This window comes from Kitasatospora sp. NPDC036934, from assembly GCF_055608425.1.
This window is the reverse complement of the sequence record NZ_JBVJQR010000013.1, coordinates 1-110,873: the sequence shown is the minus strand read 5'-3', so window position 1 is coordinate 110,873 and position 110,873 is coordinate 1. Positions and strand designations below refer to the sequence as shown.

The 110,873-nt window shown below is 74.6% G+C and carries 103 protein-coding genes and 2 pseudogenes (1 of these 105 running past the window's edge); 52 read left to right on the top strand and 53 right to left on the bottom strand.

What is annotated here, in order from left to right; translation table 11 throughout:
* Positions 1 to 287 carry the 5' portion of a hypothetical protein gene (locus tag ACZ7BZ_RS21195; protein ID WP_470359611.1) on the bottom strand. The gene continues 175 nt to the left of window position 1, outside the view, so only the first 287 of its 462 coding nucleotides appear in the window; it begins with the start codon at positions 285 to 287; its stop codon lies beyond the left edge, outside the window.
* 65 nt (positions 288 to 352) lie between these two features.
* Positions 353 to 796, bottom strand: a complete 444-nt coding sequence (locus ACZ7BZ_RS21190) for an HAD family hydrolase (protein ID WP_470359610.1) — start codon at positions 794 to 796, stop codon at positions 353 to 355.
* Positions 797 to 1,014: 218 nt separating this feature from the next.
* Here ACZ7BZ_RS21190 and ACZ7BZ_RS21185 point away from each other — a divergent pair, with 218 nt between their 5' ends.
* Positions 1,015 to 2,058, top strand: a complete 1,044-nt coding sequence (locus ACZ7BZ_RS21185) for a hypothetical protein (protein WP_470359609.1) — start codon at positions 1,015 to 1,017, stop codon at positions 2,056 to 2,058.
* Positions 2,055 to 2,444, top strand: a complete 390-nt coding sequence (locus tag ACZ7BZ_RS21180) for a VOC family protein (protein ID WP_470359608.1) — start codon at positions 2,055 to 2,057, stop codon at positions 2,442 to 2,444. The genes ACZ7BZ_RS21185 and ACZ7BZ_RS21180 overlap by 4 nt, the downstream gene beginning before the upstream one ends.
* A gap of 19 nt (positions 2,445 to 2,463) precedes the next feature.
* Here ACZ7BZ_RS21180 and ACZ7BZ_RS21175 read toward each other — a convergent pair whose 3' ends face one another.
* The 3 genes from ACZ7BZ_RS21175 to ACZ7BZ_RS21165 all read right to left on the bottom strand — a co-directional run bounded on the left by ACZ7BZ_RS21175 (position 2,464) and on the right by ACZ7BZ_RS21165 (position 5,436).
* Positions 2,464 to 3,096, bottom strand: coding sequence for a GNAT family N-acetyltransferase (locus ACZ7BZ_RS21175; protein ID WP_470359607.1), 633 nt, complete (start codon positions 3,094 to 3,096; stop codon positions 2,464 to 2,466).
* Positions 3,097 to 3,196: 100 nt separating this feature from the next.
* The gene (locus ACZ7BZ_RS21170) at positions 3,197 to 3,856 is read right to left on the bottom strand and encodes a TNT domain-containing protein (protein WP_470359606.1); all 660 of its coding nucleotides are present in this window, start codon (positions 3,854 to 3,856) and stop codon (positions 3,197 to 3,199) included.
* Between the two features lie 266 nt (positions 3,857 to 4,122).
* Complete coding sequence (locus ACZ7BZ_RS21165) at positions 4,123 to 5,436, bottom strand: geranylgeranyl reductase family protein (protein ID WP_470359605.1); 1,314 nt, start codon at positions 5,434 to 5,436, stop codon at positions 4,123 to 4,125.
* 471 nt (positions 5,437 to 5,907) lie between these two features.
* On the opposite strand from ACZ7BZ_RS21165, the gene ACZ7BZ_RS21160 reads away from it, so the two are divergent.
* Positions 5,908 to 6,966: an LPXTG cell wall anchor domain-containing protein gene (locus ACZ7BZ_RS21160; protein WP_470359604.1), complete on the top strand. Its 1,059-nt coding sequence runs from the start codon at positions 5,908 to 5,910 to the stop codon at positions 6,964 to 6,966.
* A gap of 299 nt (positions 6,967 to 7,265) precedes the next feature.
* On the opposite strand, the gene ACZ7BZ_RS21155 is transcribed toward ACZ7BZ_RS21160, so the two are convergent.
* The 3 genes from ACZ7BZ_RS21155 to ACZ7BZ_RS21145 all read right to left on the bottom strand — a co-directional run bounded on the left by ACZ7BZ_RS21155 (position 7,266) and on the right by ACZ7BZ_RS21145 (position 10,784).
* Positions 7,266 to 8,375 (bottom strand): calcium:cation antiporter, encoded by a 1,110-nt coding sequence (locus tag ACZ7BZ_RS21155; RefSeq protein WP_470359603.1) that lies wholly within the window; start codon positions 8,373 to 8,375, stop codon positions 7,266 to 7,268.
* A gap of 91 nt (positions 8,376 to 8,466) precedes the next feature.
* Positions 8,467 to 10,002: a serine/threonine-protein kinase gene (locus ACZ7BZ_RS21150; RefSeq protein WP_470359602.1), complete on the bottom strand. Its 1,536-nt coding sequence runs from the start codon at positions 10,000 to 10,002 to the stop codon at positions 8,467 to 8,469.
* Entirely contained in the window at positions 9,999 to 10,784 is a 786-nt protein-coding gene (locus ACZ7BZ_RS21145) for a serine/threonine protein kinase (RefSeq protein ID WP_470359601.1), read from the bottom strand. The genes ACZ7BZ_RS21150 and ACZ7BZ_RS21145 overlap by 4 nt, the downstream gene beginning before the upstream one ends.
* 329 nt (positions 10,785 to 11,113) lie before the next feature.
* Between ACZ7BZ_RS21145 and ACZ7BZ_RS21140 the strand changes: the two genes are divergently transcribed.
* Both ACZ7BZ_RS21140 and nagB read left to right on the top strand, forming a co-directional pair.
* Positions 11,114 to 11,521 (top strand): hypothetical protein, encoded by a 408-nt coding sequence (locus ACZ7BZ_RS21140; protein WP_470359600.1) that lies wholly within the window; start codon positions 11,114 to 11,116, stop codon positions 11,519 to 11,521.
* Positions 11,522 to 11,823: 302 nt separating this feature from the next.
* Positions 11,824 to 12,606 (top strand): glucosamine-6-phosphate deaminase, encoded by a 783-nt coding sequence (gene nagB, locus ACZ7BZ_RS21135; protein ID WP_470359599.1) that lies wholly within the window; start codon positions 11,824 to 11,826, stop codon positions 12,604 to 12,606.
* Positions 12,607 to 12,666: 60 nt separating this feature from the next.
* On the opposite strand, the gene ACZ7BZ_RS21130 is transcribed toward nagB, so the two are convergent.
* From ACZ7BZ_RS21130 to ACZ7BZ_RS21120, 3 genes are all read right to left on the bottom strand, one after another.
* Positions 12,667 to 13,797, bottom strand: coding sequence for an aminotransferase class I/II-fold pyridoxal phosphate-dependent enzyme (locus ACZ7BZ_RS21130; protein ID WP_470359598.1), 1,131 nt, complete (start codon positions 13,795 to 13,797; stop codon positions 12,667 to 12,669).
* An 8-nt stretch (positions 13,798 to 13,805) separates the two neighbouring features.
* Positions 13,806 to 14,462 (bottom strand): helix-turn-helix transcriptional regulator, encoded by a 657-nt coding sequence (locus ACZ7BZ_RS21125; protein ID WP_470359597.1) that lies wholly within the window; start codon positions 14,460 to 14,462, stop codon positions 13,806 to 13,808.
* Positions 14,463 to 14,578: 116 nt separating this feature from the next.
* Positions 14,579 to 16,189, bottom strand: a complete 1,611-nt coding sequence (locus ACZ7BZ_RS21120) for a YVTN family beta-propeller repeat protein (protein WP_470359596.1) — start codon at positions 16,187 to 16,189, stop codon at positions 14,579 to 14,581.
* 303 nt (positions 16,190 to 16,492) lie between these two features.
* Between ACZ7BZ_RS21120 and ACZ7BZ_RS21115 the strand changes: the two genes are divergently transcribed.
* From ACZ7BZ_RS21115 to ACZ7BZ_RS21095, 5 genes are all read left to right on the top strand, one after another.
* On the top strand, positions 16,493 to 16,936 hold the full coding sequence (locus ACZ7BZ_RS21115; protein WP_380461205.1) for an RrF2 family transcriptional regulator: 444 nt from the start codon (positions 16,493 to 16,495) through the stop codon (positions 16,934 to 16,936).
* 155 nt (positions 16,937 to 17,091) lie between these two features.
* Positions 17,092 to 18,273 (top strand): globin domain-containing protein, encoded by a 1,182-nt coding sequence (locus ACZ7BZ_RS21110; protein WP_470359595.1) that lies wholly within the window; start codon positions 17,092 to 17,094, stop codon positions 18,271 to 18,273.
* 92 nt (positions 18,274 to 18,365) lie between these two features.
* The gene (locus ACZ7BZ_RS21105; RefSeq protein ID WP_470359750.1) at positions 18,366 to 19,127 is read left to right on the top strand and encodes a (Fe-S)-binding protein; all 762 of its coding nucleotides are present in this window, start codon (positions 18,366 to 18,368) and stop codon (positions 19,125 to 19,127) included.
* The gene (locus tag ACZ7BZ_RS21100; RefSeq protein ID WP_470359594.1) at positions 19,124 to 20,542 is read left to right on the top strand and encodes a lactate utilization protein B; all 1,419 of its coding nucleotides are present in this window, start codon (positions 19,124 to 19,126) and stop codon (positions 20,540 to 20,542) included. The genes ACZ7BZ_RS21105 and ACZ7BZ_RS21100 overlap by 4 nt, the downstream gene beginning before the upstream one ends.
* On the top strand, positions 20,539 to 21,192 hold the full coding sequence (locus ACZ7BZ_RS21095; protein WP_470359593.1) for a LutC/YkgG family protein: 654 nt from the start codon (positions 20,539 to 20,541) through the stop codon (positions 21,190 to 21,192). Before ACZ7BZ_RS21100 ends, ACZ7BZ_RS21095 begins: the two co-directional genes overlap by 4 nt.
* Before the next feature lie 19 nt (positions 21,193 to 21,211).
* Here the strand turns inward: ACZ7BZ_RS21095 and ddaH are convergent, their stop codons facing one another.
* Positions 21,212 to 22,036: a dimethylargininase gene (gene ddaH / locus ACZ7BZ_RS21090; RefSeq protein WP_470359592.1), complete on the bottom strand. Its 825-nt coding sequence runs from the start codon at positions 22,034 to 22,036 to the stop codon at positions 21,212 to 21,214.
* Between the two features lie 222 nt (positions 22,037 to 22,258).
* Positions 22,259 to 23,182 carry a 4Fe-4S domain-containing protein gene (locus tag ACZ7BZ_RS21085; RefSeq protein WP_470359591.1) on the bottom strand — a complete coding sequence of 308 codons (924 nt, stop codon included), beginning with the start codon at positions 23,180 to 23,182 and terminating at the stop codon, positions 22,259 to 22,261.
* A gap of 222 nt (positions 23,183 to 23,404) precedes the next feature.
* Here ACZ7BZ_RS21085 and ACZ7BZ_RS21080 point away from each other — a divergent pair, with 222 nt between their 5' ends.
* A complete protein-coding gene (locus tag ACZ7BZ_RS21080; RefSeq protein ID WP_188304029.1) occupies positions 23,405 to 24,187 on the top strand; it encodes an SGNH/GDSL hydrolase family protein in 783 nt (260 codons plus the stop codon).
* Positions 24,188 to 24,199: 12 nt separating this feature from the next.
* Here ACZ7BZ_RS21080 and ACZ7BZ_RS21075 read toward each other — a convergent pair whose 3' ends face one another.
* Complete coding sequence (locus tag ACZ7BZ_RS21075; protein WP_470359590.1) at positions 24,200 to 24,628, bottom strand: ribosomal maturation YjgA family protein; 429 nt, start codon at positions 24,626 to 24,628, stop codon at positions 24,200 to 24,202.
* Positions 24,629 to 24,769: 141 nt separating this feature from the next.
* On the opposite strand from ACZ7BZ_RS21075, the gene ACZ7BZ_RS21070 reads away from it, so the two are divergent.
* Together ACZ7BZ_RS21070 and ACZ7BZ_RS21065 are read left to right on the top strand one after the other, a co-directional pair.
* Complete coding sequence (locus ACZ7BZ_RS21070) at positions 24,770 to 26,179, top strand: DUF2252 domain-containing protein (RefSeq protein ID WP_470359589.1); 1,410 nt, start codon at positions 24,770 to 24,772, stop codon at positions 26,177 to 26,179.
* A 37-nt stretch (positions 26,180 to 26,216) separates the two neighbouring features.
* Positions 26,217 to 26,828 (top strand): hypothetical protein, encoded by a 612-nt coding sequence (locus ACZ7BZ_RS21065; protein ID WP_470359588.1) that lies wholly within the window; start codon positions 26,217 to 26,219, stop codon positions 26,826 to 26,828.
* 32 nt (positions 26,829 to 26,860) lie between these two features.
* Here ACZ7BZ_RS21065 and ACZ7BZ_RS21060 read toward each other — a convergent pair whose 3' ends face one another.
* Genes ACZ7BZ_RS21060 through ACZ7BZ_RS21050 form a run of 3 tightly spaced genes read right to left on the bottom strand, consistent with a single transcriptional unit; the run spans position 26,861 to position 29,641 of the window.
* Positions 26,861 to 27,547, bottom strand: a complete 687-nt coding sequence (locus ACZ7BZ_RS21060; protein ID WP_470359587.1) for an alpha/beta fold hydrolase — start codon at positions 27,545 to 27,547, stop codon at positions 26,861 to 26,863.
* Between the two features lie 28 nt (positions 27,548 to 27,575).
* Positions 27,576 to 29,081: an MFS transporter gene (locus ACZ7BZ_RS21055; protein ID WP_470359586.1), complete on the bottom strand. Its 1,506-nt coding sequence runs from the start codon at positions 29,079 to 29,081 to the stop codon at positions 27,576 to 27,578.
* Complete coding sequence (locus ACZ7BZ_RS21050; RefSeq protein ID WP_470359585.1) at positions 29,078 to 29,641, bottom strand: helix-turn-helix domain-containing protein; 564 nt, start codon at positions 29,639 to 29,641, stop codon at positions 29,078 to 29,080. The genes ACZ7BZ_RS21055 and ACZ7BZ_RS21050 overlap by 4 nt, the downstream gene beginning before the upstream one ends.
* A 213-nt stretch (positions 29,642 to 29,854) precedes the next feature.
* Between ACZ7BZ_RS21050 and ACZ7BZ_RS21045 the strand changes: the two genes are divergently transcribed.
* Positions 29,855 to 31,114 (top strand): DUF5685 family protein, encoded by a 1,260-nt coding sequence (locus ACZ7BZ_RS21045; RefSeq protein ID WP_470359584.1) that lies wholly within the window; start codon positions 29,855 to 29,857, stop codon positions 31,112 to 31,114.
* A gap of 73 nt (positions 31,115 to 31,187) precedes the next feature.
* On the opposite strand, the gene ACZ7BZ_RS21040 is transcribed toward ACZ7BZ_RS21045, so the two are convergent.
* Positions 31,188 to 31,352, bottom strand: coding sequence for a hypothetical protein (locus ACZ7BZ_RS21040; RefSeq protein ID WP_470359583.1), 165 nt, complete (start codon positions 31,350 to 31,352; stop codon positions 31,188 to 31,190).
* Positions 31,342 to 31,485 carry a hypothetical protein gene (locus ACZ7BZ_RS21035; RefSeq protein ID WP_470359582.1) on the bottom strand — a complete coding sequence of 48 codons (144 nt, stop codon included), beginning with the start codon at positions 31,483 to 31,485 and terminating at the stop codon, positions 31,342 to 31,344. The genes ACZ7BZ_RS21040 and ACZ7BZ_RS21035 overlap by 11 nt, the downstream gene beginning before the upstream one ends.
* Before the next feature lie 207 nt (positions 31,486 to 31,692).
* On the opposite strand from ACZ7BZ_RS21035, the gene ACZ7BZ_RS21030 reads away from it, so the two are divergent.
* Complete coding sequence (locus tag ACZ7BZ_RS21030) at positions 31,693 to 32,919, top strand: alginate lyase family protein (RefSeq protein ID WP_470359581.1); 1,227 nt, start codon at positions 31,693 to 31,695, stop codon at positions 32,917 to 32,919.
* Positions 32,920 to 33,156: 237 nt separating this feature from the next.
* Here the strand turns inward: ACZ7BZ_RS21030 and ACZ7BZ_RS21025 are convergent, their stop codons facing one another.
* Positions 33,157 to 33,726: a TetR/AcrR family transcriptional regulator gene (locus ACZ7BZ_RS21025; RefSeq protein WP_470359580.1), complete on the bottom strand. Its 570-nt coding sequence runs from the start codon at positions 33,724 to 33,726 to the stop codon at positions 33,157 to 33,159.
* A 103-nt stretch (positions 33,727 to 33,829) separates the two neighbouring features.
* Here ACZ7BZ_RS21025 and ACZ7BZ_RS21020 point away from each other — a divergent pair, with 103 nt between their 5' ends.
* Together ACZ7BZ_RS21020 and ACZ7BZ_RS21015 are read left to right on the top strand one after the other, a co-directional pair.
* A complete protein-coding gene (locus ACZ7BZ_RS21020) occupies positions 33,830 to 34,300 on the top strand; it encodes a nuclear transport factor 2 family protein (RefSeq protein WP_470359579.1) in 471 nt (156 codons plus the stop codon).
* Positions 34,301 to 34,451: 151 nt separating this feature from the next.
* Complete coding sequence (locus tag ACZ7BZ_RS21015; RefSeq protein ID WP_470359578.1) at positions 34,452 to 35,501, top strand: TolB family protein; 1,050 nt, start codon at positions 34,452 to 34,454, stop codon at positions 35,499 to 35,501.
* Positions 35,502 to 35,557: 56 nt separating this feature from the next.
* On the opposite strand, the gene ACZ7BZ_RS21010 is transcribed toward ACZ7BZ_RS21015, so the two are convergent.
* From ACZ7BZ_RS21010 to ACZ7BZ_RS20980, 7 genes are all read right to left on the bottom strand, one after another.
* Complete coding sequence (locus ACZ7BZ_RS21010) at positions 35,558 to 36,163, bottom strand: hypothetical protein (protein WP_470359577.1); 606 nt, start codon at positions 36,161 to 36,163, stop codon at positions 35,558 to 35,560.
* 44 nt (positions 36,164 to 36,207) lie between these two features.
* On the bottom strand, positions 36,208 to 37,485 hold the full coding sequence (locus tag ACZ7BZ_RS21005) for a hypothetical protein (RefSeq protein WP_470359576.1): 1,278 nt from the start codon (positions 37,483 to 37,485) through the stop codon (positions 36,208 to 36,210).
* Positions 37,478 to 38,551 (bottom strand): HesA/MoeB/ThiF family protein, encoded by a 1,074-nt coding sequence (locus ACZ7BZ_RS21000; RefSeq protein ID WP_470359575.1) that lies wholly within the window; start codon positions 38,549 to 38,551, stop codon positions 37,478 to 37,480. The genes ACZ7BZ_RS21005 and ACZ7BZ_RS21000 overlap by 8 nt, the downstream gene beginning before the upstream one ends.
* Positions 38,552 to 39,012: 461 nt before the next feature.
* On the bottom strand, positions 39,013 to 40,590 hold the full coding sequence (locus tag ACZ7BZ_RS20995; protein ID WP_470359749.1) for an AAA family ATPase: 1,578 nt from the start codon (positions 40,588 to 40,590) through the stop codon (positions 39,013 to 39,015).
* A gap of 42 nt (positions 40,591 to 40,632) precedes the next feature.
* Positions 40,633 to 41,532: an AfsR/SARP family transcriptional regulator gene (locus ACZ7BZ_RS20990; protein ID WP_470359574.1), complete on the bottom strand. Its 900-nt coding sequence runs from the start codon at positions 41,530 to 41,532 to the stop codon at positions 40,633 to 40,635.
* Positions 41,533 to 41,955: 423 nt separating this feature from the next.
* The gene (locus ACZ7BZ_RS20985) at positions 41,956 to 42,873 is read right to left on the bottom strand and encodes an alkaline phosphatase family protein (RefSeq protein ID WP_470359573.1); all 918 of its coding nucleotides are present in this window, start codon (positions 42,871 to 42,873) and stop codon (positions 41,956 to 41,958) included.
* A gap of 83 nt (positions 42,874 to 42,956) precedes the next feature.
* The gene (locus ACZ7BZ_RS20980) at positions 42,957 to 43,949 is read right to left on the bottom strand and encodes a phospholipase D-like domain-containing protein (protein WP_470359572.1); all 993 of its coding nucleotides are present in this window, start codon (positions 43,947 to 43,949) and stop codon (positions 42,957 to 42,959) included.
* Positions 43,950 to 44,255: 306 nt separating this feature from the next.
* On the opposite strand from ACZ7BZ_RS20980, the gene ACZ7BZ_RS20975 reads away from it, so the two are divergent.
* A complete protein-coding gene (locus tag ACZ7BZ_RS20975) occupies positions 44,256 to 45,596 on the top strand; it encodes a serine hydrolase domain-containing protein (protein WP_470359571.1) in 1,341 nt (446 codons plus the stop codon).
* Between the two features lie 76 nt (positions 45,597 to 45,672).
* On the opposite strand, the gene ACZ7BZ_RS20970 is transcribed toward ACZ7BZ_RS20975, so the two are convergent.
* From ACZ7BZ_RS20970 to ACZ7BZ_RS20960, 3 genes are all read right to left on the bottom strand, one after another.
* Positions 45,673 to 48,039: an ATP-binding protein gene (locus ACZ7BZ_RS20970; RefSeq protein ID WP_470359570.1), complete on the bottom strand. Its 2,367-nt coding sequence runs from the start codon at positions 48,037 to 48,039 to the stop codon at positions 45,673 to 45,675.
* Positions 48,040 to 48,367: 328 nt separating this feature from the next.
* A complete protein-coding gene (locus tag ACZ7BZ_RS20965) occupies positions 48,368 to 51,025 on the bottom strand; it encodes an AfsR/SARP family transcriptional regulator (protein ID WP_470359569.1) in 2,658 nt (885 codons plus the stop codon).
* 216 nt (positions 51,026 to 51,241) lie between these two features.
* The gene (locus ACZ7BZ_RS20960; protein ID WP_380459890.1) at positions 51,242 to 51,709 is read right to left on the bottom strand and encodes a hypothetical protein; all 468 of its coding nucleotides are present in this window, start codon (positions 51,707 to 51,709) and stop codon (positions 51,242 to 51,244) included.
* A 361-nt stretch (positions 51,710 to 52,070) separates the two neighbouring features.
* On the opposite strand from ACZ7BZ_RS20960, the gene ACZ7BZ_RS20955 reads away from it, so the two are divergent.
* A complete protein-coding gene (locus ACZ7BZ_RS20955) occupies positions 52,071 to 55,022 on the top strand; it encodes an AfsR/SARP family transcriptional regulator (RefSeq protein ID WP_470359568.1) in 2,952 nt (983 codons plus the stop codon).
* Here ACZ7BZ_RS20955 and ACZ7BZ_RS20950 read toward each other — a convergent pair.
* Complete coding sequence (locus ACZ7BZ_RS20950; protein ID WP_380459886.1) at positions 55,012 to 55,635, bottom strand: sigma-70 family RNA polymerase sigma factor; 624 nt, start codon at positions 55,633 to 55,635, stop codon at positions 55,012 to 55,014. The two genes, ACZ7BZ_RS20955 and ACZ7BZ_RS20950, sit on opposite strands and share 11 nt — an antisense overlap.
* A gap of 155 nt (positions 55,636 to 55,790) precedes the next feature.
* Positions 55,791 to 56,141, bottom strand: a complete 351-nt coding sequence (locus ACZ7BZ_RS20945; RefSeq protein ID WP_470359567.1) for a hypothetical protein — start codon at positions 56,139 to 56,141, stop codon at positions 55,791 to 55,793.
* 530 nt (positions 56,142 to 56,671) lie between these two features.
* Between ACZ7BZ_RS20945 and ACZ7BZ_RS20940 the strand changes: the two genes are divergently transcribed.
* The 5 genes from ACZ7BZ_RS20940 (at position 56,672) to ACZ7BZ_RS20920 (ending at position 61,859) form a co-directional block, all read left to right on the top strand.
* Complete coding sequence (locus ACZ7BZ_RS20940; protein ID WP_470359566.1) at positions 56,672 to 58,204, top strand: flavin monoamine oxidase family protein; 1,533 nt, start codon at positions 56,672 to 56,674, stop codon at positions 58,202 to 58,204.
* Positions 58,201 to 59,544 carry a glutamate-cysteine ligase family protein gene (locus ACZ7BZ_RS20935; protein WP_470359565.1) on the top strand — a complete coding sequence of 448 codons (1,344 nt, stop codon included), beginning with the start codon at positions 58,201 to 58,203 and terminating at the stop codon, positions 59,542 to 59,544. Before ACZ7BZ_RS20940 ends, ACZ7BZ_RS20935 begins: the two co-directional genes overlap by 4 nt.
* A 158-nt stretch (positions 59,545 to 59,702) precedes the next feature.
* On the top strand, positions 59,703 to 59,948 hold the full coding sequence (locus ACZ7BZ_RS20930) for a hypothetical protein (RefSeq protein ID WP_470359564.1): 246 nt from the start codon (positions 59,703 to 59,705) through the stop codon (positions 59,946 to 59,948).
* Positions 59,949 to 60,077: 129 nt separating this feature from the next.
* Positions 60,078 to 60,821, top strand: a complete 744-nt coding sequence (locus ACZ7BZ_RS20925) for a class I SAM-dependent methyltransferase (RefSeq protein WP_470359563.1) — start codon at positions 60,078 to 60,080, stop codon at positions 60,819 to 60,821.
* A gap of 78 nt (positions 60,822 to 60,899) precedes the next feature.
* On the top strand, positions 60,900 to 61,859 hold the full coding sequence (locus ACZ7BZ_RS20920; protein ID WP_470359562.1) for a phosphatidylinositol-specific phospholipase C: 960 nt from the start codon (positions 60,900 to 60,902) through the stop codon (positions 61,857 to 61,859).
* 48 nt (positions 61,860 to 61,907) lie between these two features.
* On the opposite strand, the gene ACZ7BZ_RS20915 is transcribed toward ACZ7BZ_RS20920, so the two are convergent.
* Positions 61,908 to 62,942, bottom strand: coding sequence for a DUF2690 domain-containing protein (locus tag ACZ7BZ_RS20915; RefSeq protein WP_470359561.1), 1,035 nt, complete (start codon positions 62,940 to 62,942; stop codon positions 61,908 to 61,910).
* A 375-nt stretch (positions 62,943 to 63,317) separates the two neighbouring features.
* Between ACZ7BZ_RS20915 and ACZ7BZ_RS20910 the strand changes: the two genes are divergently transcribed.
* On the top strand, positions 63,318 to 63,878 hold the full coding sequence (locus tag ACZ7BZ_RS20910; protein ID WP_470359560.1) for a helix-turn-helix domain-containing protein: 561 nt from the start codon (positions 63,318 to 63,320) through the stop codon (positions 63,876 to 63,878).
* 102 nt (positions 63,879 to 63,980) lie between these two features.
* On the opposite strand, the gene ACZ7BZ_RS20905 is transcribed toward ACZ7BZ_RS20910, so the two are convergent.
* The 8 genes and pseudogenes from ACZ7BZ_RS20905 to ACZ7BZ_RS20870 form a co-directional block, all read right to left on the bottom strand.
* Entirely contained in the window at positions 63,981 to 64,745 is a 765-nt protein-coding gene (locus ACZ7BZ_RS20905) for a D-Ala-D-Ala carboxypeptidase family metallohydrolase (protein WP_380459870.1), read from the bottom strand.
* 97 nt (positions 64,746 to 64,842) lie between these two features.
* On the bottom strand, positions 64,843 to 65,307 hold the full coding sequence (locus ACZ7BZ_RS20900; protein WP_470359748.1) for a peptidoglycan-binding domain-containing protein: 465 nt from the start codon (positions 65,305 to 65,307) through the stop codon (positions 64,843 to 64,845).
* Between the two features lie 108 nt (positions 65,308 to 65,415).
* Positions 65,416 to 65,562, bottom strand: a pseudogene (locus tag ACZ7BZ_RS20895) (hypothetical protein); the annotation flags it as partial.
* Between the two features lie 315 nt (positions 65,563 to 65,877).
* The gene (locus ACZ7BZ_RS20890) at positions 65,878 to 66,966 is read right to left on the bottom strand and encodes a peptidoglycan recognition protein family protein (protein WP_470359559.1); all 1,089 of its coding nucleotides are present in this window, start codon (positions 66,964 to 66,966) and stop codon (positions 65,878 to 65,880) included.
* A gap of 118 nt (positions 66,967 to 67,084) precedes the next feature.
* Complete coding sequence (locus ACZ7BZ_RS20885) at positions 67,085 to 67,471, bottom strand: peptidoglycan-binding domain-containing protein (protein WP_470359558.1); 387 nt, start codon at positions 67,469 to 67,471, stop codon at positions 67,085 to 67,087.
* Between the two features lie 167 nt (positions 67,472 to 67,638).
* The gene (locus ACZ7BZ_RS20880) at positions 67,639 to 68,397 is read right to left on the bottom strand and encodes a DeoR/GlpR family DNA-binding transcription regulator (RefSeq protein ID WP_465748695.1); all 759 of its coding nucleotides are present in this window, start codon (positions 68,395 to 68,397) and stop codon (positions 67,639 to 67,641) included.
* 132 nt (positions 68,398 to 68,529) lie between these two features.
* Positions 68,530 to 69,429, bottom strand: coding sequence for a class II fructose-bisphosphate aldolase (locus tag ACZ7BZ_RS20875; RefSeq protein ID WP_470359557.1), 900 nt, complete (start codon positions 69,427 to 69,429; stop codon positions 68,530 to 68,532).
* A gap of 80 nt (positions 69,430 to 69,509) precedes the next feature.
* The gene (locus tag ACZ7BZ_RS20870) at positions 69,510 to 70,382 is read right to left on the bottom strand and encodes an SIS domain-containing protein (RefSeq protein WP_470359556.1); all 873 of its coding nucleotides are present in this window, start codon (positions 70,380 to 70,382) and stop codon (positions 69,510 to 69,512) included.
* A gap of 286 nt (positions 70,383 to 70,668) precedes the next feature.
* On the opposite strand from ACZ7BZ_RS20870, the gene ACZ7BZ_RS20865 reads away from it, so the two are divergent.
* Both ACZ7BZ_RS20865 and ACZ7BZ_RS20860 read left to right on the top strand, forming a co-directional pair.
* On the top strand, positions 70,669 to 71,877 hold the full coding sequence (locus ACZ7BZ_RS20865) for a 4-hydroxybenzoate 3-monooxygenase (RefSeq protein ID WP_470359555.1): 1,209 nt from the start codon (positions 70,669 to 70,671) through the stop codon (positions 71,875 to 71,877).
* Between the two features lie 45 nt (positions 71,878 to 71,922).
* Complete coding sequence (locus tag ACZ7BZ_RS20860; RefSeq protein WP_470359554.1) at positions 71,923 to 73,665, top strand: methyltransferase; 1,743 nt, start codon at positions 71,923 to 71,925, stop codon at positions 73,663 to 73,665.
* 56 nt (positions 73,666 to 73,721) lie between these two features.
* On the opposite strand, the gene ACZ7BZ_RS20855 is transcribed toward ACZ7BZ_RS20860, so the two are convergent.
* The 3 genes from ACZ7BZ_RS20855 to ACZ7BZ_RS20845 form a co-directional block, all read right to left on the bottom strand.
* Complete coding sequence (locus tag ACZ7BZ_RS20855; protein WP_470359553.1) at positions 73,722 to 75,344, bottom strand: multicopper oxidase family protein; 1,623 nt, start codon at positions 75,342 to 75,344, stop codon at positions 73,722 to 73,724.
* Between the two features lie 134 nt (positions 75,345 to 75,478).
* Complete coding sequence (locus ACZ7BZ_RS20850; RefSeq protein WP_470359552.1) at positions 75,479 to 76,183, bottom strand: NUDIX hydrolase; 705 nt, start codon at positions 76,181 to 76,183, stop codon at positions 75,479 to 75,481.
* 241 nt (positions 76,184 to 76,424) lie between these two features.
* A complete protein-coding gene (locus ACZ7BZ_RS20845; RefSeq protein WP_470359551.1) occupies positions 76,425 to 76,577 on the bottom strand; it encodes a hypothetical protein in 153 nt (50 codons plus the stop codon).
* A 214-nt stretch (positions 76,578 to 76,791) separates the two neighbouring features.
* On the opposite strand from ACZ7BZ_RS20845, the gene ACZ7BZ_RS20840 reads away from it, so the two are divergent.
* Positions 76,792 to 77,535 carry a metallophosphoesterase gene (locus tag ACZ7BZ_RS20840; protein WP_470359550.1) on the top strand — a complete coding sequence of 248 codons (744 nt, stop codon included), beginning with the start codon at positions 76,792 to 76,794 and terminating at the stop codon, positions 77,533 to 77,535.
* A 3-nt stretch (positions 77,536 to 77,538) separates the two neighbouring features.
* A complete protein-coding gene (locus ACZ7BZ_RS20835) occupies positions 77,539 to 78,132 on the top strand; it encodes a DUF402 domain-containing protein (RefSeq protein WP_470359549.1) in 594 nt (197 codons plus the stop codon).
* A gap of 10 nt (positions 78,133 to 78,142) precedes the next feature.
* Here ACZ7BZ_RS20835 and ACZ7BZ_RS20830 read toward each other — a convergent pair whose 3' ends face one another.
* From ACZ7BZ_RS20830 to ACZ7BZ_RS20810, 5 genes are read right to left on the bottom strand one after another with little or no spacing between them, the layout of a single operon-like run.
* On the bottom strand, positions 78,143 to 79,279 hold the full coding sequence (locus tag ACZ7BZ_RS20830) for an iron-containing alcohol dehydrogenase (RefSeq protein ID WP_470359548.1): 1,137 nt from the start codon (positions 79,277 to 79,279) through the stop codon (positions 78,143 to 78,145).
* Positions 79,279 to 80,544, bottom strand: a complete 1,266-nt coding sequence (gene pgk, locus ACZ7BZ_RS20825) for a phosphoglycerate kinase (protein ID WP_470359547.1) — start codon at positions 80,542 to 80,544, stop codon at positions 79,279 to 79,281. Before pgk ends, ACZ7BZ_RS20830 begins: the two co-directional genes overlap by 1 nt.
* Positions 80,534 to 81,631, bottom strand: a complete 1,098-nt coding sequence (gene argC, locus ACZ7BZ_RS20820; protein WP_470359546.1) for an N-acetyl-gamma-glutamyl-phosphate reductase — start codon at positions 81,629 to 81,631, stop codon at positions 80,534 to 80,536. The genes pgk and argC overlap by 11 nt, the downstream gene beginning before the upstream one ends.
* On the bottom strand, positions 81,628 to 82,752 hold the full coding sequence (locus ACZ7BZ_RS20815) for a zinc-dependent alcohol dehydrogenase (RefSeq protein WP_470359545.1): 1,125 nt from the start codon (positions 82,750 to 82,752) through the stop codon (positions 81,628 to 81,630). The genes argC and ACZ7BZ_RS20815 overlap by 4 nt, the downstream gene beginning before the upstream one ends.
* Entirely contained in the window at positions 82,746 to 83,696 is a 951-nt protein-coding gene (locus tag ACZ7BZ_RS20810; protein WP_470359544.1) for a hydroxyacid dehydrogenase, read from the bottom strand. Before ACZ7BZ_RS20810 ends, ACZ7BZ_RS20815 begins: the two co-directional genes overlap by 7 nt.
* A 273-nt stretch (positions 83,697 to 83,969) precedes the next feature.
* Here ACZ7BZ_RS20810 and ACZ7BZ_RS20805 point away from each other — a divergent pair, with 273 nt between their 5' ends.
* The 16 genes from ACZ7BZ_RS20805 to ACZ7BZ_RS20730 all read left to right on the top strand — a co-directional run bounded on the left by ACZ7BZ_RS20805 (position 83,970) and on the right by ACZ7BZ_RS20730 (position 103,055).
* Positions 83,970 to 84,830, top strand: coding sequence for an isocitrate lyase/phosphoenolpyruvate mutase family protein (locus ACZ7BZ_RS20805; protein WP_470359543.1), 861 nt, complete (start codon positions 83,970 to 83,972; stop codon positions 84,828 to 84,830).
* 43 nt (positions 84,831 to 84,873) lie between these two features.
* Positions 84,874 to 85,845, top strand: coding sequence for a 2,3-diaminopropionate biosynthesis protein SbnA (sbnA, locus tag ACZ7BZ_RS20800; protein WP_470359542.1), 972 nt, complete (start codon positions 84,874 to 84,876; stop codon positions 85,843 to 85,845).
* A complete protein-coding gene (sbnB, locus tag ACZ7BZ_RS20795; RefSeq protein WP_470359541.1) occupies positions 85,791 to 86,903 on the top strand; it encodes a 2,3-diaminopropionate biosynthesis protein SbnB in 1,113 nt (370 codons plus the stop codon). Before sbnA ends, sbnB begins: the two co-directional genes overlap by 55 nt.
* Positions 86,900 to 88,567: an amino acid adenylation domain-containing protein gene (locus ACZ7BZ_RS20790; RefSeq protein ID WP_470359540.1), complete on the top strand. Its 1,668-nt coding sequence runs from the start codon at positions 86,900 to 86,902 to the stop codon at positions 88,565 to 88,567. The genes sbnB and ACZ7BZ_RS20790 overlap by 4 nt, the downstream gene beginning before the upstream one ends.
* Complete coding sequence (locus tag ACZ7BZ_RS20785; protein WP_470359539.1) at positions 88,564 to 89,730, top strand: nucleotidyltransferase domain-containing protein; 1,167 nt, start codon at positions 88,564 to 88,566, stop codon at positions 89,728 to 89,730. Before ACZ7BZ_RS20790 ends, ACZ7BZ_RS20785 begins: the two co-directional genes overlap by 4 nt.
* A gap of 33 nt (positions 89,731 to 89,763) precedes the next feature.
* Complete coding sequence (locus ACZ7BZ_RS20780) at positions 89,764 to 90,036, top strand: phosphopantetheine-binding protein (protein ID WP_470359538.1); 273 nt, start codon at positions 89,764 to 89,766, stop codon at positions 90,034 to 90,036.
* Positions 90,033 to 90,704 carry a nucleoside/nucleotide kinase family protein gene (locus tag ACZ7BZ_RS20775; RefSeq protein ID WP_470359537.1) on the top strand — a complete coding sequence of 224 codons (672 nt, stop codon included), beginning with the start codon at positions 90,033 to 90,035 and terminating at the stop codon, positions 90,702 to 90,704. Before ACZ7BZ_RS20780 ends, ACZ7BZ_RS20775 begins: the two co-directional genes overlap by 4 nt.
* 44 nt (positions 90,705 to 90,748) lie before the next feature.
* A complete protein-coding gene (locus tag ACZ7BZ_RS20770; protein ID WP_470359536.1) occupies positions 90,749 to 91,552 on the top strand; it encodes an amino acid kinase family protein in 804 nt (267 codons plus the stop codon).
* A gap of 46 nt (positions 91,553 to 91,598) precedes the next feature.
* The gene (locus tag ACZ7BZ_RS20765) at positions 91,599 to 92,717 is read left to right on the top strand and encodes a pyridoxal-phosphate-dependent aminotransferase family protein (RefSeq protein ID WP_470359535.1); all 1,119 of its coding nucleotides are present in this window, start codon (positions 91,599 to 91,601) and stop codon (positions 92,715 to 92,717) included.
* Between the two features lie 48 nt (positions 92,718 to 92,765).
* The gene (locus tag ACZ7BZ_RS20760) at positions 92,766 to 94,985 is read left to right on the top strand and encodes an FAD/NAD(P)-binding protein (RefSeq protein ID WP_470359534.1); all 2,220 of its coding nucleotides are present in this window, start codon (positions 92,766 to 92,768) and stop codon (positions 94,983 to 94,985) included.
* 1 nt (position 94,986) lies between these two features.
* Entirely contained in the window at positions 94,987 to 95,688 is a 702-nt protein-coding gene (locus ACZ7BZ_RS20755) for a maleylpyruvate isomerase family mycothiol-dependent enzyme (protein WP_470359533.1), read from the top strand.
* A gap of 114 nt (positions 95,689 to 95,802) precedes the next feature.
* Complete coding sequence (gene phzG, locus ACZ7BZ_RS20750) at positions 95,803 to 96,444, top strand: phenazine biosynthesis FMN-dependent oxidase PhzG (protein ID WP_470359532.1); 642 nt, start codon at positions 95,803 to 95,805, stop codon at positions 96,442 to 96,444.
* Positions 96,441 to 97,685, top strand: coding sequence for a condensation domain-containing protein (locus ACZ7BZ_RS20745; protein ID WP_470359531.1), 1,245 nt, complete (start codon positions 96,441 to 96,443; stop codon positions 97,683 to 97,685). Before phzG ends, ACZ7BZ_RS20745 begins: the two co-directional genes overlap by 4 nt.
* Before the next feature lie 41 nt (positions 97,686 to 97,726).
* The gene (locus ACZ7BZ_RS20740) at positions 97,727 to 100,207 is read left to right on the top strand and encodes an ATP-grasp domain-containing protein (RefSeq protein WP_470359530.1); all 2,481 of its coding nucleotides are present in this window, start codon (positions 97,727 to 97,729) and stop codon (positions 100,205 to 100,207) included.
* Positions 100,204 to 101,502: an MFS transporter gene (locus tag ACZ7BZ_RS20735; RefSeq protein WP_470359529.1), complete on the top strand. Its 1,299-nt coding sequence runs from the start codon at positions 100,204 to 100,206 to the stop codon at positions 101,500 to 101,502. The genes ACZ7BZ_RS20740 and ACZ7BZ_RS20735 overlap by 4 nt, the downstream gene beginning before the upstream one ends.
* A 332-nt stretch (positions 101,503 to 101,834) precedes the next feature.
* Positions 101,835 to 103,055, top strand: coding sequence for a helix-turn-helix domain-containing protein (locus ACZ7BZ_RS20730; protein ID WP_470359528.1), 1,221 nt, complete (start codon positions 101,835 to 101,837; stop codon positions 103,053 to 103,055).
* A 117-nt stretch (positions 103,056 to 103,172) separates the two neighbouring features.
* On the opposite strand, the gene ACZ7BZ_RS20725 is transcribed toward ACZ7BZ_RS20730, so the two are convergent.
* The 3 genes from ACZ7BZ_RS20725 to ACZ7BZ_RS20715 form a co-directional block, all read right to left on the bottom strand.
* Positions 103,173 to 103,643 (bottom strand): ATP-binding protein, encoded by a 471-nt coding sequence (locus ACZ7BZ_RS20725; RefSeq protein WP_470359527.1) that lies wholly within the window; start codon positions 103,641 to 103,643, stop codon positions 103,173 to 103,175.
* 113 nt (positions 103,644 to 103,756) lie between these two features.
* Positions 103,757 to 104,200, bottom strand: coding sequence for an STAS domain-containing protein (locus ACZ7BZ_RS20720; RefSeq protein WP_470359526.1), 444 nt, complete (start codon positions 104,198 to 104,200; stop codon positions 103,757 to 103,759).
* Between the two features lie 161 nt (positions 104,201 to 104,361).
* Positions 104,362 to 105,324, bottom strand: a complete 963-nt coding sequence (locus tag ACZ7BZ_RS20715) for an RNA polymerase sigma factor SigF (protein ID WP_470359525.1) — start codon at positions 105,322 to 105,324, stop codon at positions 104,362 to 104,364.
* A 249-nt stretch (positions 105,325 to 105,573) separates the two neighbouring features.
* On the opposite strand from ACZ7BZ_RS20715, the gene ACZ7BZ_RS20710 reads away from it, so the two are divergent.
* The 6 genes from ACZ7BZ_RS20710 (at position 105,574) to ACZ7BZ_RS20685 (ending at position 109,439) form a co-directional block, all read left to right on the top strand.
* Entirely contained in the window at positions 105,574 to 106,017 is a 444-nt protein-coding gene (locus tag ACZ7BZ_RS20710; protein ID WP_470359524.1) for an SRPBCC family protein, read from the top strand.
* A 98-nt stretch (positions 106,018 to 106,115) separates the two neighbouring features.
* Positions 106,116 to 106,484, top strand: coding sequence for a PRC-barrel domain-containing protein (locus tag ACZ7BZ_RS20705; RefSeq protein WP_470359523.1), 369 nt, complete (start codon positions 106,116 to 106,118; stop codon positions 106,482 to 106,484).
* A 158-nt stretch (positions 106,485 to 106,642) separates the two neighbouring features.
* Positions 106,643 to 107,038 carry an SsgA family sporulation/cell division regulator gene (locus tag ACZ7BZ_RS20700; RefSeq protein ID WP_470359522.1) on the top strand — a complete coding sequence of 132 codons (396 nt, stop codon included), beginning with the start codon at positions 106,643 to 106,645 and terminating at the stop codon, positions 107,036 to 107,038.
* Between the two features lie 93 nt (positions 107,039 to 107,131).
* A complete protein-coding gene (locus tag ACZ7BZ_RS20695; RefSeq protein WP_465748668.1) occupies positions 107,132 to 107,353 on the top strand; it encodes a hypothetical protein in 222 nt (73 codons plus the stop codon).
* 66 nt (positions 107,354 to 107,419) lie between these two features.
* Positions 107,420 to 108,544 carry a mechanosensitive ion channel family protein gene (locus tag ACZ7BZ_RS20690; RefSeq protein WP_470359521.1) on the top strand — a complete coding sequence of 375 codons (1,125 nt, stop codon included), beginning with the start codon at positions 107,420 to 107,422 and terminating at the stop codon, positions 108,542 to 108,544.
* A 61-nt stretch (positions 108,545 to 108,605) separates the two neighbouring features.
* Positions 108,606 to 109,439 (top strand): ATP-grasp domain-containing protein, encoded by an 834-nt coding sequence (locus tag ACZ7BZ_RS20685; protein ID WP_470359520.1) that lies wholly within the window; start codon positions 108,606 to 108,608, stop codon positions 109,437 to 109,439.
* Here the strand turns inward: ACZ7BZ_RS20685 and ACZ7BZ_RS20680 are convergent.
* A complete protein-coding gene (locus ACZ7BZ_RS20680; protein ID WP_470359519.1) occupies positions 109,402 to 110,292 on the bottom strand; it encodes an NAD-dependent protein deacetylase in 891 nt (296 codons plus the stop codon). The two genes, ACZ7BZ_RS20685 and ACZ7BZ_RS20680, sit on opposite strands and share 38 nt — an antisense overlap.
* A 370-nt stretch (positions 110,293 to 110,662) precedes the next feature.
* On the opposite strand from ACZ7BZ_RS20680, the pseudogene ACZ7BZ_RS20675 reads away from it, so the two are divergent.
* A pseudogene (locus ACZ7BZ_RS20675) lies at positions 110,663 to 110,873 on the top strand (N-acetylglucosamine-6-phosphate deacetylase); the annotation flags it as partial.

Below are 110,873 nucleotides of genomic sequence, written 5' to 3'. Positions count from 1 at the left end.
ACCACCGCCGCCACCGAGGCCACCCAGACCACCCCGAGGGCGACCAGCACCGCCGTCGTCGGGGTGCGCACGGCGATGCCGACGCAGATCGCCGTCATCACCAGCGCCGTCAGCAGCACCCCGGCCGAGATCCGGCGCCCGACGCCGCGCAGCGCGGCCAGCACCCGGTTCGGCCGCTTCGCCCCCATCGTGCTCAACCTCCGGTCGAGGCGCGCGTCCTGGCGCAGATCGGACTCGATCTCCTCGAGGAGACGCCGTTCCCATCCGCTCAACGCGGGTCCGTCCATCTCGGTCACCTCCGACACTTCCGGTGACGTGCTCGCACCCGGCGGTTGCCCGGTACGGGCCGGCGTTAACCGTTCCGGGGACCGCCTGTTGCGGCGGCCACGCGCCCGAAGGCCCGGGGACGGGCGAGCAGGCTGTCGTCCAGGACACGCAGCAGGGCGGCGGCGTCCCGGTGCACCTCGGCCGCGCCGGCCGCCCGCAGCTCGGGGCCGGCGTCCCCGCCGGCCTCCAGGGCGACGCAGGGCACCCCGGCCCGCCGCGCCGCCCGCACCTCGCGCACGCTCCCGGCCACCGCCACGGCGTGCGAGGGCGCGCCGTCCACCAGCGCCAGCGCGGCCCGCACCGGATCGCCGCCGGGGGTGGTCACGGTCAGGGCGGGCGCACCGGCCGGCCCGGGGCCGGTCAGCACCACCGTCCAGCCCCGCGCGGCGCACTCGCGCAGCAGCTCGGCGCCGCCGGGCAGCCGGGGCCGCCAGTCGGTACCGATGAGGGCCGCCGAGATCACCGTCATGGCCACCTCTCCCGTGCCTCCGTCGCAGGCCACGCATCGTGCGCGCTCTTCCAGGTTAGGACGCTCCCCGGCCCCGCGCGCAGCCTGCCGGGAACCGGCCCCGCGCCGGACGAAAACCGCTTGGCGCGCGGTGCCCGGGCCGCGATACTCCCGGTGTTCACGAGACTGCCAGTGTTCACGGGACGCCCGGTGTTCACGGGCGAACGGGGGGAGAGCGCGTGGCGGTGTTCGCGTGCGCGGGGTGCGGCACGGAGCTGTCCGTGCCGGTGACGGAGGTGGCACTGCCGCCGCACGCCCACCAGGAGGGCGGCGACCGGTACCTGCCGCCGCTGCTGGAGCCGGGCACCTTCGCCGTCGACCCGGAGCCGTCCGAACCGCCCTGGCGGCCCTGGGCCGAGGTCACGGCGTCGGAGGCCGCCGCGCGGGGGGTGTACGCGCCGGTCCACGGCCTGCGGTGCGGGCCCGGCGGCGCGGTGCTGCTGGCCCCCGGCGACACCCGCGCCACCGTGCTGATCCCCGAGGAGTGCGAGGGCTGCTGCGCGGCGGCCGGGGACTCGAACCTGGCCTGCGCGGGGTGCGGACGCACGGTCGGCGCCCGGATCGACGACTGCTACCGCTGGCAGGCGGTGTGGCTCCACCCGCGGGCCGTGCGCCGACTGCCGGTCGAGGGCCCGCCCCACCCGGCCGGGGACGCCTGGACGGTGCCCCCGCTGCCGCCGGTCGAGCCGGCCGGCTGGTGGAACGGGCGCTGGACCGCCGCCGTCGGGACGGCCCTGGCCGAGGTGCTGGCGGCCTCCGGCGGAGAGCCGGTGGCCGTGCCCCCGGGCCTGCTCACCGAGACCTTCGGCCGCACCCTCCAGCGGCTGCTCCCGGCGGGCCCCCCGGCCCGCACCCTGGGCCTGGCCGGGCCGGGCCTCGCCCCCGCCCCGGCCCCGGCCATCGCCCTCGTCCCCCGCCACCCGTGGACGGGCGCCGCCTGGCAGCCGCCCGCCGGCTTCGGCGCGCTGCCCGTCCCGCTGGACGCCGGGGTGTGGAGGTACCTGGCCTTCCCGCCCGCCCGGCTCACCACCAGGCTGCCCGCCGGCGAGGAGCGCGACGACCCGCTGCCGCTGCGCCCGTACCGGCTGTTCGAGCCCGACCGGTACCTGCTGTGCCACCGCCTCGCCCGGCTGCCCGCCGTCCGGCAGCCCTGGCTACGGGCGATCTACGATCGGCTCGGCAACCGCCGCCACCACCCGGGCACTTCGGAGGGCTCCCCATGAGGATCAACCTGACCACCGTGTTCGTCGACGACCAGGACAAGGCGCTGCGCTTCTACACCGAGGTGCTGGGCTTCGTGAAGAAGGAGGAGGTCCCGCTCGGCGAGTACCGCTGGCTCACCGTGGTCTCCCCCGAACAGCCGGACGGCACCGAGCTGCTTCTGGAGCCCGACAACCACCGCGCCGTCGGCCCGTTCAAGACCGCCCTGGTCGAGGACGGCATCCCGGCCGCCCAGTTCGCGGTGGACAACGTGCACGCCGAGTACGACCGCCTGCACCGGCTCGGGGTGCGGTTCACCCAGGAGCCGACGGCGCTGGGCCCGGTCACCGTCGCGGTGCTGGACGACACCTGCGGCAACCTCGTCCAACTCGCCCAGTTCCACCGGTAGTCGACGGCACGACCGCTCCTCACGTTCCGTCGGGCGCCGTCGGGCCGCAGGTGGCCGGCTCGGGGTCGGTGGCCAGGCGGGCGTGCAGGTGTTCGTCGTGGTAGGGGCCGTCGGCGTGGCGGTAGGACTCGCGCAGGGTGCCCTCGTACGGGAAGCCGGCCCGGAGGGCGACCTGGCAGGACGGCGTGTTGCCGACGGCGTGGTAGAGCTCGATGCGGCGGACGCCGGCGGTGCGGACGCCCCAGCGGGTGACGGCGGTGGTGGCCCGGGTGGCGAGGCCGCGGCCGCGGGCGGCGGCGAGCAGCCAGTAGCCGACCATGGCGATGCCCTCGGCCCGGTCGGTCCAGCTCAGGGCGACGTTGCCGCACAGCCTGCCGTCGGCGGCGTCGGTGACGGCGAAGCAGGCGGTGCCGCCGTCGGCCCACTGCTCGTCGGCGCGGTCGAGGTAGGCGGCGGCGCCGGCCGGGTCGATGGCGTGGCGCAGCGGGTTCCAGCGGGCGATCTCCTGGTCCGCGGCGGCCGCCGAGACAGCGGCGAGGGTGCCGCCGGGCAGGTCGAGGGCGCTGCCCCAGGGGCGGAGCAGGGCGTCGCCGAGGTCGAGGACGGCGGGCTGGAAGAGGCGCCGGTCGGTCGCCGGGTCGCTGGTGGTCACCCCGTCTTCCTACCGTCGGCCGCTCCGCCGCCGCCAGCGAATATCCGGTTGGGCGTCCGGCCCGTCCGGTGGCGCGGCGGCCACCGGACGGCCGCCCCGGTCAGATCCGGGCGAGGTAGCCGTTCTCCACCAGCCAGAGCACGTTGAGCTTGGTGGGACCGCCGGGGAGGAGGGTGGCGTCGAGCTGGTACTGCAGGCCCCAGCCGGGCTGGTTGAACCAGGGGGCGATGGGCCCGGCATGCACCTTGAACGGCTTGACCACCTTGTAGTCGTGGTAGTTGCAGCCGGCCGCCGGGGTGCCGTCGAGGCTCTGCGGGGGTATCGCGCGGTTGGCGTAGGGCAGGCCCTCGGGGGCGAGGAAGGCGCCGTACTCGCTGCCGTAGCGGTCGATGTTCTGGTTGGGGTAGAGGGTGAGGTCGAACTCGACCGGGCTGCCGTCGGGGAGGGTGACGTAGCCGTCGGACGGCGGGTACTTCCAACCGCCCTTGCCGCCGTTCGCGCCCGGGTCGTAGTAGTCGGCCAGGAAGTCCTGCTCGGCGGCGCCGCCGGTGCGCTGGTAGCCGAGGAGTTGGCGGCCGACCGGGCCGCTGCTCGGGAGGTCCTGGGGGCCCAGGCGCGCGTCGTCGTGCCGGTAGGCGGCCGAGCACTGGTCGGCCGGGGTGGCGGTGCCCTGGGTGGCTGCCGCGGCGGGGACGGTCACGGCGGTCAGGGCGGCGGTGGCCGCGAGGGGCGCGACGAGCAGGCGAAGGCGAAGGCGCACGGTGTCTCCGTCGATCGGGGTGGTCGGGGTGGCCGGACTGTCCTGACCGCCCCGACCGCCCGGACCGCCCGAACCGCCCGGACCGTCGGGGCTGTCAGGGAACCGGCCGCGGAGGGGCGTTCGCTCACCCTCCGTGGCCGGTTCACCACCAGGCAATCCGATCGACTGATAATCCGTCAATAGATTCAGCTGACGGCTTGTCATGCCTCCCCGATTCCGGCCGAACCCGGGACACCGGCCTCCCCCGCCCGGCAGGATGGCCGGGCTCACCGCCCCGGGGCGACCCTCCCCACCAGGTGGAGCAGTCGGTCCAGGGCGTCCTTGGAGTTGGGCTCGGTCAGGTTGACCATCAGCCGGAACGCCACCTTCAGCAGTGCCGGGTGGCCCAGCCCGGCGGCCCCGGCGGCGCCCAGCAGCCGGGGGCGGCCGAGTAGGTCGGCGGCCAGCCGGCCGAGCGCGAAGTAGCCCGCGTAGGCGGAGCGCAGCCGCTGCGGGTAGGCGCGCAGGGCGAGTTCGCGACCGCGGTCGGTGCGGCGGGCGTGCGCCTGGACGATGGTCTCGGCGGCGTAGCGGCCGGACTCCATCGCGTAGGCGATGCCCTCGCCGGTGCCGGGGCTGACCGTGCCGCCCGCGTCGCCGATCAGCAACAGGCCATCGGCGTAGTGGGGTTGGCGGTTGAGGCCCATCGGGAGCGCGGAGCCGCGGATCGGCTCGGTGACGGCGTCGGGGTGGTACTCGTAGCCGGGCGGGAGGTCGGCGCACCAGCGGCGCAGCAGATCCCGCCAGTCGAGGTCGGTCCCGGCCGTGTCGAGGACGCCGAGACCGACGTTGGCGGTGCCGTCGCCCATGCCGAACACCCAGGCATAGCCGGGCAGCAGGCGGTGGGCGGGGTCGGTGGGGTCGCGCAGGTCGAGCCAGGCCTCCAGGTAGCGGTCCTGGTGGCGCGGGGTGGTGAAGTAGGTGCGGTAGGCCACGCCCATCGCGCGGTCGGTGCGCCGGTAGCGCTTCATCGCGACGGACAGCCGGGTGGAGTTGCCGTCCGCGGCCACCACGATCGGGGCGCGGTACTCGACGGGCTCGCGGGCCTCGCCGAGCTTGGCGCTGACACCGGTGATCCGGCCGGACCGCTCGTCCGTCAACGGCCCTGCCACGTTGGCCCGTTCGACGAGCCTGGCGCCGGCCGCCGCGGCCTTGCGGGCGAGCAGTTCGTCGAAGTCGGCGCGGCGGCGCACGAGTCCGTGACCGGGGTAGGCGGACAGCTCGGGCCAGTCGAACTCCAGCGAGCGGTGCCCGGAGATCAGCCGCAGGCCCTTGTTGTGCAGCCAGCCGGCCTCCTCGGAGACGTCGATGCCCATGTCGACCAGCTGTTTGACGGTGCGCGGGGTGAGGCCGTCGCCGCAGACCTTCTCACGCGGGAAGGCCGACTTCTCCAGCAGCAGGACGTCCAGGCCGGTGCGGGCGAGGTGGTAGGCGGCGGTGGCGCCGGCCGGTCCGGCGCCGACCACGATGACGTCGGCACTGTCCTCGGTCCGGGCGGGCCGCTGCCGCTCCGGTCGCACCTGCTGCTCTGGGCCGGGCATCGAGCACTCCCCCTGGGTCGGATGGGCGGCCGGCACGACCGGCTGCTCGCGCGATCGGCCGCGCGCACCACGGAATCGGTGGGCTGGGCGGTTCCAGACGGACGATAGAGAACCCCGGCTTCCGCCCGCCGCCCCGACACGCGGACCCGTGCCCCGGACCGGCCAATACCGGCCACCCATGGGGCCGTCGCACCGGCCTCCGGGCGGGGCCGGCCGCCCGTGGCGGCCACGGATACCTGGGGGACGCACGATTTCCCCACAACCGGGTGATCGGATCGTTGCGAGGGACTAGCCGGACCAATCGCCCTCGGAGAGGCATTCCGGCCAAACCTCCCTTGCGTCACGTTTCCCACTAGGGGAACTTTTGTGCCCCTCACGTCGTACGCGGCCCGCCCCCGGTCCAGCGGCCGACCGGAGACCTCCTCCCACCCCACAGGCTCGTCCCGGCCTGCCCCACCCGATGGAACACACATGCACATCCGCTCCGCCGCCGCACGCTCCCTGGTGGCCGTCCCGACCGCCGCCGCCCTGCTCCTGCTCGCCCCCGCCGCGCACGCCGTCGCGGGCGGCAACGGCAACGGCAAGGGCGCCCCGGGCAACAACGGCACCGTGAAGATCCACGACGCCGCCACCGGCCAGGAGGACGTGCGCAACGAGCCCAAGGTCTGCACCTTCTACCTGGACTCCTTCGGCTTCGACCCGAACCAGGACGTGCTCTGGGCGATCTTCGACATGAACAGCGACATGACCGAGCCGGTCGTGTTCGGTGACCTCCCGGTCGACGACCACGGTCACATCCGCACCGAGGACATCAACCTGGCGGACGGCCACTACAAGCTGTTCTGGAAGGCCGTCCCGCTGGTCGACGGCGAGCTGCCCGAGCACCCGGACGTCAGCAACCCCAAGCACAAGGTCTTCAAGGTCGACTGCGGCGGCCAGACCCAGGCTCCGACCGGCAAGCCCTCCGCGAGCCCGACCAAGGCCCCGTCGGCGAGCCCGACCGCCGTGCCGAGCACCACCCCCTCGCACACCCCGTCGCCGAGCCACACCCCGTCGCCGTCGCACACCCCCGCGCCCTCCCACTCGGCCACGACGAGCGCCCCGCCGGTGGTGCCCCCGACCACCCCGCCGACCACCCCCGCGACCGCCCCGGCCACCGAGCCGGCCAAGACCCCGGCGCCGACCACCCCGGCCACCGAGCCCGCGAAGACCCCCGCGCCCACCACCCCGGCCGCCGAGGTTCCGACCGACGCCCCCAGCACCGTGCCGAGCGCCGGCCCGACCACCCCGCCCACCGCCACCGTCCCGGTGCACCCCGGGACCGGCACCAAGGTCACCCCGGACCAGCCGCTGGTCATTCCGGCCAAGGTCAGTGTCCCGACCCCGATCCCGGGCGCCGCCTCGGACGGCAAGAAGCTGGCCACCACCGGTAGCGACGGCACCCTGCTGTACGCGGGCGCGGGCACCGCCCTGCTGGTGGCCGGCGCCGGCGCGGTGGCCTACACCCGCCGTCGCCGCACCTCCGCCTGAGGCAGCCCCACCTCCCGAGGTACCCCTGCCTCCTGAGGCACCCCGCCTCCCGAGGTACCCCGACGCCGTCTCCGGGGGTCTGAGCCCCCCGGAGGCCGCCATGGCCGCGTCTGAGCCGCGGCCGTCACGGAGTCCCGGCCCGCCGTACCACCGGTGGGCCGGGGGTCTCCGGGCCGTGACCCGCCCGCTCCCAAGCAGGTCACGGCCGAAGACGACGGAAGCCCCTGACCGCACGGGGGGACGTGCCAGGGGCTTCCGTTCAGTACTACGGCCCGGAGGGCCTCAGTGGTTCACCGTCGTCACGGATTCACCGCCAGCACCACGAACTCCGCCAGCACCCCCAGGTGCAGCGCGCCCTGCAGCAGGGTCGCCCGGCGCGGGATGACGGTCAGGGTGCCGAGCACGACCGTCAGGGTCAGCAGCACCAGGTGCGAGGGTTCGAGGCCGAGCACGAGCGGGCCGGAGAGCCAGACCGAGGCGATCGCGACCGCCGGGATGGTCAGGCCGATGCTGGCGAGCGCCGAGCCGAGGGCCAGGTTGAGGCTGGTCTGCACCCGGTTGCGGACGGCCGAGCGCAGCGCCGCGATGGTCTCCGGCAGCAGCACCATCATCGCGATCACCACGCCGACCACGGCGTGCGGCAGCCCGGCGCCGTCCACCGCGGACTCGATGGTCGGCGAGACGCCCTTGGCCAGGCCGACCACCGCGACCAGCGCGACGGCGAGCAGCAGCAGGCTCACCCCGGCGGCCCGGACGGTGGGGGGCGCCGCGTGGTCCTCCTCGTCCTCCACCCGGCGGACCTTGCCCTCCGGGGTGACCGGCAGGAAGTAGTCCCGGTGCCGCAGGGTCTGGGTGGTCACGAACAGCCCGTACACCACCAGCGAGGCGATGGCCGCGTAGGTCAGCTGGGTGGTGGAGAACTGCGGGCCGGGGGTGCTGGTGGTGAAGGTCGGCAGCACCATGCTGAGGGTGGCGAGGGTGGCGATGCAGGCGAGCGCCGTGCCGGTGCCCTCGGCGTTGAAGACGGCGGTGCGGTACTTGACCGCGGCCACGATGATCGACAGGCCCATGATCCCGTTGCAGGTGATCATCACGGCGGCGAACACGGTGTCCCGGGCGAGGGTGGCGGACTTGTCCCCGCCGTCGGCCATCAGCGTGACGATCAGCGCGACCTCGATCACCGTGACGGCCACCGCGAGCACCAGCGATCCGAACGGCTCCCCGGTCCAGTGCGCGATCACCTCGGCGTGGTGCACGGCCGCCAGCACGGCTCCGATCAGGAACACGGCGACCACCCCCACCACCCAGCCGGGCAGGTCCTCGTGCCAGGTCAGGGCGAGGACGACGAACGCCGCCACCGGGACGACGACGGTCCATTGCGCGGTGGCCGCGCGGAGCTTCGTGATCATGCGCCCGAGGATCCCAGACCGGTGGCCGGTCCTCCGGGTGCCCGCGCCGGGATACGGGGGGATGTGGCACGACTCATCCCGATTCGCACCGTCACCCGCCGTAGTCGGCCAGATAGCGGAGCACCTTGTCGACGTGCGGCCGGACCCGTTCCGGGACGCCGCCCTCGGCCGTCACGGTCTTGTCGCTGGTCCGGTAGGCGGCGGTGACCAGGGCGGGCAGGTCCCGGGTGAAGCCGTGCCGCTTGAGCTGCTGGTCGAGCCAGCAGACGTAGTTGCCCATCGCCGCGATCGCGTCGCCCGGGTCCAGGTACGACTTGGGGCCCGCGTGGTTGGCGGCCTTGGCCCAGGCCTCGAAGACGGCGGGCGTCCACATCGCGATGCCGTACTCTCCGGTCTCCGGGCGGGCCGCGTTCGGGTCGAACCCGCTCTCCGCCTTGAGCATCGCGGCCAGCAGGACCGGGGTGACCTCAGGCTCCGGGCAGCGCCGGGCGGCGTCCTCGATCATGCTCCGGTAGGCGGTCGGGACGTCGGAGCCGGCCGGGATCGCCCCGGGCAGCGGCGGTGCGGCCCGGTGGGCACCCGGCCGGACGGGCTCGGGGCCGCCGGTCACCGCGAGCAGCACGGCCGTGCAGGCCAGCAGGCCGACGCCGGCCCGCGGCATCCGGCGGCGGCCCGCCGGGCGGGCGGTGGCGCGGGCGACCAACGCGGCGAGGTCGGTGCGGGCGCGCTCCTCCCGGCCGGGCGCCAGGCAGGCCGCCACCACCGGCCGCCAGCGGGTCGGCAGTGCCTGGTCCAGCCGCAGCGGGGCGGCGCCGCGCGCGTACGCCTGGGCGGCCAGCGAGCGGGCCCGCGCGGTGGCGCCGAGGAACGGGTGCAGCCCGCCGGTGAGCAGCTGGTGGGCGATCACCCCGAAGGCCCAGACGTCGGCGCCGGGGCGTACGGCGACCCCGCGCGCGCCGGTGCGCTGGGACCACCACTCGGGCGGGACGTGGTCGGGCGAACCGAGCGGCGGGGCGTAGGCGTGGGTGCCCTCGAGTTCGGCGGTCAGCCCGAAGTCGGCGATCTTGGCGGTGCCGTCGGGCATCAGCAGGATGTTGGCCGGTTTGAGGTCCCCGTGCACCCAGCCGGCCCGGTGCATGTGGGTCAGCCCGGCGCAGACCTCGGTGAGGATCCGCTCGGCGCCGGACAGCGGGGCTCCGGGGCGGGCGGCGGCGAGGAGGTCCTGGAGGCTGCGGGCGGCGCGCTCCATCACCAGGGCGACGGCGCCGTCCAGTTCGGGATGGCCGGGGTCCTCGACGGTGACCACGGCGAGGGTGCGGATCAGGTGGGGGTGGTCGGCGCGGCGGCTGAAGCGGAGTTCGCCGGCAGCCATCTGGCCCATGGTGCGGCGTTGGCCGGGGCTGGAGCGGGTCGGGCCGAGGATCTTGACGGCGACCGGGGTGCCGTCCGGTCCCTCGGCGGCGTAGACGCTGCCCCAGGCGCCGGCGCCGAGGAAGGCACCGGTGCGGTAGCCGGCCAGCGGGTAGCCGTCGGGGACCTCGAAGGGCGGCCGCTCGGCGCCGGATGGAGAGGCGTCCGGTCGGTCGGCGCCCGGCTGGTCGGTGCCCGGCTGGTCGGCGGGGCTCACGGCCGGATGACCGGGCGCCGGGGCGGGAGCAGCGGGAGGTGTTCCTCCCGGACGAGGTCGAACCGCAGGGCCAGGGCCACCAGTTCCTCGCGCTTGCCGCCGGCCGGGCCCTCCTCGTACGGCTCGCGCAGCCGCAGTTTGGCGCCGACCAGGTAGTCGATGTGGTAGTTCACCGCCGAGCGGGTCAGTCCGCGACAGGAGGGCAGGGCGCGCAGCCGGGCCAGTACCTCGGTCACCCCGGGGACGGCGGCGGTGGAGGGCGAGCGAAGCCGGGGCTCGCAGAGCGCGAGCAGCACCAGGAAGTACTTGGCGGTCGGGTCCAGGGCGAAGGGGCTTACGGTGCGTTCGCCGTCGGCACCGCCGGATTGGCCGTCCAGGTAGGCGTGTTGCGGGGCGAAGACCTTGAAGGCGGCGGGTTCGCCGAGGGCGGGCAGCAGGACGCGGGAGAGCTCGAAGGGGACGGGTGCGCCGAGGCGTCCGGGGGCGACCTTGATGTGTTCCCCGGCGCCTTCGAGGTTCTCCACCACATAGGTGGCGGTGGCGCTGAAGTTGGACAGCCGCCAGTAGTCCTCGGCGGCGACCACCTCGCCCGCGCGGCGGGAGACGCCCTGGTCGGGCAGCGGGATGGCGACCGGCCGGGCGGGCTCGCCGCGTCCGAACACCGCGGTCTCGCCGGGGCCCATCCGCAGCAGTCCGGGCGCGGCGCCGGAGGGCGCACCGGTTGCCGCGCCGGGCGCCAGGTCCGGCCCCGGGCCGGGCAGTTGCACGATGACCGTGTCCACGCAGCCACCTCCGTGGGATCGGCTCGATGGTATCCGTCCGATTCGCCCCGGTGGCAATGCGCCACCCGGACGAGTGACGGGTCGGGGCCAACGCCGGACGGTCGGCGGGGAGTTGGCTCCGCCATGGGGAGAAGGGCTTCGCGCCGCCCACGAACCGATCATCCGTCAGGCCGGCACTTGTCCGCGTGCTGAACATCCGACGAACGATTGCAGCCAGTAGTTGAACCGTCACCATGGGTGTGACGCAACGCACACTCGCCGATTCCAGGATGTGTGCAACACTCATCTCAAGGAGTGAGATTCCCTTAATTTCCAAGGAGGTTCGTATCATGCGCACTCGGATTGCAGCCGTGATGATGACGGTGGCAGGGATAGCAGGGCTGTCGGCTGCGCCCGCCACGGCCGCCACGGCGACGTCCGAGGCCGGCACCGTCACCTGCGCCACGGTGCTCAACCGCCCCTGCATCACGCACCAGGCCGACGATGAGGGCATCGTCGGCATCGCCCAGGTCAGCGCGGACCCCACCCAGTTGACGATGGTTCAGGTAGAGGTGCGCACCCAGCAGGCCTGGGGCAGCCCGTGGGAGACGGTCGCCAGCGCGACGACCGTCCGACTCGGCTCTGCCCAGGCCGTCACCCCGAAGGTCACCGCGACCGCCCCCCGCATCATCTGCGCCACCGCCGGCCCGGCGCTGGACGTCAGCAAGCAGGTGACCACCTGCACCAACCCGTTCTGATCCGGCCCCCTGCTCGGTCGGGGATCTCGGAACATCCCGACCGTTCACCGGTGGAACGCCATCCGTAAGACAGGGCAGCAGGACAGGCAGCAAGACAGGCAGCCCGTCCGACAGGGCGCAGGGAGCCGGGGCCTCTTTTCGGGCCCCGGCTCCCCGTCCGTCCGGCACCGGGAGCCCGGACCAGGCAGAACTCCCGGGCTCCGACAGCAGCCCCGGGTGGACCTGGGGGCCACGTTCACGGCAAACTGGTCTAGACCGCGCAGGTCTAGACCTCAGCCTCGCCCCAGAACGGTGGACCCAGTATGGAAATCGTGATCGTCCCTGACGCTCCAGCGGCCGGCGAACTCATCGCCGCGGCGATCACCGATCTGCTGGCCGACAAGCCCGAGGCCCTGCTCGGCGTCGCGACCGGCTCGACCCCGCTGCCGATCTACCAGGCCCTCGCCGCCCGGGTCCGGGACGGCCGACTGGACGCCTCCCGGGCGCGGATCTGCCAGCTGGACGAGTACGTCGGCCTGCCGGCCGGCCACCCGGAGTCCTACCGCTCGGTGGTGCTGCGCGAGGTCGTCGAGCCGCTCGGCCTGACCGAGGAGTCCTTCCTGGGCCCGGACGGCAACGCCGCCGACATCGCCGCGGCCGCCACCGCCTACGACCGCGCGCTGGCCGAGGCCGGCGGGGTGGACCTCCAGCTGCTGGGCATCGGCACGGACGGCCACATCGGCTTCAACGAGCCCTGCTCCTCGCTCGCCTCCCGGACCAGGATCAAGACCCTGACCCGGCAGACCCGGGTGGACAACGCCCGCTTCTTCGACAGCATCGACGAGGTCCCGCACCACGTCATCACCCAGGGCATCGGCACCATCCTGGAGGCCCGCCACCTGGTCCTGCTGGCCACCGGCGAGGCCAAGGCCGAGGCCGTCGCCCTGGCCGTCGAGGGCCCGCTGGCCGCCGCCGTCCCCGCCTCGGCGCTGCAGCTGCACCCGCACGCCACCGTGGTGGTGGACGAGGCCGCCGCCTCCCGCCTCAAGCTCGCCGACTACTTCCGCGACACCTACGCCGCCAAGCCGGCCTGGCAGAAGCTCTAGGACCTGCCCGCAGCCCGGGGCCGGGACACCCGGCGCGGGTGCCCCGGCCCCGGACGCGTTTCAGCGCTTGCGCAGCCACTCGGCGAAGGCCTCCAGCGCCGGGCCCGGATCGCGGCGGCCGACGCCGATCCGGAAGCGGTCGGCCGGGGTGGGGGTGAGCTCGGAGCGGAACATGCTCGCCGGCATCAGCAGCACGCCCGCCTGCTCGACCAGCGCGGTGCAGAAGTCCTCGACGCCGTCCGCCCCGAGGTAGCGCGGGTAGGAGACGCAGCCACCGTCCGGGGCCCGCCACTCGAAGAGTTCGGGGAACTCGGCGAAGAAGGCGTCGAAGAGCGGCAGGTTCTCGGCGATGATGCCCCGGTTCCGGGCCAGGATCCGCTCCCGGGCGGTGATCGCGATCCGGGCCAGCACCTCGCTGGGCGCCGAGTTGCAGATCGTGGTGTAGTGCTTGGCCCGCTCCAGCCGGCCGCGCAGCTCGCGGTCCCGGCAGGCGATCCAGCCGATCCGGAGCCCGGGCAGGCCCAGCGACTTGGAGGTCACGTTGAGCGAGAGCGCGGTGGGCGAGAGGTCGGCGGCCTGCGGCAGGACGCGCTCCGGCTCGCGCTCCAGGCCGCGGTAGACCTCGTCGGAGAACAGCCGGATGCCGCGCTCCTCGCACAGCTCGGCCAGCCGGGCGAGGTCGGCGGCGTCGATCAGGGTGCCGGTCGGGTTGTTCGGGAAGTTGACCGAGAGGACCCTGGTGTTCGGCCGAAGCGCCGCCTCCACCGCGTCCAGGTCGAGCGCCCAGTCCTGCCGCTCGTCCAGCGCGACGCCGGTGACCTCGCAGAGCGAGAGCGGAATGGTCTCCGCGGACTGGTAGTTGGGGGTCAGCACCACCGCGTGGTCGCCCGGCCCGAGCAGCACCTGCATGGCGAGGTTGATCCCCTCCTGGGCGCCGCCGAAGCAGATCACGTCGTCCGCCCCGACCCGCTCGTACATCCCGGCGATCGCCTGCCGCAGGCCCGGGTCGCCGAAGGTCTCGCTGTAGCCGAGCGACAGGGTGTCCCAGGCCTCGCGGTCCTCCGGGCCGGCCAGGGCGAGCAGCTCGGCCATCGTCATGGTCTGGGCGTCGGAGGCGGTCAGGTGGTGGCGGGCGCGGAACTCCCAGCGGGTGAAGTAGGCCTCCAGCCGGAAGTCGGGCAGCTGGGTCATCTGTTTCCTCAGTCCTTCCTGGGGCCGACGCCCGGGCCGGCCGGGTGCTTGAGCTCGGCGAGCAGGGCGTAGGCGGTGGAGCGGGAGATCCGCAGCGCGACGGCGACGGCGGGCACGGCGCGGCGGACGGCGAACACCCCGGCGGCGTCCAGCTCGCGCAGCACGGTGAGCCGGTCCTCCCGGGTGAAGCGTTCCAGCGGACGGCCCCGGGCGCGGACGTGGCCGCCGACCACGTCGTTGATCCGCTCCGTCCAGTCCCGCTCGAACAGCGGCTCGGGGCGGGGCGCGGTGGGCGCGGCGAAGTTCGCCAGCAGGGCGGCGGCCTGGTCCAGCGGGCCGCGGTCCAGGTTGACGCAGAGCACCGCCGACGGCCGGCCGGTGGCGTCGCGCAGCACCGCACTGACCGAGGAGAGCCGCCGCCCGTCCGGCAGCAGCTTCTCGTACGGTCCGTAGACGTCCGGCGCGGACGGGTCCAGACCGTCCAGTTCGCCCAGCAGGGACGGGTCGCCGGGGGCGCGGACGGTCATCGGGTTCCAGATCGCCAGCACCCGGTCGGTGGCGGTGTCGTGCAGCACCACCTCGGCATAGGGCCCGAGCAGCAGCGCCACCGCGCGGCAGACCGGTGACCAGGTCGACACGCGCGGGTCCGGGGTTTCGGCAGGCATGAACGGACTGTACGTCCGGTTCGGACACTCCGTCCAGAGCCGACGGTGGAATCGTGCCCCCGGACGCGGGAGGGCCCCGCCCGGGCGTTCCGGACGGGGCCTCCCGAGCGGGCCGGTCAGCGGCAGGTGATCAGCAGGCCGAGGACCGAGGTGCAGCTGCGGGTGTCCCGGCTGGTCGCGGGCGAGGGGTCGGCGGGGGTCCCGGCGGTGCGGGCCACCGTGACGTCCCAGGAGGAGACCAGGCTCAGCGGGCCGACGGCGACCGAGAAGTGCCGGGTGGCGGCGGCGCCCTTGGCGAGCGGGGCCCCCAGGGCGCAGCCGAGCTTGCCGGCGGCCACGGTGCAGTCGCTCGACGTCGTGGTCAGCCCGGCGGGCAGCGCGGCGGAGACGACGGCTCCCGTGAGCGGGTCGGGGCCCTGGTTGGTGAGGGTCACCGTGTAGTCGACCCGGCTGCCGAACAGGCCGGAGACCGGGCTCGCGGCGAGCGCGACGGCCAGGTGGGCGCCGGGCGCGGTGTAGCCGAAGCGGTCGGCCGGGACGGCGGCACTGGTGCCGCCGGGTGTGGTGACCTGGACGTCCACCGGGCCGGTCACCGTGGTGGCGGGCGCGGTCGCGGTGCAGCTGGTCCTGGTGCAGCTGAACGAGGTGGCCGGGCCGGCCGCGCCGAAGGTGACGGCGGTGGCGCCGTTCAGGTCGGTGCCGGTGACGGTCACCGTGGTGCCGCCCAGTCCGGAGCCGCCGTTGGGGCTGATCCCGGTCACCGCGGGCACCGGCAGCGGGAAGTTCAGCACCTCGACGGCGTTGCCGGTGAAGTCGGCGAGGTAGCCGCGCCGCCCGTCGGCGCTCAGCGCCAGCGTGTACGGGCTGGCGCCGACCGGGACGGTCGCGGTGACGGTCCGGCTGGCCGCGTCGATGACGCTGAGCGTGTTGTCGGCGTAGTTGGAGACGTAGGCGGTCGAGCCGTCCGGGGCGAGGGCGACGGAGTACGGGCCGTTGCCGACGGTGACGGTTCCCAGCAGGGTGCCGGCGCCGGTGTCGAGCACGACCGCCGTGGTGTCGTCCCCGTCGGCGGCCCACAGCCGGCTGCCGTCGGGGCTGAGCGCCAGGCCGAAGGCGCTGTGGCCGACCGGAACGGTGGCGCTCACCGTGCTGCTCACGGTGTCGACCACGTTCACCGCCTTGGCACCGGAGGCCGCGACGTACAACCGCTTGCCGTCCGGGGAGACGGCGAGCCCGTGCGGCTCGGCGCCGACCGGGACGGTCGCCGTGACGGTGTTGCTCGCGGTGTCCAGCACGCTCACCGTGCCGGCGCCCGCGTTGCTGACGTAGGCGTGCCGGCCGTCCGGCGACAGCGCCAGGCCCCAGGGCTGGGCGCCGACCGGGACGGTGGCGGTGACGGTGTTGCTCGCGGTGTCCACGACGCTGACCGCGTTGTCCAGGTGGTGGGTCAGGTAGGCGCGGTGGCCGTCGGGCGAGAGGGCGACCGCGTAGGAGCCCGTCCCCGCGGTGAAGCCGGCGGTGACCGCCTTGCTCGCGGTGTCCAGGACGCTGACCGTGCCGCTGCTCTGGCTGGTCACGTAGGCCCGGGAGCCGTCCGGGCTGAGCGCCACCCCGGCCGGGTACGGCGCCACCGGCACCTGGGCCGTCACGGTGGGCGGCGGCGCGGCGGCCCCGGCGGTGGCGGGCTGGGAGAGCAGTGCGGCCGTGGCGGCGGATATCGCCGTCACGGCCGTCCAGACGCGCCGGGATGCACGACGTGGTCTCAAGGGATCTCCAGGGGAGTCGGCAGGCATGGGCTGCGGTGAGGGACGTGGCTCCGGAGCCGCAGGAAGCGTAGAGCGGTTGCTGATGGCGAGTCAGGAGCTGATCGGTAATGTCGCCAACTGTTCGGATTCGACCGGGAAGCGGGGCCGCCACGCCCCCTCGACATCGGGCCCCCTCGCCATCCGGCTCCCCGGGGTGACCAGGGTCTCAGTCGAGATCGTGCAAGAAATTGGAGTTGTGGAGTCGTATTAGCTAGCGTTTCGATCGTGAGGCTGACCAAGAGCACCGACATCGCCCTCCGGATCGCCATGCGGCTGGCCGTGGCCGGCGAGGACGAGAACCCGACCACCCGCGAGGTGGCCGAGTCGGTCGGCGTGCCGTACACCCACGCGGCGAAGGTGGTCAGCAGGCTGCAGCACCTCGGGGTGGTGGAGGCCCGGCGCGGACGCGGCGGCGGGCTGATGATCACCTTCGCCGGTCGGACCGGCTCGCTCGGTCTGCTGCTGCGCGAGCTGGAGGGCGTCGGCGACGTGGTCGGCTGCGAGGACGACCCGCCGTGCCCACTGCGGGCCGCCTGCCGGCTTCGCGGGGCGCTGCGCACCGCGCAGGAGGCGTTCTTCGCCGCGCTCGACCCGCTCAGCATCGACGATCTGGTGGCCTCCCCCACCGGGCCGGTACTGCTCAGCCTCACCCCTGGACCCGCCGCCTGACCCCATCCCCCCGGGGGTCAGGCGGCACCCACGGCCTTTAATTCGCATCTCAGATACCAATTCTGAGCTGCCGGCTCTGAACTGCCGGTTCTCAGCTGCCACTTCTCAACCACCAGTTCTCAGCCGTTCTCAGCTACCAGTCAGGAGCTCCTCTGATGCTGTCCGCGAAGTCCGCCGAGGTCGTCGAGGCCACCCTGCCCGTCGTGGGCGCCGCGATCGGTGACATCACCCCGCGCTTCTACGACCGGCTGTTCGCCGCGCACCCGGAACTGCTGCGCGACCTGTTCAACCGGGGCAACCAGGCCAACGGCACCCAGCGCGAGGCGCTGGCCGGCTCGATAGCCGCCTTCGCCTCGGCGCTGATCGCCCACCCCGACCAGCGGCCGGACGCGATGCTCGCCCGGATCGCCCACAAGCACGTCTCGGTCGGCATCGACCGCGAGCAGTACAAGGTCGTCCACGAGCACCTGTTCGCCGCGATCGTCGAGGTGCTCGGCGAGGCCGTCACCCCCGAGGTCGCCGCCGCCTGGGACGAGGTCTACTGGCTGATGGCCAACGCGCTGATCGCCGTCGAGGACCGGCTGCGCGCCGAGGTCGCCGCCGGCGGCGACCCGGCCGACCTGTGGCGCCCGTACACCGTCGTCGCCCGCCACCAGGAGACCGAGAGCGTCACCACCTACCTGGTCCGCCCGGCCGACGGCCGCCCCGCCCCGGCCTCCCGCCCCGGCCAGTACGTCTCGGTGCGCACCGAACTCGCCGACGGCGCCCACCAGATCCGCCAGTACAGCCTCTCCGGCGCCGCCGACGGAGCCCTGCGCTTCAGCGTCAAGCGCGAGCCCGGCGGCGAGGTCTCCGGCCACCTGCACGACCACCTGCACGCCGGCGACACCGTCGAACTGGCGCCCCCGCTGGGCGACATCTTCCTTGCCGACGGCGACGGCCCGGTGCTGCTCGCCTCCGCCGGCATCGGCAACACCCCGATGACCGCGATGCTCGACCACCTCGCCGCCACCGGCTCCACCCGCCGGGTCGTCTCCGTCCACGGCGACCGCGACCAGCTCAGCCATGCCTTCCGGGCCGACCTGGAGCAGCTGACCGCCAAGCTGGCCGACGCCACCGCCCACGTCTTCTACGAGCAGCCGCTCGGCGAGTGGCCCGCCGAGCGCACCGGCCTGGTCGACCTGTCGACCGTCGAGATCCCGGCCGGCACAACCGCCTACCTGTGCGGCCCGCTGCCCTTCCTGCGCGCCGTGCGCGGGCAGCTGCTCGCGGCGGGCGTCCCGGCCGCCGACATCCACTACGAGGTGTTCGGGCCGGACCTCTGGCTCGGCGCCTGATCCCGCCGATCCCGCCGGATTCCTCCGCCGGCACCGGTCCGCTCGGTACGATCACGGGCGGACCGGTGCCGTTTCGACGCGAGGAGCTCGGAGTGCGGGTCGCGCTGTTCGCCACCTGCGTCAACGACGCGCTGTTCCCCGCCACCGCGGTCGCCACCGTGCGCCTGCTGGAACGCCTCGGTCTGACGGTGGACTTCCCCGCCGGGCAGACCTGTTGCGGGCAGCCGCAGTACAACACCGGCTACCGCCGGGCCTGTGAGCCGCTGGTGCACCGGACGGCCCGGGCCTTCGCCGGGTACGACCACGTGGTGACGCCCTCCGGCTCCTGCGTGGCGATGGTCCGGGACAACTACCCCCGGATCGGCGCCCGGGCCGCCGCCGACGGCCGCGGCGGCGAACTCGCCGACGCCGCGATGTCGTTGGCGCCCCGGGTGATAGAGCTCAGCGAGTTCCTGATCGACGTGCTCGGCGTCGAGGACGTCGGCGCCCACTTCCCGCACACCGTCACCTACCACCCCTCCTGCCACGGCCTGCGGCTGCTCGGGCTGGGCGAGCGGCCACGGCGACTGCTGCGCGCCGTACGGGGGTTGGAGCTGGTGGAGTTGCCCGGCGCGGAGGAGTGCTGCGGCTTCGGCGGGACCTTCGCCGTCAAGAACGCGGCGGTCTCGGCGGCGATGGCCGAGGACAAGCTCGCCAACGCCCTCGGCACCGGCGCCCGAGTCCTGTGCGGCAGCGACAACTCCTGCCTGCTGCACCTCGGCAGCACCCTGCGCCGCCGGGGCGACCCACTGCGGCTGCTGCACCTCGCGGAGATCCTGGCCGCCACCGAGGAACACCCCTGGAGGCCATCATGAGTTCGGGCACCTTCCTGGGCATGCCCGCCTTTCCCCGGGCCGCCGCCGACGCCGTCCGGGACGGGCAGCTGCGCGCCAACCTGCGGCACGCCACCCACACCATCCGCGACAAACGCGCCCGGGCCGTGGCCGAATTGCCCGACTGGGCCGAGCTGCGCGCGGCCGGGAAGGCGATCAAGGACCACGCCCTGCGCCATCTCGACCGCTACCTGGTGCAGTTGGAGGAGACCGTCACGGCTGCGGGCGGCACCGTGCACTGGGCGGCGGACGCCGAGCAGGCCAACCGGGTCGTCGCCGGACTCGTCCGGGCCACCGGCGAGACCGAGGTGGTGAAGGTCAAGTCGATGGCCACCCAGGAGATCGGGCTGAACGAGGCCCTGGCCGCCGAGGGGATCACCGCCTACGAAACCGATCTCGCCGAACTGATCGTGCAGTTGGGCGAGGACCGGCCCTCGCACATCCTGGTGCCGGCGATCCACCGCAACCGCGCCGAGATCCGGGAGATCTTCGCCGAACGGATGGCCGACTGGGGTCGCCCCGCCCCCGAGGGCCTGACCGACTCCCCGGCCGAACTCGCCGAAGCCGCCCGGCTGCACCTGCGGGAGAAGTTCCTGCGCGCCCGGGTGGCGGTCTCCGGCGCCAACTTCATGGTCGCCGAGACCGGCACCCTGGTGGTGGTCGAGTCCGAGGGCAACGGCCGGATGTGCCTCACCCTCCCCCACACCCTGATCTCCGTGGTCGGCATCGAGAAGGTCGTCCCCACCTGGCGGGACCTCGAAGTCTTCCTCCAGTTGCTCCCGCGCTCCTCCACCGCCGAGCGGATGAACCCGTACACCTCGCTGTGGACCGGGACGACGCCGGGTGACGGCCCGTCCGAGTTCCACCTGGTGCTGCTGGACAACGGGCGCACCACCGCACTGGCCGACCAGGTCGGCCGGCAGGCGCTGCGCTGCATCCGCTGCTCCGCCTGCCTCAACGTCTGCCCGGTGTACGAGCGGGCCGGCGGACACGCCTACGGCTCGGTCTACCCGGGGCCGATCGGCGCCATCCTCACCCCCCAACTGCGCGGCACCGCGAGCCCGGTGGACGCCTCGCTGCCGTACGCCTCCACGCTCTGCGGGGCCTGCTACGAGGCGTGCCCGGTGGCGATCGACATCCCCGAGGTGCTGGTGCACCTGCGAGAACGGGTCGCCGAGCAGGGCGGGCACCCGGTGGAGAGGGCGGCGGTCGCCGCCGCCGGGTACCTGCTGGACCATCCGGCGGCCCTCGCGGCCGCCGAGCGACTCGCCGGGCGCACCCGCGCCCTGCACCCGCGCCGGCTGCCCGGCCCCGGGCGGGCCTGGACCGACAGCCGGGACCTGCCGGAGGTGCCGGCCGAGCCGTTCCGCGACTGGTGGCGGAGTAACCGCACATGAACGCACCCTCCGACGCCCGGGAGTTGATCCTCGGCCGGATCCGGGCCGCGCTCGGGGACGTCGCCACGACGGCCGAACAGCCGGTGGCGCGCCACTACTCGAGCACGCACCTGGACCCCGACGCCCCGGCCGCGCTGCTCGACCTGCTGCACCGCAACCTGGCCGACTACCGGGCCCTGGTACACCGTTGCACCGCTGCACGACTCCCGGAGCTTGTCGCAGAGTTGCTCGCCGCGCGGGGCAGCCGTACGGTCGCGGTGCCGACCGGACTGCCGGACGGCTGGCTCGCCGCCGCCACCGGGGTCACGCCGGTGCCGGACGACGGGAGCCTCACCGCCACCCGGCTGGACGCCGTGGACAGCGTGGTCACCGGCTGCGCGCTGGCGATCGCCGAGACCGGCACGATCGTGCTGGACGCCGGGCCCGGCCAGGGCCGGCGGCTGCTGTCTCTCGTCCCGGACCACCACCTGTGCGTGGTCCGGGCACCGGAGCAGGTCGTCGCCTCAGTCCCGCTGGCGCTGCCCCGGCTCGACCCGGCGCGCCCGCAGACCTGGATCTCCGGGCCCTCGGCAACCAGTGACATCGAACTGGACCGGGTCGAGGGGGTGCACGGGCCGCGCACCCTGGAGGTGCTACTGGTCACGGGCTGAGCGGTCAGGGACGGAGCGGTCAGGGACGGAGCTCCAGGGTGCAGCACTTCGCCCCGCCGCCGCCCTTGAGCAGCTCCGAGACGTCCACCGGGATCGGCTCGTAGCCGTGCTCGGCCAGCCGGCCGGCCAGGTTCTTGGCGGCCTCCGGGAGCAGCACCCGGCGCCCGTCCGAGACCGCGTTGAGCCCGAACACCTCGGCGTCCGCCCGGTCGGCGAGGATCGCGTCCGGGTAGAGGGCGCGCAGCACCGAGCGGCTGTCGGCGTCGAAGGCCTCCGGGTAGTACATGACGTGGTCGTCGGCGAGGACGGCCAGCGCGGTGTCCAGGTGGTAGAAGCGCGGGTCGACCAGGGTCAGACTGACCACCGGTACGCCGAACAGCTGCTCCGCCTCGGCGTGCGCGGCCCGCGAGGTGCGGAAGCCGGTACCGGCGAGCACCCGGCGGCCGACCACCAGGTGGTCGCCCTCGCCCTCGTTGACGTGACCGGCGCGGCGCACCGCGCGGTAGCCGTGCAGCCGGAACCAGGACTGGTAGGCCTCGGACTCGGCCGCCCGCTCGGGGTAGCGGAAGGTCGCCACCAGGGCCCGACCGTCCAGCACCGTCGCGCCGTTGGCGGCGTAGACCATGTCGGGCAGTCCGGGCACGGGATCGATCAGCTCGACGGTGTGGCCGAGGCGGCGGTACGTGCGGTGCAGCCGCTCCCACTGGCGGACGGCGAGTGCGGTGTCGGTGGGCTGTGAGGGGTCCATCCACGGGTTGATCGCGTAGTCCACCGTGAAGTACGTCGGCCGGCACATCAGGTAGCGCCGGGGTCGCGCCGTACGTGCCGGGGTGTGCGTGGGCATTGCTCAACCGTCCTCGGTTCGCGGGGAGTTGGCTGCACGGGTACCGTGTCGCTCCAGAGGCGGCTGCCCCGCCGCCCCCGTTCGCACACCCGCGCGGGCGCCCCCGGCGGGCGCAACCCCCCGCGCACCCGGCGCGAGCCCCGGCGCACGGGGTTCACCGGCACACCATGATCAGCGGCGCGCCGCCGTCACCAGCGCGCCACGCTCACCGGCGCACGGCCGTCACCAGCGCACCGCCGCGAAGTCGACCGGTTCGGTCCGCAGTGCGCGGGCCCGGACCGCGAGGGCGCGCAGCCGGCGGTCCGCCTCCTCGGCGGACATCCGGTGCTTGTCGCCGTGGCCCGGCAGCAGCCACTCGAAGCGCAGCGCGTCGAGGCTGCGGTCCAGGGAGGCGGACTGCTCCTCGATCGAGTACCAGGTGACGGCCTCCTGCACCTCGATGTCCTGGTTGGTGCGGGACCAGTACAGGCTGTCGCCGCTGAAGCAGTAGCGCCGGTCGGCGACGTAGAGCACGCTGCCGAGGGTGTGGCCGGGGAAGGGGTGGGCGACCAGGCCGGGCGAGATCTCCACCGGGTCGGTGCCGCGCAGCACCCGGTCGGCGTCCGGCGCGGCGGCGAGGTCGCCCTCGTGGATCCAGAGCCGGGCGCCCAGCCGGTCGGCGTACTGCCGGCCGTGGGCGGCGTGGTCGCGGTGGGTGAGCAGGACGTCGGTGACCGGGCCGAGCGCCTGGTAGCGGGCAGCGAGCGCCTCGCTGAAGCGCGGGGTGTCGATCATGACCCAGCCGGTCGGGCGGCGGCAGAGGTAGGCGGTGGCGCCGGCGGTCTGCCGGGAGTTGTGGCCGAGGATCAGCACGTCCGCCGCCTTCTCCCCGTCCCCCGCCGTGTCCCCCTCCCCCACCCCGTCCTCTTCCAGGGCGAGCGGGAAGGGGTCGGTCGCCGGGTCGAGCCGGCCGGTGCCGGGGCGGATCGAGCGGGTCGGGCAGGCGTGGGCGGCGGCCAGCAGCTGACGGCGCTCGGCGTCGTCGCGCGGCTGGCGGATCAGCTCGGACTTGCGGTCGTGCTCGCGGATCAGGTCGGGCGCGAGCTGGCGGGCGACGTCGCAGTTGGTGCAGCGGTCGTCTACGGACCAGTTCTCGGATCGGTTCATGGCTGATGTCCCCCAGGAAGGAACGGCGGCCGCAGCGACGCGCCGTACTTCGAGCATCGTCCCGGCCGGCCGGGAAGTGGAAGGGGGCGCGGATCTTGTGCTTTCCCGGGCACGCCGTTCTGCGACCCGGAAGGGGCCGGCCAGGGTGCGTGGCCCATCTCACGTGCCGCCAGGGGCACCTACGGTGGCGTAGGTCACTTGATTGGGTGAACTATCTCTTTCATGCCGAACCTCCAGGAGACCCTTGACCTCAGTTCGTATGCCGCCCTCGGGGACAGCTTCACCGAGGGCCTGAACGACCCCGGTGCCGACGGCGCCTTCGCCGGCTGGGCCGACCGCCTGGCCGGGCTGCTCGCCGACGGACGGCCGCCGGGCGGGTTCCGCTACGCCAATCTGGCGGTGCGCGGGCGGCTGTTGGACCAGATCGTCGCCGAGCAGGTGCCGGAGGTCCGCCGGCTCCAGCCCGACCTGGTCACCTTCTGCGCCGGCGGCAACGACATCCTGCGGCCCGGCAGCGACCCGGACGAGGTGGCCGGCCGCTTCGAGGCCGCCATCGCCCAACTCACCGAGAACGCCGGGACGGTGCTGATCTGCACCGGCTTCGACACCCGCGAGGTGCCGCTGCTCAAGCACCTGCGCGGCAAGATCGCCACCTACAACGGCCACATGCGGGCGGTCGCCGACCGCTACGACTGCAAGGTCGCCGACCTGTGGTCGCTGCGCGCGGTGCAGGACCGCCGTGCCTGGAGCGAGGACCGGCTGCACCTCTCCCCGGAGGGGCACCAGCGGGTCGCCCTGCTGGCCGCCCGCTCGCTGGGCCTGCGCACCCAGGAGGACCCGGAGGCCCCGTGGCCGACCACCCGGACCCTCACCCCCGCGGACCAGCGGCGGGAGAACCTCCAGTGGGCGCGCGAGTACCTGATCCCCTGGGTCGGCCGGCGCCTGCGCGGCGAGTCCTCGGGCGACCACGTCGAGGCCAAGCGGCCTGATCTGCTTCCGCTCTGACGCACCGTCAGCTCAACCCTCGGCGCCGGGCGCTGCGGCCGGACCGGTCCGCGGCACCCGGCGCAGCAGTGTCCGGTGCAGCAGGGCGGCGCCGGCCGCGCCGACCAGGTACCAGAACAGGTCCGGCGGGTTGAAGGTCGACCCGAGCACCAGGTGCACCAGCCCACTGTGCCGCCCCCACGCGTCCGGCAGCCCGGTGGCCTGGAACAGTTCCACCGCCCAGCTCACCCCCGCCGCCCAGAGCGCCGCCCGCACGGGGCGGACCTGCGGGACGACCAGCACCACCAGGGCGTACACCAGCACGGTGTAGAGCGCGTCGCCGGCGTACTTGGCCAGGTCGCCGGAGAGCGCCGCGCGCACCCCCAGGCCGGCCGCCACGGTGGGCACCGCGGCCGCGGCGGCGGGGAGCCGGGCGAGCAGGCCGCCTCGGAGATCGTTCACCCGCCCCACGGTACGTGCCCGTCCCACCGTTCACGTCCCCGCCCCCGGAACCACCGCGCGGCGCCGGACGTCACTCCCCCTGACGAGCCATCCGTGCAGGTCACGGGCGGGAGTTCGAGCAAGGCAGGCGGGCGGGGAACAGTGACGGACCACGGGAACACCACGGCGCGGCGGCAGTTCACCGTCCCCGGATTCGCGACCGGGCCGGACGGCCGGGCCCGGCGGGCCCGCGAACAGGGCAAGGCACTGCGCGGGCGCGTCCCCCGGGAGCGGCACGCGGAGTTCGCGCCCGCGCCCGACCGGCCCACCGCCGCGGCGGCGATCGAGGCCTCCAACGCGGGCCGGATCCCCGGGCTGGTGCCGATCCGGGTGGGCCGGATGGCCACCACCCCGTTCGCCTTCCTGCGCGGCTCGGCCGGGCTGATGGCCGCCGACCTCGCGGGCACGGCGGTGACCGGCGTCAGCGCGCAGCTGTGCGGGGACGCCCATGCCGCCAACTTCGGGCTGTACGGCGACGCGCGCGGCCAGCTCGTGATGGACATCAACGACTTCGACGAGACCGTGCCCGGCCCCTGGGAGTGGGACCTCAAGCGGCTGGCCACGAGCCTGGTGCTGGCCGGGCGGGAGACCGGGGCCGACGAGACCACCGCCCGGGCCTCCGCCGAGCACGCGGCCGCCTCCTACCGCCGCACCATGCGCACCCTGGCCAAACTGCCCGCCCTGGACGCCTGGAACGCCGTGGCCGACGAGCAGTTGGTGGTCTTCACCGAGGCCCACGACCTCGCCGAGGTGCTGCGGAAGGTCGGGGCGAAGGCCCTCGGCAACACCAGCGCCCGGTTCGCCGCCCGCAGCACCACCCGTACCGCGGACGGCGGTTGGCGCTTCACGGCGGCCCCGCCGGTGCTCACCCGGGTCACCGACGCGACCGCCCGGGCGGTGGCCGAGTCGCTCGGCCCGTACGTGGCAACGGTGCCCGCCGAGGTGCGCACCCTGCTGTCCCGCTACCGGGTGCAGGACGTGGCGTTCCGGGTGGTCGGCACCGGCAGCGTCGGCACCCGCTCGTACGTGGTGCTGCTCACCGACCACCGGGACCAGCCGCTGGTGCTCCAGGTGAAGGAGGCCCGGCCGTCCGCCCTGCTGCCCTACCTGGGCGGCCCCGGGCAGCCGCCGGAGGAGCACGAGGGCCGGCGCGTGGTGCTCGGCCAGAAGCACATGCAGGTGGTCAGCGACACCCTGCTCGGCTGGACGACCGTCGACGGACTCCCTTACCAGGTAAGGCAGTTCCGCAACCGCAAGGGCAGCGTCGACCCGGCCGCCCTGCTCCCGGGCCAGCTCGACGACTACGCCCGGATCACCGGCGCCCTGCTCGCCCGGGCCCACGCCCACACCGCCGACCCGGGCCTGCTGGCGGGCTACTGCGGCAAGAGCGGGGCCCTCGACGAGGCGATCGCCGCCTTCGCCGTCGCCTACGCCGACCGCACCGAGGCCGACCACGCCGACCTGCTCACCGCCGTCCGCAACGGCCGCCTCCCCGCCGAGCAGGGGGTCTGAGGACGATTGTCGTAGGGCGGGGCTAGATTGCCGGGCCATGGGACTGACGATCAGCGTGGGTGCGCTCGGTGCCCCCGAGTTGCGGGCCGAGGCCGAGGTGCTGCACCGGGCGTTGGCGGCGGAGGGCGTGGCATGGCGGGAGCCGGGCGGGGAGGGCGAGGGGTTCTCCGCAGGGTTTCCGTACAGCTACCTGTCCGGGCTGCGGCGGGTGTTCGTGCTGCACCGGCTGGGTGAGCCGGTCACCGGGGCGCGTGGGGTGGGCCAGGAGCAGTACGAGGACGAGCTCGGGCTGGTCGACGACGAGATGGTCATGTTCGACTCGCATCTGCTCTGCCACTCCGACTGCGAGGGCTACTACGTGCCGGCCGAGTTCGAGTACGAGGACCCGCTGTTCCTCCCGGCGGAGTCCGGGGTACCGGGCGGCGGCATGGTGGGTTCCACGGCCGGTCTGCTCGCCGAGCTCCAGGGTTTCGCCGCCGCCATCGGGATCCGGCTGACGGCGGACGGCTCGCTCGACCCGGCGGAGTCGGCCCGGCTGGAGGCGCTGCCGCGGGACGACCCTTTCGAGCCGGAGGTCTTCGCCTGGCACCAGCTGTACCGGGCCTGCCGGGCCAGTCTCGCGAGTGGGCGGGCGATCCTCTTCGGGTGAACGGCCGGCCAGGGCGTCAGGGCGTCAGGGCGTCAGGGCGCCAGGAACGGTGCCACGGCGGCGATGTACTCGGCCGGCCGGGCGCTGTGCACCAGGTGCCCGGCCTCGATGGTGACCAGTCGGCAGTCCGGGACCAGCCGGGCGAGTTCGGCGATCCGCTCCTGCGGGATGTAGCTGGCGGCCCCGCCCGCGACCGCCAGGGTGGGGGCGGTGATCCGGGCCAGCCCGGCCCGCCAGGCCGGGTCGGGGTCGTCGAACTGCGCCTTGATCGCCCGGACCATCGCCCAGTCGAAGTGCGCCGGCTCCTGCTCGCCCTCGGGCGGCACGCTGGCCGGGCGCGGGTACAGGGCGGGGATCTCCTCCAGGACGAGCCGGTTCACCCGCTCCGGCGCGGCCTGGGCGAGCAGGTAGGCGACCGCCCCGCCCATCGAGTGGCCGACCAGGTCGACCCGGTCCAGGCCGAGCGCGTCCAGGAAGGCGAGCACGTCCTCTCGCATCCGCTCCAGGTCGTACTCGGCGGTGCGGCCGCTGTCGCCGTGGCCGCGCAGGTCGGGCGCGTACACGCGGTGGTCGGGGGCGAGGTCGGGCAACACCGTGTCCCAGTCGGCGGCGCGCTCGCCGAGGGCGTGCAGCAGCACCAGCGGCGGGCCGTCGGGGCGTCCGCTCTCCCGGTAGGAGAGCGTGACCTCGGGGAGCCGGACCGTCCGTACTGTCGTCATGCCCACCACCGTACGCGCCGGCCGGCGGTCAGCGGGCGGCTGTTCGCCCTCGGCTCAGCGCGGCCGGCTCCCCGGGCGCCCGGTCCCCGCCGGTGGCCCGGCCGGCGAACACCGAGGCCAGCACGGCGAGTCCGGCCACCGCGGCGCAGACCAGACTGGCCGCCAGGTAGGCGGAGCGGTGGCCGCCGCCCCCGGCGGTCTCCCGCAGGTAGACCCCGGACAGCGCGGAGACCGCGACGGCCGCCGCGATCCGCTGCGCCATCTGCAGGATCGCCCCGCTCACCCCGGCCGCCTCGGCGGGCGCGTGGCGCAGCACGTACGCCTGGTTGGTGGAGCCCATCAGTCCGACCGAGGCGCCGCTGAGCAGTTGGAGCAGGGCGAGCAGCCAGGGCAGCACGGCGGCGGGGGCCCAGTGGGCGACGGCGCCGCTCAGCAGCATGGCCAGCGCGGAGCCGGTCATCCCGATGGTGACGGTGCGCCGGCCGAGCCGCTGCACCACCCGCCAGGCGAGTGCGGAGGCCGTCGCCATGGCCAGCGCCGAGGGCAGCGAGACCAGGGCGGCGCCCATCGGGGACAGGCCCAGGCCGTCCTGGAGGAACATGGTGAGGACGAGCGAGGCGGCCAGCGAGGAGCCGAACTGGGCCATCGCGGTGGCCGTGCCGAGCGCGTACGGCGCGGAGCGGGTGAGCGCGGGGTGGATCAGCGGGTTCCCGCCGGTGCGGGCGTAGCGGCGCTGCCAGCCGACGAGCGCACCGAGCAGCGCCAGGGCGCCGGCCACGAAGGCCAGCCAGCCCGCCAGGCCGGGCGGCTGGACGAAGGGCAGCATCAGGACCAGGGTGAGCGCGCCGACCAGCAGCAGGCCGAGCAGGTCGAGATCGGCGTTCCGGGCGGCCGGGCGGGGTTTGGGCAGGTGCCGGACGGCCAGCAGGACGGTCGCCAGCCCGAACGGGACGTTGAGCAGGAAGGTGAGCCGCCAGCCGAGTTCCGGGCCGGCCGCCGCCAGCACCAGGCCGCCGACCGGCGGGCCGAGGGCGAAGGCGAGGCTGCCGGTCACGGCGTACATGCCGAGGGCGCGGGCGCGCAGCTGGCCGTCGAAGACGTCCTGCAGGGTGCCGATCATCTGGGAGTTGACCAGGCCCGCGCCGACGCCCTGGAGGAGCCGGGCGGCGATCAGCACCACCGGGTCGCCGGCGGTCGCGGAGACCAGGCTGACCAGGGTGAACAGGGCGAGGCCGGTGACGAAGAACCACTTGCGGCCCTTGACGTCGCCCAGCCGCCCGCCGGGGATCAGCGCGAGGCCGAAGGCCAGGGAGTACCCGGCGACGATCCACTGGAGGTGCGCGGGCTGGGCGTGCAGGGCCTCGCGCAGGGCGGGGATGGAGGTGTTCAGCACGGACTGGTCGAGCAGGGTGGTGAAGCCACCCGCGACGCAGACCAGCAGCACGCGGCGCCCGGCGGCGTCGAACCGCTCCTTCGGCGGTGCCGCGGCCGGGCGCTCGGCTATCGGCCCGGTGGGGCCGTCGGCGGCGCTCACGGTTCGACCACCACGAGGGCGTAGCGGGCCGCGCCGGGGCCGAGGCTGCGGAAACGGCTGGTGCCGGAGCCGTAGCGCAGGCAGTCGCCGGGGCCGAGCAGCTGCGGCTCGCCGTCCAGGCTCAGTTCCAACTGCCCTTCGAACAGCCAGAGGTGGTGCTCCAGCCCGGGCAGGCAGGGCCGGTCGTAGGCGATGTCGGCGCCGGCCGGGAGGCGGCCCTCGACGATCTCCGCGTGCAGCGAGCCGTGCGGCGGGGAGACCGAGCGGCGGACGAAGCCGGTGGCCTCGTCCTGCCACGACTGCTGGTCCTCGGCGCGGACCAGCCGGGCGGGGCCGGACTCCACCTCGGCGAGCAGCCGGGACATCGTCCGCCCGTACACGGCGCACAGCCGCCCGAGCAGCGCGGCGGTCGGGCTGACCTCGGCCCGCTCCACCCGGGACAGGGTGGAGCGGCTGACGTCGGCGAGCCGGGCCAACTCCTCCAGGGTCCAGCCGCGTTCGACCCGCAACTCGGCGAGCCGTCGTGCCAGCCGCTCGTCGGCGACGGTGTCGATTCCCATATCCGCGATGCTATCCCGGATATGGGATCGTGCTCCCGGCCTCCGGCGTGGTTCCCTCGGACCCGGTGACGGTCTGACGGCGGCTCGGCTTCGCTTCGGCTCCGATTCGGCCCGGCCCCACCGGTCGCTGGATCCCCGGCCGCAGCATGCTCATATGATGTCCGCCGACAAAGTGGCCGGTCAGCGGCCCATCGGCGAGGGGGACCAACGATCGTGTTCGGCATCATCAGGCCGTGCAGGCACCGACTGTCCGAGCGCCTCCAGACCTCCTGGATGGCGCACCTCTGCGGGCTCTGCCTCGCTCTGCGGGACGACCACGGGCAGCTCGCCCGGACCGCCACCAACTACGACGGTCTGATCATCTCCGTCCTGGTCGAGGCCCAAGCCGAGCGGGAGGACTCCTCGTGGCGCCGCACCGCCGGACCCTGCCCGCTGCGCGGCATGCGGACCGCCTCGGTGGCCAAGGGCGAGGGTGCCCGGCTGGCCGCCGCCGTGTCGCTGGCACTCGCCTCGGTGAAGATCCGCGACCACGTCGAGGACCGGGACGGCGTGTTCGCCCGCCGGCCGGTCGCCGCCGGGGCCCGCGCGGTGACCCGCCGCTGGGACCGCAAGAGCGCGGGCAGTGCCTCCACGGTCGGCTTCGACACCGCCGTACTGCTCGACGCCGCGTCCCGCCAGGGCGAGTTGGAGCGCACGCTGCTGCCCGGCGGCTCCGTCCTGCTGGTCACCGAGCCCACCGAGACCGCCACCTCGGCCGCCTTCGCCCACACCGCCGTGATCGCCGGGCGCCCCGGCAACGCCGCCCCGCTCGCCGAGGCGGGGCGGCTGTTCGGCCGCCTCGCCCACCTCCTGGACGCCGCCGAGGACCAGGACGCCGACGCCGCCTCGGGCGCCTGGAACCCGCTGACCGCCACCGGCACCGACCGCGCCGAGGCCGAGCGGCTCTGCCGGGACGCCGTGCACGGAATCCGGCTCGCGCTGCGCGAGGTCGAACTGACCGACCGGGCCCTGGTGCACGTCCTGCTCGGACACGAGACGGAGAGCGCCGTGGACCGCGTCTTCGGCCGGGCCGGGCACGGGACGAGCTGCCGCCACGGCGCCACCGGCGCCACCGGCGAGCACCCGCAGGACGCTCCGCCGCGTCAGGCCCCGGACCAGGCGCCCGTACCCCCGTGGGTGCCTCAGGGCCCGGGCTTCATCCCGCCGCCCGGCGGAAAGCCGCCGCAGCCGCGCAACCTGCTCGCCGGGTGCGCGGTGTGGGCGCTGATGGCCTGCTCCTGCCAGCTGCTCTGCTGCGAGCACGACGACCCGTTCACCCGGGAGCGCCGCAAGGGCTTCTGCGAGCGGCACGACTGCTGCGACTGCTGCGACGCCTGTGACTGCGGCGGCTGCGGCGACTGCTGCAACTGCTGCAACTGCGGGTGCGACTGCTGCGACGGCTGCGGGTGCGACGGCTGCGGCTGCGACTGCTAGTGAGCCGCCGCCTGCCCCGTCAGCTCCACCCGCGACCGCTCCGGCCGCAACCTCGCCATCGACGTTCGATCCGTCAGCGCTCGTCCGGCGCCACCTCCGGCTGATCGGACGGCGACACCACCGGCCCGGGGTGCCCCCGCAGCACCCCGGGCCGGTCCGCGTCCTGGTGTTCCGCGCCGCGCCGCCACAGCGGCAGCACCGCCACCGGGCCACCCGGCTCGGCGGCCTCAAGCGTCACGCCCCGCCACCTCCCGGTCCGCCGCCAGTGAGTTCTCCAGCCCGGCCAGCAACTGCCGGAACCGCTCGGTGTCCTGCTCCGCCATCCGCCCCTCGGGCGCCGCCCCCGGCCGCTCGGCCGTCCTGTCGTCCATGGAACCGACGGTAGGCGGCGGCGATCAACGGGCGATAAACGAGGGACTGGTGGGACGCACGGGGCCGGGCCCCGCAAGGGCCGCGCGGCGCGCGGCGGCTTGGCGTGTTCACGCGTTGGTGGTTCAATGCCCTGCGTTAGGAAGGTTTCCTAACTGCCTATTCCCGGGCCCGAGCACGACTCCTCCCCCACCGAGAGGTGACTTCCCATGGGTCGTAGCACCACCAGGAACAACACCCGCAGCGCTGTCCGAACGCTGATCGCCGGCGCCACCCTCGCCGCGCTGCTCCTGCCCACCGCCGGCGCCCCCGCCGAAGCCCGCACCCCGACGGTCGGCAGCCGGCCCGCCGCGGCCTTCCAGCACCCCGGAGTGCTGGTCGGCGCGCGGCAACTCGCCTTCGTCAAGGGCAAACTGGCCGCTGGTGCCGAGCCCTGGACCTCCGCCCTCGCGGATCTGCGGGCCGGCAAGTACGCCTCGCTCGACTGGCAGCCCAAGCCGCGCGCCACCGTCGAGTGCGGCTCCAGCTCCCACCCCAACAACGGCTGTTCGGACGAGCGCGACGACTCGATGGCCGCCTACGCCCACGCCCTGCAGTGGGCCCTCACCGGCGACCGGCGCCACGCCGACAAGGCGATCGCCATCATGGACGCCTGGTCGGGGGTCATCCGGGAGCACACCAACACCAACGCGCCGCTGCAGACCGGCTGGTCGGGCAACAACTGGGCCCGCGCCGCCGAGCTGATCCGCCACTCGGACGCCGGCTGGTCCGCGGGCTCGGTCGACCGCTTCGCCACTATGCTGCGCACCGTCTACGTGCCGCTGCTGACCCCCGGCAGCCCGCGCAAGAACGGCAACTGGGAGCTGATCCAGACCGACGCCCTGATGGGCATCGCCGTCTTCCTCGACGACCGCGGCCTGTTCGACCGGGCCGCGGACCTGTGGCGGCACCGGCTGCCCGCCTACGTCTACCTCTCCTCCGACGGCAACCTCCCGGTGCCGCCGCCGAAGGCCGGGATCCAGGGACAGTCCGCGCTGGTCAAGTACTGGAACGGCCAGTCCACCTTCGTGGACGGGCTCTCCCAGGAGACCTGCCGGGACTTCGGCCACACCGGCTGGGGCCTGGAGGCCGCCGCCCAGACCGCCGAGACGGCCCGGCTGCAGGGACTCGACCTGTGGGGCGAGGGACGCGAACGGCTGGTCAAGGCCCTGGAGTTCCACACCGCCTACGACAACGGCGCGAGCGCCCCGGACTGGCTGTGCGACGGCTCGGTGAACACCGGTCTGGGCCCGGCCGTGCAACTCGCCTACAACGAGTACCACCTGCGCGAGGGCCTGGCGATGCCGCAGACGGAGCAGTACGTGGCGGCCCACAGCCCGTTCGGGGCCGACTACTTCATCGGCTGGGAGACCCTCACCCACACCGACACACCCTGAGCCCGGGCGCCGCTCCGAGTGGGCGGCGGACGGCGGGCAACGATCGGTGGGCGGCGGGCGGGTTCCGGCTTCCGGATCCCCGCCCGCCGCAGCCGTCGGCTCAGCCCTCCGGGAACAGACGCTCCAGGACCTCCGCCACCCCGTCCTTCAGCCCCGGCCCCCTCGACCCCGACCCCCTCGGCCCCGACCCCCTCGGCCCCGGCCCTGTCAGCCCCGACCCCGTCGCCCCCGGCCCTGTCAGCCCCGACCCGCCAGGGTGGCGTCCAGGAGCAGCCGGGCGGCCTCCCGGGCGTCGGCGGCGGCGCTCGGGTCCCCGTGCACGGCCGCGACGGTGATGGCGCCCTCGGCGAGCAGGGCCAGCTGGGCGGCGGTCGCGGGCGGGGCTCCGGCCGCCTCGGCCAGGCCGGCCAGGTACCCGGCGAACTCCGCCTTGTGGTGCCGGGCGGCGGCGGCCACGGCCGGGGTGCCGGCACCCAGTTCGCCGAAGGCGTTCACGAAGGCGCAGCCGCGGAAGCCGGGCTCGGCGAACCACCCGCCGAGCCAGTCGAACACCGAGAGCAGCTGGTCCCGGGGCGTGCCGCCGGTGCGCGCGACGTGGACGGCCAGGCTCGCCCGCCAGCGCGCGTCGCGGCGCCGCAGATAGGCCTCGACCAGCTCGTCCTTGGACGGGAACTGCTGGTAGACCCGGCGCATGGTCATCCCGGAGGCGGCCCGGACGGCGTCCATCCCGACCGCCTGGACGCCTTGTCCGTAGAACAGCTCCTCGGCCGCGTCGAGGATCCGGGTCCGCGGGTCCACCTGATCCATCTGCCGTGCCCTTTGCGTGAGAACGATGATTCTCCTAGGGTAGCGACTGAAGTGAGAACGATCGTTCTCACTGGTGGAATGCCCGTTCCCGAGGAGATGCCTCATGACCGAACAGCGCCCTCCCGTGCCCCCCTTCACCGAGGAGACCGCCCACCGCAAGGTCCAGGCCGCCGAGGACGCCTGGAACACCCGCGACCCGCAGCGCGTCGCCCTCGCGTACACACCCGACAGCCGCTGGCGCAACCGCGCCGACTTCCTCACCGGGCGCGAGCAGATCGTCGCCTTCCTCACCCGCAAGTGGCGGCGCGAACTCGACTACCGCCTGATCAAGGAGCTGTGGGCGTACGACGGCGACCGGATCGCGGTCCGCTTCGCCTACGAATGGCACGACGGCGGCGGCCAGTGGTACCGCTCCTACGGCAACGAGAACTGGGAGTTCGACCGGCACGGCCTGATGGCCCGCCGCCTCGCCTGCATCAACGACCTGCCGATCACCGCCGCCGAACGCCTCCTCCACTGGCCCGCCGGCCCCCGCCCGGACGGGCACCCGGGCCTCACCGAACTCGGCCTCTGAGCACCCCGGCCCTACCGGACGAGCCGACTGCCGCCGCGTCGGGCAGCGCTTGTTCCACGGCTGTGACACGGCGCGCACCCAGTCCTGACCTCGGGCGGGGAACCTCCTTGTCGAAGCGACAGCACCATCCGAGGGGGACCCTGCAATGTCCGTGCGCAACAGATTCGGCACCGCCGCCGCCATCGCCCTGATGACCACCGCGAGCGCCGTCCTGCTCTCCGCCTGCGGCCCCGACAACAGCGACCCCGGCTCCGCGGCCCCCGGCGCGACCGGAACGGCGACTCCCGGCCCGGCGGCCCCGGGCACGGCGGCGCCGGGCGGCGGCTCGCACTCGGGCAGCCCCGCGCCGGGCGCCAAGGAGGTCAACGGCACCTCTGCGGCCAACCACCTCAGCATCAGCACGGGCACCAGGACCGTCGCGATGAACGGCACCACCGTCGACTTCGGCACGGTGGTCCGCGACCTCGCGTGGTCCCCCGACGGCAAGAAGGTCGTCTTCGTCAACGGCGACGGCGACCTGGTCACCGCCAACCCGGACGGCAGCGGCAAGTCCACCCTGGCCAAGGCCCCCAGCGGCGAGGCCTGGTCCCACCCGACCTGGCAGCACGCCGCCAAGGGGCCCAGCGGGGACTCGGTGCCCAATGAGACCGAGCGCTACAACAACATCGTGTTCGCCGCCACCAAGGGCGGTGTGCTGCGGCTGGCGACCGTCCCCGCCAAGGGCGGCACCGTCGCGGACCTCACCCCGCGCAACTCCGAGGGCGGCGACGCGGGCAGCCAGCCCCAGCCCCCGCAGACCGGCAACACCTGGCCCAACGCGGGCGGCCAGCAGGCCGAGATCGCGTACGCCAACACCCCGGCCAACGAGGTGTACCTCTACGACGACTACCTCCGCCCGGCCGCCCGCGACCTCGGCAAGGGCTCCCAGCCCGCGCTGACCGCGGACGGCCAGGAGATCGTCTTCGTCCGCTCGGTGAACGGCCACGACCACCTGTTCACCCGCGCCACCGAGTTCGGGAAGCAGGCCGAGAAGGACCTCACCCCCTCGGCCACCACCGACTACACCGAGCCCGCGTGGTCCCCCGACGGCAGGACCGTCGCCGCCCGCACCCCGGACGGCATCAGCACCGTGCCGGCCGACGGCTCGGCGGCGCCGACCCAGGTCTCCACCATCAAGGGCCTGCCCTCCTACCGGCCGTAGGGCCGGCCCTGGGCTGCCCCCTAGCCGGTCCCAAACCGGTCCGGTCCGGGCCGGGCCTAGGCGGTGCCCGAAGACGTTCCGGCCACGCGGGCCAGCTCGGCGCGCAGTTCGGCGAGGTGCTCGTCGGCCGACTCGTGCGGCAGGAACTCGACCACGTCGAGGAAGCGGAACAGCACCCGGGCCTCGGTGACGGCGTACTCGTAGTCACCGAACCCGACCACCGCCCCCGTCCCGCCGCGCGCCGCGCCGCGGACGGCGGCGGCGGTCAGCCCGTCCGCCGAGGCCTCGGCGGTCACCTTCCGGCGGGCGTTGGGCCGGGCCAGGTAGGGGCACACCATGGCCGCGTACAGCATGCAGGCGCGGTGGCCCGGGCCCTCCATGGTCGGCGCGAGGTTGCGGTAGCCGCGCCCGGCCGCGAGCGCCTCCGCGATCGCGGCGCTCTCCCCCGGGCCGACCACCCGCCACACCGGTCCGCGCGGCATGAACTCCCCGCACACCGAGCAGCGGCGCTCCAACGCGCAGTCGGCGCTGCGCCCGTGGTCGGTCAGGGCGAACTGCGGCTGCCCGTCCTGCCACGGCGTGATCGCCGGCACCGGGTACCCCCGCTCGTCCCGGGGGCGCTCCCCCACCTCGTCCGGCATCGGTACCTGTTCGAATCGCACGCCCCAATCGATACCAGCCGGGCGCGCCCCCGGTCGAGTGCCGGTCAGGGCCCGGCTGTCCGTCCCGGGGTCTGCGCCGCACTCCCCGAGCGCCGCAGCAGCGACCGCAGCGCGGGGCGGACCTTCGGTCCGTGCCGGCGCCACCAGGCGCGTACCCACAGGCCCTGGGTGGTGACCAGCGCGATGACCGTGGCGACGGCGTCGGCGAGGGAGAGCGGGTCGGCCTGGCCACCCAGGGTGTGCAGGGCCCGGGTCAGCAGCACCAGGGTGACCTTCGCGAACACCAGGTAGGCGAGGACCAGCGAGCCGACGGTGCCCAGCACCATCAGGACTGCGTAGCCGCGGACGATCCGCCGCTCCCGTGGCCGCAGGGCGGTCAGCGGGTCGGGGTGGGCCCGGCCCAGGCAGCGGGCCACGAGGTGGCGGCAGTGGGCCGCCGCGTCCTGGTAGAGGTTGCGGCAGGAGAGGAGGTCCTGGAGCAGGAAGTAGACGTCGGTGCGCATGAAGACCATCAACTCGACGGCCACGGCCAGCAGTTTGCTGAGCGCGAGCAGGGACAGCAGCCGGTTCGGACCGGTGCCGGCCTCGATCAGCACGCAGCCGCCGGCGGTGGCGAGGTCCAGCACCATGCCGGAGAGGTAGACGGTGCAGCGGACCCGCCGGGTGCACTGCCAGATCCCGGAGACGTCGGTCTGCATCACCAGGAACTGCAGCCGGGTGCCGAGCCGGATCCGCCCCGGGACGCCGGCCGCCCGAGCGGTCAGCAGGTGCGAAAGCTCGTGGACGAAGAGCATCGCCCAGGTGAGAGCGGCCTGCCCGGCGAGTACGAGGGTGCCCCGGTCGCTCCAGACCAGGTCGTGCCAGCTCGGCAGCAGTCGGGGCCGGACGGCCAGCACCACGGCGGCGGACGCCGCGATCGCGAGCAGCAGGACGGGGACGACCGGGCTGAGCAGCCACCGGACGTGCTCGGTGCGGATCCACGGCAAGGTGGGCCGCACCGGCGGGGCGGAGTCCACCTCGCGGCCGTCCACCGAGCGGACGAAGCCCAGCGCGGTCAGCGACGTGACGAAGGGCGCGACGGCCAGCCGGCGGCCGGTCCCGCGTTGGATGTGGGCCGCTGTCTCGGCCACCGACAGACCGGACTGGAGCAGCCGGATGGCCCGGACTCCCGCGGGCGGCAGCGCCACGAAGTCGCCGGTGTCGGCCCGGCCGACGATCCACTCCCCGGCGTCCTCGCGCATGCCGAGCGGGTGGAAGACCACCCTGGTGTCGTCGCGGACTCCGTCGTCACGAAGCCCCTCGTCACGGAGTCCGTCAGCCATGGCAGTTGGGGCAGTCGGGCCGGCGCTCGTGGCGGATCAGCGGCTGGTCGTCGGGGGCGATCAGGTTGATCGCCCGCAGGTAGCCCGGGGCGAGCCGGGAGACCCCGGAGAGCAGCGCGATCACCTCGTAGGCCACGAGGTTGCCGGAGATGCCGGCGGAGGCCGAGAGCACGCCCTTGCCGCCGAGTCTGGGCGGCGGTCCGTCCGGCAGCCGGGCCTCCTCTCCGGCGGCGACGCACTGGAAGCAGGGGCCCTCCCGGGTAAAGGTGCCCACCGAGACGAACGGGCCGTTGTAGCCGCCGCCGACCCACGGCACCCCGGTCTGCGCGCAGACCTCCGAGGCCCAGCCGCGGAGGGTCTCGCTGTCGGGCTCGTCCGCGCACAACGCCAGGGCATCGTGGCCGGCGACCAGTTCGGCGAGCCCGGCCCGGCTCTCCACGGTCCGGGTGTCGTGGGTGATCTCGATCCCCGAGTTGACGGCCCGCAGCCGCTCGGCGGCGACCTCCGCCTTGGGGCGGCCGAGGTCGGCCTCGGTGTAGAGGACCTGACGGGTCAGGTTGGAGAGCTCGACCCGGTCCGGGTCGACGCAGTGCACCCGGCCGACCCCGGCGGCCGCCAGCGCCCAGGCGGCGTGGCTGCCGGTGCCGCCGACGCCGAGCACCACCACGCTGGCGCGTTTGAGCTTCAGTTGGGCGTCCCACTGGCTCTCCCGGGGCCGCAGGTCGATCCGGCGGAAGAAGGCCTGGTTCTTGGCGTAGCGCTCCTGTTCGGCGGGGTCCAGCCGGTCGGTGTCGGCGCCGGCCGCGTCCTCGACGTAGCCGGTGGCGATCAGTCCGCTGACGATCCGGGCGGCCGGGGCGAGGGCCAACCCGGGGTGCTCGGCGCGCAGTTCGTCGATGATGCGCTCCTCCGCACGGGTGCCGTCCATCAGGACGAGGGCCGTCCAGACCCACCCGTGCGGGTCGCGGATCTCGGCGCCCAGGCCGTAGAGCTCGCCGCCGATCCGCACCGAGCCGTCGTCGGTGCGGTAGGGCAGGTGGTCGAACTTGACCTTCGGAAGTCTCATCAGAGCGGCTCTTCCCGGGAGTTCGGTGTGCGGGCGGTGCCAGGTGCGGTGTGCCAGGTGGCAGTGCCAGGTGCGGTGGAAGCCGAGGCGGCCGGTGACGCCGAGGTGCCGGCGGGGGGCGCCCCCCGCCGGCACTCGGTGTCGGTCCGCGTCGGAGGATCAGCCCTCGACGGCCTTGGAGCCGATGGTCTCGATGCGGTCGAGCATGCGGACCTCGATGGCCTCGTCCTCGACCTGGACGTCGACGTTCTCGATGTTCTCGTTCTGCATGATCGTCTCCTTCGTGGGTGAGTCACGTGCCGGACCCGATCGGTCCGTCGTCCTGCCCCCCGGGTCTGGTCCGGTGGGGCTGTGGTCACCATCCTCAGCGGCCCCACTACTCGCCTGCTATCCATCCGCTACCCGTCCGCCCCACCCGTCGCGAGCTGCGCCTTTCCGCCGGCCCGACCGGGCGGATCGGGTCAGGCCGACTCGGCGAGCCGCTCCCGGACGGCCCGTTCGAGCTGCTCCGTGCCCTCGGCCACCGGGCGGCCGAGCGCCGTGAGGCACAGCCGGTGGGCGGTCCCGCCGTCCAGGTCGCCGAGGTACAGCCGGGTGGCGGCGGCTCGGCGCAGGTCGCCCAGGGCTAGGAACCCCCTGACGGCCCGCAGCAGGTACTCGCGGGCGCGCTCGTCGCGCCGGATCGCGAACGCGATGCCCAGGCTGCCGGCGAGCGCCGCGGCGGCCGGGCCGTGGCCCGCCAGCACCGCCGCGCGCTCGCCGAGCTGCTGGGTCTCCACCAGGGTGTCCATGCCGTGACTGCGGATCAGGTGGGTCTGCTGGACGGTGGCCAGTTGCCAGGTGGTGCGGTGGTCGCCGATCGAGGCGGCGAGCCGGGTGAGGGCGAGCAGGGTGCCGGCCTCCGCCTCGAACCAGTCCCGGGCCTCGGCCGCCCCCTCGAAGGGTTGCGGGCCCTGCCACCGGTGGCGCGGTTCGACGGGTACGTGGGGCGCGGCCGGGGCCAACACCCGCTGGGCGGCGTCGGCGACGGTGAGGTACCAGTCGAACATCCGGTCCCGGGCGGCGGCCGAGTCCGCCTCGTCCTCGGCGGCGAGCTGACGGCCGTACAGCCGGACCAGGTCGTGCATCCGGTAGCGGCCTCCCGTCCCGGCGGGCTCGATGAGGTGGAGCGACTCCAGGATCCGCAGCAGCGGCCGGGCGGGTGCCCCGGAGGCGGCGAGCGGGGCGTCGGCCGGGCCCAGCAGGGCGGCCGCGACGGCCTCCGTCACCGACTCGGCCGGGTGCAGGCCGAGCAGCCTGAGCAGCCGGGCGGCGTCCGGGTCGAGGCGGCGGTAGGTGTGCTCCAGCACCCGGGAGACGGTCAGTTCGCCGTCCGGCAGACTGAGGGCGGTGAGCCGCCCGTCCTCGGGGGTGAGTTCCGCGGCGAGGCCGGAGAGCGGCAGTTCGGGCCGTTCGGCGAGCCGGACGGCCGAGATCCGCAGGGCCAACGGCAGTCCGCCGCAGAGCCGGGCGAGTTCCCCGGCGGCGTCCGGCGACCCGGCGACCCGGTCCCGGCCGGCGATCCGGCCGAGCACCTCGACCGAGTCGGTCGGCGACAGGACGCCGAGCCGCAGCGGTACGGCGCCGGTGGTGGCGACCAGGCCGCCGAGTTTGCCCCGGCTGGTGACCACGGTGAAGCTCTGCGGCGAACCCGGCAGCAGGGGGCGCACGTGCGCGTAGTCGCGGGCGTCGTCCAGCACCACCAGCAGTCGGCGGCCGGCCACCGTCGAGCGGTAGAGGTCCTCCCGGAGGGCCTCGTCGTGGGGGATCATCGGACCGGGGACGCCGAGGGCGAGAAGCAGGCGTTCCAGGACCCTGGCCGGGGACTCGTGCTCCTCCCGGTCGTAGCCGTGCAGGTCGACGAAGAGCTGGCCGTCCGGGTAGTGGGCGGCGAGGTCCTGAGCCGCGCGCACCGCCAGGGAGGTCTTCCCGACGCCGGCCGGGCCGGTCAGCGCCACGATCCGGCTGGCGCCGGGGCCGGCTCCGGAAAGCTCGACCAGGCGGTCGATCTCCTCCCGGCGGCCGACGAATCCGGAGGTGACCTAGGGCAGTTGGGCCGGGGTGGGCAGCGCCGGAACCCGCTCCGGCAGCCCCGCGAAGGGCTCCGCCCCCGGTCCCTCGCCGGGCTCCGCGGCCGGTTCCGTCGCTGGCTCGGCGGGCCGGTCCACCGGCAGGTCCATCGGCGGGTCGACGGGCGGGCCCATGGGCAGGTCGTGCCGCAGGATCGCCCCCTCCAGCTCCAGCAGCCGCTCGCCGGGGTCGAGGCCGTACTCCTCGGCCAGCACCTCCCGGGTGACCCGGAGGACGGCGAGCGCGTCGGCCTGCCGTCCGCACCGGTACAGTGCGGCGGCGGCCCGTTCGGCGATGGACTCGCGGGCCGGGAACTCCCCTGCCAGCGCGGTCAGTTCCGGTACGAGCTCGCGGTGCCGGCCCCGGGCCAGCTCCAGGTCGGCCAGCAACTCGTGGGCGGCGAAGCGCTCTTCGTCCAACCGGGCCCGGGCCGAGGCGGCGAACGGCGCGTCGACGCCGCTCAGGGCCTCGCCCCGCCACAGCGCCAGCGCCCGCCGGAGTCGGTCGGCCGCCTCCTCCGCCCGGCCCTCCTCGGCGAGCCGCCGGGCGGCGGCCAGCGCCACGCCGAACCGCGCCGCGTCCAACTCCTCCTCCTCCACGGCCAGCCGGTAGCCGACCGGTTCGAGGGTGAGCGCCTGCGCGGCCGGTGGCGGCAGGGCCCGGCGGAGGGTGGAGACCACGGTGTGCACCTGGGCGCGGGCCGTGCGCGGCGGGGCCCCGCCCCAGAGGGCGTCCACCATCCGCTCGATGCCGACCGGGCGGTTGGCGTTGAGCAGGAGCAGGGCCAGCCCGGCGCGCTGCCGCGGGCGCGGCACCGTCACCGCCACGCCGTCGAACCGGACCTCGAAGGGCCCCAGGATCCCGTACCGCACCACGCGACTCCTCCCCGTGCCACGGCCCGCCCTCCGGCCGGTCGGGCCGTGGGTGTCGGACCGCGCTGTCCCCGGCCGGCCCGGCGGCCGGGCGGGGTGCTGATCTCTCGTGGGCGGGTCAACGTCCTCGGGGGCCGTGGCGTTCCGGATTCGGCGGTGGCCGAAACGTCGGCGGAAGCACTGCCCGGGGCGGCGGCGGAGGGGCGGGGAAGGCCCGGCCGACGGGGGCGTGCGGTGCGCCGAGCCGGTGCGGGTACGGGCCGTGGCCTGCGGCGCCCTGGCCGGCGGGCGCCGCCGGGGCCCCGGGCAGCAGGGACGCCGGGGATGCCGCCTTGGCGGGACGCCCCACGGCCCGGGCCCGGCTGCCGGAACCGGCGACCGCGGAACGGTCGCCGGTCCGGCCCGACGGCCGCCCCCGGAGGGTCAGTTCCAGATGCCGGTGACGTCCGTCACACCGGCCGCGTTGCCCGCGTGCCCGCTCGCCCCGGAGAGGTCCTCCAGGGTGCGCAGCACGTTGTAGTGGTTGTAGGTGGTGGCACTGCTGCTGCCCGGAGTGACGTGGGCGCCGTAGAGCAGGGTCGGGATCCGGTTCCCGGACAGGCTGTTGTCCTCGTCGAAGGTGACGACCAGCAGACTGTTGTGGCTCTGCGCCCAGGTGGCGTAGGCGCCGAGATTGTTCTTGATCCAGGTGTCGCCGGTGCTCACCGAGCAGTCGTGCATGTCGCTGCAGAGGTTCGGCACCACGAAGGACACGTTGGGCAGCGTGGTGTAGTCGGTCGGGAACTGGGCGAAGGTCTTGGCGGTGTTGACCGGCACGTTCCCGAAGCCGAACCAGGGGTTGTGCTTCTGGGCGTACTTGCCGCTGCTGCACGTCGTGCTGCCCTGGCTGGGCAGGGACTCGTTGTAGCTCGCCCAGGTCTTCCCGGCGGCGAGCACCTCGGAGGCCAGGTTCGGGGTCTGGAACCCGCCGACGGTCACGCAGCTGTCGTCGACCCGGCCCTGGGTGGAGCCGGAGAACAGCGCGTAGTAGTTCGGCTCGCTGGGGTGGGTGATCGCGTGGGACTGGGTGAGGTTGGCGCCGCCCGCCTTCAGGGTGTTGTTGAGGTACGGCGCGCTGCTGCTGCCGATCACCTGGCTGTAGGCGTGGTTCTCCAGCACCACGACCACGATGTGGTCCGGCGTGGGCAGCCCGGCTGCCTGGGCGGTGGTGGCGGTGGCCGCCCACAGCCCGGCGGAGGCCGCGACCAGCGCGACGGCCGAGCCGATCGCGGTGGCGGTGCGGCGGGAGCGGCGGGAGCCGTCGTTCGGGGACTCGTTCAGGGGCTTCGCGGACGAAGTCATGGCGTTTCCTCGGGTGGAGGGCGGCCCCGCTGCGGGGCCGCCCGGACGGGAGGTGACGGAACTACCCGGAGTGCCGACCCGCCCTAGTAGGCCGTGCCGTTGGCGAAGTCGGTGGCGAAGGTCGACTCGATCGTGTCGAGCACCCCGGAGTCGGAGACGATCAGGCCCAGCTCGCGGTTGTTGTTCAGCGAGTTGTCGGAGAAGTTCTCCGAGCCGGCGAACACCTTGGCCGTGGCGGTGCCGTAGTCGGCGACGATGGCCTTGGCGTGGATGTACAGGCCGGTGGTAGAGGAGTAGGTGACCACCTTGGCGCCCGCGCCGGTGACCTCGTCGAAGGAGGAGCTGTACGAGCTCGGGTTCATGCCGACGACGCGGACGGTGACGCCGCGGTTGGCGGCGGCCGTGACGGCGTCCACCAGGGCCGGGTCGCCGAACTCCAGCTCCTCGACGTCCAGGGAGGTCTGCGCGCCGTTGATCAGAGCCAGCAGGCGGTCCTGGGAGTCGGTGGGCGACCACACCAGGTTGTCGCCGTCGGAGGGGGTGATCGAGGTCTTGGCGTAGTCGGCGGCGAAGACCTGCTCGATCGCGGCGACGTCGTTGGCGTCGGTGTCGAGGACGCCGTAGTCGCGGCTGCTGGAGTAGTAGGTGGAGTCCAGGTTCCCGGTCAGGATCAGGGACTTGGCGCCGTCCACGGTGACGGTCTTCTGGTGGGTGTAGACGAACGCCGAGGAGGAGTACGTCACTCCGACGCCCCCGGCCGTCAGGGCGGAGTAGGCGGCGCCGTTGACCGAGCTGTGCTTGCCGTCCAGGACCACCCGGACCCGCACTCCGGCGTGCTGACGGGCGATCAGGGCGTTCACCGCCGTGGTGTCGCGCAGCTCGTACATGGTCACGTCGACGGACGTGGTGGCCGAGTTGATGAGGCTGTAGACCGCGCTGTGGTCCTGGTCCGGGAAGACGATCGTCGAGTACGTGCCGGTGACGGTGTCGGCGTGGGCGGTGCCGGAGGCGGATATCAGGCCGGCGCCGACGAGCAGCAGAGCGCCGGCACGGCGCGCGAACGTGGCCAGGGGCATGGGGACTCCGTGGTCGGTGAGGGGGAGGTCGGCGCGCGGGGGCACCGGAGGACGCGCAGCGCACGACGTGGACACGACGAACGGGCGCTCGAACAGGATGCGGGCGCGCCGGTCAACGCGGGTAGACGACGGGAGGTAAAACCTTGCCCCCGGCCCGGGAAACGAACGGTACGGGTGACGAACACCCCGAGAACGGATGAGGCGGGCAAGCGCGTTCACATTGCCACGGTCCGCACCTTCCGGTGATAGTGATCTTCGTACGACGCGATCCCGACAGCGCGTCAGCTCACGAGAGAGCCGAGGAACATGGCGAAGACCAGCCTTCTGCGTCCCCTCGCGGTGGCCGCCGCCGCTGCCGTCCTGGCCGCGACCGCAGCAACCCCCGCCCTGGCCGCCGACCGCAGCGACCCGGCCCTGCCCACCCCCGACACGGCCGGGGTTCTCAGTGCGCTCCAGGCCACCACCGGCGCGGGCGCCCCCGGCGCCTTCGCGGTGGTCCGCGACCACGGCGACCACGACCGGACCCGCTCCCTCAGCATCGGCAAGGCCGACCTGAACGGGACGCCGATGAACTCCGGGTGGAGGTTCCGGGTCGGCAGCAACAGCAAGATGTTCACCGCCGTTCTCGTGATGCAGCTGGCGGAGGAGGGCCGGATCGACCTCGACAAGCCGCTTCGCGACTACCTCCCGGCCGACACCCTCCCGGACGGCTGGACGATGACCGGCCGTCAGGTGATGGAGCACCGGGCCGGAATCTACGACCACACCAACGACCTGCTGGAGCAGCCCGGCGAGGAGACCACGGCCGCCTTCGAGGCCCGGATCCGCACCAAGGTGTACACCCCGGCCGAAATGGTCGCGATGTCCGTCAAGCACGGCCTGCAGTACACCCCCGGCAGCCGCTACTCCTACTCCAACACCGACTTCGTGCTGCTGGGCATGGCCGTCGAGCACCTCACCGGCCGGCCGTACGCCGACGTGCTGCGCGAGCGGATCATCGAACCGCTCGACCTGGAGCAGACCTCCTTCGTCGTCCCCGACCAGCGGATCTCGGGCGACCACATCACCGGCTACCTCACCAACGACGACCGCACCAAGCCGCTGCTGGACTCCACCGAGCAGACCGGCTCCTGGGTGTGGAGCGCCGGCGCCGTCATCTCCACCGCCGATGACCTCGACCGCTTCCTCACCGCGCTGATGGCCGGCGGCAACGGCGGCCTGGTCTCCGACGACTCGCTGCGGCAGATGGAGTCCGCCCTGCCCACCCCGACCGCCAAGATCTCCTACGGGCTGGGGCTCCGCCGCATCTCTCTCACCTGCGGGGACGTGTACGGGCACGGCGGCATCGTCCAGGGCTACCAGACCCAGTCCTTCACCACCCCGGACGGGCGGCGCTCGGTGGTGGTCTTCGCCAACGCCTCGAACAACGGCTCGGTCACCCAGGGCCTGATGAACGCGCTGGAGCCGGCCTTCTGCGGCAAGAAGCCGGCCGTCGCGCCGCGCTCCTTCACCCCGGCGGCGCGGGACGCCCAGGGTGTCCAGGGCAGCCAGGGTGTCCAGGACGGCGACAACGGCGAGGCCGGACAGGGCGGCCAGGCCGGACCGGTCGACCGGTGGCTGCCGGTGGTGGAGGACACCCGGATCTGACCGGTGCGGCTGGGGTCCGTCCGGCGGATCGCGCGCCCGGCGAGATCCGCCGGACCGACCCGAGGCCGGGCGCCCGCTACGGGGCGGCCCGACCGCGGCGGCCGTCCGCGCTGAGGTCGGTGAGCGCCTCGGTGAGGATCTCCCGGGCCTCGTCCGCCCGCCCCTGCTCGATCAGCGCGGTGCCGAGCTCGGTCAGGGTCTTGGTCATGCTGTCCGGGCGCCCGATCGCCTCGTAGTGCACCAGCGCCTGCCGGTAGGCCTTCTCGGCGGCCGGCCAGCGCTTCAACGCCGCCCGGTCCTGGCCGAGTTCGTGCGCCGTCATGGCCGCCAGCAGGTGCATCAGCGGGGAGGACCAGCGCTCCACCAGCTCCAGCGCTCCCGCCAGCGCGCGACGGCGGGAGTCCACCGCCTCCTCGGCCCGGCCGAGGAGGCGCAGGCACGTCGCCGCGCCGCGCAGGGTCACCAGCCGGCCGATCAGCGCGGCCCGGTTGTCGACCTCGTCGAAGGCCTCCGCCGCCCGCTGGTAGCTCTCGCTCGCCTCCCGGTATCGCTGGAGGTGTCGCAGCCCCGCGCCCAGGTAGGTGAGCGCCCAGCCCTGCTGCTCGTGGTCGCCCATGCTCCGGGCCAGTTCCAGGCCCTCACCGGCGAGTTCGATGCCGCGCTGGTAGCGGTGCAGACAGGTGACGTACGTCCAGGCCAGGTAGTTCACGTGCACCGCCTCGGCCCGCCGGTCCCCGCTCGCCCGGGCCGAGTCCACCGACAGCTGGAACACCTCGCCCCAGAGGTCCCAGCTCAGCAGGCGGTCGGAGAACCAGTGCATGGCCTCGGCGGTGTCGATCACCTCCCGGTGCCGGCCCTCCCGCTGCGCCCGGTACAGCGCCGCCAGCCACTCCGGGTGCTCGTCCTCCAGCCAGCGCGCCGCCTCGGTCAGCGGCACCGGCGGGCCGCCGACCGCTCCGGCACCCTCGGCCTCCGCGTGGTCCGGGTCGAACCGCAGGCCGTGGGCCGCCGCCTCGCGCAACAGCCAGCTCCCGGCCTCCGTGCGGGCCCCGGCCACCGCCTCGGCCGTCTCGTCGGCGGCCAGCCGCTCGCCCGCGTACAGCCGCACCAGGTCGTGTAGCCGGTAGCGCTCGGGGGTGGCCGGCTGCACCAGACCGGCGTCGACCAGCTGCTCCAGGACCAGCTCGGTACGGGTGGCCGACAGCCCCGCGTAGCGGGCCAGTACGGCCGCCGTGAAGTCCTGGCCGGCCGTCAACGCGCAACGCCGGAGCACCCGTTGGGACTCGGCCGGCAGCCTGCGGTAGGACAGCTCGAAGGCCGGGCGGACCGCCAGGTCCCCCGTCTCCAGCAGGTCCAGCCGGTTCTCCTCGGCGGCGAGCTGGCGCACCAACTGGGCCACCGGCTGCTGCGGACGGGCCACCAGCCGCTGCCCGGCGATCCGCAGCGCCAGCGGCAGGTAGCCGCACAGCCGGGCCAGCTCGGCGGCGGCGTCCGGGGCGGCCTCGACCCGCTCGGGCCCGGCGATCCGGGCCAGCAGGGCGGCGGCCTCCACCGGCGAGAGCACATCCAGCCGCAGCCGGTGCACCGCCTCCAGCCCGGGCAGGGCGTGCCGGCTGGTCACGATGGTCACGGCCGGCCCCGAGCCGGGCAGCAGCGGACGCACCTGACTCTCGTCGACGGCGTTGTCCAGCACCAGGACCAGCCGGCGCTCGCGCACCAGGGCGCGGAACAACCCGGCCCGCTCCTCCGTCCCGGTGGGCACCGCGCCGTCCGCCACCCCGAGGGCCCGCAGCACCTGACCGAGCGCCTCCCGGGCGGGCAGCGGGGTGGCGGACGTGCCGCCGAGGTCGAGCGAGAGCTGGCCGTCCGGGAAGTCCGGTGCCAGGGAGTGGGCGGCGTGCAGGGCGAAGGCGGTCTTGCCGAGACCGGGCTGACCGCTCACCAGCACCACCCGGGGGTGGACGGGGTGCCGGTCGGCGGTGAGCTCGGCGAGATCGGCGAGGGCGTGCTCGCGGGCGGTGAAGTCGGCGAGGTCGCGCGGCAGCGCGAGCGCACCGGGGGACGCGGGGGCTGCCGGTGACGCGGAGACTGCGGGGCGCTTCGGGCCTCCGGCGGTCTCCGGTACGGCTCCCGGCGCGGTCGGCGCCGGGGTGGCCGGGAGCACGGCCGTGCCCTGTGACGGCACCTGCCGTACGCCCCGGGGGCGGCCGGACTGCGCGGCCCGCTCGAGGGCGCAGGTCTGCGGGCCGTCCAGCCCCAGCGCGGCGGCCAGCGCCTGGACGGTGCGCCGCTGGGGGCCCCGGGTGCGGCCGCGTTCCATGTCCCCGAGGGCGCGCAGGCTGACTCCGGCCGTGGCGGCCAGGTCCTCCTGGGTCAGGCCCGCCGCCACCCGGTACCCCGCCAACAGGTGGCCGAACTCCCCGGTTCCACTCGCAACCGCCATCTCCCCGCCCCGCCCCTGGTTCGCACGCACGCCGCTCTGCCGCCGTTCTGCCGCAGTTCTGCCGGCCAACGCGCCGGGCAGATCGCCTCAGGCAGAAGTATGCCCCGGCGGAAGTGGTGCGCGTACCCGGCGCCCGCCTGCGGGGATGCCCGGGGCACCGGCGCCCGGCACCCGGTTCCGCCTACCAGAACCGCCGATAGTTCCGCCTGCACGCCCGGCGCAGAAGGCAGTTGTGCACCCGGGGCCGTGCTCGGCGCCCGGCCGGCAGGCACTCCCGGAGCGCGCACCTCGCCCGCCCGTTTCGGCCAGGGCAGCGTCCAGCGGACCCTCAGGCCCGCCCCAGCAGTTGCTCCCGCTGTCGGGCCTCCGCCCCCTCCACGCTGCGGCCGAGTTCGGTCAGCAGGTCGGCGAGCAGCCCGTGCGAGCGGGCCTCCACGGCGGCGTCGCCGACGGTGCGGCCGAGGGCCACGGCGAGCTGGGCCGAGGACAGTGCCGCGTCCCGGCGGCCGAGGGCGTGCAGGGCGCGGGCCCGGCCGTGGGTGGCGAGCACCGCCGCCACTCCACCCGGACGACCGCCGGCCGTGGCGAGGCGGACCGCCTCGTCGGCGTGGGCGAGCGCCCTTTCCGGGGCGCCGACCAGCACCAGGGCCTCGGCGAGCCCGGTCAGCGCGCGGACCAGCAGGTGTCCGGCCGTCGGGGTGCGGGCAGCGGTCACCAGGTCGGTCAGCAGCGGCAGCGCCCGGTCGTACTGCCCGGCCCGTACCAGGGCGGCCGCCACCCGGTCGCGGCAGTGGTGGCGCAGCAGGGTGTCCCCGGCCCGGTCGGCGGCCGCGACCGCCGCGTCCAGCTGCTCCAGGGCGGTGCGGTGGGCCGCCCGGCGGACGTGCAGGACGGCGAGGTCGGTGCCCAGCCGGGCGAGCGCGGCGTCGTCGCGGTCGGCGTGCGCGGCGCGCAGCCCGATCTCGGCGACGGCCCGCCAGTGCGTCCGGTCGCGGTCGGCGGCCTCGTCCGACCGTTCGTGCAACAGGCTGATCCGGTGGGCGAGCTGCCAGGCGGCGCCGGTGCGGCCGTACTGTTCGGCGCGGAGTACGACGGCGCGCAGGGCGCTCTCCTCCCTGCGGAACCAGGCCGGTGGCCGGGTGGCGCCGGCGTCGGCCGCGTCGTCGCTCCAGGGGTCGGTGAGTTGCAGGTAGTGGGCGATGAGCCGGTCCAGCGCGCCGAAGCGCTCGGTGCAGTCCAATGCGGCGGCCTGTCCGGCGGCGTAGCGGCGGACCAGCTCGCGGCGGGCGTAGCGGCCGGGGGTGGTCTCGGCCAGCAGGTGGACGGCGTCGAGCGCGGTGAGCTGGCTGCGGGCGGCGGCGGGCCGCAGGTCGGCGAGTGCAGCGGCGGTGGCGGTGTCGATCTCCGCGCCGGGGTGCAGCCCCAGCAGGGTGAACAGCCGGGCGGCGGCGGGCGGCAGGGCCCGGTAGGTGCGGTCCAGGGCGGCGGTGACGCCGATCGGGCCGCGTTCGGTGCCGAGGCCCGCCAGGGCGGCCAGGCCGGTCTGCTCGTCGGCGAGTTCGGCGGCGAGGTCGGCCGGTGACCAGTCCGGGCGGGAGGCCAGCCGGGCGGCGGCCAGTCGCAGGGCCAGCGGCAGGTGGTCGCAGTGTTCGGCGAGTTCGGCGAGTTCGGCGTCCGCCTCCGGGCCGGTGGTCTGACGGTCGGGGCCGAGGGCGCGGGCGAGCAGTGTACGGGCGTCCTCGGGGCCGAGCGGGCCGAGCGGGAGCGCGAGCGCGTCCTCGTGGACGAGCAGTTCGCGCAGCCGGTTGCGGCTGGTGACGACGACGACCGGGCCCAGGGCGGTGCTGCCGGGCTCGGGCGGCCCGGGCAGCAGCGGGGCGAGCCGGCGGTAGTCGGCGGCGTCGTCCAGCAGGATCAGGATCCGGCGGTCGGCGAGGAGTTCGCGGTAGCGGGCCGCGCGCTCGGCGGGATCGGCGGGGACGGCGCCGGGGTCGACGCCCAGGTCGGCGAGGAAGCCGGCCAGGACGTCGGCGGGCTCCCGCGGGCCGTCCGGGTGGGTGCCGCGCAGGTCTGCGTGGAGTACGCCCTCGGGGAAGCGCTGCGCCGCCCAGTGCTGAACCAGCCCGGACTTGCCCACCCCGGCCGGGCCGGTGACCAGGATCGGGCGGCCGGTCCGGGCCGCCACGCCCAGGGCCTCGTGCAGCCGGGCGAGTTCGGCGGCGCGGCCGACGAAGCGCCGGTCGGGCGCGGCGTGGCGCGCCAACTGCTCGCCGGCCAGCCGTAGTTCCGGCCCGGGCGGGCCGGACAGCCGGGCCACCGCGTGGTCGTAGCGGGCCCGCGCCTCCGGTCCGCGCCCGGCCTGCTCCAGGCACTGGACCAGCCGGGCGGCCAGCGGCTGCCGGCTGGGGTGGGCGTCGGCGGCCTCGGTCAGCTCGGCGACCAGTTCACCGCCGTGACCGGCCAGCACCAGTTCCTGCGCCAGCCGGTCCAGGGCGCGCAGCCGCAGGTCGGTCAGGTAGGGGAGGGTGCGCTCGCGCAGCAGGGCGGACCCGCAGTCGACCAGCGCCGGCCCGCGCCACAGGTCGAGGGCCGCGCGCAGCAGCGGGGCGGCCGGGGTGTCCGGCCCGGCTCCGGCGACGGTCCCCGGCAGCAGGAGCCCGGCCCGGTCGCAGAGCGCGCCGAACCGCACCAGGTCCACCCGGTCCGCGTCGCCCTCCAGGACGTACCCGCCGCCGCGGGTGCCCAGGATCAGCCGGGGATCGTCCAACTGCTGGCGCAGCGCGGCCACATGACCCTGCAGCGCGGCCCGCGCGGTCGGTGGCGCGGCGCCGTCCCAGACCAGCTCGATCAGCTCCTCGGCGCCCACCGGCTGGTTCAGCCGGGTGGCCAGCGCCCCCAGCAGGGCGCGCCGCTTCGGAGCCGAGGGGGTGATCTCGGTGCCGTCGGCCCGTCGGACCGCCATCGGTCCGAGCAGCTCGATCTCCATGCTTTCCTTCCCCCGTGCCACGGGTCTCGGGCCCGCCCCGGTACTCCCGGCTCGGGACTCCCGGCCGCTGGCCATCGCTCCCCGAGTGCCCGTGACGGTGCCTTCAGGGCGTGTCTGACGATTCCCGCCGGGGGTGCGACGCCGGGGGCGCGCGCTGATCCGACGCGAATGGTCAGACACACCCTAGGAGGGGACGACGGGCCGGGGCCGGGCGGTTCAGTCGACCGGCTCGCCGACCGTCCGCCGCGGGTGTTCCGCCAGGTCGGACCAGGCCGGCGGCGTCCTGGTGTCCGGGCCGTCGAGGACCAGTACGTCGAACGGCGCGTAGTCGTCCCCCAGGACCCGGGCGGTGAAGCCGGCCGCGGCCAGGATCGCGATCACCGCCGCGGCCATCGCGGTATGGATCCCGCCGGCCTGCCGGGTCGCCCCGGTCGGCTCCCCGTCCCGCCCCGGGTCCGCCGCCCGGCTCCGCAGCCGGGGGCTGGTGTGCCAGCTCACCAGCACCTCCGGCTCCTCGCCGAAGTGCTGGTTCCAGGTGCTCACCCGGACCTCCGCGCCGACGGCCAGCGCCGTGTCCAGGCCCGGGGCCACCACCGGCAGCCCGGCGGCGGCGAGTTCGTCGCGGACCCGCTGGGCCAGCCGTTCGAACCGGGCGTTCACGTGTCTCCCGTGAGTCTCGTCCATGCCCGCACGCTACCGGGACGCGCCGATCCCCCGCAGGCGAGCTCCCCTCGGGCCGCACCCCGGCCCGCTCCCCGTCCACGGCGGGCCCACCGTCGGCGAACGCCCGCCCCGGGGCCGCACGCGCGTGCGCACCGCGCCATCCCTTCGACCGCCACACCGAACCGCCCCCGCCGAACCGCTTCCCGCTCCGCCACACCGAACCGCCCCCGCAGGCAACCATCCCGCACCCCTACGGACTCTCTATCCACGGCGGCCCCACCGACGACCGACGTCCGGGCACGGGCAGGACATGTGTGCGCACTACACTTCTCCACCCCGCAGGCCGCCGACGGCTCTCGGGTGCGGCGAGGTGGGAGTACTGGTGCGGATTCGGCTGCTCGGGCCGGTGGAGTTGCAGGTCGCGACCGGCGGCCTGGCCACCCTGGCGGGTGCGCAGCGGCGGGCGGTGCTGGCGCTGCCGGCGCTGCGGCTGGGCCAGGTGGTGACCATGGACCAGTTCTGCGAGCTGCTGTGGGGCGAGCGTCCGCCGGCCAGTGCCCGGGCCGCGGTGCAGGGGCACGTCGCGGCGGTGCGCAAGGTGCTGGCCGACTCCCCGTTCGAGTTGCACACCCGGGCCTGCGGCTACCTGTTGAGCGGGCCGGCTGAGGAGGTGGACGCGCTGCGGTTCGCCCGGCTGACCGGGCGGGCCGGGGAGCTCGCCGGGCGCGGGGCCGTCGGGGAGGCGATCGCGCTGCTGGAGGAGGCGCTGCAGCTGTGGCGCGGCGAGGCCCTGGCCGACCTCCCGGACACCCCGCTGCGGGCCGCCGCGGTGGACCACCTGAAGCAGTCCTCCACCGCGGCCCTGCTCCACTGGGCCGAGCTGCGGCTGCGGCAGGGCACGGGGGCCGCCGCGGTGGCGGTACTGGAGCAGAACGTGCGGCGGGACGGGCTGCGCGAGGAGCTCGTGGCGCTGCTGATGCGCTGCCTGCACCAGGCCGGGCGGCCGGCGGACGCGCTGAACGCCTTCCACCGGACCAGGCAGCGGCTGGACCGCGAGCTGGGCATCCGCCCCGGACCGGCGCTGCGGGCCGCGTTCGCCGAGGTGCTGGCGGACGACCATCCGGAGGAGGTGCGGGTGGCCGCCGCACCGGCTCCCGCTCCCCCGGCCGCCGTACCGCGCCACCGGGCCCCGAACCAACTCCCCCGCCGACGCGTCGACGTGATCGGCCGCACGGCCGAGACCCGGTGGCTGGACCGCGCCTGCGCCCCCGACCGGGCCACCGACGGACCGGCCCTGGTGGTCGGCCCGGCCGGCACCGGCAAGAGCGCCCTGGTCACCGCCTGGGCCCATCGGGCCGTCGACCGCTTCCCGGACGGCGTGCTGTACGCGGACCTACGCGGCCTCGACCCGGACGGCCCGGCCGACCCGGGGGCCGTCCTCGGCCGCTTCCTGCGCGCCCTCGGCGTCCCGGAGGACGCCGTCCCCGCCGACCGGGCCGACCGCGCCGCGCGCTACCGCGAACACACCAGGGGCCGTCGCCTGCTGGTGGTCCTGGACGACGCCGACGACCCCGACCAGCTGGTCGAGCTGCTGCCCGAGGGCCCGGACTGCGCCGCCGTGGTGACCGCCCGCGGCTCCCTGGAGAAGCTGGTCGCCACCGACGACGCCGCCCTGCTGCGGTTGACCGCGCTGCCCGAGGACGACGCCCTGGCCCTGCTGTCGCACCTGCTGACGCCCGGACGCCTGGACGCCGAGCCGGCGGCGGCCGCCGAACTCGTCCGGCTCTGCGAGCACCTGCCACTGGCCCTGCGGATCGCCGCCGCCCGGCTGGCCGCCCACCCGAGCTGGACGGTCGCCGAACTGGTCGCCGAACTCGCCGACGAGCAGACCCGCCTGGCCGCCCTGGAGATCGACGGCGGGACCGGCCTGCGGCAACAACTCCTACTGACGTACCGTCAATTGTCGGTCGAGGCAGCAGAGCTGCACACCCTGCTGGCCGTCCACCCCGGCCGCGCGGTGGACGGCCCGGCCGCCGCCGCACTGCTCGGCACCGACGCCGCGACCGCCCACCGCGCCCTCGGCGACCTGGCCTCCCGCCATTTGCTCACCGGTGCCACCCCGGGCCGCTACCAGCGCACCGAGCTGGTCCGGCTGTTCGCCGCCGACCTGCTGGCCGAGCGGCCCGCACAGGACCGGGAGCACGCCCGCACCCGTTTGCTGGACCACTACCAGGCCGCGCTGCTGCACTGCGGCGGTCTCCTCGACCCCGGTCAGGAGGACACCCCGGCGCCCGACGAGCCGCTCCGGCCCGACCGGCCGTCCCCACCCGTCCCGCCCGTCCCTTCCGTGGTGGACATCCGCAGCGCGCTCGACTGGTTCCGCGCCGAGGAGCCCGCCGTCCGGGCGCTGATCGAGTCCACCGCCCTCACCCGCCCCGACCGGGCCTGGCGGCTCGCCCTGACCGCCGGCTCGCTCTACTACGGCGCCAGCCGCTTCACCGACTGGCTGGCCCGCGCCGACACCGGTCTGGCCGCGGCCGAGCGCTGCGCCGACCCGGTGGCGGCGGCCTTCCTGCACAACTGCCGGGCGCAGGCACTGGTCGCCCTGGAACGCCGCCACGAGGCCGCCGAGGCGGCCCGTCGGGGGGTGGCCGCCGCCGAGTCCGCCGAGGGGCCCGCCGCGGCCTCGGCGCGCGTGCGCGCGCTGGCCACCCTGGGGCTGGTCACGGCGATGCTCGGGGATTCCGCCGGGGCGCGGCGGCTGGCGGCGGACGCGACCGCGCTCGCCGTCGAGTCGGGCAACCGGAAGCGGCTGGTCGACGCCCTGGTCCACCAGGGCTGGGTGAGCCTCGCGACCGGAGACCCGGCGGGCGCCCGGCTCCGCTCCCGGGAGGCCCGGGAGCTACTGCCGCCCCGCCCGGTCACCCAGGTGCACCTGTGGTCGCTGCTGACCGAGGCCCAGTCGCTGCCGCCGACCGTCCGGGACGAGACCGCGGACCTCGCCTGGCACCGGCTGCTGGCCGCCTGCGAGGAGGCGGGGCTGCTCTACCTGCACGCCGTCACCGAGCAGTCCTACGCCGCCCACCTGGTGGCCCGGGGCCGCGCGCCGGAGGTTCGCGCGCGGCTGGCCTCGGCGCTGGAGCGGTTCCGCCGGCACGACCGGCTGGCGGGCCGGCGCAGCGAGTTCACCGCCGGGCTGGAGGCCTCCCTCAGCCTGCGCGCCGACGCCGGACCGGGCACAGGTATCGTGCGGGGCGCCGGGCCGGGCACCGGCACCGACGCCGGAGAACCGCACGGCGCCCCGCACGGCGAGGTCCGGACGCTCAGCCCGTGACCGGCGCGTACCCGTGCTCCGCCGCCAGGACCGGCCGCATTGCCCGGACGGCGTAGAAGTTCCGGGACTTGACCGTCCCCGGCGGCACCCCCAGCTCGACCGAGGCCTCCAGCACCGAACGGTCCTTCAGGTGCAGCTCGACCAGCACCTCCCGGTGGTGCTTCTGCACCCGCCGCAGCGCCAGCGCGATGTCGCGGGCGACCAGCACCTGCTCGTACGGGTCGTCGGCGACCGGCCGGTCCTCCACCGGCTCGCCGATGACCTCCTTGGCCCGGGCGGCGGCCATCCGGTAGTGGTCGATGGCGATCCGCCGGGCGACGGTGAACAGCCAGGGGCGGCTGTGCGCCGGGCCGGCCGCGAGGGCCGCCGGGTTCTGCCAGGCGCGCAGCAGGGTCTCCTGGAGGATGTCCTCGGCCTTGCCGTGGTCGCCGCGGGTGGCCCGCAGCAGGGCGCGCAGCAGGTAGCCGCCGTGCAGCCGGTGGATCTCGGCCAGGGTGTCAGGGTCGAGGGTCGGCCGGGCCGGGGCCGGCTCCGGGGTGGCCGCGGGGTCGGCCGGGGGGCCGGCCGGCGGCCGGGCTACGGACGTGGGCTGAGCGACGGACGGCTTCGACACGCGCTACCTCTCAGGTCGGGCAAGGGCACATGGCAGGGCTTCCGCCGGACATCCCCCGTGGCGGTCCCAGCAGACTGCCGGGCGCCGCCAAGGACCGGCCAACGATCCGCCAACGCCCGCCCGCCGGGCACCCGACCCGTCGGCGAGTGCCGCGCTCACTCCCCGTTCAGCGCCCGCACCAACTCCTCCACCCCGTCCTCGCCCCGGTGCTCGATCAGCACCGCGACCCACCCCGCCAGCCGCTCCCGCTCCGCCACCGTCCACCCGGACGCCGACGGGTGCTCGTCCACCACCAGCGCCCGCGCCAGCCCCAGCAGCCCCGGCGTCGGCTCCGGCCGACGCCCCCGATCCGGCAGCACCGCCAGCGCCAACCGCCGGGCGACCGCCGTCACGTCGTCCGCACTGCCCGCCGGTACCGCCAGCCCGGACGGCCCCGGCACCACCGGCGCGCCCATCCGCACCAGCGCAGCGACGTACGCCCGCAGCTCCGGTCCGTCCGCTTCCATCCCGTGTTCCCCCGTCCTGTCCCGTCCCGCTCAACGGGCCCCCCACCGAGCGGGGTTCAGCCCCGCTCTGCGGACGTCACCCGTCAGTACCCACCACATTGTCCTCGTCCACTCCGAAGCCGAGCCTAGCCAGGTGCACCGACGGCGGAGTTCCCGCCACCACCCGTACCAGGCCCCGGCGGCGCGGCCGAAGAACTGAGGCCCGCCGGGCGCCGCCGGCCGGCCGGCGGCGCCCGCCCCCGGCCCGACGTGCGGTTCCTCGTCCGGCTCGTCCGCGCTGCCCGCGGAACACCGGCCCGGGCACGTTCGGGCCCGCCGCGCGAAGGCCCGTCCACCCCGGACGCCCCGGACACTTCGTGCACCCCGGACACCCGGGTGCGGTCGGCCCCGGCCCGGTCCACCCGGTAACAAGATTGGCCCCGCGAACCCGGGCCGCCTGGTCACCCGCACCGGCGCCGCCGAGTGGCACACGAACGAGGCCTGGCCGAGGCTGGGGCGGAAGTCCCGGTCGCCAGAGGGGTGCGGTGTCGATGTTTGATACGAGCTTTGCGTTCCCGCCCTCCCTGCTGGCCCCGGTGGCCGGCGCCCGCGGCCGGATCGCCGTCGTCGGCGCCGGTGTGGCCGGCCTGGTGAGTGCGTACGAGCTGCAGCGGCGCGGCTTCGACGTCGTCGTCTACGAGCAGGCGAACCGGCCCGGCGGGCGGGTGCGCACCCACCGCTTCTGGGACGGCACCCACGTCGACCTGGGCGCCATGCGCATCCCCGGCAACCACCACTGCGTGCTGCACTACGTCTCCCGGTTCCGCCTGCAGACCCGCCCGTTCGTCAACGTCAACCCGCGCGCCTACTACCACCTGCGCGGTCGGCGGGTGCGGGTGCAGGACGTGGCCTCGCTGTTCCCCGCGTACGCGCTGGCCCCCGCCGAGCGGCAGGCCCCCGGGCCGCTGCTGGACCGGCTGCTCGGCTCGGTGTGGAGCACCCTCACCACCGAGCAGCAGGCCCGCACGCTGGCCGGCCACTGGGACGACCCGGCGCTGGAGCGGGCCGCCTCCGTCTCGCTCTGGCAGTTCGTCCACGAGCACCTGTCCCAGGACGCCTGGGACCTCTTCGGCCACGCCAGCGGCCTCGCCCACTACGAGCAGTCCTCACTGCTGGAGGTCCTGGTCGACTACTTCGGCCTGTTCCACCGCGGGCAGGTCGAGCTGGTGGACGGCCTGGACGCGCTGATCCGCGCCTTCGTCCACGCCCTGCGCCCCGGCAGCGTCCGACTGTCCGCCCGGATCGACGAACTCGCCCTCACCCCGGACGGCGTCCGGCTCCGCGGCACCCGGCTCGGCGCCCCGCTGCACGACCACGCCGACTACGTGGTGTGCTGCGTCCCGGCGCCCGCACTGGACCGGATCACCGTCAGCCCCGGCCTGCCCCACCCGCAGCGGCACGCCGTGCGCGGCATCAGCTACGCCAGCAGCACCAAGACCGTGCTGCACCTGACCCGGCGCCGGTGGGAGCTGGAGGACGGCATCCACGGCGGCGGGAGCTTCACCGACCTGCCGATCCAGCAGTGCTGGTACCCCTCGGACAACGCGGTACCGGCCGAGGACGGCGCCAACGGCAGCCCCGGTCCGCACTGGGCCGTCCGGGACCCGCTGCGCTCGGCCGAACCGACCGCCCTGCTCGGCGCCTACCTGTGGGGCGCCAACGCCCGGCGCTTCACCGCACTGCCCCCGGGCGACCGGGACGCCCTCGTACTGGACTGCCTGGAGCGGCTGCACCCCGGCATCACCGCGGACGTCGACGACATCCTGCACTGCGACTGGGACGTGCAGACCGGCATGGGCGGCGGCGCCTTCGCCCACCTGACACCCGGCGAGCACACCCGCTACCTGACCGTGCTCGGCGCCCCGCACCCCGCCGACGACCCGCGGATCTTCTTCGCCGGCGAGCACCTGTCCGGCGCGCACGCCTGGTGCCAAGGAGCCGCCCGGTCCGCCCTGGACGCCGTGGACGCCCTGCTCGACCGCGCCGGCCACCCCCGGATCGCCTCCCGGGTGGGCACCGCGTGAACGACCGCGAGCTGACCCGCGCGGACCTGCGGGCCCCGTTCCGCCCGGCCCGCCGCGAACAGGTCGGCATCGAGGTGGAGTGCGGCCTGGTCGACCCGGCCACCGGACTGGCCGCCCGCTACTCCGGGGAGCGCGGCGTGCTGGCCGTCCTGGAGGCGGTGCTGGCCCGGTGGGGCGGCGAGCGGCAGGAGGACACCGGCCGGCTGACCGGGGTGCTGCGCCCGGACGGCAGCCAGATCACCCTGGAGCACGGCGGCCAGCTCGAGTACTCGTCCGCGCCCGCCCCCGGCGTCGGCAAGGCGGTGGACGACCTGCGGGCCGCGCTGGAGCAACTCGCCGAACTGGCCGACCGGTTCGGCCTGGCCCTGCTGCCCGGCGGCTACCTGCCGTTCGACCGCCCGGCGGAGACGGAATGGGTGCCGATGACCAGGGGCGCCCTGATGCGCGAGCACTTCGCCGGGCTGGGCGAGGCGGGCAGCAGGGCCCGCAACATCATGGCGCTGTCGCTGTCCACCCAGGTCACCCTGGACTACCTCTCCCCCGAGGACTTCACCCGCAAGCTGCGCACCCAGGCGGCCGCCGCACCGGTGATCTCCGCCCTGCTGGTCAACTCCCCCCTCCAGGCAGGGCGTTCGGAGGGCCTGCTGTCCCACCGCTGCTGGTCCTGGCTGCGGATGGACCCGCGGCGCAGCGGCGTGCTGCCGCCCGCGCTGCGGCCCGGCGTCACCGTGGACGACGTCATCGACTGGGCCCTGGACATCCCGCTGATCCACTACCGCGACCCGGTCGGCCGCTACCACCCGGCGCCCGACCGCACCTTCGCCGAACTCCTGCGGCACGGCTACCCGGAGGGCGGCAAGCCCACCCCGGCCCACTGGGCCGCCCACCTGAACCAGCTCTGGACCGACACCCGGGTCCGCGGCACCCTCGAACTGCGCGGCGCCGACGGCCCGCCGCACCCCTACTCCGCCGCCGTCCCCGCCCTGTGGACCGGCCTCAGCTACCACCCCGCCTCCCTCGCCGCCGCCTGGGACCTGCTCGGCCACTACACCCTGGCGCAGCACCGCGCCGCGCTCGCCGAACTGCCCGTCCAGGGCCTGGCCACCCGCCTCGGCGACGACCCCGTCCGCCCGCTGGCCGCCGAACTGCTGCGCCTGGCCCGGACCGGACTGTCCGCCCGGGTCGCGGCCGGCCTCGAACCGCCGCACGTCCCCGGCTACCTGGACCCGCTGGACGAGATCGTCGCCACCGGCCGCACCTTCGCCGAGCAGTGCCTGGGGCGCTGGCACGGCGAGTTCGGCCGGGACCCGGCCCGCTACGTCGCCGCCCACCGGGTCTGAGGCCGGCCCGGCGCGGTCACCCGAGGCACTCCGGGGGCCCGTCAGAGGCGCGTCAGCAGGACGTCAGCAGTTCGTCAATCCGGGTTCGCCCGCGGGCGGAGCGGCGCAAGCTGAGGGACGTACCTGCAGGTCCGCAGGTCCTTCCGGAGGTGATCCGCATGTCCGTCCTCGCTGGGTTCCATTCCGTCGTCCCCGACGTGCGCCACCGGGGGCCGGGGCTGCGCGCCGCGTGCGCGCGGGTGCTGGAACGGCTGTCCGCCAGCCCGCTGGACAGCTCCGTGCTGGGGGCGCTGGGCGCACCGCGCTCGACCGCCCGCCCGGCCGGGCCGCACGCCCACCGGCGCCCCGCCACCCGCACGGACGGGTCGGCCGCCATGGCGGCCGACCGCCACCCCGGCCGCTGAGGCGACCGCCCACCAGCGGCCGCGGTCCCGACGCCACGCGAGCGGTCGGGCCCGCGGTCCTTGCCCTCCCGCGTCCGCGACCGATAGACACGACCCCGGCACTGTGCGTGATACCCGGAGGTCCCAGCCATGAGCGTGACGAGTCGGTACCGAAACGCCTGGGAGGGGTTCTGGAGCGAGGCGCCCGAGGAGCCCGGCTCGGTGATCTGGGACGCCGAGCCGGCCCGCACCGCGGAGCGCCACCTCGCCCTGTTCAGGCCCTACTTGAGCGAGCCCCGGCTGCCCGTCGTCGACCTGGGCTGCGGCAACGGCCGGCAGACCCGCTTCCTCGCCGAGCACTTCCCCCGGGCCGTCGGGGTCGACCTCTCCGAGACCGCCGTCGGGCTCGCCCGGCGCCAGGACCGTTCGCAGCTGGCCGAGTTCGCCCAGCTGGATGCCACCGACCCGGCCGCCGTCCGGGCCCTGCACGAGCGCCTGGGCGATGCCGACGTGTACGTGCGCGGGGTGATCCACCAGAGCGACCCGGCCGACCGCGGCCCGGTGGCCGAGGCCGTCGCGACCCTGCTCGGGTCGCGCGGCCGGGCCTTCGTCGTCGAACTCGCCGAGTCCGCCAAGGCCGTGCTCCACGGGCTGGCCAAGGATCCGGCCGGGCCGCCCCCGAAGCTGCGCCCGGTCTTCGCCCACGGCCTCGCCCCGGCCGAGGTGGCCGACGCGGCCTTCGACGGGCTGTTCCGCTCGGCCGGCCTGACCGTGCTGGCCTCCGGCGAACTGCCCTTGTCCCTGACCGAGTTCACCCCGGACGGCGAGCGGATCGAGCTGCCGGCCTGGTGGCTGGTGGTCGGCCCGGACGGGCGGGAGCCGGCTCCGCGCTGAACCCGTTGACGCGGCGGCCCCGTTCGAGGAGTGTCGGGTCAAGTCGTCAGAGCCGCACGGGGCAGAGGGAGCCGGTCCATGGGCATCGCACGTCGTGATCTTCTCAGGTGGGGCGTCGGGGCCGGCGGTGCGGCCGCGGTCGGGAGCCTGCTCGGGGTGCCGTCCGCGGCCTGGGCGGCGGGCACCTCGACCACCCCGGGCGGGGTGCCGACGGACGGCTGGATGGGCCGACTGGACGGGAACCTCTCCCTGCTCGACCTCACCGTCCCCGGCACCCACGACTCCTGCTGCCAGAACCCCCGGTACGGCACCGAGTGGTCGCACACTCAGAACTGGGGCCTGCCCCAGCAGTTGCAGGAGGGCGTGCGCTTCCTCGACATCCGCTGCAACGGCCTGGAGGGGGCGCCCGACGAACTCGGGATCTACCACTCCGACGCCTACCAGCACCTCCGGCTCCAGGACGTGCTGGACCAGTGCCGGTCCTTCCTCCAGGCGCACCCGGGCGAGACCGTCCTGATGCGGTTGAAGAACGAGCACGCCGGCGGCCAGGCCCTGGACGACACCGAGTTCCAGCGGCGGGTGAACCACTACCTGGACGACCTGGGCTACCGCGGCCTGTTCCACTTCTACGGCTGGCCCACCCTGGGCGCGGCCCGCGGCAAGGTGGTGCTGCTCGCCGACTTCGCCAACCCGTGGGGCCTGATCGGCTGGTCCAGCGGGCAGAACGGCTGGTTCGACACCCAGGACGTCTGGCAGATCGGCGGGCTCGACCCGCTGGGCGAGAAGGGCCGGGACATCGTCGACCAGTTCGACAAGGCCTTCCTCAACCCGGGCTACCCGAGGATGTTCGTGAACTTCCTCAGCTACGCGGGCGGCTTCTGGCCCAAGACCAGCTCGCAGACCCTGATGGACCGTGCCGTCTACCCGTACCTGAGCGCCCGCACCGGGCAGCGGGCCCGGTTCGGCGTCGTGCCGATGGACTTCCCGGACTTCCATGTGAACGTGTTGCAGATGCTTATCGACAAGAACTTCGTCTGACGGGCACCGGAGCGTCCCGGCGGCCGCCGCCCGGCCGCCGGAGCCCGCTCAGGAGCCCGGCGTCGCGGTCGGGGTGGCGGCCACCGGGGCCGGGGCGCCGCTCACCGGGGTCGGGGTGGACGGGACCAGGACGTCCGCCCGGGTGGCCGGGTCGGTGACCAGTCCGGTGCAGCCGTCGCCGTCCGGCTGGTGGCCGCACACCCGCAGGGTGGTGTCGGGCGCGCCGGCGTCCACCATCATCGAGTAGTTGTCGAAGCCCCAGTGGATCAGGGCGGTCTCCTGCCCGCCGATGCCGGTGGTGATGGTGGCGGTGTCCCCGGGGGCGCCGTCGGTGATCCCGGCCCAGGCCGCCCGGCAGCGGGGGCTGTAGTGGACGTACAGCACGACCTTGCCGATGTTGCCGGTCAGCAGGGTTCGGTCGTCGGCCTCGCACCCCATGGCCGCCGGGTCCTTGCCGGCGCAGCCGAGGCCCTGGCAGAGCGGGTGCGCCGGCGCACCCGTGCCCGCCACGGCCTGGGTCGCGGTGGCGGCCGGACGCCCGGCGGTCGCCGCCCCGGCGGCGCTGTCGGCGCCCCGGCCGTGCAGGTAGAGGCCCGCGAGCAGCACGAGCACCGCGGCCGCGGCGACGGCGGCGACGACCAGGGTCGGTGTGCGGCGCCACCCGGCGCCGCGCACGGTCGCGGGCACCGCGACGGGGACGGGGACGGGGAACGGGACCGACACCGGGACGGGCCTGGCGGCGGCTGCGGGCACAGCGGCGGAACCGGCGGCCGGTACGGGCAGGGCGGCGGGCGCGGACCCGGTCGGCTCGTTCGCGTCGCGGGCGGCCTCGGCCTGCCGCAGCAGGGAGGTCAGCAGTTCGGCGTCGCAGTCCACCGCGGCGATCAGGCCGTCCAGCGCCTGGGAGGTGATCAGACGCTTGCCGTTGAGCCAGCGTTCCCAGGAGGCCTTGCTGAGGTAGGTCCGCTTGCCGAGTTCGGCGAGCGAGATCCGGTGCGCGTCCTTGACCGCTCGCAGCTCCTCGGCCAGACGCCGAGCGGGCTCCGAGAGGTCGTCAGGGAGCGGTTTCCAGGACTGACTCATCGTGGGGGGGCACCTCTGGCGGGTCGACGGCAGGCATGGACTGATCTTCTTTGGGATGATCAGTTTAATCGCGTTCCGGCTCCTGCCCTCACCAGTTTCCCACCGCGCCCACCCGATCGTCCCACCCGTCTCCACTTCGACGTCTCAACTCCCAGGTCAGTGGCCTGGGGACGCGGCGCATCGTCTCAGAACCAACGGAAACGGTCGAAGATCGGTGCACGATCGCGCAGAGTTGGTCGCACCGGGTAGCCCCGAGGTCAACGCCGGGTCTGGTCCGGGCAAAGACCTCGCAGCCGTCAGAGCAGACGAGCGCCCCCGGCACAACGGGACCATGCACGACAACGGTCATCTCAGAGGAAGTTCGGGGAGAACCTCATGGGCCGCCAACACGCGTCCGAGATCACATCACCGTCACCTGCCGATCAGCTCGCCGACGAGCTGCAGTCGTTGAAGAATCTGTCCGGTCTCACCTATGTCCGGCTCAGCGAGCGCACCCACTACGCGAAGTCCTCGTGGGAGCGCTGGGTGAACGGGAAGCAGTTCCCCCCGCGGGACGCGGTGCAGAGCATCGCGTCCGTCTGCGGGGGCGATGTCGAACACCTGCTGGAGCTCTGGCACCTCGCCGAGAGCCGCCGCGTCACGTTCCTCACTCCGGGCACCCCCGCGCCCGGTGGCGAGGTGCCCGGTACCGACCCGGCCGACGGGCCCACGGAGTACGGGCCGCTCCGGGGCGGGCCGCTCCGGAACCGCTCGCCCGAGGGCGGGCCGGGCGAGGAGCGGTCGGCCGACTGCGGGCCGACCGAGGAAGCCCACGCCGAGTGCCCGCACCGCCGGGAGGCAACCCTGCTGAAGGGGTTGGCCCTGGTCTCGCTGGCGCTCGGGGCGGGCGGGGTGCTGGTCGCCACCGGCCGCCGGGGCCTGCGCCGCGAGGTCTGACCGGCCGCGGTAGCCGGTAACACAGCAGCAACACGAGAAAAGGACAGCGGCACCGCGCCCCGTGGGGAGGGCGCGGTGCCGCTGTCGTGGGGGCGCTCGCCGTTACGCCACGCCGTCCTGCCACCACCAGAAGCCGGAGCCGTAGTTGGAGTGCTCGATCCGGCTGTCCACGTGCTGCCAGGAGACGGTGTGGGTCTCCAGACCGGAGAAGCCGCAGGTCTCGGCGATCCGGTAGACGTCGAGCGTCGACAGGCCGGAGACCGCGGTGTCGGCCGCCACGCCGTAGGTGTGCATGGAGTTGCTCGCCCCGCCCACCGAGGCGTTGTACGAGGTGCTGCGGAACCCGGAGTTGATGGTGATCGCGCGGTCACCGGCCTTCTTCCGCAGGGCCTCCAGCTTGTACATGGTGCGGCGGACGTTCTCCTTGACCTCGTCGGCACCGACGTTGCCGCCGCCGAAGCCCGAGCCGTCGTGGCTGGTGAACTCCGACCAGTTGAAGTGGGCGGTGGAACCGTCCGACTTCTCCAGCGCGTTGAGCACGCCGAAGGTCTGCGGGCCGGCCACGCCGTCCGCGCTCAGCCCGTACGCGGCCTGGAACCGGCGCACCGCGGCCGCGGTCCCGGGGCCGAAGGAGCCGTCCACGGACACGTAGGTCTGCGAGGCGGAGTCCGCCGCCCAGCCCGCGACGCGGATCTGCAGCTCGACCACGGCCGAACCGGAGGAACCCTGGCTGAGGTTGCCGGACCAGCCGTAGGCGGCCGCGGGGCGGGCGAACCCGATGTTGGCGACCGCGGCGAGCCCGGCGGCGGCCACGGCGCCGGTGCCGTAGCGCAGGAGGGCGCGGCGGTCGAGGGAAGAGTTGTTCACAACGTGCTCCTTCGAGGAGTCGGCACGGGAAGACGTCGAACAGGGCGGTGCAGGGGGTCCGTCAGGACCGGGCCGGCCGGAGCCGGCGAGGGGCCGGTCAGTACCAGTTGTGGGACTGCCAGAAGCTCCAGGCCGAGCACGGGTCGCCGTAGCGGCTCGCGATGTAGTCCAGGCCCCACTGGAGCTGGGTGGCCGGGTTGTACTGCCAGTCGGAGCCGGCGCTCGCCATCTTGTCGCCCGGCAGGGACTGCGGGATGCCGTACGCCCCGGACGACGGGTTGGTGGCGTACACCTTCCAGCCGCTCTCGTGGACGTAGATCGCGTCCAGGCAGCCGAACTGGCTGCTCACGCTCCAGCCGTGGCTCGGGAACTTCCACTGGGCGGTGATCTGCACGGTCCGCGCGACGCCCATCGCGTTCATGGTGGCCGGGCCGGCGATGCCGTCGTCGCTCAGGTTGTGCGCGTGCTGCCAGTTGCTGACGGCGCCGGTCGTGCCGGAGCCGTAGGCCCCGTCCGCGCCCGAGCCGGCCACCCGCTGGACCTCGGCGACCTTGTTGTGCAGGGCGAGTTCGGTGCGGGCGCCGTAGACGCCGTCCTCGTCGAGGCCGTTGTCGTGCTGGAAGCTGCGGACGGCGGCGGTCGTCTGCGGGCCGTAGTTGCCGTCCACGCCGCTGCTCGCCAGGTAGCCGATGCCCACCAGGTTGCGCTGGACCCAGGTGGTGGTGTCGAGCGCCTGAGCCTGCGCGGGCAGCAGGGCCAGTGCGACGAAGGCCAGTACGGCCGCGGCGAGTGCGCGCAGGGCCGAGGTTTTCTTCACGGTCTTCCCATCCCCTCCGGTGCCTGTCGGGTGATCAGGCGGTGCCGCCCACTCTCGGGGGGCGGTCGGCCGTCCCGCCAGGAGATCGGCGGCACCGGGGACGTCCCGGGCACTCCCGGGACGCCGGGGACGGCGGTGCGAGCGGCCTGGGACGGGCTTGAGACGGGCTGGGACGGGCCTGAGGCGGGCCTGAGACGGGCTGGGACGGGCCCTGAGACGGGCTGGGACGGGCTGGGACGGTCCTGCGGGGGTGCCGGAAGCGCCGGTGACCGGCCCCCGCTGTCCGTACGGACCGGGCCGGTCACCGGGGGGAGGTCAGCCGAGCAGCCGGCTCCAGGTGCGGGCGTCCACCACGCCGTCGGCCGGCAGCCCGGCCGAGGACTGGAAGGACGTCACCCCGGCCTGGGTGCCCGGGCCGAACGCACCGTCCACGCTGACCTGGATGCCGTGCGCCACCAGCTGGCTCTGCACGCCCTGCACCGCGCTTCCCGAGGCGCCGCGGGCCAGCGGCGCCACGGCCTGGCTCCAGGTCTGGTTGCCGGCGACGCCGTCGGCCGAGGCGTGGGTGGTGTTCTGGAAGGCCGTGACGGCGGCCTGGGTGGCGGGCCCGTAGGCGCCGTCCACGGTCAGCGACTGGCCGCGCTGCACCAGCAGGTACTGCAGCGTCTTCACGTTCTCGCCCGAGGCGCCGCTGCTGAGCACCGGCCAGACCGGGCCGGTCGGGTCCCCGCCGATCCGCGCGGCGACGTCCCGGCGGATCTGCGGGATCAGCGCGTAGAGGCGGTCGCCGGGGCACTCGGTGTTGTTGAAGTCCCGGTGGCCGTAGACCTGGTAGGCGCGCAGCCCGTACTGCTGGCAGATGTAGGTGATCAGGTCGATCAGCGCGGCGTACTGCTGGCTGCGCGGGTCGACGGTGGAGTAGGTGCCCTCGTTCTCGATGCCGATCGCCACGGTGTTCTGCGAGGTGCAGTGGGCGCCCTCGACGTGCTGGGTGCCGCTGCGCAGGGTGGCCAGGCTGCTGTGCCGGCCCTCCATGATGTAGGCGCCGCGGCTGACGGTGAAGTGCTGACCGGTGTCGATCCAGTGCTCGCTGTCCATCTGGTAGGTCTGCATCGAGCGGGCCAGCGAGAACGCGGCGGCCTGGGAGTAGTCCGTCACGTTGGGCGTCGCGGTGTGGTGGACGATCACCTTGTCCGGCGCCCCCGCCACGAAGTTGAGCGGGCTGCTGGCCGGCCGGGCGCCCCAGGCGCCGGTGTCGGCGATCACCGGCCCGGTGGCGGCACTCGCCACCCCGGTGGTCAGGGCGGAGCCGAGCAGGGCGCCGGTGCCGACGGCGAAGGCGCCGGCCAGGAAGGTGCGGCGGCCGGGGCCGACCGGGGCGGAGGCGGGGTCAACGGCGTTCATACGGGACTACCTGGTCCTTCGGGGAGCTGGCGGCGGCGGATGGACCCCTGCCCCCGGGCCTGCTGACGGCACGGGGGCAGGGGTGGCAGGGGTGCGGCGTTCCGGGGCGGGCGTGCGGTCAGGAGCTGGTGGGCAGCGCGGCCCGGCACTTGCCGTCCCACTGGTCGTCGCCGTAGGCGAGCACCATGTCCCCGGTGAGCGGGCCGACGATGCCGTCGGCGCTCTTGGTGTAGCTGATCAGGGAGTTCTGGAACCAGCGGATCGCGTTGTCGGTTTTCGGGCCCCAGTAGCCGTCTTCCTGGAGCTTCGGGTACCAGCCGCCGCGGGCGTCGATGAACACGTTGATGTCGTGCTGGACGCACTGCACGGCCGTCCAGTTGTTGGCCTGGCCCGGGCCGACGTACCCGGCGTTGGTGTTGGCGCTGGCGGTGCCGGACACGGTCAGCAGGGCGGCGGCGGCAGCCGCCACCGCGGCGGCGCGCTTGACCAGGGCGTGGATGGCCACGGGTACTCCTCGAACTCGGCAGGGGTCCGCGCTGCGGCGGACCGGACGGTGCCACGCTAGGAGCGCCGCGATCCCGTCCACCACGCTTCGCCGTCCCTGCCGCGTCCCACCGCCGTCCCGGGACGGTCCCGGGCGGCCCCGGACGGTCCCGGGCGGCCCCGGGTGGGTCAGGCCCGCCGCACCCGGACGCCGGCCTCGGCGATCGCCTGCTCCTGGGCGTCCGGGAGCCCCGCGTCGGTCACCAGGTCGTGGACGTCGGTGAGCGGGCAGATCGAGGCGAAGGTGACCCGGCCGACCTTGGTGCGGTCGGCGAGCACGACGGTGTGGGCGCTGCTGCGCAGGAAGGCCCGGTCGGTCTGGGCCTCCATCTCGTCGTGGGTGGTGCAGCCCTGCTGGACGGTCAGGCCGTCCACGCCGATGAAGGCGAGGTCCAGGTGGTACTGGTCGAGCATCCGCTCGGCGGCGGGGCCGACCAGTTCGTAGCTGGCCGAGCGGGCGAGGCCGCCGATCACGACCAGCCGGACCTCGGGGCGGACGATCAGCTCGGCGGCGATGTTGACGGCGTTGGTGACCACGGTGAGGTTGCCGCGCTCGGCCAGCACCCGGGCCAGCTCGGTGGTGGTGGTGCCGCCGGTCAGACCGACCACCGCGCCGTCCGGCACCAGTTCGGCGGCGGCCCGGGCGATCCGTCGCTTCTCCTCCTGCTGCTGGTCGCCCCGGTGCCGCAGCGGGATCTCCAGGTTGACCGCCCCGGTCACCGCGCCGCCGCGGGTGCGCTGGAGCAGCCCCTGGTCCTGCAGTTCCTGGAGGTCCCGGCGCACGGTCGCGTCCGACACCCCGAGCAGTTCGGAGAGCGTCCGCACGTCCGCGCTCCCCGCCTCGGCGATGTGCGACACGATCCTGGCGGCGCGATCAGCTTTGAGCATGCACGGAGTGTAGTTCAGCCCGGGTCGGCCGCCGGCGGGAGCGCGCCCTTCCTCGGGCGCTGCCCGGCACCCCCGCCCGGCAGGGCCGATCCCGCTGCGCACCCGGGCTCGGAGCCCCTCCCTTTCGGACGGTTACGAGCACGGCCGCGCAGCGCACTGCTCGTCGTCGGGGGTCACGGCGGCCCGGCCGGCCGGCCGGGACTCGGTCAGGACGCCGAGCAGCCGGGCCACCTCCCGGGCCACCGCCTCGCGGCCGTCGCCCAGATAGGCCCGGGTGTCGACCAGCGCGGGGTCGGCGGCGAGGCGGCGGCGGACCGCCTCGGTGAAGGCCTTGTTGAGGTGGGTGGCGATGTTGATCTTCGTCATGCCGTGGGCGACGGCCGCCGCCAGCGCGTCGTCCGCGACCCCGGAGGAGCCGTGCAGCACCAGCGGCACCGGCACGGCCGCCCGCAGCGCGGCGATCAGGTCGAGGTCCAGCGCGGCGGTGCGGGTCAGCATGGCGTGCGAGGTGCCGACGGCCACCGCCAGCGCGTCCACGCCGGTGTGCGCCACGAAGCCGGCGGCCTCCGCCGGATCCGTCCGGGCGCCGGGGGCGTGCACGCCGTCCTTGCCGCCGACCTCGCCCAACTCGGCCTCCACCCACACCCCCGCGTCGTGGCACACCCGGGCCACCTCGGCGGTGGCGCGCACGTTCTGCCCGTACGGCAGCACCGACGCGTCGAACATCACCGAGCCGAAGCCCAGCCGGAGCGCCTGCTCCACCAGCGGGCGCTCGGTGGCGTGATCCAGATGGACGGCCACCGGTACGGCGGCGGCCCGGGCCACCGCCAGCGTCGCGGTGCCGATCGGCGCCAGGCCGCCGTGGTAGCGCACCGCGTTCTGGCTGAGCTGCAGCACCACCGGCGCTCCGGCGGCCTCCGCCCCGGCGACGATCGCTTCGGCGTGCTCCAGCTGGATGACGTTGAACGCTCCGACGCCGCCGCCGCCGCGCAGCGCGGGCCCGACGATCTCTCCGGTTCCGACGAGGGTCACGGTTCTCCTTGGGGCTGTGCCGACTGGGGGTGAGTCACCTGCGGCCGTCCGGGCCAGGGCGGTTCAGGGCCGGACGGCGGTCACGGCCGGTCCAGCACGATCGAGCGGGTGAGGTGGCGCGGCCGGTCCGGGTCGAGGCCGCGCCGGACGGCGAGGCCGACCGCCAGCCGCTGGACCCGGACCAGCTCGGCCAGCGGGTCCAGCCGCGGCACGCTGACCGCCGCGCCGGTCGCCTCGGCCTGCCGGACCAGCCCGGCGGGCGGGGTGCCGAGGAACCACACCAGGCCCTCGGGGCCGCTGACGCTGATCGGGCCGTGGCGGTACTCCATGGCCGGGTAGGACTCGGTCCAGGAGCCGGAGGCCTCCCGGACCTTGAGCGCGGCCTCGTTCGCCACCCCGTGGCTCCAGCCCGTCCCGAGGAAGGTGAACTGCCGCGCCGCCAGGGCCCCCGGCGGCAGCGGGGCGTCGATCGCCGCACGGGCCTGGGCGGGCAGGTCGGCCGGTGCGGCGCCGAGGTGGGCGCGCAGCAGAGCGAGGGCGGTGGTGGCGAACCTGGTCTGGACGACGGACCGCTCGTCGGCGAACTCCAGTACCACCAGGTGGCGGGCGGCGGCGCCGATCGGGGTGCCCGCGTCGGCGGTGATCGCCACCGTCTCGGTCGTGCCCAGCGCGGCGAGGGCGTCGAGCACCTCGGTGGTGGTGCCGGAGCGGGAGAGCGCGACCACCCGGTCGTAGTGGCGCCCGGCCGGGAACTCGGAGGCCGCGAAGGCGTCGGTCTCGCCGAGTCCGAGGGTCTCGCGGAGCGCCGCGTAGGCCTGGGCGATGTAGAGCGAGGTGCCGCAGCCCAGGACGGCCACCCGCTCGCCGGGCTCGGGCAGGTGGCGCGGGGTCAGTTCCAGGGCGCGCTGCCAGCACTCGGGCTGGCTGGCGATCTCTTCGTCGACGTGGGCCATCAGGTCCTCCTGCGCGGGACTGCACGAATGTGCGTGAAGATGATCGATTTATAGTCCAGCCCTCACTCAGTGCGCAACAGTGCGCAGCCTCGATCATCTCCGAGCAAGCCATCCGCCGACCGACAGCCCGCTCCCGCGCCATGGCCGGGCGTCCGCCACCCCCACCTGCGGCTGGACCCGCCCGCGACCGGCGGCGCCCGGCGAGGCCGAAGATCATCACGCTATTCACCGATCCGAGCTATTCCGGCCCGTCGATGTATCCGGCGATGGCTAAGCTCACCGTTCTGTGATCGAACGTCAGACAAGCCGAACAGCCCAGGAAACCGCCGACGTCGTCGTCCTCGGCGCCGGACCGGCCGGACTCACCCTCGCCAACCTCCTGCACGCCGCCGGGATCGACTGCGTCGTCCTCGAACGCGCCGACCGCGCCCACGTCCAGACCAGGGCCCGGGCCGGCTTCCTCGCCGCCAACACCGTCCGGGTGCTGGACCGCCACGGCCTCGCCGAGGGCCTGCACCGGCACGGCCGGCCGCACGGCACCTGCGAGTTCCGCACCGAGGACGGCAGCTTCCGGCTCGACTACGGCGCCCTCGGCCGCCGCGAGCTGCACACCGTCTATCCCCAGCAGGACCTGGTCACCGACCTGTTGACCCACTACCTGGAGGCCGGCGGGCGGATCGCCTTCGAGACCGAGGCAGAGGCCGTCCAGGAGGCCGCCGGCCCCCGCCCCACCGTGACCGTCCGCGACGCCGAGGGCCGCCCCGGCCGGTGGTCGGCCCGGTACGTGGCCGGCTGCGACGGCCGCCACGGCGCCGCCCGCCGTTCCCTGCCCGCCGGCACCCGCCGCTACCACCGCGACCACGGCGTCACCTGGCTCGGCCTGCTCGCCGAGGCTCCCCCGAGCATGGACGCCGCCGGCTACGCGATGCACCCCGCCGGCTTCGCCGGCCACATGGCCCGCACCGCCGACATCACCCGCTACTACCTCCAGTACGAGCGCGGCGCCCCCGCCGACGCCTGGTCGGAGGAGCGGATCCGGGCCGAGCTCGACCTGCGGCTGCGCAGCGCCGAACACGGACCGCTGCACCACGGCCGGATCGTCCAACGCTCCGTCATCGACCTGGAGTCCGACGTGATCGAGCCGCTGCGGCACGGCTCACTGCTGCTCGCCGGGGACGCCGCGAGCCTGCCCGCCCCCGCCGCCGCCAAGGGCGCCAACCTCGCCGTCCTGGAGGCCGAGCTCCTCGCCGAGGCCCTGATCGACGACCTCGCCCACGGCGACTCCCGGGCGCTCGACGGCTACTCCGCGCGCTGCCTCGCCCGCATATGGCGGGCCCAGGACTTCGCCCACTGGATGATCCAGCTCCTGCACTCGCCCACCGGACCGGGCGAGGAATCGTTCTTCCACGAATCCATGCGGCGCTCACGCGTCGAATCCCTGCGCACCTCGCGCACCCACCAGGACTGGTTCGCCGAGAACTACGTCGGCATCTGACCGTCACCCGACCGTCCCGCCCACCGGAACGAGGACTCCCGCCCCATGACCGCGACACCCCCGGACGACACCGACCGCCTGCGCGCCACGGCCGACTTCGTCAGGGAGCACGACACCGCAGGCCTGCTCCCGCTGCTGCTGCCCGGCCTGGACGGCCCGGAACGCCGGGCCCTGACCGAGCGCTGCCGCTTCTCCCACGCCGCACTGCTCGTCCTGCCCCCGGACGCCGCCACTCTTCGCGCCCAATTCGCCGCCTGCGGACTGGACTTCGACGCTCCCCCGCAGCCCAGCGTGGTGGTCCGCGGCCGGCTGGCCCGCCGCCACGGCCGGGCCGAGGCCGACCTCGACGTCAGCATCCTGCGCCCGCCGGTGCCCGGCCCCGACGGCGAGCGGACCGTCGAGGTGTTCGCCCTCACCGTGCCGCCCGGCTCGGACCTCGCCGACCTCGCCGACCACGAACGCGCCCACGACCACGAGGCGCACCTCGCCTTCGAGGTCGCCGACCCGGACCCGCTGGCGCTGCGTGGCCTGTGCGCGCTGTTCGCCCGGCACGGCGCCACCCCCGACGGCGGCGGCCACAACCCCCACGAGGACTCCACCGTCCTCTACTTCACCACCCCCGCCGGTACCCGCACCGGCTACCGCCGGGTGGAACTGCACGCCCACGGCGACCACCGCGCGGTGCTCGCCGACCACCTGGGCCAGGACCCGGCCCAGCACTCCGCCGAGACCCTGCTGCAGCAGCTGACCGGCGCCTGGACCACCCAGGCCCTGGCGGTCAGCGCCCGGATGGGGCTGCCCGACGCCCTGGGCAGCCGGACCGGCACCACCGCGGCCGACCTCGCCGCCGCGCTCGACGCCCACCCGCAGAGTCTGACGACCCTGCTGCGCTACCTCACCATGCTGGGCGTCCTCACCGAGGACCAGGACGGCTACCGGCTCACCGGAACGGGGGCCCTGCTGCGCGCCGACGCCCCCGGCTCGATGCGGCCGCTGGCGCTGATGTACGGCGGGCCGTTCTACCGCTCCTTCGGCGAGCTGGAGCACACCGTGCGCACCGGCCGGGCCGCCTTCGACCACCTCTTCGGCGAGAACCACTTCGACCACTTCGCCCGCGACCCCGAACTCGCCGAGCTCTTCGACCAGTCCATGGCCGCCGGGGCGCGGATGTTCGACCCGCTCCCGGCCCACCCGGTCGTCACGGCGGCCGCCGCCGGCGCCGGCACCCTCGTGGACATCGCGGGCGGCAACGGCGAACTGCTCGGCCGACTGCTGTCCGCCCACCCGGCGCTGCGCGGGACCCTGCTGGAACGCCCGCACGCCGTGGCGGCGGCCCGCCGCCGACTCGACGCCGCCGGCCTCGGCGAGCGCTGCGACTACGTGGCGGGCGACTTCGCGGACGTCCCCGCGGACGCGGACGTCTACGTGCTGTCCCGGGTGCTGCACGATTGGGACGACGAGCGCTGCGCCGGGATCCTGCGCCACTGCGCCCGCGCCATGCCCGTCCACGCCGACCTGCTGATCGTCGAACGGCTACTGCCCGACGACGGCTCGGCCTCGCTGGCCACCGCCTGGGACGTCCACATGATGTGCAACACCGGCGGCCGGGAGCGCCGCGCCGACCACTACGCCCGGCTGCTCGCCGACGCCGGGCTGCACCTGCGGGGCCACTCCCCGCTCCCGCTGGGCGGCGCCGTCCTGCACGCCCGCCGGGCCGCCGTCCCGGCCCCGGCCGGCCCGGCGTACTCAGGACCTGCGCACTCCGCTCCGGCACGCTCCGGGCGCTGACCCGCCGCCGGCCCACCGGGTGCTCCGCCGCCGACCGGTGGCGGAGCACCCCGCGCTCAGCGCCCGGGCCGTCTCGCCTCGACGTAGTCGACGACCTGCATCATGCCGAGGTCCTCGTGCTGGAGCTGGTGGCAGTGGGCGACCACCCGGCCGGTGAAGTCCTGGTACCGGACCAGGAAGGTGACGGTGTCCCCGGGCCGACCGCCCGCCAGGTCCACGGTGTCCTGCCAGACCGGCGGGTCCAGCCGCTCGCCGTTGCGGTGGGTCACCTGGACGTGGTTGGTGTGCAGGTGGAAGGGGTGGTGGAAGGCCCGGTTGGTCTCGTCGGTGCGCAGCGTCCAGCGCTCGACGGTGTCCAGCTCCAGGGTGTGGTTGACGAAGCCGGGGTCGAACAGGCCGTAGGCCCGGTCCCGGGTGAGGTCGCCGTCCGGGTCGGCCGCGGGGGTCGGATGGCTGCCCAGCATCCGGAAGGCGTTGGCGAACGGGCCGGTGAAGACGTTGGGGTCGACGTGGAAGACCACCTCGCGGTCCGCGTCCGGGTCGGTGAGGTCGCTCTCGTCCAGGAAGGGTTTGCCGGCCGGCAGGTCGGTGGGCAGCTCCATCGGCGGGTCGACGGGCTCGCCCGCCACCTGGACCGTCAACAGCGGACCGGCCACCCCGTCGGTCCGCAGCAGGTAGCTGCCGGGCTCGCCGCCCCGGACCAGGACGTCGGCCCGGTTGCCCATGGCCAGCCGGACGGTGTCGGTGGCGACCACGGCGGGGAAGGTCACGCCGTCCTGGGCGATCTGGTGGAGGGTCTGGTCCGGTCCGTCCCCGGTGAGCCGCAGCGCCAGCGCGGTGAAGGCGGTGGCGCAGACCAGCCGCCAGCGCTGCACCTCGCCCGGCCGCAGGGTGACGGTGGGGTTGACCGCGCCGTTGACGGTCAGCACCGGTGGCACGGCAGTGAGCGCGTTGCCGGCGTCGAAGGCGGGGACTTCGCCGTCCTTGAGCCGGAGTTCGTTGACGCAGACCACGAGGTCGGCGGCGGCCGCGATCTCGGGCACTTCGTCGACGTCGCCCTGGACGATCAGCACCCCGGCCATCCCGCCGACGAGTTGGGTGGAGGTGGCCCCGTGCAGGTGCGGGTGGTACCAGAAGGTGCCGGCCGGGTGGTCGGCCGGGATGTCGATGGTCGTCAGGTACCGCGGCTCGGGGGCGCCGGCCTCGACCTCTTCGGCGGTGCGCGGCGCGAAGACCCGGAGCACGTTGTCGGCGTCCCCGGTGGGGTCGACGTGCAGGCCGTGGGTGTGCAGGTTGAAGCTGTTGAAGCCGTGCGGCCGGTTGTGGTCCCCGCTGTGGGGTGCGTTCGGCGGCAGGCCGTTGACCTGGGTCAGCCGCAGGGTGTCCCCGGCGGCCACCCGCAGGGTCGGGCCGGGGATCGTCCCGTTGTAGGTGCGGGTGCGGACCGTTCCGTGGCCGGGGACGTCGATCTCGGTGAACCGCACGTCGAGCGTCTCCTCCAGCACCGCCCCCGGGCGGCCGGCCACTCGCCGCGCGCTCCGTACCGCCGGCTGCGGGAAGGCGACGGGCGCGGCCGCGGCGGACCACCGGGAGAGGATCCCGTCGGACGCCGCCACCAGGACGGCGGCCGGGATCGCCCTGAGCATCGACCGACGACTGAATCCGACATTTTCGCTCATGGTCGGGCAATCTAGATCAACTCACTGCTGACACCCGGTCAAGCACACCGCGCGTCCGCCAGACATTGCCCATTCATGACCCTCGGGCTTCCCCGCCCCCTCGGGCTTCCCCGTCCTCTGGGACTGCCGGACCCTCAGCCGGACCAGACGGTCACCGTGGCCTCGACCTGGTAGTCCGCCGCGTCGACGGAGTCGATCTTGATCAGGGCGGTACGGCCACCGGGGGTCTTCAGGCAGACCAGCGACCCGACGCTCACGTGCGCCGAGTTGCCCGGGTGGCTGGCGGCCCAGTCCGCACAGGCGGCTCCGGAGGGCGGCGCCTGTCCGGTCCAGACGCCGAAGCTGTCGTGGTCGCTCTGGATCTCCTCTCGCAGCACGGCCGCGGTCGCGCTGAACCCGGTCGCGTAGATGCCGTGCGGGAAGCCGGGGGCACGCCCCGGCGGGGTGAGGTCGAAGTCGGCCCCGCCCTCCATGGTGATGGCGACCTGCCCGCTCCAGGCCACGGCGGGGCCGGTCGAGGACGGCGCGGGCGGGTTCGGCGCCGCCGTGGTCGCGGCAGCGGTGGCCGCCCCGGCCGCCGCACCGGTCGACCCGGCCGCCGCCGTGGTCGGCACCGGATTCACCGCCGGGTTCGCCGCCGGATTCTCGGGCTCGCCGCCCGAGGGCCGGATCGCCGTCCCGAGGATCAGCGCCAGCACCCCGACCGCGACCACCCCGGCCCGCGCGCCCCCGCTCTTCGGCCCCGGCAGGCTGATCCCCGCCCCGCTCGCGGCCTCCTTGGCGAAGGCCACCACGAAGCAGAGCAGCCCGAACACCCACAACGTGATGGTTCCCGCCATGGCCCGCCCCCCATGTCCCACCCGCACCCACCCAGCTCGAACCCGCAGATGGTACCGGGATTCCGACCCCCCGACAGCCGAATTCGCCGCACCCTCCAGGGCACCGCCGCGCCGGCGCGAACGGCCCGTCGGGTGGCCGCCGGTGCGAGCGGCCGCCCCGACGGGTCGGTGCCGTCCGGGCCGCGCCCCAGGGGGTGGCGCCGCGCCGGGCGGAGATTGTCAACCTTGGCAAGTCTTCCGATTACGGCCAGTCAATCATCGGAGCGAGAACGGTCGCCTGCGCGGCGGCGACCGGGTGCCCCTGGCCGGCCTGGACGGACCCGCCCCCGACGATCGACAGCAGGGCGACGAGCGCGGCTGCGGCGAGGGAGGCGACGATACGGGCTTTGTGCATGGTTCTTCTCGTTCTCTTCGGTGCGTTGGTCCTGCTCCGACCGGGGCGTTCGGGCTCCGGTACGAGGCAGGACGCTAGCCGCCCGGCCGAGCGGTTGGCAAGCATTGACAACGGTTGGCAATGCTGCCTAGCCTCGGGGCCCGGGCCGCCCGCGCACCCGTGCGGTCTATAGCCTGTGGCGGCACAGCCGGTGATCCACAGGAGAGGCAGAGGAATGACCTTGCTGCTCGCCCACGTCAGCGACCTGCACCTGGACGGCGGGGAACGGGCGACCCGGCGCGCCACCCGGGTGATGGACCACCTGCGGGCCCTGCCCCGCCCCGTCGACGCCATCCTGGTCACCGGGGACATCGCCGACCACGGCACCGAGGCCGAGTACGAGGAGGCCGCCCGGATCCTGGCCGCGCCCGTCCCGGTGCTGCTCTGCCCCGGCAACCACGACGTGCGCTCCGCCTACCGCAAGGCCCTGCTCGGCGAGGCCGCCGAGGACGGCCCGGTCAACCGGCTCCACCTCGTCGGCGGCACGGCCGTGCTGATGTGCGACTCCACGATCCCCGGCCAGGACCCGGGCCTGCTCGACGAGGAGACCCTCGACTGGATGGACGCCACCCTCGGCGCCCTGCCGCCGGGCACCCCCGCGCTGCTCGCCTTCCACCAGCCCCCGGTCCCGGTCCACCACCCGCTGCCGGACTCCTACATGCTCCAGCAGCCCGAGCGGCTGGCCGAGCTGATGCGGGCCCACCCCCGGGTCGCCGCCGTCCTGACCGGCCACGCCCACGCCGCGGTCTCCGCCACCTTCGCCGGGCGCCCGGTCGTCGTCGCCCCGGCCGTCACCTGGACGCTGCGCCTTCCCTGGGAGGGCGACGAGCCCGCGGACCGCGAGCAGCCGCCCGGCCTGGCCTTCCACGTCCTGGACGACGAGCACCGCCTGACCACCCACTACCGGGTGGTGGTCTGACCGGTGTCGTCACGTTTCCGCAGCGGTGAGGTGATCGTCCGCCGGGAGATCCTGGACGGCCGCGAGTGGCTGGTCTACCCGGTCCGGGTGGTCGCCGACGACGGCGGACAGCTCGCCGTCCACCTGGTCCGGGGCACGCCGCTGACCTTCGGCGGCGGCGACTTCTCCTGGGGCCTCCACCCGTGGGTCCACTTCGACCACAGCTGGCAGTCCGAGGACGTCCTCCAGCTCCAGCGCCCCGGCGACGGCTACGCGGTGTGGGCCCGGTACCAGGGCGGCGACCTCGTCGACTGGTACGTCAACTTCCAGGAGCCGCTGCGGCGCACCGGGCGCGGCTTCGACACCCTCGACCAGGAACTCGACCTGGTGATCCCGGCCGACGGCTCCGCCTACCGCTGGAAGGACGTCGACCACTTCGAGGAGCGGGTGCGCTCCGGCGGCTTCACCCCGGAGCAGGCCCGGGCCGTCCGCGCGGCCGCCGACGAGGTGGTCGGGCTGATCGAGGGAGGGGACGCCTGGTGGGAGCAGTGGCGCCACTGGCGCCCCCTCGGCGAACACGCCGTCCCCGGGCGGGTGGAGCTGACGCCCGGGGGCTGAGCGGAGAGTCCTACACGGACTCGGTGAACAGCATCCGCAGGTACTCCTCGTCCGCCTCCGGCCCGGGGTCGTTGGCCAGGTTGCCGCTCACTCCGGCCACCAGCGCGCCGACGTCCTCCCGGGCCACCCCCCAGTCCCGCAGCCGGGCCCGCAGACCGGCCCGGTCCAGCAGCCCGGCCACCGCCTCGTGCACGGTGGCGCCGCCCAGCAGCTCGGCGACGGTGGCGAACCCCTCCCCGGCCCGCGGCTCGGTGTGCCGCAGCCAGGCCGGGTAGACCACGGCGAGGCCGCGCCCGTGGGAGATGCCCAGGCCCGGCAGCGAGCCCATCGCCTGCTGGAGCCGGTGCGGCAGACAGGTGCTCACCGTGGCCACATTGACCCCGCCGAGCACCGAGGCCAGGCAGAGCGCCTCCCGGGCGGCCGGCGAGTCCTCGCCCCGCAGCACCACGGGCAGGTGGGCGGCGATCAGGCTGATGGCCTGCCGCGCGCGGGCGCGCGAGGCGTCGGTGGCCGCCACCGCGACCGAGCCCTCCACGGCGTGGGCGAAGGCGTCGAAGACGGTCTCGGCGAGGACGGCAGCGGGCAGGGTGGCCACCAGGTCGGGGTCGACCACCGCCGCCTTCGGCAGCAGTGCCTCGCCGCGCACGCCTGAGCGGAACCCCCGGGCGGTGTCGGTGATGATCGCGCCCTTGGTGACCTCGGAGCCGCTGCCGGCGGTGGTGGGGACGGCGAGCACCGGCAGCGCGGGGGCGTCGGCGTCCAGGGTGGTCCCGATCAGCTCGCCGACGCCGCCGGCGGCGCCCGCCGTGACGGCCACGCCCTTCGCGGCGTCCAGGGCGCTGCCGCCGCCGATGCCCACGACCAGGTCGCAGCCGTGCGCGCGGGCCAGCGCGGCGGCCTCGTCGACCTCGTCGGAGCGCGGGTTGGCGGAGACCCGGTCGTAGACCGTGGCCCGTACACCCGCCGCCGCGAGGCTCGCCAGGGCGCGGTCCAGGTAGCCGTGTTCGCGCGCCGCGCGCCGGCCGGTGACGACCAGGGCGTGGCCGCCGAGTCCGCCGGCGAGCTCGCCGAGGCGGTCCAGGGCGCCGCGGCCGAACTCCACCCGGGTGGGGATGTTGAGGTCCAGTGTCGTCAGGGGGTGGTTCATCAGGGGGTGTCCTTGGTGGTCGGGTCCGAGGCGTTGCCGCGCAGCGCGTCGAGGACGGCGCACGTCCCGGTGGCGAGCAGTTCGAGGGCCGAGCCGCCGCCGGTGGAGGCCGGGCCGGTCCAAGGCAGTTCGGCCACGGTGTCGCCGCCCAGCAGCAGCGTGCCGGCGGTCTTCGCCGACCGGGCCGAGAGGACGGCGTCGGCGGCCCGGCGGTGCCCGTCCAGGTAGCGGCCGGGCGTGCCGGCGACGACGGCCCGGTCCGCGCGGGCGAGCAGGTCGAGCGCCCAGGGCTGGACGGTGAAGTCCACGATGGTGTGGCCCGCCGGCACCCCGTCGGCGACGGCGACCTCACGGGCGGGGTGCCCCGGGCCGCTGCCGAGCGGCACCGTCCACACGGTGTCGGGGACGTGCAGGCGCCGGCCGGCCGGGGTGGCGAGGGTGCGGCGGGCGGCGGCCACGCAGTCCTCGGGCCGGCTGCCCAGGTCGGAGCCGCCGATGTCGTGGCCGAGCGCGCGCAGCACCGCGTTGAGCACCACGCCGCCGGGGACGACCAACTGATGGGTGCGGGTGAAGTGGACCAGCCCGACCAGGGTCTTCTCCGGCTTGCGCCCGCCGAGCACCGCCGCGCAGACCTCACTCGCCGCCGGCGCCCCGCCGGTGGCGGTCCGGGCCCACGGGGCCAGGAAGGCGGCCTCCGTAAGCAGGCTGTCGGCGGCGTAGCCGGGCAGCAGCGCCAGCAGTCCGGTGTTGGAGGCGTGCGCCCGATGGGCCTTGGAGAAGCCGCCGACCGCGACCCGCTCGCCGAGGGCGGCGAAGCGCCGGGCGAGGGCGGGGTCGCCGCCTTCCTCGCCCGGGTGGTGGCGGGTGTTGCCGAACAGGGCGATCTCGCCCGGCCGGAGCTGCCGGGCCTGCCGCGCCGCGGCCTCGGACGCGTTCTCGGCGCAGTAGCGGACCGGGCGCCCCAGCCTCCGGGCGAGGTGGTCGGCGATGTGGCCGAGGTGGTGGGCGCTGCCGTCGCGGTGGCTGCCCTGGTGGGAGAGCAGCGCCACCCGGGCGCCGTGCCCGGCCAGCCGGTCCAGGTCGGCGAGTTCGCTGTCGATGCGGCCGGTGCTGGTCAGTTCGCGGTCGACGTTGAAGCCCGCCGAGTAGATCCAGCGCTCCCCCGGCCGGATCGCGCGCCGGGCCAGTCGCGGGACGTCGTCGAAGGGCCCGCCGGGGGCGGGCGGCGCTGCCGCCCCCGGCGCGGACGCGGCCTCAGAGGCCATAGCCGCGCAGTCCCGCCGTCTCGTCCAGCCCGAACATCAGGTTGAGGTTCTGGATCGCGGAGCCGGCCGCGCCCTTGACCAGGTTGTCGGTGACGGCGACCACCTTGGCGATGCCGCGCCGGGCGTCGTAGTCGAGGCCGATGTGGCAGAAGTTGGAGCCGGTGACGCCGGCCAGCGTGGGGTAGCGGCGGTAGTCCTTGTCGGTCAGCCCGCCGTGCTGCTCCTGGTCGTTGACCCGGACGAAGAACTCGCCGTCGGCGCCGGCCCCGTAGCGGTCCCGGTAGTGGTCGAGCAGCCGCTCGCGGGTGACCTCCGCGCGCGCCTCCTGCCGGATCCGGACGCTGGCCTGGACGTAGATGCCGCGGGCGAAGTTCCCGTGCGCGGTGGACAGGTCGACGGTGACCGGGCCGCCCGCCGCGTCGGCCAGGTGGGTCTCCAACTCGGGTGCGTGCCGATGGCCTTGGAGGCTGTACGGGAGCATCGAGCCGAACACCTCGGCGTGCAGGATCTCGGTGCGCGGCTTGACCCCGGCGCCGGTGGTGCCGTTGACGGCGGAGAGGTGCAGCGGCTCGGTGAGGTCGGCGAGGCCGGAGCGCAGCAGCGGGTCGAGGCCGAGCAGCGCGGTGATGACGTAGCAGCCGGGATTGGCGACCAGCCGGGCCCGGGCGATCCGCTCGCGGTGGAACTCGCTGACGCCGTACACGGCTTCGGCGAGCAGCTGCGGGGCGGTGTGCGGACGGCCGTAGGCCGCCTGGTAGGTCTGCTCGTCGCCGAACCGGAAGTCGGCGCTGAGGTCGATCACCCGGGCGCCGGCCGCCAGCAGCTGCGGGGCCAGGCGCATGGCCTCGCCGGAGGGGGTGCACAGGAAGAACACGTCGAAGTCCGCGGCGGCGGCCAGAACGGGCTCGACCGGGCTGAACTCCAGGCCCGCGCCGAGCAGGTTGGGGTGGACCCGGTCGAAGGGCTGGTCGCCGCGCGAGGTGGGGACGATCTCCCGCACCGCCGGGTGGTTGAGCAGCAGGCGGCACACCTCGCCGCCGGCGTACCCGGCGCCGCCGATGACCGCTGCCCGGATGCCCGTGTTCATGACTGCCGTCCGTTCGTGGGTTCGGGCGCGCCGGCCCGGTGGGGTTCGGGCGCGCCGGTGACATGGAGGATGATCTTGCCGGTGGGGTCGGCGGGGTCGTCCATCAGCCGCAGGGCCTCGTCCGCCCGGTCGAGCGGGAACTCGTGGGTCACCAGCGGCCGCGGGTCGACGGTGCCGGCCGCCAGCCAGGAGATGACCTCGGTGAAGTCCTCCGGCGTGGACAGCGCCGAGCCGAGGACGCTGACCTCCCTCCCCACCAGGGAGTTGAGGTCCACCGGGTGGCGGTCCTCGAAGTAGCTGACGACCACCACCACCCCGCCCGGCCGGACGGCCCGCAGCGCCTGGTCGGTGACGCCGGGGTACCCGGCGGCGACCACCACGACGTCGGCGGGGCCGCCGAGCACCTCGGGGGCGGCGGCGGCCGGGTCGGTCCGCCGGGCGTCGAGGTAGGCGTCCGCGCCCGACCGGCGGGCGGTCAGGCCCTTCTCGGGGCCGACGTCGACGCAGGCCACGGTGCGGTAGCCGAGTCGCCGGGCGGCGATCAGACAGCCCAGGCCGATCGTCCCCGAGCCCAGGACCAGCATGGCGCGCTCCCGGGCCGGGCCGGCGAGGCGTACCGCGTGCAGGCCGATGGACAGCGGTTCGACCAGGGCCCCGGCGACCGGGTCCAGCCCGGCGGGCAGCCGGTGCGTCATGTTGGGCCGCAGCAGGACGAGTTCGGCGAAGGAGCCGGTCCAGTCCAGGTGGCTGAGGTTGAGCTTGCGGCCGCACAGGTGGGGCGCGGCGCGCCGACAGGCGGGGCAGTCGCCGCAGTGCGAGAAGGCGGCCGAGCAGACCTGGTCGCCGACGGCGAAACCGGTGACCTGGTCGCCGACGGCCTCGACGGTACCGGAGAACTCGTGGCCGAGGACGGCGGGGGCGGTCTTGTACGGGTGGGTACCGCGCCAGGCGGCCAGGTCGGAGCCGCAGATGCCGGTGGCCGAGACCCGGACCAGCAGGTCTCCGGGACCGGGTCGGGGGGCCGGGACGGGCCGGTGCTCGATGGTCCGGACGTCGGTGAGGACGGCCGCGTTCATGACGGCCGCCGCAGGGGCGGGGGCGAGGTTCTCCACGGTCAGCACACCCGGTTCGTCGCGGAGCCGCCGGCCAGGGCGGTGGTGAGGTCCGCGACCAGCAGCCGACCGACCACGGCCTGGGCGTCGGTGGTGGTGGCGCCGAGGTGCGGGGTGAGCACCACGTTGTCCAGCCCGGCGAGCTCGGGGGTGCCGCTCTCCTGTCCGTGCACGTCGAGCGCGGCGCCCGCGATGGTGCGCTCGCGCAGCGCCCGCAGCAGCGCCGGCTCGTCGACCACGCCGCCCCGGGAGACGTTGACCAGGTAGGAGGTCGGGCGCATCAGGCCGAGTTCGGCCGCGCCGATCAGTCCCCTGGTCCGGTCGGTGAGCGGGACGGCGAGGCACACCACATCGGCGGCGGCGAGGAGTTCGACCAGCTCGACCCTGGTCACGCCGCGTTCGCGCAGCCGGGCGTCGCGCTCGGCGTCCGGGCGGGCGACGGCGGCCAGGACGGTCATCCCGAGGGCGCGGCCCAGTTCGGCGGTCCGGGTGCCGATCGGCCCCTGGCCGACCACCCCGAGGACGCGGCCCGCCAGTCCGGGGCCGGCCAGGTTGGGCTTGTCCCAGACACCTCCCCGGATCTGCCGGTCGGCCTTGGCGATGTTGCGGGTGACGGCGAGCGTCAGGCCGAGGGCGAGTTCGGCGACGGCGCCGGCGCTGGCTCCGGGGAGGTTGAACACCTGCACCCCGAGCTCGCGGGCGGCGGCCAGGTCGATGTTGTCGGTGCCCGATCCGGCCCGGGCGACCACCCGCAGCCGCTGCGCACGGCGCAGGACCTCGGCCGTGATCCGGACGCCGCTGCGCACCACCAGGGCGTCGGCGTCCGCCACCAGGTCCAGCAGTTCGGCGGGCTCGGGGTGGATCCGCACCACGACCTCGTGGTCCCGGCGGAGGGCGGTCAGGGCGTCCGGATCGACCGGATCGACCACGAGGATGCGCGCTCGGTCTGTCATTGCTTGCTGTCCATTCGGTTCCGCTGGCTGGCGACCGGCCTGATCCTGCACGGCCGCCGCCAGTTATGGCAAGTCATTGACAAACTCGTTGACATGATCGCCGGGGAGGTCTTAGCTTCATGGTGCCCGACCGGCCCGGGCCACCCCACCCCAAGATGCCGCACTCCGCATCACACAGGGGCGGACCGAGCCTCGTCGGCGCAGACTCCGGTGACCTTCCCCCACCGCTGGCAACTCTTGCCAGAGTCGTCAAACTCCCGGAACAGGACTGACATGATCAAACGCAGCTACCCGTCCTTCCGCACCGTCCTCGCCGAGCACGAGGTGGTCCGCGTGGCCGGGGCGCACCACGCGCTCAGCGGGGTCCTCGCCCAGGAGGCCGGGTTCCAGGCCGTCTGGTCCTCCAGCTTCGAGGTCTCGGCGGCGCGCTGCCTGCCCGACGCGAGCATCCTCAGCATGACCGAGTACCTGGAGGCCGCCGCCAACATCCAGAAGGCCCTCGACGTCCCGGTGGTGGCCGACTGCGACACCGGCTACGGCGGGCTCTACAACGTCGCGCACATGGTGCACGAGTTCGAGGGCGCCGGCATCACCGCGGTGTGCATGGAGGACAAGCTCTTCCCGAAGATGAACAGCTTCGCCGCCGGCGACCAGACCCTGCTCGACACCGGCGCCTTCGCCCGCAAGATCGAGACCGCCAAGAACGCCCAGCACAGCGACGACTTCTTCGTCATCGCCCGCACCGAGGCGCTGATCAGCGGCCGGAGCGTGGACGAGGCGGTCGCCCGCTGCCGGGCGTACGCCGAGTCGGGCGCCGACGCCGTGCTGATCCACTCCAAGGCGTCCACCAAGGACGAGGTGCTGGGCTTCCTGGAGCGCTGGGACCAGCGGGTACCCGTCGTCGTCGTGCCCACCACCTACCCCGACTGGCACATCGACGACATCCAGGCCGCCGGCGTCTCGGTCGTCATCTACGCCAACCAGGGCATGCGCGCCGCCCTCAGCAGCCTGCGCGCCACCTACCGCGCGATCTACGCCGCGGGCGACACCACCGCCCTCGAACCGCAGATCGCCTCCGTGCGCGACATCTTCGACCTCCAGCGCATGGGCGACTGGCAGAAGCTCGACGCGTGAGCCCCCGCCAGCGCCGACGCGCGGAAGGGGACGGACAGCGCCCATGACTGTCGTATCCGGAGCGCACGAACTCCTCGACACCGAGGTGTACGTCGACCTGCGCGACGTCCTCGGCACACCGCTGTACCTCAAGTGCGAGGGCTTCAACTTCGCCGGCTCGGTCAAGATGCGGCCGGCCGCCTGGATGGTGGCCGCGGCCCAGCGCGACGGGCTGGTGGGCCCCGGGTCGGTGCTCATCGAGTCCTCCTCGGGCAACCTCGGGGTCGCCCTCGCCGTGGTCGCCGCGGCCAAGGGCCTGCGGTTCGTCTGCGTGACCGACCCCAAGTGCAACGCCGCGACCGTCCGGCTGATCCGCAGCCTCGGCGCCGAGGTCGTGGTGGTCGACGCCCCGGACGAGAGCGGCAGCTACCTCGGCGCCCGCAAGGAACTGGTGCGCCGCCGCTGCGCCGAGGATCCGTCCTACGTCTGGCTCAACCAGTACGAGAACCCGGCCAACTGGATCGCCCACTACGAGGACACCGCCGCCCAGATCGCCAAGCGGTTCCCGACCCTGGAGACCCTGTTCATCGGCACCGGCACCGGCGGCACCCTGATGGGCTGCGCCCGCTACTTCCGCGAGCACCGGCCGCAGGTCCGTCTGATCGGCGTCGACAGCGAGGGGTCGGTCAACTTCGCCGGCGCCCCCGGCACCCGGCACATCCCGGGCCTCGGCGCCAGCGAGCCGATGCCGCTGATCGACCCGGACCTGCTGGACGAGGTCATCCGGGTGCCCGAGGCGCAGGCCGTCCGGACCTGCCGGCGCCTGGCCGCCCGCGGGCTGCTGTTCGGCGGTTCCTCGGGGACGGTCGTCAGCGCCGCGGCCGACTGGCTGGCCCGGCGCGGGGCCGGCCCCTCGCACACCGCCGTCGCCATCGCCCCCGACCTCGGCGAGCGGTACCTGGAAACGATCTACAACGACGCATGGGTGGCCGAGCACTACCGCGACAGCGCGCCCGGCCCCGAGGAGAGACCGTGAACCACCAGCCCGACATCCCGGACTTCGCCGTCGTCCCGGGAGCCGCCGTCCACCGCGCGCTCGCCGGCCGGCAGCAGGAGCTGATCGACCTGGTCGAGCGGAGCTACCTGCTGCACGGCAGCGGACGGACCGTCAACCCGCCGTCCTACTTCCTGCGCTTCGCCGACCGCCCGACCGCCCGCATCATCGCGCTGCCCGCCTCGGTGGGCGGCGAGCGGCCGGTCGACGGCATCAAGTGGATCTCCAGCTTCCCGACCAATCTGGAGCTGGGCATCCCCCGGGCCTCCGCCGTACTGGTCCTCAACGACCCGCGCACCGGCTACCCGTACGCCTGCCTGGAGAGCTCCATCATCAGCGCGGTCCGCACCGCCGCCTCCGCGGCCCTGGCCGCCCGCACCCTGGGCCGCGGCCGCCCCGCGCCGCGCAAGGTCGGCTTCATCGGCACCGGCCTGATCGCCCGCTACCTGCACGAGTACCTCTCGGCGCTCGGCTGGGAGCCGGCCGAGTACGGCGTCCACGACCTGTCCGCCGAGTACGCCGAGGGCTTCGCCGCCCACCTGCGTTCCACCACGGACCCGGCCGAGGTGCGGGTGCGGGTCCACGACACCGCCGAGGAGCTGATCCGCTCCAGCGACGTGGTGGTGCTCGCCACCACCGCCGCCACCCCGCACCTGACCGACCCCTCCTGGTTCGCCCACCACCCGCTGGTGCTCCACGTCTCGCTGCGCGACCTGGGCACCGAGGTGATCCTGGACAGCGTGAACGTGGTCGACGACGTCGAGCACGTCCTCAAGGCCGACACCTCCGTCCACCTGGCCGAACAGGCCACCGGCGGACGGGACTTCATCGACGGCACGCTCTACGACGCGCTCACCGGCGAACTGACCGCGCCCGCCGACCGCACCGTGGTCTTCTCCCCGTTCGGCCTGGGCGTGCTCGACCTGACCGTCGGCGAGCACGTCACCGCCCGGGCCCGGGCCACCGGGGACCTCACGGTGGTCGCCGACTTCTTCCACGACGTCGAACGCCACCACCGCCCCGAGGACGGCACCCGGTGATCCCGGCCGCGCTGCCACTGGCCGAGGGCGCCGTTCCGCAGGCCCGCGCCCTCGCCCTGCACGGGCCGCGGCGCCCGACCCCCGGCACCGGGGTGCTGGAGTACGCCGCCTGGCACGCCGAGGCCCACCCCGACCGCCCCGCCGTCACCGAGGGCGACACCGTCCTGAGCTACCGCCAGCTGCTCGGCCGGGTCTCCGAGATCCGGGCGTCCCTGCTCCTCCAGGGCATCGGGGCCGGCGACACCGTGGCCGCCGTCGGACCGCGCTGCGCCGACACCCCGGCCGTGTTCCTCGCCCTGGAGAGCCTCGGCGCCTCCTACCTGCCGGTCGACCCGGCCTGGCCAGCCGAGCGGGTCCACGACGTGCTGGAGCGCAGCCGGGCCGCGCTGCTGCTCGCCTACGGCCCCGCCGAGGGCCCGGCCGACACCACCCGCACCGGCGCCACGAGCTCCGACGCCGCCCGCAGCGGCGCGGCGGCCGCGCAGGTCACCGTACGGAGGGTGCCGCCGGCGGCCGGCACCCTCCAGGCACCGCCCCGGGACGGCCGCGACCGCTCCCCGGAGACCCGCTACACGATCTTCACCTCCGGCACCACCGGCCGCCCCAAGGGCGCCACCGTCGAGCACCGGGGCATGCTCAACCACCTGTGGGCCAAGATCGACGACCTGGGCCTCGGCGCCGACGACGTGGTCGCCTTCACCGCGCCCCTGGTGTTCGACATCTCCATCTGGCAGATGCTCTGCCCGCTGCTCGTCGGCGGCCGGGTCGCCGTCGTCCCCGACGCGGTGCTGGGCTTCCCCCGCCGACTGGTCAAGGCCCTGGAGTCGGCCGGGGCGACGGTCGTGGAGCTGGTACCGACCGTGGTCGGCTGGGTCGTCGACGAGACCGGCCGACGCCCCGGCACCGCCTTCGGCGCGCTGCGCCGGCTGATCTCCACCGGCGAGGAGCTGCACCCGGCCGCCGCCGCCCGCGCCCTGGCGGCGCTGCCCCACGTCGAGCTGGTGAACGCGTACGGGCCCACCGAGTGCTCCGACGACGTCACCCACCACACGGTGCGCCCGGAGGACACCCGGCGCCCCCGGCTGCCGGTCGGCGCGCCCGTCGCCAACACCTCGCTCTACCTGCTGGTCGACGAGGGCGCGGCCGGTTGGCGCGCCGCAGCGGCCGGGGAGGCCGGCGAGCTGTTCGTCGGCGGCACCGGCGTCGGCCTGGGCTACCTCAACGACCCCGACACCACCGCCCGGGCCTTCTTCGCCGACCCCTTCGACCCGGCCTCGGCCACCGGCCGGCTCTACCGCACCGGCGACCTCGCCCGGTTCGAGGACGGCCTGGTCCACTACCTCGGGCGCAGCGACCGTCAGGTCAAGGTCGCCGGCGTGCGGATGGAACTCGACGAGATCGAGGCCGTGCTCGGCCGCCACCAGGCCGTCGACCGGTGCGCCGTCACGGTGGCCGGCGCCGGCGCCGGCGCCGAGCTGGTCGCCCACTACTCGCTGCGCGCCCCGGCCGCCCAGGCGGACCTGCAGGCCGCCCTGCGCACCACCCTGCCCGCCGCGCTGGTCCCGCGCCGCTGGCGCCGGTGGGACGCGCTGCCCCTCACCCCCAACGGCAAGGTCGACCACCGCTCGCTCCGGGCGGCCGCCGACCAGGAGGAGACCCGATGACCACCACAGCCCCGCAGAGCCCGCCGGCCGACCCCCGGCTCGACCGACTGCCCCCGCACGCCCGCCTGCTGCTGACCATGGCCCGACTGCGGCTGGACCAGGACCAGGTGCGCCGGGCCCGTGAGCTCGCCGCCGACGAGGACCTCGACTGGGGCGCCTTCCTGGACGCCGCGGCGCGCCACAAGCTGCTGCCGCTGGTCGGCCGGCACGTGTTCGTCCACCGCCTGGACCGCGCCGCCGAGGGGCGCAAGGGCTTCCCGTACGGCTGGGTGTTCACCACCGCCCACCTGGGCAACCGGCAGCGCAACCTGGCGCTGGCCGACGAGTTCGGCCGGGTCTTCCGGGAGCTGGCCGAGGCCGGGGTACGGCACGCCGTGCGCAAGGGCTTCTCGCTCGCCGAGGGCGAGTACGGCGACCCGTCGCTGCGCCGGATCAACGACGTCGACCTGCTGGTCGACCGCGCCGACGCGGCCCGCGCCCACGAGGTGCTGGAGCGGCTGGGCTACCTCCAGGGCAGCCTGGCCGAGGACGGCGAGCGGGTCGAACCGTTCAGCCGCCCCACCCAGATCTTCTGGCGGGTCAACCTGAGCAACCAACTGCCGTACCTCAAACCGGGTTTCCGCCCGGACGTGCCCGAGTTCAACGTCGACCTGTGTCACGACATCTTCCAGAAGAAGTCCGGCGTCAGCGCCCCGGCCGCCGAACTCCTGGACCGGGCCGTCCCTGCCGTGCTGTGCGGCACCGAAACCTGGATCCCCGATCCGCTGGACCGGCTCCTGGACCTCTGCTCCCACCTGCACAAGGAAGCCACCAGCCTGCGCTTCATCGAGGACAGCGTCGACCTGCAGATCAGCAAGTTCCTCGACATCGCCCTGGTCACCCGGGCCTTCGACGAGCGGCGCTGGGACGCCTTCGTCGCCCGGGTCCGGTCCTACGGCGCGGCCGCGATCGCCTACTACGCGCTGCACTTCACCGCCGAGCTGTACCCGCGGGCCGTCCCGGCGGCCGTGCTGGACGCCCTGCGGCCCGAGGACACCGACTACCTGGAGCACTACGGGACCCTCGACGGCCAGCGGGCCCGCTGGGCCCTCGGCTTCCTGGAGCGCCTCTTCGACACCGGGCGCAAGGCCGGCAGCGGCCGCTCCAACGTGCCGCACAACTGACCTCCGCCAGTCCACCCACGATCGGGAAGATCCATGGAATCACCCTGGGACAGCACCTTCACCCCGCTCCTCACCCGCCACCTCGACCTCGGCGAGCACGGCGAACTGCGCCCCGACGACGACCTGTTCGGCCTGGGCCTCACCTCCATCGCGATCGTGGAGCTGGTGGTCGCGCTGGAGGAGGCGTACGACGTCGAGTTCCCCGACGAGCACCTCACCCCGGAGACCTTCGCCAGCCCGGGCGGGCTGTGGTCGGTGGTCGCCGGGCTCGCGCACGGCACCGGCGGGCCGGAGGGCGCCGCATGATCGTCTCCCTGGTCGGCTCGGACGGCGCCGGCAAGTCGACCGTCTCCGCGCTCGCCACCGAGCGGCTGGCGGGCCTGGGCCTGGACGTCGAACGGGTCGACCGCTGGGACATCGTCGACAACCCGGCCTACCCGGCCACCCGCTTCATGCGGCCCGACGTGCCCGACACCCGGCTGTGCGTGGCCGAGATGCCCGACACCACCCGGTTCCTGTTCCTGATGTGGTCCATCTCGCACGCCCTGCTGGGCCGTTCACCGCGCACCGGGGGGCCCGGCAAGGTCACCCTGCTGGACGGCTACTGGATGAAGCACGCCGCCGCCGAGATCGTCTACGGGCTCGACCAGGCCTGGGTGGAGGGCGTGGTCTCCGCGCTGCCCGCCTCCGAGGTGGTGTACCTGCGGATCGATCCGCAGACCGCCTGGGAGCGCAAGGTGGGCCGCGACGTGGTGCCCTACGAGTGCGGCATGGACCCGCGGTGCGGGCAGCAGAGCTTCCTGACCCACCAGCGGCGGATCCTCGCGGTACTCGACGGCTGGGCCGAGCGCTTCGGCTGGCAGGTCGTGGACGCCGCCGAGCCGCTCGACCGGGTCGTCACCCAGGTCGTCTCGCAGGTCGCCGACACAGTGGCCGCCACAGGAGCCGCGCGCGCCGCGGCCGGCACGCCGTGAGCGCCGCGCCGGGCCCCCTTCGGCCGGGGGAACCGCAGCTGCTCGTGGTCAAGGTCGGCGGCAGCCTGGTCTCCGACAAGCGCACCGACGACCACCTGGACGCCGAGGCCGTCCGGGACTACGCCCGCCAGGTCGCCGACCTGGTCCGCCACCACCCCGGCCGGGTCGTCTTCGTCGCCGGCGGCGGCGCGCTCGGCCACGGCGCCGTCCGCGACCTCCAGGAGGCCGACGGCTTCGCCCAACTGGGCCTGACCCGGGCGACCTTCGCGGTCAAGTGGGCATGGACCTCGGCCTTCCGCGCGCTCGGCCTGCGGGCCATGCCGCTCCAGGTCTCGGCCATGTGCGTGGACGGCGAGGCCGGTCCGGTCGCCGACCTCACGGTGCTGCGCCGGATGCTCGCCGAGGGCGTGCTGCCGGTGCTCTCCGGCGACTGCGTGCTGACCACCGACGGCGGTCTGCGGGTGCTCGGCAGCGACCAGGTGCCCGGCCTGCTGGTCGACGCCGCCCCGGCGGGCGTGCGCATCGTCACGCTCACCGACGTGCCCGGCATCCTCACCGGCACCGCCAAGGACGGCCCGGTGCTGCCGCACGTCGACCCCGACGACCCGTCCGCCGCGTACGCGCTGCTGTGGGCCACCGCCCCCTGGGACACCAGCGGCGCCATGCGCGGCAAGCTCGACGCCCTGCTCGCGCACGCCCGGCGCGGCGCCGAGTGCCTCATCCTGCGCGGCGACCGCACCGCGACCGGCCTGCGGCACCTGTTCCGGCCGATGGCCGACTGGCCCCGCGAGCTGGAGCACACCCTGATCGCACGCGGCCCCCGACCCACACCGCGGCCGGCCCGCTGACCCATCACCACCCCTTCAACTCCCTTCCCCTTCCGGAGAGTCCAGCATGACCACCGCCACCCCCACCGACCGCCTGGTGCTGCTCAACCCGGGCCCGGTCAACGTCCACGAGTCCGTCCGCGCCGCCATGGCCTCCCCCGACCAGTGCCACCGTGAGCCCGAGGCCGCCGCGCTGATGCGGCGGGTGCGCGACAAGGCCACCCGGATCAGCGGCGGCACCGAGCAGCACACCAGCGTGCTGCTGGCCGGCTCCGGCACCGCGGCCCTGGAGGCCGCCTTCTCCTCGATCGTCCCGGCCGACGGCCGCATCCTGATCCTCGACAACGGCAACTACGGCGAGCGGCTGTGGCGCATCGTCGACGTGCACGGCATCCCGCACACCCGGCTGGAGTTCGGCTGGTGCAACCCGATCGACCCGGAGGCCGTCGGGCGGGCGCTCGAAGCCGACCCCTCGATCACCCACGTCGGCCTGGTCCACCACGAGACCAGCACCGGCCAGCTCAACCCGCTGCGCGAGATCGGCGCGGTCGTCGCCGCGCACGGCCGCCAGCTGGCCGTCGACGCCATCAGCAGCCTCGGCTCGGAGGAGCTGGACCTGGTGGCCGACCACATCGACTGGTGCGTGGGGACCGCCAACAAGTGCCTGGAGGGCCTGCCCGGGGTCAGCTTCGTGACCGCCCGCCGGGACCGCCTGGACGCCCTGGTCGACGTCCGGCCGCACACCTTCTACCTCGACCTGTACGGGCACTACGCCTCCCAGGACCGCAAGGACGCACCGCTGTTCACCCCCGCGCTGCAGGTCATGACCGCGCTGGAGGAGGCCCTGGACCGCTCCCTCGCCGAGGGCGTCGCCGCCCGCGGCCGGCGCTACAGCGCCCTCGCCGAGCGGATCCGCACCGGGCTGGCCGCCCGCGGCCTGCGCTTCCTGCTCCCCGCCGACCAGTGCGCCAACTCCGTCACCAACGTGTTCGTGCCCGAGGGCATGAGCTATCAGCAGCTCCACGACGGGCTGAAGGCCGAGGGCTACGTCGTCTACTCCACCCAGGAGCAGCTGGTCGGCGTCTTCCGGGTCGCCAACATGGGCCAGCTCACCGAGGGCGACATCGACGGCTTCCTCGCCGCCTTCGACCGGGTCGTCGCCCAGCACACCGCCATCACGGTCTGACGGCCGCCCTCCCCCGCCCCGCTCACCGCCCCCACCAGGAGGGACCTCATGTCCACCGTCAGCCTCGCCATCGTCGGCGCGGGCCCGAGCTGCACCTACGTGCTCGACCGGCTCGCCGCGACCGCGCGCGCCGCCACCGGCCCGCTCCGGCTCGACATCCACGTCTTCGACCGCTCCGGCGCCTTCGGCGCGGGCCAGGTGCACAGCCCCGACCAGCCGGTCACCAGCTTCCTCAACCGCATCGTCGGGCAGGTCTCCTTCGCCGCGGACGAGTCCGTGGTCGACGCCGGGCCGCTGCTCGCCAAGGAGGACCGGCCGACCCTGCTGGAGTGGTGCCGCACCCGCTACGAGGCCACCGGCGAGAAGGTCTTCGACGTCGCCGCCGAGGACTGGCCCAAGCGCTACGTCCACGGCCTCGCGCTGCGCGACCAGTTCGAGCGCTACGTCGCCATCCTGCGCGGGATCCCGGGCGTCGAGGTGCACCTGCGCGGGGCCGAGGTCCAGGACCTCGCGGAGCTGCCCGACGGCCGACTGGCGGTCCTCGGCGCGGACGGCGAGCACCTGGTGGACGCCGACAACGTCCTGATGCTCACCGGCCACTCCTCCAACGACCCGCTGCGCTACCCCCGGCAGGCCGACTGGGCCCGCTTCGCCGACCGCACCGCGGCCGCCTTCGTGCCGTCCGCCTACCCGCTGGAGCGCGCCTTCGCGCCCGGCCAGGCCGGCCCCGACGCCACCGTCGGCTGCGTCGGCATGGGCCTGACCGGCATCGACGTCATCCTCCACCTCACCGAGGGCCGCGGCGGCGTCTTCACCGAGCGGGCCGACGGCACCCTGCGCTACCAGGCCTCGGGCCGCGAGCCGCGCTCCATCGTGCTGTTCAGCCGGGCCGGGCTGTTCACCTTCGCCCGGCCGTACAACGCCAAGGAGCAGAACCCGGAGGAGCTGGAGCACCGCGGGGTGTTCCTCACCGACGACGCCGTGCACCGGCTGCGCGCCGCCGTCGGCACCCCGGCCGTGATCGGCGGTGTGGAGCAGCGCCAGCTCGACTTCCGCGCCCAGGTCTTCCCGCTGGTCATCCTGGAGATGGCCCAGCTGTACTACACGACGCTGCTCGGACCGGAGTTCGGCACCCACCTGCGGGCGGCCGCCGAGCCCGAGTACCGGGCCTTCCTCGCCGACGGCGGGCGCGGCGCCGGCTCCGAGGAGGCCGTGCGCCGGCTGCTGGCGCCGGTGGAGCTGCTGGTGGCGGACGCGGTCGCGACCCTCGACCCGGTGCTGGCCGGCGACCTCTCCCTCGCCGAGGCCAAGGACCGCCCGTGGAGCGTCGAGCAGGCGCTGGCACGCCACCTGGCGGTGGTGTTCGGCCCGGAGCCGGCCGCCGAGCTGCTCACCCACCTGGACGACCCGGCCGGGTTCGCGGCCGCGGTGGCCGCCGCCGTGTCGCCCTGGCGCCACGGCACCACGGTGGACGCCAACCGGTTCTCCTGGGAGCGCACGATCCGCCCGATCGCCCGCGACGGCTTCGGCACCCCGGAGGAGTACCGCGAGCGCTTCCTCGACTTCCTGGACGTCGACCACCGCTGGGCCGCGCAGAACAACCTGATGAACCCGGCCAAGGCGGCCGCCGACGGTGTCTGGCGCGACCTGCGCGACACCCTGGCCACCGCCGTGGACTTCGGCGGCCTGCACGCCGCCTCCCACCGGGAGTTCCTCGACGTCTTCATGCGCCACCACAACCGGCTGTGCAACGGCGCCGCTCTGGAGGTGATGGAGAAGATCCGCGCCCTGATCGAGCACGGCCTGGTCGACATCTCGGCCGGACCGGACGCCGCGGTCGAACTGGACGAGGAGCGCGGGGCCTTCGTGGTGCGCGGCCCGCTCACCGGCGCCGAACTGCCGGTCGACATCCTGGTGGACTCCCGGGTCCACCCCTTCGACGCCGAGAACGACGTGCTGCCGCTCTACCCGAACCTGCTGCGCCGCGGACTGGTCCGCAAGTGGAGCAACCCCGGGGCCGGCACCGCCGACTTCGCGCCGGGCGGCCTCGACCTCACCGAGGACTTCCACCCGGTGCGCGCCGACGGCGGCGTGGACCGCCGGCTGACGCTGCTCGGCCCGCCGAGCGAGGGCGTGATGTTCTTCCAGCTGGGCGCGCTGCGGCCGAACCAGAACCACCACGTGATGCAGGACATCCTGCGCTGGCTCCGGGAGTTCTGGGCCCAGGCCGACGCCCGCTCCGCGGTGCCCGCCCAGGCAGGGCGCTGACATGGCGGACCAGGAGCAGACCCGGCGGCTGGCCGGGATCACCACCACCCACCGGGAGCTGCGGGCCCGGGCCCGCGACCTGGACGAGCCCGGTGTACGCGCGGCCACCGCCCTTCCGGGCTGGAGCCGGGCCCATGTGCTCACCCACCTGGGCGACCTGGCGCGGGCGTTGGCCCGGCAGGCCCGCTGCGCCCGGCAGGGCCGGGTGGTCGAGGTCTACGACGGCGGCCGCCCGGCCCGCGACGCCGCCATCGAGCAGGGCGCCCCGCGTCCGGCCGACCAGCTGGTCCGGGCGCTGGAGGACGGCCTCGACCAGTTGGCGGAGGCCTGGGCGCAGCTCGGCCCCGAGGACTGGCAACTCCCCTGCGGCTACCGGGACTCCCCGCTGCTGGCCACCCAGCTGTGCTGGTGGCGCGAGGTGCACATCCACTTCGCGGACCTGGACGTGGGCTACCGCAGCGACGACTGGGGCCCGGAGCTGTCCCACCACCTGGTGGACTACCTGCTGCCCCGGCTGCCGGCCGCGCGGACGACCGTCCTGGTGGCCGGGCCGGACCGCTGGTCCTACGGCGACGGCGCCCCCACCACCGTGAGCGGCACCCCCACCACGCTGGCGGCCTGGCTCGCCGGCCGGCCGGCCGCGGCGCTGCCGCGCGCCTACGGCGCCGGGGACGCCCTGCCCGAGCTGGGTCCCTGGCCCTAGGGCGTCCGGCAGGATCCGCTGGACAGGCCCCGGCCTGGCCCCCGTCGGGGGCGCCCACGCACCGGGCGCCCCCTCCCCCGCCCGAACCACCAACGACCTTGGAGTGCACCGGACATGACCGAACCAGCGCAGACGCTCAGCGGCGACACCAGCCTGGTGCTGCCGGAGTTCGACGCCCCGCCGCGGGAGCCCGCCGGCCTGCTGCGGCAGTGGCTGGACACCGCCGTGGCACGCGGGGTGCGGGAACCCCACGCGGCGGTCCTGGCCACCGCCGACCCCACCGGGCGGGTGTCCGGCCGGGTGCTGCTGGTGAAGGAACTGGACGAGCACGGGCTGCTGTTCACCAGCTTCCGGGGCAGCCGCAAGGGCCAGGACCTGGCCGCCAACCCCTGGGCCTCGCTGACCTTCTACTGGCGCGAGACGCTCCAGCAGATCACCGTCCAGGGGCCGGTGGAGGAGCTCACCGCGGCGCAGTCCGACGAGCTGTTCGCCCGCCGCCCGCAGGCCGCCCGGGCCACCACCGCGGTGTCCCGGCAGAGCCGTCCGCTCGCCGACGAGGCCGAACTGCGTGCCCGAGCCGAGGCGTTGGTCGCCGAGGGCGCCGAGGTGCCGCGCCCGGCGGACTGGACCGGCTACCGGCTGCGGCCGCAGGCCGTCGAGTTCTGGTACGGCAGCCCGGACCGGCTGCACCGGCGGCTGCGCTACGACCGCCCCGCCGACGGCGGCGCCTGGACGTACGGACGGCTCCAGCCGTGACCGGGCCCGGCGACGCGACCGACTCCGGTCCGCTCTCGCACGGCCAGCTGTCGGTCTGGCGGGACATCGAGGCACTGCCGTACGAGCGGTGGCACGAGGCGAACACCTGGGCGCACTGGCGGGTGCCGGCGGGCGCCGGGGTCGAGCAGGTCCACGCCGCCCTGCGCGGGCTGGGGGTGCGCCACCCGTCGCTGCGCACCCTCTACCGGGTGGACGGCCGGGAGGTCGAGCAGCGGCCGCGGCCCTTCGGGGACGGCGTCGAGCTGACCGCCGGGGAGGGCGGACCGGGCGACCTGGACGGCCTGACCGCCGAACTCCTGGCCCGGCCCTTCGCGTTGGGCCGGGAGTTCGGCTGGCGGGCCCGGATCGTCACGGCCGGCGGCCGCCCGACGGACGTCCTGCTGGTCAAGCACCACATCACCGCCGACGGCTGGTGCGACGCCCTGCTGGAACAGGACTTCCGCGCCCTGCTGGCCGACGCCGACGACCCGGCACCGGCCGTCGGACCGCTGGAACTCGCCCGCTGGCAGCACTCCGACGCCCGCGCCCGGGCCCGGGAGTCCGCCGCCGCCCACTGGCGGAAGGTCTACGGCAGCGGCGCCACGGGCTTCCCGGTCCGCGGCGAGGACGGCTTCCTCCAGTGCGCCCTGCGCTCCGGCCCGGCCCTGGCCGGCGCCCGGGCACTGGCCGAGCGGACCGGCAGCGCGCTGTCCGGCGTGGTGCTGGCCGCCTACACCCTGGCCGTCGCCCGAGTGGCCGGCCTCGGGCACCTGGTGGCCCAGCTGATGTTCTCCAACCGGGTCCACCGGGACTGGCGGGCCGTCGTCACCTCGATGAACCAGTGGGTGGCGGCCGACCTCCCGGTCGGCACCGACCTCACGGAGCACATCGCCCGGGTCAACGCCGCCACCTGGCGCGCCTACCGGCACGGCATGTACGACGTCGACACCAGCGCCGCCCTGCGCGAGCGGGCGCCCGCCCCGTACGAGGCCACCTGCGCGTACAACTTCCTCGCGCTGGACGGCCTCTCGACCACCGACGCCCGGGCCGCCGAGGCCGCCCGGGAGCAACTCGTCTGGGAAACGCCCTTCTCGACCATCGGGCACGGCTGCTACCTGCGCGCCGTCGACGAGGGCGGCGACGCGCTGGCGCTGCGGCTGCGCACCCGCGGCATCCCCCGGGACACCGCGGCCGAACTCGTCACCACGATCCACACCCTTCTCGTGTCCGGTCTCTCCTGACCGGCGCGGCCACCAGCACCCGAGGCCCCTTGGAGGGGACAGTGCCAGACCACGTCATCGTCATCCACCGGTGGAGCGACCGGTACGCCGACTACGCCTCCTACCTCGACCACGGCGCCCACCGGGTCAGTTACGTCACGACCCCGCGGGCGGCCGAGGGGCTGCCCGCGGACGCCGCCGCGGTCCGCACCGTCGCCAGCACGGAGCACGGCAAGGAGGTGCGGGCCGCGGTCGCCGCCCTGACGGAGGAGTTCGGCCTGCCCACCCGGGTGATCGCCCTGCACGAGGTCGACCTCGACCTGGCCACCGAGTTGCGCGAGGAGCTGGGTGTCGAGGGCGAGCACACCGCGGACCTCGCGCCGTTCCGCGACAAGCTGGTGATGGCCGAGCGGCTGGCCGCGGCGGGCGTCCCGGTCCCGGCCACCGCCCCCGCCCCGGACCACGCCGCCGTCCGGGCCTTCGCCGCCGAGCACGGCTGGCCGGTCCTGGTGAAGCCGGTGCGCGGCACCGCGAGCGCCGGGGTGACCCGGCTCGGCTCGGCCGCCGAACTGGAGGCCTACGCCTTCGCACCGGACACCCCGATGCTGGTCCAGCCCTACCTGCCGCACACCGTGCTGCACGTCGACGGCGTGGCCACCGGGGACGGCCCGGGCGTCTGGCGGGCATCCCGCTACCTGAACACCTGTCTGGAGTTCACCGCGGGCACCGCCCTCGGCTCGGTGGAGGTCGACGACCCCGTCCTGCTGGCCGCCGTCGGGGAGTTCACCGGGCGGGTCACTCGGGCGCTGTCCGACCGGGCGTGGGTGTTCCACCTGGAGCTGTTCCTGTCCGGCCCGGCCGAGGCGCCCGAGCTGCAGTTCCTGGAGGTCGGGGCCCGACCGGGCGGCGCCGAGATCCCGTTCCTGTGGCGGGAGGTGCACGGCCAGGACCTGATGGCCGCCGCCTTCGCCCTCCAGGCCGGCACCCCGCTGCCCGCCTGGGTGCGGCCGGACGCCGCCGCCGAGGCCCCGGCGGAGCGCGGCGGCTGGCTGCTGGTGCCCACCCCCGCGGGCCGGCCCTGCCGGGTGGTCGCGGCCGGCTCCCGGCTCGGCACGGCGCCCGGCCCGTACGTGGAGCGCCTGCCCGAGCCCGGCCGGACGCTCACCGACCTGCCCGGCTACGAGCACTCGGGTGCCCGCTTCCGCTTCCGGGGCGCCACCACGGCCGAGGTCGAGGCGGCCGTCCGGGCCGTCACCGCGGACCTCGACTTCCGCTGCGCCCCGCTCGACCCCGGGGCCCCCGACCACGTCGTGATCGTCGGCAACGGCAACCGGCCCTACCGGGAGTACGCCTTCGCCGCCGCGGCCCAGCGCACCGGGATCTCGCTGGTCGCCGACACCGAGCCGAGCTGGCAGGAGCACTACCTCAGCGGGTACCGCCCGGCCCCGCACACCGACCTGACGGCCACCACCCGGGCCGTCGCCGAGCTGGCCGGCCGGGCGGCGGGCCGGGTCGGGGTGTTCACCTGGAACGAGTCCATGGTGGAGACCACCGCGCTGGTCGCCGAGCGGCTCGGGCTGGTGCACATGTCCGCGGCGGCCGTGCGCAACTGCCGCGACAAGCTGGCCACCCGCCGGCTGATGGCCGCGGCCGGGCTGCCCGCCGTGCGCTTCGCCCACGTCGCCGGCCGGGAGCAGGCCCTGCGGGAGGCCGAACGGATCGGCTACCCGGTGGTGGTGAAGCCCCGTTCGCTCGCGGGCAGCGTCGGCGTGGTGATCGCCCAGGACGAGCGGGAGCTGCGCGCGGTCTACCACCACGCCTCGGACGCGGCGTTCCCCGGGCTCGACCCGCTCGACGGCCTGGTGCTGGAGGAGTTCCTGTCCGGCCCGGAGATCAGCGTCGACTCGGTGGTGCGCGACGGTGAGGTGCGGCTGGTGAACGTCGCCCGCAAGCGGCTCGGCTTCGACCCCTTCTTCGAGGAGGTCGGGCACCTCGTCTCGCCGTGGCGCGACGAGCCGTGGGCGGACGCGGTCACCGAGCTGGTGGTCGAGACCCACCGGGTGCTGGGCGTGGGGGTCGGCGTCACCCACGCCGAGATCCGGCTCACCCCGGCCGGGCCCCGGCTGGTGGAACTCAACTGCCGCCTCGGCGGCGACTACATCCCGCTGCTCGGCCACCTCGCCACCGGGGTGGACCTGACCGCCGCCGCGGTGGACCTCTCGCTCGGCGACGCCCCCGACCTGCGGCCGACCCGGGACGTCTGCGCCGAGGTGCGCTTCCTCTACCCGCCCCAGGACTGCCTGGTGCGCTCGGTGGACGTCTCGGCGGCGGCCGCGGTGCCGGGAGTCACCCACGCCCTGCCGCTCGCCACCGACGGGACGACGCTGCGGCTGCCGCCGCACGGCGTGGTGCCGCGGCTCGCGGCGCTGATCGTCACCGGGAGCAGCCCCGAGGAGTGCGCCGCCGTCCTGGACACCGCGGCGGCCCTGGTCACCACCCGGACCGAGCCGCTGCCGGCGATCGACGGCGGGGAGGCCCGATGAACGGGATCCAGCGCGCCCTGCGCCGGGTGCTGGCCGGCTACGCCCTGCCGTCCCGGGAGGGGCGGATCATCGCGGCGGCGGTCGCGATCTACGCCTCCGGCAGCGGCCTCTACCTGGCCGGCGGCACGGTGTTCTTCGTCAGCGGCGTCGGCCTGAGCGTGGCCCAGGTCGGCACCGGGCTGACCATCGCCGGGCTGGTCGGCTTCGTCACCACCGTGCCGGTGTGCATGCTCGCCAAGCGGTTCGGGGCGCTGCGGCTGCTGCGCATGCTGCAGGTCTGGCGGGCGGTCTGGTTCGCGGCGCTCGCCTTCGCCGGCGACGTCTACACCTTCACCCTCTTCGCCTCCCTGTTCGCCGTCTCCCAGGGCCCGGTCTCGCCGACCACCCAGCTGGTGGTGAGCGCGGTCGCGGGCGAGGCCGACCGGACCCGCACCTTCGCCGTGATGCGCTCGGTGTCCAACGTGGGCATGTCCGTCGGCGCGCTGGCCGCCGCGCCGTTCCTGGGCGCCGCCGAGGTGTGGCTGGCGCGGGCGGTGCTGCTGATCGGCAGCCTCTCCTGCCTCGGCGCCGCCTGGCTGCTCGGCCGGCTGGACGTCGACACCGGCACCGCCGCCCCCGACCGCAAGGCGCCGTGGCGCAGCGGGCTGCTCTCGGTCTGCCGGGACCGCCGCTACACCGCGCTGACCGTGCTGAACGGTGTCCTGTTCCTGCACACCGTGCTGCTGGGCGTGGGCCTGCCGCTGTGGGTCGTCGACGACACCGACGCGCCGGCCGGGCTGCTGAGCGCACTGGTGACGGTCAACACCGTCCTGGCGGTCACCCTGCAGGTGCACGTCGCCGGGCGGGTGAGCACCTCGGCCCAGGGCACCCGGACGCTGCGCAACGCGGGCCTGGCGCTGGCCGCGTTCAGCCTGGTGCTCGCCCTCTCCGCGCACACCGGCGGGTGGCTGACGGTGGCCCTGCTGCTGGTGTCCGCCGTGCTGCTCACCTTCGGCGAGCTGCTCCAGGCCGCGGGCAGCTGGGAGCTGTCGTACCGTCACGCGCCCGAGGCGCGCCGTACCGAGTACCTGTCGGTGTTCAGCCTCGGCGCCGCGGCGGTGGGCATCGTGGGGCCGGCCCTGCTGGCCGCGGTGGTGAGCTGGGGGACGACGGGGCTGCTCGGGCTCGGGGTGGTCTTCCTGCTGGCCTCGGCGGCGGTCACGGTGGTCGGGCGGCGCCTGGCCGCCGCGGAGGAGCGCCGGCAGTCCGCAGAGGCGCCGGAAGAGGCGCCGGCCGGGGCCGTGGAGGCGCACTGAGCGCAGGCGCGCCGATCGACGGCCGGCCGTTGCCGGACTGGCAAGTCTGGCAACGGCCGGCTCGGTCGTAAATCCTTTAGTGATCATCAGGATGGCGAAAGAAGTTGTAGGTCACCCCGCCATGACTCCGCTCGGCCGGACGGTTCCCCGGCGGGCAAGTCCTCGCCACTGTGACCAGATATCAATTCCACTCCCGACGATCTGGTCAAATATTGCCAAAAGCGCCTGCGGTATGGCACCTTACGCTGAAGGGGCAGGCCATTTCGGCGCTGCCCCTGAGCTGTCCCCCGGCAGCCATCATCCGCGAATCGATTTCGTCCACTGGAGTGGAAGTGCCAGAGCAGCCTGGCTTCGGTCGGCGCCTGCGTCACCTGCGGCAACAACAGGGCAAGTCGCAGGTCGATCTGACCGGCCCCGGCATGTCGGCGGCCTATCTGTCCCGTCTCGAATCCGGCGCCCGGCGCCCGACGGACCGGGCGGTCGCCTACCTCGCCGACCGGCTCGGCGTCCCGGTCGAGGCCTTCGACGAACCGTTCGAGGACAGACTCACCGACGTGGTCGCCATGGTCGGCACGCTCACCCCGGCCGAGTTCGACCCCGAGGTCAGCCTGCTGCTCGCCGAGGCCATGAAGTCGGCCGACGAGATCGACCCCATGACCCGCTGGCACGCCCTGGCTCAACTGGCGCGCAGCCACGAGGCGGTGGGCGAGTTCCGGCGGCAACTGGAGACCCTGCGCGAGCTGGTCGGACTGAGCAACGAGCTCAACCGTCCCGCCCTCCAGGTCCGCGCCCACGTGGCCCTGGCCCGCTGCGCCCGCGGGCTCGGCGAGACCGGGCTGGCCCGGGAGACCGCCCGCACCGCCCTGAGCCTCGGCGAGCAGTACCCGCTGGCCGTGTCGCCCGCCGACCGGGTCCGCAGCACGCTCGTCCTGGTCTCCACCGAGGCCGAACTCGGTGACCTCGGCGCGGCCGCCCGGCTGAGCGAGCAGGTGTGCGCCTCGCTCCCGCGCAGGCGCGGCGCGCTGGCCGCGGAGGCGCTCTGGACCGCGGCCACCGTGAGCACCCGGCAGGGCGACTACGCGCGCGCCTCGGACCTCCTGCTGGAGGCGCTGGCCGCGATCGACAGCAGCACCGACCTGATGCTGTGGATGCGCCTGCGCCTGGCCGCCGCCTCCCTGTCGATGCAGGCGACGCCGGCCCGGCTGAGCGAGGCCGAGTCCTTCCTGGAGAGCCTCGAACCCGCGCTGCGGCTCATCGGCGCCCCGCGCCACCTGGAGGAATTCCTCTTCCTCAAGCTCAAGCTCGCCTTCCAGCGGGGCGACCTCGACTCCGCCGGAGAACTGATCCAGCAGGTTCGGGCCGGTCTGCAACTGCTCTCCCACCGGGACCAGATCCGATTCGAGGTCCTGTCGGAGATCCTGGCGATCCGGACCGGCGACCGCTCCGCCGCGGCCCGCCTCAAGCAGTTCGCGGAACGGGTCCAGGCGGAAAACGCGCCGGACCTGGCGGCGGAAGTGTGGCGGATGGTGGCCGAGAACGCATTGGGTTCCTGACCCGGTATTTCGCTGTTATTTCCATGACGGTCACCGGAACGTAACAATCCATTTCCAGTGGACGGCGCTCAGCCCGCCGAGGCGGCGTGCGCGGCGTCGGGAAGTGTCAGACACGCCCTAGGGTCCGGGCCGCGCCGGCCGGGCGTCGATCTCGGCCCAGACCGTCTTGCCGTCGTCGTGCGGCACCGCTCCCCAGCGGGTGGCGGCCTTCTGGACGATGAACAGCCCGTGCCCGCCCGGCACGCCCGGGCGGTGCGGGCGGCGCGGCTCGGGCAGGTCGGCCGAGCGGTCACTGACCTCGACCCGCAGCCGGGCCTCGGAGGCGTCCAGGACGAGGTCGACCGGGCCGCCGGCGTGCAGCATGGCGTTGGCGACCAGTTCGGCGACCAACAGCACGATGTCGTCCTCGGCGCCGGCCCCGCTCATCGGCCAGGACCAGTCGGCGACGGCCTGCGCGGTGTACGCCCGGGCGCGGGCGACGGGCTTGGGCAACCCGGCCAGGTGCAGCCGCCGGCGCTGCCCGCCGGGCGGCAGGGTGGGGCCGGTGCCCGGCCGGTCGCCGTCCAGGGTGGCCCGGCTCGTCGTCATGTGCGGGATCCCCTTCGGTTCCGGCGCGCTCGGTGACGGCGCTCTGTTCCGCTTCGTCTGCTCGGTTTCCCGACCACTGCCGAATTATGCGTGCCCTCGGCCGACCGTGGTGGTCACCGGGGTGCGGCGAGGGCGGCCTCCGCGGACGGGTGGAGCTCGAACACGGCGTCGGTGCAGGTCAGTTCCAGCAGCCGCTGGACGGTGCCGGAGGGCGCCGCGAGCCGGAAGACGACCTCCGCCTCGGCGGCCGACATCCGGGTCTGCAGCAGCAGGTTCAGTCCGGAGGAGTCGCAGAAGTCGACCCGGGCGAGGTCGACGACGAGCAACGGCGGCTGCTGCTCCACCAGTTCGTCGAGGGCGGCCCGGGCGGGTGCCAGGGTCTCGATGTCGAGGTCGCCCGCCAGCACGCAGACGGCGGCCCGGGTGTCGGTGTGCCAGGTGTGCACGACCAGGTCGGGCCCGGGCGGGGTGACCGTCCGGGAGGGGTCGGCGGGGGCGGTGGTCGGCGGCACGGTCACGGACTCGTTCTCTGCGGGCATCGTCTTCTCGGCTGGCATCGTCGTCGTGTTCCCTCCACGGGTGTGCTCCACGAGCCTACGCACGCCACCCGGCCCAGGGCCAGGCCGTGGGCCCGGCGGCCCGGGCCGCGGGTGACGTGCGCGGCGTCGTGGGTGACGTGCGCGGCGTCGTGGGTGCTCCTGGTGGCCGTGCGGCCGGGTCAGCCGGCGGTGAGGTCCGCGCGCAGGCTCTTCAGGGTGCGGCTGAGCAGACGGGAGACGTGCATCTGGGACAGGCCGAGACGGGCGCCGATCTGGGACTGGGTGAGTTCCTCGCCGAAGCGCAGGGACAGGATCAGCCGGTCGCGTTCCGGCAGGGCGGCGACCAGCGGCTTGAGGACGATCAGGTTCTCCAGGGTGTCGAACCGCGGATCCTCCGCACCGAGCCGCTGGGCGAGCGGGCCCGGATCCTCCTCGCCGTCGGTGGTCGGGGCGTCCAGGGAGCCGGCGATGTGGCCGTTGGCGGCCGCGAGCCCCTCGACCACCTCCTCCTCCGTCAGGTCGAGGTGTGCGGCCAGCTCCGGCACGGTGGGCGAGCGGCCCAGACGCTGGAAGAGCACGTCGCGAGCCTTGGCGAGGGTGATGCGCAGCTCCTGGAGGCGGCGCGGCACGTGCACCGCCCAGGTGGAGTCGCGGAAGTGCCGGCGGATCTCGCCCAGGATCGTCGGCAGCGCGAAGGTGACGAACTCCGCGCCGTGGTCGGGGTCGAAGCGGTCGATCGCCTTGATCAGGCCGACCGAGCCGACCTGCATCAGGTCCTCCTCGGGCTCCCTGCGGTTGCCGACCCGGCGGATCGCGAACCGCACCAGCGACAGGTTGAGTTCGATCAGCGTGGCCCGCACGTACGAGTACGCGCGGGTGCCCTCCTCCAGGGTCGCGAGCCGGGCCAGCAGCACCCGGGTCAGCTCGCGCGCGTCACCGGGCGCGACCTGCCGCGGGTCCTCGATGCCTGCGAGTTCCGGCAGCTCGGGGTGCCCCGGGAGCCCCGGGAGCCCGTGGTGTTCCTGGTGTTCATGGTGTTCATGGACGGCGGCCCGGTGGGCGCCGGACGCGTCGACCGTCGAGGCCTCGTCCGGAGCCGGGGCTGTCACGCGGTGGAGGAGTTCGTCACTGGTCGTGGCCATGTCGGTCCTTTCCCCTCGGCGTACGGTCCGTCCCCGGGTACCCGCCGTGGCGGGTTCCATGCCGGTTCCCCTTGTGAGGGTTACGTGAACGAACGACCCCGACGGCAGCGTGGCGCCGCCTGCCGCCTCGCGTCCGCCGTACGCCGTACGCCGTGCATGCCGTGCACGCCATGCATGCCGGGCCGGGATCGGGGCACCCGAAGCCGGTAACAGGACGACGGAGCCGAGGAGGAGAAGGAGAACCGGACGATGGGACGGATCGAGGAATCGGTCGAGATAGCCGCGCCGCTCGGCGAGGTCTACCGGCACTGGGTGCACTGCGAGGACTTCCCGCAGTTCATGCGCGGCGTGGTCAGCGTGGACGTCTCCGGCGGCGGCCACAGCAGCTGGGTGGTCGAAACCGCGGGCGGCCGACGGGAGTTCCGGGCCGTGACCACGGAGGTGGTGGAGGACGAGCGGGTCGCCTGGGACGGCGCGGGCGGCCCGGTGCGGCACAGCGGTGTGGTGACCTTCCACCACGTCGGCGAGGGCACCACCCGGGTGATGCTCCAACTGGAGGTCGAACCCCACGGGCTCTGGGCGCACCTCGCCGAGGCGCTCGGCTTCGTGGACCGCCGGGTCATCGACGACCTCAACGACTTCAAGCACCACGTCGAGCGGAACGGCGGAGCGGACGCCGATCCGGGGGCATGAACCCCGGCATCGGGGGCAGCCGAGCCGTTACCGGACCAGACGAGACGAGACGAGACGAGACGAGACGAGACGAACGGACGAGACGAACGGAGGCAGTCATGACCGAGCGCCACAACATCTGGGAGTTCCGCACCACCGCCGGGCACACCGCCGGCACCGACCTCGTCGGCTTCCACGTCGAGGCCACCGACGGCGCGATCGGCAAGGTCGACAAGCTGTCCGAGGAGGTCGACGAGCAGTACCTGGTCGTCGACACCGGGCCCTGGATCTTCGGCCGCCGGGTCCTGCTCCCGGCCGGCACCGTGACCCGCATCGAGATCGCCGAACGCAAGGTCTACGTGGACCGGACCAGGGACGAGATCAAGCACAGCCCCGACCTCGACGACGGCGGGCCCGAGCAGGAGGCCGACACCCGCGGACGCTTCGGGCCCTACTACGACCCGTTCTACGGCGGCCGGATCCTCTGACCGGGCAGCCGGAGGACGCGCCGGGAGACCGGACCCGACAGACCGACAGGCAGCAGAGAGCGACAAGCACCACAGAGCGACAGGCAGCACAGACGGACGGGCCGGGACGAGCTGCGGCCGCCCCCGCCCGAAGGAACCCGGGAAAGGGGAACCCCTCCATGGAACGTCTCACCACCCGGATCACCATGCGACTGATGACCGGCGACGAACGCAGCCGGGACCTGGACGTCCACTGGTCCTACCACGCCGACGAACCCCACGCGGCGGAGCTGGACTTCACCTCCTACCAGCCGAACGCGGTGTGGTCGCTCTCTCGCGACCTGCTGCTCGCCGGCCTGCACGGGCCCGCCGGCGAGGGGGACGTCCACGTCACGCCGTTCGACGACACCAGCGTGCTGATAGCCCTCGCCGGCGAGGAGGGCGTGGCCCTGCTCGCCGCCTCCACCGAGGAGGTCGCCGACTTCCTGGCCGCCACCACGCGGCTCGTCCCGCCGGGGCAGGAGCACGACCGGATCGACTGGGACCGCGGCCTGAAGGAACTGCTGGCCGCGTGACCGCGCACCGCGTCACACCAGCACGCGAAACCGCACCACGCGCCACACCGCACCACGCGCGAAACCGCACCGCACTGAGAGGAGTGCTCCCCGATGACCACCGCCCCCGCCCAGCCCGGCCTGCCGCCTCCGGCCCCGGAACCCCCGGCGCCGCCGCGCCCGGCCCAGCCGTCCGGCCCGCCCCTGGTGCCCGATCCGCCGCCACCGCCCGGCTCGCCGGTGCCCCCGCCGGCCCCGCGGCCCGCCCCCGGACCGGTCCCCGAGCCGGCCACCCCGCACCCGGGGCGGCCCCACCCGGTCGAGCCGCCCGACTAGCACCTCGACGCCTCGCCCCCCGACCCCCGACCCCCGTAACGGAAAGCGGAAAGGAGACGGCAGGACATGTGGTGGAGCCTGCTCCGCCTCGCCGTCGTCGGCGTCGCGGCCGCCCTCCTCACCTTCGGCCTCGACCGGGCCGTCCAGCTGGTGGCCCGACGGCTGTCCGTCCCGTGGGGCGGGGCCGGCGACGTCCCGGACGTGCTGCGCCGCTGCCGCCACCCGGTGCTGGCGCTGACCGCCTGCCTGCTGCTCTCCGCGGCCCAGCCGTGGATAGCCGCCCCGTCCGCCGTCCGCGACGGGCTGCGGCACCTGGCGGTGATCCTGGCGATCACCGCCGGCGGCTGGCTGTGCGGCCGGCTGGTGGCGATCCTGGTGGACGGCGCCGCCCGGCTGGCCGTGTACCGCCGCGAGCCGGCCTGGGCGGGCCGGGCCCGTACCCAGGCCAGTCTGCTCGGGCGGATCTGCCAGGCGGTGGTGGCCGTGGTGACGCTGGGCGCCGTGTTGATGACCTTCCCCGCGGTGCGCGGGGTCGGCACCAGCCTGCTGGCCTCCGCCGGACTGGTCGGCGTGGTGGCGGGCGTGGCGGCGCAGAGCACCCTCGCCAACCTGTTCGCCGGGGTGCAGCTGGCCTTCGGGGACCTCGCCCGGATCGGCGACGTCGTGGTGGTGGCCGGCGAATGGGGGACGGTCGAGGAGATCACCCTGACCACCGTGGTGATCGAGACCTGGGACCAGCGGCGGCTGATGATGCCGATGTCCTACTTCGTCGGGCGCCCGTTCGAGAACTGGTCCCGCCGCTCCAGCCGGATAACCGGCACCGCGCTGCTCCACCTCGACCACCACGCGCCGATCGGGCTGCTACGCGGGGAGTTCGAGGACTACCTGGCCAAGAGCGACCTGTGGGACGGCCAGGGCAGCGCACTCCAGGTGGTCGACACCACCCCCACCACCATCGTGGTCCGGGTGCTGGCAACGGCGGCTGACGGCAGCGACGCCTTCGAACTCCGCTGCCGGCTGCGCGAGCACCTCATCGGCTACCTGCGCGACCAGCACCCCTACGCCCTGCCCCGCCTCCCCGTCGCGGAGGCGCCCGTGCGGCGGCCGGACGGCCGGGACCACCCCCGCACCCCCCGGCCGCCGCACGGGCGCCGCACGGCCTCCGGCCCGCGCCCTGAGGATCCACCCTGAGGACGCCTGTGTGCCCGCCCGCACAGTAGGCTGAGCTGCTCAGATGATCTTCAGGAGAGTCATGACCAGCACCCGCCCCCGCGTCCTGTTCGTCACCGACCTCGCCTACCAGGCGCGGGGCCGGCGCTACTGCGACGAGGACATCCGGCTCTCCAGCCTCCTGCGCGAGGACTTCGACGTCGCCCTCTGCCACCCGCTGGACGCCGTCCGACTGCTGGACGCCTTCGACGTGGTGCTCGTCCGCAACAGCGGCCCGGTGCTCAACTACCGCGCCGAGTACGAGGAGTTCCGCAGCCGGGCGCTGGAGTGCGGAGCGCGGGTGTACACCCAGCTGACCGGGCGCGCCGACATGGCCGGCAAGCAGTACCTGCTCGACCTCACCGCCGCCGGCTACTCCGTCATCCCCACCGTCGACCGCGCCGAGGACCTCCACCGGCTGCCCGTGGTGCCCGAGTACGTCGTCAAGCCGAAGCTCGGCGCCGACTCCATCGGCCTGCGGACCGTACCGCGCGAGCAGCTCGACACCGTCGCGTACGGCGAGGACGTCCTGGTCCAGCCGTTGATCCCGTTCACCTACGAGGTCTCGTTCTACTTCGTCGACGACGCCTTCCAGTACGCCCTGCACGCCCCCGACCCCGAGCAGCGCTGGCGCCTCGAACCGTACCGCCCCAGCGCCGCCGACCTGGAGTTCGCCCAGCGCTTCATCGCCTGGAACACCGTCGAGCACGGCATCCAGCGGGTGGACGCCTGCCGCACTCCCGAGGGCGGACTCCTCCTGGTCGAGCTGGAGGACCTCAACCCCTACCTCTCCCTCGACCTGGTCGACCAGGCCACCCGGGACCGGTTCACCGCCGCCCTCAAGGCCTCCCTGCACACCCTCGCCAGTCGGCCCTGACCAGCCGGGCCGCCTCCGTCAGCACCGCACCCAGCGGCAGGCCGATCCGCGCCGCGGCCAGCTCGTCCCCACGGGTCGCGCCCTGGTTGACGATCACCACCGGCGTGCCCGCGCGGGCCGCCCGGCGGACGAACCGCAGCCCCGACAGCACCGTGAGCGAGGAGCCCAGCACCACCAACGCCTGCGCCGCGTCCACGAGTTCGAAGCAGCGCTGGACCCGGGGCTTCGGCACGCTCTCGCCGAAGAAGACCACGTCCGGCTTGAGCACTCCCCCGCACACCGCACAGGCGGCCACTCGGAAACCCGCCACCAGCTCCGGCGCCAACTCGGCGTCGCCGTCCGGGTTGACCCGTGCCGCGCCGTCCCGGAAGCCGGCGTTCAGCTCCTCCAGCCGCCGGTCCAGCTCCATCCGCGAGCCGGTCCGGCGGCACCCCAGGCACACCACCCGGTGCAGCCCGCCGTGCAGTTCCACCGCCGTCCGGGTGCCGGCCGCGCGGTGCAGGCCGTCCACGTTCTGGGTGATCACCGCCGACACGTGCCCCGAGCGCCGCAGCCGCTCCACCGCCCGGTGCCCGGCGTTGGGCTCGGCCCCCGCGATCGCCCGCCACCCGACGTGGCTGCGCGCCCAGTACCGCTGCCGGGCCGCCGCGCTCCCGGTGAACTCCTGGAAGGTCATCGGCACCCCGCGCCGCCGACCGCCCGTCTCGCCCCGGTAGTCCGGGATTCCGGACTCCGTCGACAACCCGGCCCCGCTGAGCACCACCACCCCCCGCCCGGCCAGCAGCCGCACCAGCACCGCCAGGCCGGCCGCATCGGCCGCCGTGCCGCCGGGAGTCGTCGCGAGCGCACCCATGCCGTCCAGGGTAGGACCGGGCCGCGCGCGAGTGCGAGGCGCAGGGCCGAGGCGCAGGGCGCCGAGGACGGCGTCCGGCTCCGCCGGCAGCCCGGCGGCGGTCACGCGGAGCCCCCCGCAGACGGGTGTGTGGGCGGCGTCCCGGCGCTGGTGCTCGGCCGCCGTACGGACGTGCCGGCCTGGAACGCCCTCGGGCACGCACTGCTGGCCACGAGTCCGGGGCTGGGCCCCGGGCTGGGTCCGGGCAGCGGGACCGGCGGGAGACGGCTCCGAGTCGTTCATTCGTGCACCAGGACTGATAGATCATGCTCAATCATGCTTATAATCAGCCAGATTCGCTCATCTATGAGCATTCCCCGAGGAGGCCGCGATCGCCACCGACCGCATCACGCTGTCCGGCGCCCGGCTCGTCCTGCCCGGCGGCGTCGTCGAGGGCGGGCGCCTCGCCGTCGAGGGCCCCCGCATCGCGACCATCGCGAGTGGAGGGAGCGAGCCCGGCGACCTCGACCTGACCGGCCACACCGTCGTCCCCGGCTTCGTCGACCTGCACGTCCACGGCGGCGGCGGCGCCTCCTACGCCT

Bases quoted from the DNA above. Each gene is read 5' to 3' on its own strand.
- ACZ7BZ_RS21190 (WP_470359610.1), bottom strand. From the start codon at position 796: ATGACGGTGATCTCGGCGGCCCTCATCGGTACCGACTGGCGGCCCCGG.
- ACZ7BZ_RS20685 (WP_470359520.1), top strand. From the start codon at position 108,606: ATGACCAGCACCCGCCCCCGCGTCCTGTTCGTCACCGACCTCGCCTAC.
- ACZ7BZ_RS21180 (WP_470359608.1), top strand. From the start codon at position 2,055: ATGAGGATCAACCTGACCACCGTGTTCGTCGACGACCAGGACAAGGCG.
- ACZ7BZ_RS20925 (WP_470359563.1), top strand. From the start codon at position 60,078: ATGAGCGTGACGAGTCGGTACCGAAACGCCTGGGAGGGGTTCTGGAGC.
- ACZ7BZ_RS21020 (WP_470359579.1), top strand. From the start codon at position 33,830: ATGACCGAACAGCGCCCTCCCGTGCCCCCCTTCACCGAGGAGACCGCC.
- ACZ7BZ_RS21005 (WP_470359576.1), bottom strand. From the start codon at position 37,485: ATGGCTGACGGACTCCGTGACGAGGGGCTTCGTGACGACGGAGTCCGC.
- ACZ7BZ_RS20680 (WP_470359519.1), bottom strand. From the start codon at position 110,292: ATGGGTGCGCTCGCGACGACTCCCGGCGGCACGGCGGCCGATGCGGCC.
- ACZ7BZ_RS20850 (WP_470359552.1), bottom strand. From the start codon at position 76,183: ATGGCGGGAACCATCACGTTGTGGGTGTTCGGGCTGCTCTGCTTCGTG.
- ACZ7BZ_RS21080 (WP_188304029.1), top strand. From the start codon at position 23,405: ATGCCGAACCTCCAGGAGACCCTTGACCTCAGTTCGTATGCCGCCCTC.
- sbnA (WP_470359542.1), top strand. From the start codon at position 84,874: ATGACTGTCGTATCCGGAGCGCACGAACTCCTCGACACCGAGGTGTAC.
- ACZ7BZ_RS20830 (WP_470359548.1), bottom strand. From the start codon at position 79,279: ATGAACCACCCCCTGACGACACTGGACCTCAACATCCCCACCCGGGTG.
- ACZ7BZ_RS21100 (WP_470359594.1), top strand. From the start codon at position 19,124: ATGAGTTCGGGCACCTTCCTGGGCATGCCCGCCTTTCCCCGGGCCGCC.
- ACZ7BZ_RS21035 (WP_470359582.1), bottom strand. From the start codon at position 31,485: ATGGACGACAGGACGGCCGAGCGGCCGGGGGCGGCGCCCGAGGGGCGG.
- ACZ7BZ_RS20940 (WP_470359566.1), top strand. From the start codon at position 56,672: ATGTTTGATACGAGCTTTGCGTTCCCGCCCTCCCTGCTGGCCCCGGTG.
- ACZ7BZ_RS21125 (WP_470359597.1), bottom strand. From the start codon at position 14,462: ATGCCTGCCGAAACCCCGGACCCGCGCGTGTCGACCTGGTCACCGGTC.
- ACZ7BZ_RS20780 (WP_470359538.1), top strand. From the start codon at position 89,764: ATGGAATCACCCTGGGACAGCACCTTCACCCCGCTCCTCACCCGCCAC.
- ACZ7BZ_RS20765 (WP_470359535.1), top strand. From the start codon at position 91,599: ATGACCACCGCCACCCCCACCGACCGCCTGGTGCTGCTCAACCCGGGC.
- ACZ7BZ_RS20775 (WP_470359537.1), top strand. From the start codon at position 90,033: ATGATCGTCTCCCTGGTCGGCTCGGACGGCGCCGGCAAGTCGACCGTC.
- ACZ7BZ_RS20975 (WP_470359571.1), top strand. From the start codon at position 44,256: ATGGCGAAGACCAGCCTTCTGCGTCCCCTCGCGGTGGCCGCCGCCGCT.
- ACZ7BZ_RS20945 (WP_470359567.1), bottom strand. From the start codon at position 56,141: ATGGAAGCGGACGGACCGGAGCTGCGGGCGTACGTCGCTGCGCTGGTG.
- ACZ7BZ_RS21000 (WP_470359575.1), bottom strand. From the start codon at position 38,551: ATGAGACTTCCGAAGGTCAAGTTCGACCACCTGCCCTACCGCACCGAC.
- ACZ7BZ_RS20880 (WP_465748695.1), bottom strand. From the start codon at position 68,397: ATGCTCAAAGCTGATCGCGCCGCCAGGATCGTGTCGCACATCGCCGAG.
- ddaH (WP_470359592.1), bottom strand. From the start codon at position 22,036: ATGCCCACGCACACCCCGGCACGTACGGCGCGACCCCGGCGCTACCTG.
- ACZ7BZ_RS20720 (WP_470359526.1), bottom strand. From the start codon at position 104,200: ATGCCAGCCGAGAAGACGATGCCCGCAGAGAACGAGTCCGTGACCGTG.
- ACZ7BZ_RS20735 (WP_470359529.1), top strand. From the start codon at position 100,204: ATGAACGGGATCCAGCGCGCCCTGCGCCGGGTGCTGGCCGGCTACGCC.
- ACZ7BZ_RS20760 (WP_470359534.1), top strand. From the start codon at position 92,766: ATGTCCACCGTCAGCCTCGCCATCGTCGGCGCGGGCCCGAGCTGCACC.
- ACZ7BZ_RS20840 (WP_470359550.1), top strand. From the start codon at position 76,792: ATGACCTTGCTGCTCGCCCACGTCAGCGACCTGCACCTGGACGGCGGG.
- pgk (WP_470359547.1), bottom strand. From the start codon at position 80,544: ATGGCCTCTGAGGCCGCGTCCGCGCCGGGGGCGGCAGCGCCGCCCGCC.
- ACZ7BZ_RS21165 (WP_470359605.1), bottom strand. From the start codon at position 5,436: ATGCCCGGCCCAGAGCAGCAGGTGCGACCGGAGCGGCAGCGGCCCGCC.
- ACZ7BZ_RS20700 (WP_470359522.1), top strand. From the start codon at position 106,643: ATGGAACGTCTCACCACCCGGATCACCATGCGACTGATGACCGGCGAC.
- ACZ7BZ_RS21065 (WP_470359588.1), top strand. From the start codon at position 26,217: ATGGGACTGACGATCAGCGTGGGTGCGCTCGGTGCCCCCGAGTTGCGG.
- ACZ7BZ_RS20705 (WP_470359523.1), top strand. From the start codon at position 106,116: ATGACCGAGCGCCACAACATCTGGGAGTTCCGCACCACCGCCGGGCAC.
- ACZ7BZ_RS20985 (WP_470359573.1), bottom strand. From the start codon at position 42,873: ATGACTTCGTCCGCGAAGCCCCTGAACGAGTCCCCGAACGACGGCTCC.
- ACZ7BZ_RS20785 (WP_470359539.1), top strand. From the start codon at position 88,564: ATGACCACCACAGCCCCGCAGAGCCCGCCGGCCGACCCCCGGCTCGAC.
- ACZ7BZ_RS20930 (WP_470359564.1), top strand. From the start codon at position 59,703: ATGTCCGTCCTCGCTGGGTTCCATTCCGTCGTCCCCGACGTGCGCCAC.
- ACZ7BZ_RS20695 (WP_465748668.1), top strand. From the start codon at position 107,132: ATGACCACCGCCCCCGCCCAGCCCGGCCTGCCGCCTCCGGCCCCGGAA.
- ACZ7BZ_RS21095 (WP_470359593.1), top strand. From the start codon at position 20,539: ATGAACGCACCCTCCGACGCCCGGGAGTTGATCCTCGGCCGGATCCGG.
- ACZ7BZ_RS20915 (WP_470359561.1), bottom strand. From the start codon at position 62,942: ATGAGTCAGTCCTGGAAACCGCTCCCTGACGACCTCTCGGAGCCCGCT.
- ACZ7BZ_RS20710 (WP_470359524.1), top strand. From the start codon at position 105,574: ATGGGACGGATCGAGGAATCGGTCGAGATAGCCGCGCCGCTCGGCGAG.
- ACZ7BZ_RS20725 (WP_470359527.1), bottom strand. From the start codon at position 103,643: ATGACGACGAGCCGGGCCACCCTGGACGGCGACCGGCCGGGCACCGGC.
- ACZ7BZ_RS20980 (WP_470359572.1), bottom strand. From the start codon at position 43,949: ATGCCCCTGGCCACGTTCGCGCGCCGTGCCGGCGCTCTGCTGCTCGTC.
- ACZ7BZ_RS20805 (WP_470359543.1), top strand. From the start codon at position 83,970: ATGATCAAACGCAGCTACCCGTCCTTCCGCACCGTCCTCGCCGAGCAC.
- ACZ7BZ_RS20910 (WP_470359560.1), top strand. From the start codon at position 63,318: ATGGGCCGCCAACACGCGTCCGAGATCACATCACCGTCACCTGCCGAT.
- ACZ7BZ_RS21025 (WP_470359580.1), bottom strand. From the start codon at position 33,726: ATGGATCAGGTGGACCCGCGGACCCGGATCCTCGACGCGGCCGAGGAG.
- ACZ7BZ_RS20870 (WP_470359556.1), bottom strand. From the start codon at position 70,382: ATGGCCCACGTCGACGAAGAGATCGCCAGCCAGCCCGAGTGCTGGCAG.
- ACZ7BZ_RS20715 (WP_470359525.1), bottom strand. From the start codon at position 105,324: ATGGCCACGACCAGTGACGAACTCCTCCACCGCGTGACAGCCCCGGCT.
- ACZ7BZ_RS21030 (WP_470359581.1), top strand. From the start codon at position 31,693: ATGGGTCGTAGCACCACCAGGAACAACACCCGCAGCGCTGTCCGAACG.
- ACZ7BZ_RS20860 (WP_470359554.1), top strand. From the start codon at position 71,923: ATGACCGCGACACCCCCGGACGACACCGACCGCCTGCGCGCCACGGCC.
- ACZ7BZ_RS20965 (WP_470359569.1), bottom strand. From the start codon at position 51,025: ATGGAGATCGAGCTGCTCGGACCGATGGCGGTCCGACGGGCCGACGGC.
- ACZ7BZ_RS21130 (WP_470359598.1), bottom strand. From the start codon at position 13,797: ATGACCCAGCTGCCCGACTTCCGGCTGGAGGCCTACTTCACCCGCTGG.
- ACZ7BZ_RS21085 (WP_470359591.1), bottom strand. From the start codon at position 23,182: ATGAACCGATCCGAGAACTGGTCCGTAGACGACCGCTGCACCAACTGC.
- argC (WP_470359546.1), bottom strand. From the start codon at position 81,631: ATGAACACGGGCATCCGGGCAGCGGTCATCGGCGGCGCCGGGTACGCC.
- ACZ7BZ_RS20920 (WP_470359562.1), top strand. From the start codon at position 60,900: ATGGGCATCGCACGTCGTGATCTTCTCAGGTGGGGCGTCGGGGCCGGC.
- ACZ7BZ_RS20690 (WP_470359521.1), top strand. From the start codon at position 107,420: ATGTGGTGGAGCCTGCTCCGCCTCGCCGTCGTCGGCGTCGCGGCCGCC.
- ACZ7BZ_RS20890 (WP_470359559.1), bottom strand. From the start codon at position 66,966: ATGAACGCCGTTGACCCCGCCTCCGCCCCGGTCGGCCCCGGCCGCCGC.
- ACZ7BZ_RS20855 (WP_470359553.1), bottom strand. From the start codon at position 75,344: ATGAGCGAAAATGTCGGATTCAGTCGTCGGTCGATGCTCAGGGCGATC.
- nagB (WP_470359599.1), top strand. From the start codon at position 11,824: ATGGAAATCGTGATCGTCCCTGACGCTCCAGCGGCCGGCGAACTCATC.
- ACZ7BZ_RS21160 (WP_470359604.1), top strand. From the start codon at position 5,908: ATGCACATCCGCTCCGCCGCCGCACGCTCCCTGGTGGCCGTCCCGACC.
- ACZ7BZ_RS21050 (WP_470359585.1), bottom strand. From the start codon at position 29,641: ATGGGAATCGACACCGTCGCCGACGAGCGGCTGGCACGACGGCTCGCC.
- phzG (WP_470359532.1), top strand. From the start codon at position 95,803: ATGACCGAACCAGCGCAGACGCTCAGCGGCGACACCAGCCTGGTGCTG.
- ACZ7BZ_RS20810 (WP_470359544.1), bottom strand. From the start codon at position 83,696: ATGACAGACCGAGCGCGCATCCTCGTGGTCGATCCGGTCGATCCGGAC.
- sbnB (WP_470359541.1), top strand. From the start codon at position 85,791: ATGGGTGGCCGAGCACTACCGCGACAGCGCGCCCGGCCCCGAGGAGAG.
- ACZ7BZ_RS20970 (WP_470359570.1), bottom strand. From the start codon at position 48,039: ATGGCGGTTGCGAGTGGAACCGGGGAGTTCGGCCACCTGTTGGCGGGG.
- ACZ7BZ_RS20755 (WP_470359533.1), top strand. From the start codon at position 94,987: ATGGCGGACCAGGAGCAGACCCGGCGGCTGGCCGGGATCACCACCACC.
- ACZ7BZ_RS20960 (WP_380459890.1), bottom strand. From the start codon at position 51,709: ATGGACGAGACTCACGGGAGACACGTGAACGCCCGGTTCGAACGGCTG.
- ACZ7BZ_RS21140 (WP_470359600.1), top strand. From the start codon at position 11,114: ATGCGCACTCGGATTGCAGCCGTGATGATGACGGTGGCAGGGATAGCA.
- ACZ7BZ_RS20845 (WP_470359551.1), bottom strand. From the start codon at position 76,577: ATGCACAAAGCCCGTATCGTCGCCTCCCTCGCCGCAGCCGCGCTCGTC.
- ACZ7BZ_RS21155 (WP_470359603.1), bottom strand. From the start codon at position 8,375: ATGATCACGAAGCTCCGCGCGGCCACCGCGCAATGGACCGTCGTCGTC.
- ACZ7BZ_RS21060 (WP_470359587.1), bottom strand. From the start codon at position 27,547: ATGACGACAGTACGGACGGTCCGGCTCCCCGAGGTCACGCTCTCCTAC.
- ACZ7BZ_RS21110 (WP_470359595.1), top strand. From the start codon at position 17,092: ATGCTGTCCGCGAAGTCCGCCGAGGTCGTCGAGGCCACCCTGCCCGTC.